This window comes from Massilia sp. YIM B02769, assembly GCF_030411995.1.
Classification (GTDB): Bacteria; Pseudomonadota; Gammaproteobacteria; order Burkholderiales; family Burkholderiaceae_D; genus Telluria.
On record NZ_JASNRC010000018.1, the window covers coordinates 1 to 99741 of the forward strand.

A 99741-nucleotide genomic window follows, 5' to 3' on the forward strand; every position below is an offset into this window, starting at 1 on the left:
GTTTGAACTGCTCTGTGTACTTCGTCATATCACCCCAAAAAGTTGTGTCTAACTTTTTGGGGTCACTTCACTGTGCCCACGCGGTCGAACGCTGGCGTGTCGAAACACATCCCGCTAGGGTCCGTTTGGTGGAGCATTGGCCCCACCGCAAATGATCAACGGATGAGACAGCGTGGACACAGGTGTCCACCCTACGGTTATCGCCGTACCAAATAAGTTCATGGCCTGGCGGCACTGATTTGCGCTATCGTGAGCGTTTTTCCACGGCTGGGCACACTCAATAACGATGGCAGCTTACTTACTGCGGCGCCTCTGGCAAATGCTGCCGACCATGGCCGGCGTGATCGTGCTCGTGTTCGTGCTGTTCAACTGGGTGGGCGGCGATCCGGCCTATCTGCTTGCGGGCAAGATGGCCGATGAAGCAGCGATCGCCAACATCCGCGCCCAGCTCGGCATCGACCAGCCGGTGTGGGTGCAGCTCGGCATCTTCCTCAAGCAAATCCTCACCTTCGATTTCGGCAACGCCTGGAGCACCGGCGAGCCGGTGGCGCACATCATCGCCAGCCGCCTTGGGCCCTCGCTCACCGTGCTGGTGCCGCTCACCATCCTCGAAACGGTCTTCGGCATCGCGCTGGCGCTGGCCATCGCTTTCGTGCGCGGCTCGCTGACTGACCGCGCCGTGATGGTCGCCTGCACGGTCGGCATGTCGATCTCGATCCTGGTCTACATCATCGTGTTCCAGTACTTCTTTGCCTACAAGCTGGGCCTGTTCCCGGTACAGGGCTGGGGCAACAGCCTGGGCGAAAACCTGCTGCATTACGCGCTGCTGCCCATCATCATTGGCCTGGCGGTATCGATCGCGCCGACCCTGCGCCTGTACCGCAGCTTCGTGCTGGACGAAGCAGGCCAGGACTATGTGCGCACCGCGCGCGCCAAGGGCCTGAAGGAGCGCCGCATCGTCTGGGTCCATGTGCTGAGGAATGCCGCGATCCCGATCATCACCCACGTGATGGCCAATTTGCCGGCCCTGCTGATCGGCGCCTTCCTGCTGGAGCGTTTCTTCGGCATTCCGGGGATCGGACGCGAAGTCATCCTGGCCGTGGAACGCAGCGATTTCCCGGTCATCAAGGCGATCACCGTCTACGTGGCAGCCGCGACCATGGTGTTCAATTTGCTGGCCGACTTGCTGTACCAGGCCGTCGATCCGCGCGTGCAGCTGAAATGAGTGTCATGAACGATCACGCCGTCTCGCCCGGCCTGTGGGCGCTCGCCTGGCGCCGCCTGCGCGCCGACCGCATCGCGATGGCGGCGCTGGCCGTCGTCGGGCTGTTCCTGCTGATGCTGGTGCTGTCGGCCACGGGCCTGATCGCAGCCGACTGGGAAGACGAGGTCGCAGTCAATTACGCGCCACCGACATTTGTCGGCGCCAATCCCGCCCTGGCCGCCCTGGCCCAGCCGCAGCGGCCCACGCCGCCGAATGCCTTCGACCCGCTGGCCGAAGAACTCGCCGCCCTGAAGCGCGAAGTGCAGGCCACGCATCCGCCGGTGGCCAAGGCCGTAACGCTGCCATTCGGCGCCGATAAATGGGGCCACGACATTCTCAAGAAAACGGTGAAGGGCGGCGAAACCTCGATTGTGGTGGGCCTGGTCGCCGCCTTTGTCGCGGTGGCCCTGGGCACCCTGTTCGGCGCCATCTCCGGTTTTTATGGCGGCTTCGTCGACGACTTCTTCAACTGGTTCTACAGCATTTTCACCTCGATCCCCTCGATCCTGATGATCCTGACGGTGGCCGCCGTGCTCCAGCAAAAGGGCGTGACCACCATCGTGCTGATCCTCGGCCTGACCGGCTGGACCGGCCCTTACCGCCTGATCCGCGCCGAGTACATCAAGCACAAGGCGCGCGAATACGTGATGGCGGCCGACGCCATCGGGGCCTCGAGCTGGCGCAAGATGTTTTCGCACATCTTCCCGAACGTCTCGCACGTGGCCCTGGTGCAAGTGTCGATCCTGGTGGTCGGCTTCATCAAGGCCGAAGTCATCCTGTCTTTCCTGGGCTTCGGGGTGCCGGTCGGCACTGTGTCCTGGGGCAGCATGCTGAACGAAGCGCAGAATGAACTGATCCTCGGCAAGTGGTGGCAGCTGGCCGCTGCGGCCGGGGCGATGGCGCTGCTGGTGACGGCGTTTTCGCTGTTCACCGACGCGCTGCGCGATGCGCTCGACCCGAAGTTGAAATGAGGCAGCCATGACCGATACCGACAACATGCTGCTGCGGGTGCGCGACCTGCGCATTGCCTTCCGCGTCGACAAGAAGACCACGGTCGAGGCGATCAAGGGCATTTCCTTCGACGTGCCGGCGAACGCCACCGTGGCGCTGGTGGGCGAATCCGGCAGCGGCAAATCGGTCAGCTCGCTGGCGGTGATGGGACTGCTGCCGCCGGACACCACCGTCGTGGACCCGGCCTCCAGCGTGCAGTTCGACGGCCGCGAGATCCTGCAATTGCCGACGGCCGAACGGCGTCGCTTGTGCGGCAAGGACATTGCCATGATTTTCCAGGAACCGATGTCCTCGCTGAACCCGGTGTTCACGGTCGGCTTCCAGATCGGCGAGGTCCTGCGCCTGCACCTGGGCATGAATGCGAAAGCGGCGCGTGCCCGTACGCTGGAATTGCTGGAAGAAGTCGGCATCCCCGACCCCGCGCGCAAGATCGATGCCTATCCGAGCCAGATGTCCGGCGGCCAGCAGCAGCGCGTCATGATCGCCATGGCCATTGCCTGCGAGCCCAAGCTGCTCATTGCCGACGAGCCGACCACGGCGCTCGACGTGACCATCCAGAAACAGATCATGGAGCTGATCGCCAGGCTGCAAAAGAAGCACCGCATGGCGGTGCTGTTCATCACCCACGACCTTGGCCTGGTAGCGGAGATTGCCGACCGCGTGATCGTGATGCGCCACGGCGTGGTGCGCGAGGAGGGCAGGGCGGCGCAAGTCTTCGGCGCTCCGCGCGACCTGTACACGCAAGCCTTGCTGCACTGCCGCCCGAAGCTGGACGAACGTCCACTGCGCCTGCCGACCATCGACGACTTCATGGACGGGAAAGAAGCCTCTCCGATCCTGTTGCCCCAGCGCACCCGCGGCTATGCGGCGGACGATGAGAACGTGCTGGTCGTCAAGAACCTGCAGAAAAGCTTCTGGCTGCGCGAAGGCTTGTTCGGCAAGCGCGAATTTCGCGCCGTGAAGGATGTCTCCTTCACCCTCCCGCGCGGGAAAACCCTGGGCGTGGTCGGCGAATCCGGTTCCGGCAAGACCACGGTCGGCCTCACGCTCCTGCGCCTGCACCGCGCCAGCGGGGGCAGCGCCCTGTTCGACGGCAAGGACCTGGTCAGCATGTCCGACCGCGAGTACGGGGCGTATAAACGCCGCATCCAGATCATTTTCCAGAATCCATATGCCTCGCTGAATCCGCGCTTTACGGTCGGCCAGATCCTGCTGGAACCCATGCGCATCCATGGCATTGGCGCGGACGACAGGGAACGCACCCGGACCGTGATGGCGCTGCTGGAGCGGGTCGGGTTGCCCGCTGCGGCCTACTACCGCTATCCGCACGAGTTTTCCGGCGGCCAGCGCCAGCGCATCGCCATCGCGCGCTGCCTGACGATGAAGCCGGAGATCCTGGTCTGCGACGAATCCGTGTCCGCGCTCGACGTCTCGGTCCAGGCCCAGGTATTGAACCTGCTGCAAGACCTGCAGGACGAGTACAAGATGAGCTACATCTTCATTTCGCACGACTTGTCGGTGGTGCGCTACATCGCCGACCGCGTGATGGTAATGCACCATGGCAGCGTGGTGGAAATGGCCGATTCCGACGAGCTCTACCGCAATCCGCAGCACGACTATACGAAGAGTTTGCTGGCTGCGATTCCGCGCGGCGCCTGACTGTTGTATCGGCGTCGCCAGAAACCGGGCGCTGCCAGCTGAGCAGGATGATTTCCGCTACCATGGCGAGATGTCCGAACTTATTCTCCTGATCCAGCAATACGGCGTCCTGCTCGTCTTCGCGACCGTGCTGCTGGAGCAGTTCGGCCTGCCGATTCCCGCCTTTCCGGTACTGATCGTGGCCGGGGCGATGGCGGTGGACGGGGGCGCCAGCTGGCAGTTGTGCCTGCTGGCGGTCTTGCTGGCTTGCCTGATCTGCGACTATTTCTGGTTCCGCGCCGGCCGCTACTACGGCAAGCGCGTGCTGCGCCTGCTGTGCCGTATTTCCCTGTCGCCGGATTCCTGCGTCAACCAGACCGAAGACCGCTTCCGCCGCTATGGGCCGAAGTCGCTGCTGGTCTCGAAATTCATCCCCGGTTTCAATGCGATCGCCGCGCCGATGTCGGGCGCCCTCGGCACCCGCACCCGCCATTTCCTCGGCTTCGCCTCGACCGGCGCGCTGCTCTGGGGCGGCAGCGGCATCGCGGTCGGCATGGTCTTCCACGACAGCGTCGACCGCGTGCTCGACAGCCTGGAAACCATGGGCAGCACGGCGCTGATGATAGTGGCCACGCTGCTGGCGCTGTTCGTCGCCTATAAGTATGTGGAGCGGCGGCGCCACCGCGCCAGCATGGCCGTGCCGCGCATCGGCATCCTGGAACTGAAGGCGCTGATCGACGGCGGGCATGATCCCTTGATCGTCGACGCGCGCAGCGTGACCGCGCAGGCGCTGGAACATGCGATTCCCGGCGCGCTGCTGTATGCGGATTGCGAGCCGGGCCAGCTGATGGCCGGGCTCGACCGCGACAGGCATATCGTCGTGTACTGCAGCTGCCCGAACGACGTCACCGCCGCCCAGGTCGCCAAGGCCTTCCTGGAAAACGGCTTCCACCGCGCCCGGCCCTTGCTGGGCGGGCTGGATGCCTGGCATGCCCACCATGCCGCGCCGCCGCCCGAGTTGACACCGTTTCCGACGTAGGGTGGATGGCTGCGCCATCCACGCGTTCAATCCGTGCTGGCTGGCTTGCGCCCTGAAACGGCGCCGTTTCGCCGTTTCGCCGTTTTGGCGAAACTGAATTGCCCCTTCGCTTCATGGTCCGATCATTGGGCTGGCGGCTGAACTGCCCCTCCGCTTCCTGGCACGTCCTCGCAGCCTGTAGCTGAACGCGTGGGCGGCGCATACGCAGCCGTGGTGCACACGTACAGGTGGAGCCGACCACCCTACGTAACTGTACTACGCCTAAGCTTATGCATTCGCCAGATGTGTATAGTTTGCTTTGTACCTAAACTACAAAATAAACTTGTGCTCCCGCAAAGAAATCCAGTAAGCTTGGGACATCACCCGTATCCTGTGCCGCAATGACCGCTTCCTCCCCCGAGACCTCCGTTTCCGCCGCTACCCGTTTCGACACCCCACGCCTGCTGGCCGATGTCGGTGGCACCAATGCCCGTTTTGCCCTCGAAACGGCGCCTGGACAGTTCGAAGCGGTGCAGGTACTGGCCGGCGGCGACTACGCCACCCTGGCCGATGCGATCCGCACCTACCTGGCCGGATCCGAAGTGGCCGCCCTGGGCGAGGTGGAGCACGCGTCGATCGCGATCGCCAATCCGGTCGATGGCGACCAGATCCGCATGACCAACCACCACTGGCATTTCTCGATCGAAGGCATGCGCCGGGAACTCGGTTTCGCGACCCTGCTGGTGGTGAACGATTTCTACGCGCTGGCGCGTTCGCTGCCGCATTTGCAGGATGGCGACAAGGTGCAGGTCGGCGGCGGCACGGCGCACCCGAACGCGCCGCTGGGGCTGATCGGCGCCGGCACCGGCCTGGGCGTGTCGGGCTTGATCCCGGCAGGCAATAGCTGGACCGCCTTGTCCGGCGAAGGCGGCCACGTCGGCTTCTCGCCGGCCAATGAACTCGAGGTCGCCGTCCTGCAATTCGCCTGGAGCGAGTTCGAGCACGTCTCGGCCGAGCGCTTCCTGTCCGGCGCCGGCGTGGAACTGATCTACCGTGCACTGGCCGCGTATCGCGGCCAGCAGCCGGAGGCGATCGATGCGCCGGAAATCTCGCGCCGCGCCCTATCTGGCGAATGCCCGCTGGCAACCGAGGTGCTGGAAGTCTTCTGCGGCATGCTCGGCTGCGCAGCCGGCAACCTGGCGCTGACACTGGGCGCCCGGGGCGGCGTGTACATCGGCGGCGGCATCGTGCCGCGCCTGGGCGAGCGCTTCGCGCAATCCTGCTTCCGTGCGCGCTTCGAGCGCAAGGGCCGCTTCTCTTCCTACCTGTCCGATGTGCCGACCTACGTGATCACGGCGCAATATCCGGCTTTCCTCGGCGTGTCGGCGATTCTGGCGGAAAAACTGTCGGCATGAACCGAAAGCGGTCTGCGCACCCTTGCGCAAATGGCCCTTCCCGTGTTTTATCGGTTACAATGGCCCGCAGTTGGAAGAAACGATGGGTTCGCGCCCCGCTGACGCCCCTGGCGTACGCGGCGTTTCGCTAAATCACCAACCCGTTGCCCGCCTGGCAAGTGTGCAACCCGTGGCCGGGTCCTGTCCCGCCACCGTACCGAGCCCGCCGCGTTCGAGCGCGGGCCACGCATTCCAGTTTCGACGAGCAGTACTGTGAACCGCGTTCCGTTCGCGATGGCCACCGGCATGCGTTAGCCGGCGCAGTCGCGGCGGCGTCCGCCGGCACGCGCTGGGCGGTATTTATTTGATTTGTAGCATACAAGCCTGACGACATCGAGAATGAAGACTGACGAGGCCAAGCGGATCCTCGAAACCGCCTTGCTGTGTGCGCGCGAGCCGATGTCGATCCATGGCATGAAAAAGCTGTTCGCCGACGTCGACGCGAACGGCAAGCAGCTCGGCATCGGCGTCGGTTCCGACACGATCAAGCTGCTGCTCGAGGAATTGCGCCACGACTGGCAGGACCGCGGCATCGAGATCGTCAGCCTGGCCTCGGGCTGGCGCTTCCAGAGCCGCCCGGAAATGAAGCCTTACCTGGACCGCATTTCTCCGGAAAAGCCGCCGAAGTATTCGCGCGCAACGCTGGAAACGCTGGCGATCATCGCCTACCGCCAGCCGGTCACGCGCGGCGACATCGAGGAAATCCGTGGCGTCGCGGTGAACTCGCAGACGATCAAGATGCTCGAAGACCGCGGCTGGATCGACGTCGTCGGCCACCGCGAAGTGGTGGGGCGGCCAGCCTTGCTCGGTACGACCAAGCAATTTCTTGACGACCTGGGCCTGGCGTCGCTGGGCGGGCTGCCGCCGCTGGAAGCGATTGCCGACGCGTCCGACGGGCGTTCGCTGGAAGCGCTGGAAGCGGCGCTGAACGACAATTTTGACAGGGCAACCGCGGGAGCGGCGGCCGAAGACGAACAAGGGGCTTCCCCAGTGGAAGTGCCGATTCATGACCCGCAACCGGCCGCCGGCTCGGTACCAGGTCAGCAAAACAATGACACGAATGATGAATCCAACTGACACCACCGAGACCAATCCCGCCGAGCCGGGCAAGGACGAAGCGGCCAAACCGAAGCGCCGCACGAAGGCCGCCGCCGCCGCTGCTGCTGCTGCTGCTCCTGCGCCTGCCGTGAGCGACGCGCCGGCTGCGAGCGATGCGCCTGCGCCGGCCGAGAAGCCGAAGCGCCGCACCAAGGCCGCCGCTGCGCCTGCCGCCGAGGCCGAAGCGCCGGCTGCTGCCGAAGCTGCGCCGAAAGCGCCGGCCGCCCGCAAGCCGCGCGCCACGAAGGCCAAGCCGGCCGAAGCGAAAGCCGACGTGCAGGCGGAGGCGCCAGCCCAGCCAGCCGCCAGCGCGCCTGCGCCGGTGGCTGCCGCCGAAGCCGCTCCGGCCGCCGCGGCGGAAGCACCGCGCCAGGAACAGGGCCAGCGCAAGCCGCGCGGTCCGCGCCAGATACGCGAACAGCGTGGCCAGCGCGAAGCACTCCAGGCTGCCGCCGCCGCGCCGGAAGCGCTTGCCGCCGAAGCGTCGGGCGAGCAGCCGGCCGCCGAGCCGCGCCGCGAGCCGCGCCAGGGCAAGAACAAGCAAAAGAACGGGAAGAATGCCCAGAAGCAGGGCGGCCAGCAGGGCCAGCAGGCTGGCCAGCCAGGCGCGCAGCAGGGACGCGGCGCCCAGCAGGCCAAGGGCAAGGGCGGCAAGCAGAAGCCGGGCAAGGGCGGCAACGACGCCGACGCCGTGTTCTCCTTCGTCACCTCGGATGCCTTCGACGCCAACGACGGCGGCCAGGGCCAGCAGAAGTCGAAGGTGCGCCGCGACCTGACCGCCGACGACGACGCGCCGAAGCTGCACAAGGTGCTGGCCGAAGCCGGTCTCGGTTCGCGCCGCGACATGGAAGACCTGATCGTCGCCGGCCGCGTGTCGGTGAACGGCGAGCCGGCCCACATCGGCCAGCGCATCCTGCCGACGGATGCCGTGCGCATCAACGGCAAGCTCATCCAGCGCAAGGTCAACAACAGCAAGCCGCCGCGCGTGCTGGTGTACCACAAGCCGGCCGGCGAAATCGTCAGCCACGACGACCCGGAAGGCCGTCCATCGGTATTCGACCGCCTGCCGACCATGAAGACCGGCAAGTGGCTGGCCGTCGGCCGCCTCGACTTCAACACCGAGGGCCTGCTGCTGTTCACCACCTCCGGTGACCTGGCGAACCGTCTGATGCACCCGCGCTACAACATCGACCGCGAGTATGCCGTGCGTACCCTGGGCGAGCTGGAAGAGGGCATGCGCCAGAAACTGCTGGCCGGCGTCGAGCTCGACGACGGCAAGGCTGCCTTCACCAAGATCGTCGACGGCGGCGGCGAAGGCATCAACAAGTGGTACCGCGTGGTAATCGGCGAAGGCCGTAACCGCGAGGTGCGCCGCATGTTCGAGGCGGTCGGCCTGACCGTCTCGCGCCTGATCCGTACCCGCTACGGCGCCATGACCCTGCCGTCGGGCCTGAAGCGCGGCCGCTGGGAAGAGCTGGAAGAAAACGACGTGCGCAACTTCATGTCGGCCTTCGGCATCGAGAAGAAGGGCGCCGCCGCCGGCCAGCAGGGCAAGGGCGGCAAGGGTGGCCAGCCGGCCGATCCGCGTCGTTCCGACGGCAACCGCATCGACCGCGCCGACGCCAACAAGAACGTCGACCCGTTCGGCCCGCCGGTAACGCGTGCCGGTGCGCCGCAGCGCAATGCCGGCCTGTCGACCGTCCCGAGCGGACGTCCGCAGGGCGGCAAGGGTGGCCGTGGCGGCAACGCCGGCGGCTTCGGCGGCTCGGGCCGTCCGGGTGGTAATGCTGGCGGCAATGGCGGCAGCAGCCGCCCGCGCCAGCCGGACCCGCTGCAGACCACGTTCGGCTTTGCCGGCAGCGGCGGCGGCGGTCGTCGCGGCGGCCAGGGGCCGCGCGGTTCCGAGCACGGTTTGCCGCGCCGCGGCCGCCGCGGCTGATCGGTAGGGTGGGTTCTCGAACCCACCGCTTGAGCGGATGAGCGCTTGGCGAGTTGTAATTCGTAGGGTGGACTCCCGAGTCCACGCGGTCTCACCTCTTGAACATCGGTGCATCGTCCTCATGTAGGGTGCCCGGGATCGTCGTTATCGATGTTCAACCGGTGAGACCGCGTGGACACAGGTGTCCACCCTACAAACCGCAAGACGCCGGCACCCGAGCGGTGGGTTCGAGAACCCAGCCACGATTTTATTCGTGTGCAACCGTTGTTTGGTCGTCCATATAATGGTATGTCGATTGCAGCAAGCCCTCGAATACGTTATAATTTGCAGCCTAATCCGGAGTTCTTCCCAGTATTAATTTGGTGCAAGTGCTTTCATCTGGTTGGGTAGTGAATACAAAAAGATGGGCAGATGCCCATTTTTTTTTTGGTAAAACGTTTTAACGCCCTGGAGAAGTGTCGTGCAGCAGTTTGATTTGATCGCCAAGACAGTCGGTGGCCTCGGCTACGACCTCGTTGATGTCGAACGGGGCGAGCGCGGGATCCTGCGCGTGTTTATCGATTTCCCCGCTGCCGTCGCTGACGAGAAGGGGCCGATCACGGTCGAGGATTGCGCAACGGTGAGTCACCAGTTGTCGCACGTACTGACCGTCGAGAACGTCGATTACGAGCGTCTGGAAATTTCGTCGCCCGGGCTGGACCGCCCGGTGCGCACCCTGGCCGATTTCGAGCGCTTCGCCGGCCACGAATGCACGGTGAAGCTGCGCGTCGCCATGCCGGGCACCGCGAACCGGAAGACCTATACGGGCATCCTGGTCGCGCCGGAAGGCGACAAGATCGGTCTGGAATTTGAAGGTAAAGATGGTCTGGCGTTGTTGGAATTTACGCTGGCCGAATTGGACAAGGCACGTCTGGTGCCACAGGTGGATTTTAGGAGTCGCAAAGCATGAGTCGCGAAATTTTGTTACTGGTTGATGCGCTTGCGCGCGAAAAAAACGTCGATAAGGAAGTGGTCTTCGGGGCGCTCGAGTTCGCCCTGGCCCAGGCCACCAAAAAACGCTATGAAGGCGAGGTCGACATTCGCGTGAGCATCGATCGCGACAATGGCGAATTCGAAACCTTCCGCCGCTGGCACGTGGTGCCGGATGAAGCCGGCCTGCAACTGCCGGACCAGGAAATCCTGCATTTCGAAGCAAAAGAACAGATCGCCGACATCGAAGTCGACGAATACATCGAAGAACCGGTGGAATCGGTCGAGTTCGGCCGCCGCTTCGCGCAAGACACCAAGCAGGTGGTCCTGCAGCGCGTGCGCGATGCCGAGCGCGAGCAGATCCTGCAAGACTTCCTCGAGCGCGGCGATTCGCTGGTCACCGGCACCATCAAGCGCATGGAACGCGGCGATGCGATCGTCGAGTCGGGCAAGATCGAAGCGCGCCTGCCGCGCGACCAGATGATTCCGAAGGAAAACCTGCGCATCGGCGACCGCGTCCGTGCCTACATCCTGCGCGTCGACCGCAACATGCGCGGCCCGCAGGTGATCCTGTCGCGCACCGCGCCGGAATTCATCATGAAGTTGTTCGAGCTGGAAGTGCCGGAAATCGAACAAGGCCTGCTGGAAATTAAATCGGCTGCCCGTGACGCCGGCGTGCGCGCCAAGATCGCCGTCTACACGGCCGACAAGCGCATCGACCCGATCGGCACCTGCGTCGGCATGCGCGGTTCGCGCGTGCAAGCCGTGACCGGCGAGCTGGGCGGCGAGCGCGTCGACATCGTGCTGTGGTCGGACGATCCGGCCCAGTTCGTCATCGGCGCACTGGCCCCGGCGAATGTTTCGTCGATCATGGTCGATGAAGAAAAGCACGCCATGGACGTGGTGGTCGACGAAGAAAACCTGGCAATCGCGATCGGCCGTTCGGGCCAGAACGTGCGCCTGGCGTCGGAACTGACCGGCTGGAAGATCAACATCATGACGGCCGAGGAATCGGCCAACAAGGTGGCCCAGGAAACGGCGGCGATTCGTTCGCTGTTCATGGAAAAGCTCGATGTTGACCAGGAAGTGGCCGACATCCTCGTCGAGGAAGGCTTCTCGAGCCTTGAAGAAATCGCGTACGTCCCGATTTCCGAAATGCTCGAAATCGAATCCTTCGACGAGGAAACCGTCAACGAACTGCGTACCCGCGCCCGTGACGCGCTGGTGACCGAAGCCATTGCATCCGAAGAAGGTTTGGAAGGCATGGAAGAGGCGCTGGTGAACCTCGAAGGCATGGACCGCAGCACCGCGGGCAAACTCGGCCTGGCCGGGATCAAGACGGTCGAAGCATTTGCAGGCCTGGCCTACGACGAATTCGGCGCCATCCTGGCCCTGTCGTCGGACCGCGCCCGTGAACTGATCAAGAGTGAATTTAATGATGTGACCGACGATGAGATGAAGCTGGTCGACAGTAAATATGATGACCGCGCCAAGGCGCTGCAGGCGAAAGCCTGGAGCCTTGCAGAAACGGCCAAGGCATAATTTGCAAATCTTTATCATCTCCGCGACACATAGAAAAGAGGACTGAATGGCGAGTAACAACGTAGCCCAATTTGCCACCGAACTGAAGATGCCTGCAGACTTGCTGCTGACGCAGCTGCGTTCTGCCGGCGTCGAGAAAAGTTCGACGTCAGATCCCTTGTCGAAAGATGATAAGGACAAGCTGCTGAACCACCTGCGCCGTACCCACGGCGCGGGCGATTCGACCGAGAAAAAGAAAATCACGGTCACCCGCAAGGAAACCAGCGAGATCAAGCAGGCGGATGCGTCGGGCAAATCGCGCACGATCCAGGTGGAAGTGCGCAAGAAACGCACCTTCGTACAGCGCGACGATCCGGCACCAGCTGCCGCAGCCGCGCCGGCCGCACCGGTGATCGACGAAGCCGAAATCGCACGCCGCGAGGAAGAGGCACGCCGTCACGCCGAACTCGTTGCGCGCCAGGAAGCGGACCTGCGTGAAAAGCAGGAACGCCTGGCCAAGCTCGAGTCCGAGCGTGCCGAGCAAGCCAAGGCCGAAGAAGAGCAGGCCAAGCGCGACGCCGCCGAGCAAGCCAAGCGTGAAGCCGCTGCCGCTGCCGCCGCCAGTTCGGCTGCCAGCGAGCAAGCCAAGCAGGCTGCCGCCGACGACGCCAAGAAAAAGGCCGACGAAGCCGCCAAGGCTGCCGCCGAACGTGCTGCCGCCACCGAGCGTGCACGCAAGGCCGTGGCCGATGAAGTGGCCCAGATCAAGCTGATGATGGCGCAGCCGCGCCGCGTCATCAAGGCGCCGGAACCGGCACCGGCCCCGGTGGCCGCGAAACCGGCCGCACCTGCCGGCACGCTGCACAAGCCTGCCGACAAGAAGCCGGCCGACGGTACCGCCGCCAAGCCGGGCGACAAGAAGCCGGGCGACAAGAAGTCGATCAAGTCGGCGAACGTGTCCTCGACCTGGTCGGACGACAAGAAGCGCGGCGCCCCGGGCGGCGCCAAGACCCGCGGCAACACCGGTTCGCCGAGCGGCCGCGACGGCTGGCGTTCGGGTGGCCGCAGCGGTGGCCGCCGTTCGCACAGCGACGACCGCGAAACCAACTTCCAGGCGCCGACCGAGGCGATCGTCAAGGACGTCCACGTCCCTGAAACGATCACCGTGGCCGAACTCGCCCACAAGATGTCGGTCAAGGCATCGGAAGTCATCAAGCAGCTGATGAAGCTGGGCCAGATGTGCACCATCAACCAGGTGCTGGACCAGGAAACCGCGATGATCGTGGTGGAAGAGATGGGCCACAAAGCCTTCGCTGCCGCCGAGGACGATCCGGAAGCGATCCTGGCCGACCAGGGTACGCATGCCGAGTTCGAAGCGACGCCGCGTGCGCCGGTCGTGACCGTCATGGGTCACGTCGACCACGGTAAAACCTCGCTGCTGGACTACATCCGCCGTGCGAAAGTGGCGGCTGGCGAAGCCGGCGGCATTACCCAGCACATCGGTGCATACCACGTGGACACCCCGCGCGGCATGATCACCTTCCTGGATACCCCGGGCCACGAAGCCTTTACGGCAATGCGTGCCCGTGGCGCCAAGGCCACCGACATCGTCATCCTGGTGGTGGCGGCGGACGACGGCGTGATGCCGCAAACGAAAGAGGCGATTGCTCACGCAAAAGCCGCCGGTGTGCCGCTGGTCGTGGCGATCAACAAGATCGACAAGCCGGGCGCCAACACCGACCGCGTGACCCAGGAACTGGTCGCCGAAGGCGTGGTGCCGGAAGAATACGGTGGCGATTCGCCGTTCGTCCCGGTGTCGGCGAAAGTCGGTACCGGTATCGACGACCTGCTCGAGCAAGTGCTGCTGCAGGCCGAAGTGCTGGAACTGAAGGCGCCGGTCGGCTCGCCGGCCCGTGGCCTGGTGGTCGAATCCCGTCTGGACAAGGGCCGTGGCCCGGTCGCGACGATCCTGGTGCAATCGGGTACCCTGCGCCGCGGCGACGTGGTGCTGGCCGGTTCGGCTTACGGCCGTGTCCGTGCCATGCTCGACGAAAACGGCAAGGCGATCGCCGAAGCCGGTCCGTCGATCCCGGTCGAGATCCAGGGCCTGACCGAAGTGCCGGCTGCCGGCGAAGAAGTCATGGTCATGGCCGACGAGCGCAAGGCGCGTGAAATCGGTCTGTTCCGTCAAGGTAAGTTCCGCGACGTGAAGCTGGCCAAGCAGCAAGCGGCGAAGCTGGAAAACATGTTCGACCAGATGGCCGAGGGCGAGGTGAAGAACCTGCCGCTGATCATCAAGACCGACGTGCAGGGTTCGCAGGAAGCGCTGGTCGGCTCGCTGCAGAAGCTGTCGACTTCGGAAGTGCGCGTGCAGGTCGTCCATGCGGCGGTCGGCGGTATCACCGAATCCGACGTCAACCTGGCAGTGGCCTCGAAGGCAGTCATCATCGGCTTCAACGCCCGTGCCGACGGCCAGGCGCGCAAGCTGGCGGAAGCCAACGGCGTCGACATCCGTTACTACAGCATCATTTACGATGCGATCGACGAGATCAAGACGGCACTGTCGGGCATGCTGGCGCCGGAGAAGCGCGAGACCATCACCGGCCAGGTCGAGATTCGCCAGGTCATCCTGGTGTCGAAGGTCGGCGCGATCGCGGGCTGCTTGGTTACCGATGGCGTGGTCAAGCGTACCTCGTCGGTTCGCCTGCTGCGCAACAACATCGTCATCTGGACCGGCGAGATCGACTCGCTCAAGCGCTTCAAGGACGATGCGAAAGAAGTGCGTGCCGGCCTCGAGTGCGGCCTGTCGCTGAAGAACAACAACGAAATCCAGGTCGGCGACGTTCTGGAAGTGTTCGAAGTGACGGAAGTGGCGCGTACCCTGTAATTTGCAGGGATGCCAGGAACGCCATCCGTCGGGCTCGCGCCCGGCCGGTGGCGTTTTTTCGTTTGCGCCCGTCCGCGCACGATCGATGTACCATTGTCACCAAACCTAACCAAGAAACATGGCAAAACACAGCAAAAACATTCCCCAGCGCGGCTTGCGCGTGGCCGACCAGATCCAGAAAGACTTGTCGGAACTGATCGCGTTCGAACTGAAGGACCCGCGCGTGGGCATGGTCACGCTGACCGAAGTCCAGCTTACCCCCGATTACGCGCATGCCAAGATCTATTTCACGCTGCTGAAAGACAGCAAGGAAGAAGTCAAGCAAACGCTCGAAGGCCTGAACAAGGCGTCGGGCTACCTGCGCAACATGCTCGGCAAGCGCCTGCACATCCACACGCTGCCGGCGCTGCACTTCGTGCACGACACCTCGACCTCGCGCGGCCTGCAGATGTCGGCCCTGATCGACCAGGCGAACGCCGTGCGCGCGGCCGACTTCGACGACGGCAACGCGCCTGCCGCGCCCGGCACCGACGACGACAGCAAGTGAACGCCCGCCCTCCGAAAAAGCCGCGCGACCTGGTCGACGGCGTGCTCCTGCTCGACAAGCCGGTCGGCCTGTCCTCGAACGATGCGCTGATCAAGGCCAAGCGCGTGATGAACGCGAAAAAGGCCGGCCACACCGGCACCCTCGATCCGTTTGCCACCGGCCTGCTGCCGCTGTGCTTCGGCGAGGCGACCAAGTTCTCGCAGGACTTGCTGGAAGCGGACAAGACCTACGAGGCGACGGTCCACCTCGGCATCAGGACGAACACCGGCGACACCGAGGGCGAAGCCATCGAGACCTTGCCGGTCGACGTGACGATCGAGCAGATCGAGGCGGCAGTGGCGCGCTTCCGTGGCCCGATCCTGCAGGTGCCGCCGATGTACTCGGCCCTGAAACGCGACGGCAAGGCGCTCTACGAATATGCGCGCGAAGGCATCGTGCTCGAACGCGAGGCGCGGCCGGTGACCATTCACGCCCTAGAGCTGATCGGCTACGAGGCGCCGATGCTGCGGATTCGCGTTACCTGCAGCAAGGGCACCTATGTGCGCGTGCTGGGCGAGGACATCGGCGCGGCGCTCGGTTGCGGCGCGCACCTGAATGCGCTGCGCCGGATCGGGGTCGGGGCGCTGACGCTCGATGGCATGATCACGCTGGAAGCATTGCAGGCGCATGCGGAGCCGCGCGCGCTGCTGGCGCCCGTGGATGCACTGCTGTCGACCTTTCCGGCGGTCGAGCTGACGGCGGAACTGGCGAAGCGTTTCCTGAACGGGCAGCGCCTGGCGCTGGGCAAGGAAGCGGTTGCGGTTCCGGCCGAGCAGGGCAGGGTGCGGGTCTACCACGATGGCAAGCTGCTGGGGACGGCGAACTTGCAGGAGTGGGCGATCCTGGCGCCGGAGCGCCTGATCGCTGCGCAGCATTGATCGATTCCGCTTGTCGGGCGTAGGGTGGACGGCTCTATCTCGGCCGCAGTGATGCCGCGGCGCTTGCGCCGTCCACGCGTTCAAACCCGGCAAGCACGGCCTGCGCGTTGTTTCACCGCCGCTTGAACGCGTGGACGGCGCACACGCCTCGCGCACATCGATTCCCGGGTACAGCCGTCCACCCTACGCAATGCCGGAAGCAATGCGCGACGCCTCTCAATTTCCGTCCGGAAAAGGGAAGCGGCATCGTTCCAGACCGCGCCGTCACCGCTAAAAACCATTGAAATCCCGGCAAGCTGTTGAAAACGCGGGGCTTTTTCATTGATCCGTCACATCCGCGTGCTATACTAGTCGGTTTCCGAAATTGGCAGCACCGTACACATCCGTACATCACGCAAATCCACGCTGAAATCACATGTCAAATACCAAACGCGCAATTCGTAATATTGCAATCATCGCCCACGTTGACCACGGCAAGACCACCCTGGTCGACCAGCTGCTGCGCCAGTCCGGCACCTTCCGTGAGAACCAGGCCGTGGACACCCGCGTGATGGACTCGAACGACCTCGAAAAAGAACGCGGCATTACCATTCTGTCGAAGAACTGCGCGGTCGAATACGAAGGCACCCACATCAACATCGTCGACACCCCGGGCCACGCCGACTTCGGCGGCGAAGTGGAACGCGTGCTGTCGATGGTCGACTCGGTGCTGCTGCTGGTCGATGCGCAGGAAGGCCCGATGCCGCAGACCCGCTTCGTGACCCGCAAGGCGCTGGCCCTGGGCCTGAAGCCGATCGTCGTCGTCAACAAGGTCGACCGTCCGGGCGCGCGCGCCGACTGGGCCATCAACCAGACCTTCGAACTGTTCGACAAGCTGGGCGCCAACGACGAGCAGCTCGACTTCCCGATCGTCTACGCCTCGGGCCTGAACGGCTATGCCGGCCTGACCGAAGACGTGCGCAGCGGCGACATGAAGCCGCTGTTCGACGCCATCCTGAAGTACGTGCCTGTGCGCGACGACAACCCGGACGGCCCGCTGCAGATGCAAATCACCTCGCTGGACTACTCCTCGTACGTCGGCAAGATCGGTATCGGCCGCGTCAACCGTGGCCGCGTCAAGACCGGCCAGGACGTCGTGGTCCTGAACGGCCCTGACGCCACCCCGATCCGCGGCCGCATCAACCAGGTGCTGAACTTCAAGGGCCTGGAGCGCGTGCTGGTCGATGAAGCCGTCGCCGGCGACATCTGCCTGATCAACGGTATCGAAGAAATCGGCATCGGTTCGACCGTCTGCGCCGCCGACGTGCCGGAAGCCCTGCCGATGCTGACCGTCGACGAGCCGACCCTGACCATGAACTTCATGGTCAACAACTCGCCACTGGCCGGCCGCGAAGGCAAGTTCGTCACCAGCCGCCAGCTGCGCGAGCGTCTCGAGCGCGAACTGAAGGCCAACGTGGCCCTGCGCGTGTCGCCGACCGACGACGACACCACCTTCGAAGTGTCGGGCCGCGGCGAGCTGCACCTGACCATTCTGCTGGAAAACATGCGCCGTGAAGGCTTCGAGCTGGCCGTGTCGCGTCCGCGCGTCGTGTACAAGATGGTCGATGGCGTGCGCCACGAGCCGTACGAAAACCTGACCGTCGACGTCGAAGAAGCCAACCAGGGCGGCGTGATGGAAGAACTGGGCCGCCGCCGTGGCGACCTGCAGAACATGGAGTCGGATGGCAAGGGCCGTGTCCGTCTGGAATACCTGATCCCGGCACGTGGCCTGATCGGCTTCCAGGGCGAATTCATGACCCTGACCCGCGGTACCGGCCTGATGAGCCACGTGTTCCACGAGTACGCACCGGTCGACAACACCAAGGGCGAACTGGCTGGCCGCCGTAACGGCGTGCTGATCTCGCAGGACGACGGCGCCGCCGTTGCCTACGCGATCTGGAAACTGCAAGACCGCGGCCGTATGTTCGTCGAGCACAACACCCCGGTGTACGAAGGCATGATCATCGGTATCCACTCGCGCGACAACGACCTGGTCGTCAACCCGATCAAGGGCAAGCAGTTGACCAACGTGCGTTCGTCGGGTACCGACGAAGCCGTGCGCCTGGTGCCGCCGATCCAGATGTCGCTGGAATACGCCGTCGAGTTCATCGAGGACGACGAGCTGGTCGAGATCACCCCGAAATCGATCCGCCTGCGCAAGCGCTACCTGAAGGAACACGAGCGCAAGAAGGCATCGCGCGAAGGCGCATAATCGGACGCGGACGCCAGTCTGCATTCGAGCCAAGGAACCCGCTGCTCCCAGCGGGTTTTTTTATGCCCAAGTCCCTCTGCGCCAACGCCCCTCAGCGCCTCAGCGCCCGCTCAGTGCCGGCTCAGTGCTCCTGCCGGCGCATGCGCCGCCGGCGTACCCCCACCACGGCCACCACCCCCGGCAGCAGCATCAGCGCCATGGCCGGCTCCGGCACCGCGCTCACCAGATCCAGCCGCACCGAACCGCACTCGAAGTCGCGGCAGGCGCTGGCGACGATCTGGCCCAGGTCGTTGATGCCGGAAGCACCGCTGATCACCCAGCCCGAGGCCGGGTCGATGAGGGTGTTCAGGTCGATCAGCTCGCCGCCGAAGGAGATGTAGCCGACGGTCGGGCCATCCCAGGTGGAGGCGCTGCCGACAAAGGCGCCGCGCTCGTTGATGTCGGACACGTCGAGGTTCAGGCCGCCGAATGAGCCGACGTCCGTCATGACGCCGTTTTCATAGACGAAGGCATGCAGGCCGCCGCCATCGGCTTCGCTGTAGCCGGCAATGCGGCCGGCATTGTTGATCACGCGCGCGGAATTGTTTTCACGGTCGGCCAGGGTGCCGAGATCGATCAGCCGGCCGTTCTTGTACAGGAAGGGGTGGAAGGGCGCGTGCAGCTCGGGACTGAGCGAGGATTCGCCGACGATCTTGCCGTGGTCGTTGATGTCCCAGGCCAGGCCGACGTCGCCGGTGCCGAGGTTGCCGAGCTGGGTGATGCTGCCGCCGCGGTAGACGAAGCCGGTGTAGCCGCCCGCGATGCTCAGCTGGCCGACCACGTCGCCGCGGGCATTCAGGCTGATGGCGTTGGCGCCGGCGCCAAGGTCGACCAGGCTGCCGCCGCTGTACAGGAAGCCGTGGAAGTCCCCGGAGGCGGTGGTGGAAACGCCGACGACCTGGCCGGCGTCGTTGAGCGAGCGCGCAAAGCCGACGTTGCCGCCGAAGCTGCCCAGGTTCGCGATGCTACCGCCGGCGTACAGGGCGGCGTAGGTGGCGCCGCCGAGTTCGGTTTGCACGTAGCCGGCGATCTGGCCAAGATTATTGATGTCGTAGGAATTGAAACCGGTCGGCAGCGCGGTGACGGTGTACAGCGGCGCCGCCTGGCCGGCCAGAGGCGCCAGCAGGGCGGGCAAGAGCGCCAGGGCACACAGGTATTTGCGTAAGGGCATGATTGACCTCATGGTTGACTTCGCTAAAGGTTGACCAATGGCAAGGCAAGCAACAACGGCTGCCGAGATCAAACGATAAGCCAGGCCCGGCCTACCGCAACTGAGCCATATCAGGCGCCCAGCAGGCGTGCGGGCTTGACAGCCATAGCGCCAGGCCAGCCTCATCGGTGCGCGTCGCCGCGAGCGGGGTGGTTAAGATGGACACATGCATATCCTCTGGACTTACCTCAAGCCGCACTGGCGCCTCGGCCTGCTGGCCCTGCTGCTGGCCGGCGCCAGCCAGGTCCTGGCCCTGGTCGACCCCATCATCTTCGGCAAGATCATCGACGGCGTCACCAACCGCCGCCCCGACGACGCCGAACTCGTGTCGCGCGTGCTGCGCCTGCTCGGCCTGGCGGTGCTGGTGGCGGTGCTGTCGCGCCTGGCCAAGGCCTTGCAGGAATACGTGACGCGGCTGGTGGTGCAAAAGCTGGGCGTGGCGATCTTCAACGATGGCCTGCGGCACCTGTTGAGGCTGAAGTTCCAGGAATTCGAAGACCTGCGCAGCGGAGAAATGCTGGCCCTGCTGCAAAAGGTGCGCGCCGACAGCGAGCGCTTCATCAATACCTTCATCAACACCGCGTTCGCCGGCCTGGTCGGGGTCAGCTTCCTGATCTGGTATGCGGTGACCAAGCACTGGCTGCTGGTGCCGGTGTTCCTGGTCGGCGTGCTGGTACTGGGCGGGCTGACGGGCCTGCTCAGCCGCGAGATCAAGACCCAGCAGCGTTCGATCGTGCGCGAGACCAACCGCAATTCCGGCTTCATCACCGAATCGCTGCGCAATATCGAGCTGATCAAGAGCCTGGGGCTGACCTTCCCGGAAATCCGCCGCCTGCGCAGCCAGACCGACGCCATCTTTGCGCTGGAAATGGAAAAGGTGAAGCGGATCCGCCTGCTGTCCTTCCTGCAGGGTTCGACCCTGAGCCTGCTGCGCCTGGCGATCCTGTTCGCGCTGCTGTGGCTGATCTTCCGCGACGTGCTCAGCACCGGCGAACTGATCGCGATGCAGTTCATCTCGGTGGCCATCTTCGCGCCCTTGCAGGAGCTGGGCAATATCATCCTGGCGCACCGCGAAGCCGAGGCCTCGCTGATGAATTTCAAGAACCTGATCGACAAGCCGATCGAACGCCGTCCGCCCGATCCGGTGGAGATCGGCCCGCTGGTCGAGCTGAGTTTCCAGGACGTGCGCTTTCGCCACAAGGGCGCGCCGGACGACGCGCTGAAAGGCGTCTCCTTCGACGCGAAGCTGGGCCAGACGATTGCCTTTGTCGGGCCGTCGGGCTCGGGCAAGTCGACCCTGGTGAAGCTGCTGGTCGGTCTGTACACGCCGGCCGCCGGCGAAGTGTTCTATAACGGCGTGGCCACCACGGCGCTGCGCTACAACCGGGTGCGGCGCCAGATCGGCTTCGTGACCCAGGAAACTTACCTGTTCGCCGGAACCATCCGCGACAACATCCGCTTCGTGAAGCCGGACGCCACCGACGAGGAGATCATGGCGGCGATGCGCGCGGCGTCCTGCGCCTACCTGCTGGAGCGCTCGCCCGAAGGGCTGGACACCGTCATCGGCGAGCGCGGCATGAAGCTGTCGGGCGGGGAAAAGCAGCGCCTGTCGATCGCACGCGCCCTGGTGCGCCAGCCGGCCTTGCTGATCTTCGACGAAGCGACCTCGGCCCTCGATTCGCTGACCGAGGAGCAGATCACGAACACGGTGCGCGAGATCTCGGCGCGCGCCACGCAGATGACGATCCTGATCGCGCACCGCTTGTCGACGGTGATGCATGCCGATACGATCTACGTGCTGGAAAAGGGGGACATCATCGAGCAGGGTACGCACGCGCAACTACTCGACAGCAAGGGCCTGTATTACGCGATGTGGCGCCAGCAGATCGGCGAGCGTCCGGGGGGAGCGCACCTGGCTGCGTGAGACCTCTTTCTTGTGCAGCAACATGACGCCACCTATAATGGGCCAGCCTGTCCCGACGCAACCGCGCCCCGGCGCCCTCAAGGAACTTCCATGGAACACACAGCGGACCACACCTGCCCGATTTGCGGCACGCCGGCCGATCTCTACGATGTCGTCGACTTCAACAAGAATTGCATGGAAGGTGCGGGCGTGCACCTGCCGCTGTCCGGCGTACCCATCTATTACCGCCGCTGCGGCGCCTGCGAGTACACCTGGGCACCCGAGTTCAGCGGCTGGGGCGATGAAGATTTCCTGAACCATATCTACAACGAGGATTACGTTCGCGTCGATCCGGACTACCTGACGGCGCGGCCGAAGTCGAACGCCAGCATCGTCGAACAATTGTTCGGCCAGCATCGCGAGCAGATTCGCCACCTCGACTACGGCGGCGGCAATGGCGGCCTCAGCGCAATCCTGAAGCAGCTGGGCTGGGATTCGACCAGCTACGATCCTTTCCCCGGCGACGGCCAGACCGTCGAGTCGCTCGGGCAGTTCAACCTGATCACTTCGTTCGAAGTGTTCGAGCACGTGCCCGACCCGAACGTGCTGATGGCCAACCTGCGTCCGCTGATGGGCGAGGAATGCCTGGTGCTGTTCTCGACCATGGCCAGCGACGGCAATATCCCGCCGAACGGGCGCCTGAACTGGTGGTATGCCTCGCCACGCAACGGCCACATCAGCCTGTTCTCGCTGCGCAGCCTGGGCCTGCTGGCCGAGAAGAACGGCCTGGGCTTCCGCACCTTCAACGGAGCAACCCATTGTTTCTTCACCACGCTGCCGAGCTGGGCCGGTGTGGCCAAGACCTGAGGCGACGCCGGGACGTCTGCCGCCGCCTCGACCGCTGTGCGGATGCCGATTGCCATGACTAGGCGGCGCGCACTCGTCACCGGCGCCTCGGGCTATGTCGGCTCGCAGCTGGCGCGGCGCCTCGTGTCCGAGGGATGGGACGTGCACGTATTGGTGCGCCCCGGTTCCGACCTGGCGCCGCTGGCCGACGTGCGCGCCGCACTGACGGTGCACGTGTTCGACGGCGCCACGGCGGCGCTGGTGGAACGCGTGCGCGAGGCGGCGCCGGACGCCGTGTTCCACCTGGCCGCCGCCTTCCTGGCCCAGCATCGGCCGGAAGACGTTGCCACCCTGGTGCAGGCCAACCTGCTGTTTTCCACGCAGCTGCTCGAAGCCATGGCGGCGAACGACGTGCGCCTGCTGGTGAACACCGGCACCGCCTGGCAGCATTTCGGCAACCGCGACTACGATCCGGTGAACCTGTACGCGGCCACCAAGCAGGCGTTCGAGGCAATCCTGGCGTACTACGTCAACGCCCACGGCCTGGCCGCCGCCACGCTACTGCTGTTCGACACCTATGGGCCGCGCGACCCGCGCCCGAAGCTGGTCAAGGCGCTGTGGAACGCGGCCAGGGACGGCATCCGGCTGTCCATGACGTCCGGCGAACAGCTGCTCGACATGGTCTACATCGACGATGTGCTCGACGCCTTCCTGGCGGCCGAACAGGCGCTGCGCGGGGCAGGTTCGGTGCAGCTGCGTTACGGCGTATCGTCGGGCGCGCCCCTGGACCTGAAGGCGCTGGTGGCGGCGTTCGAGGCCGCGACCGGCCTGTGCGTGGACGTGGGGTGGGGCGAGCGCCCGGGGCGGCCGCGCGACGTGACGACGCCGTGGACCGGCTTCGTGCCGCCACCCGGGTGGCAGGCGCGTGTCGGCCTGGAAGAGGGGCTGCGCCGCAGCGGCGAGGCCGATGGGCTGCTGCGGCCACGGGACGGCACCTGACCCCGGCTGTTGCGGCTGTTGCCTCGGTTGCCTCGGTTGCCTCCGTTGCCTCCGTTGCTTGAGCCGCGCGCCCGGCTCCGGTAGAATGCGCCCCTTGCCCATCTTTTCTACGCGCTTCGCTCCTCCCCGGCAGCATCCAGGGCGCGCTTCAACCGCATGACCTATCGCCCCCGCACCCTCAGTGTCGCCCCCATGATGGACTGGACCGACCGCCACTGCCGCGTCTTCCACCGCCAGATCACCAAACACACCTGGCTCTACACCGAGATGGTGACCACCGGCGCCCTGGTCTACGGCGACGTCGAGCGCCACCTGCGCTATGACGACGTCGAGCATCCGATCGCCCTGCAGCTGGGCGGCAGCGAGCCGGCCGACCTGGCGAAGAGCGCGAAGCTGGGCCAGGAGTGGGGCTACGACGAGATCAACCTGAACTGCGGCTGCCCGTCCGAGCGCGTGCAGAAGGGCGCCTTCGGCGCCTGCCTGATGAACGAGCCGCAGCTGGTGGCCGACTGCGTGAAGGCGATGCGCGACGCGGTGACGATCGACGTGACCGTGAAGCACCGCATCGGCATCGACAAGAACGAGGAATATGGTTTCGTGCGCGATTTCGTCGGCACGATCGCCGATGCCGGCTGCCGCACCTTCATCGTCCACGCCCGCAATGCCATCCTGAAGGGCCTGTCGCCGAAGGAGAATCGCGAGATCCCGCCGCTGCGCTACGAAGTGGCGTATCAATTGAAACGCGACTTCCCGGAACTGGAAATCCTGATCAATGGCGGCATCAAGACCAACGACGAGATCGCGCTGCACCTGCAGCACGTGGACGGCGTGATGCTCGGCCGCGAGGCTTACCACAATCCCTACCTGATGGCGGAATGGGATGCACGCTTCTACGGCGACGACGCGCCGGCGAAAACCCGCGCCGAGGTGCTGGCCGCGATGGTACCCTACATCGCCGACCAGCTGGCGCGCTACGGCCAGTACGGCCTGAAGCTGAACAGCATCACGCGCCACATGCTCGGCCTGACTGCCGGCCTGCCGGGTGCGCGCGCCTTCCGCCAGATGCTGTCGGACCCGAAGAAGCTGGCCACGGCCAATCCGGAACTCCTGCTCGAAGCGGCAGCCGGGATTCGCCAGCTGTAATCCAGGCCCGCTTAAATTGCACGACATGTGACATTCCGGTTCCGGAATGTTACTGGCTGTCGTTTTTATTCCTCATACATAAATTATCTTGGAATAAACACTTCGGGATATTTTTATTGTAATTATTTACTGATAGTATCCCGCTGCATCCTCCGAGAATCACGTTTCCCGTCTGCTGATACCAGGTGTTACAAGGCCGCTTTTGTCCTGTGGATAAGCGGAAAGCCCCCTTGCATCCTGCTGTTTTGCACGCGCTGCGTGGCGCCGGCCGTTCCCCGTTTATTTATCCAACCCTGCCCATGCCGCTTTCCGCTTCGACCATGCGCCGCACCGCCGCCGCGCTTGCCGCCCTGTTAACCTGCTCGACGAACGCCTTTGCCCAGAGCGCCGCCGAGTTGTCCGAAGCGAGCCGCAATGCCAGCCGCATCCAGCGCGAGCAGGACGAGCGCCAGCGCGCCGAGCTGCAGCAGTCGCTCGACAACAGCCGCCGTCCGCTGCAGATCGACGTTCCCGCGCAGCCCACCGCGCCGAGCCGGCCCGGTTCCGGCTGCGTGAACGTGCGCGCCCTGCGCATCGACGCCGCGCCCCACTTGTCCGACGACACGCGCGCCCGGGTCGGCACGGCCTATACCGGACGCTGCCTCGGCATCGACGATATCCAGCAGCTGCTGTCCGACATCGTGGCCGACTACATCGCGCGCGGCCGGATCGGCGCGCGCGCCTACATCCGCGAGCAGGATGCCTCGACCGGCACCCTGGCGGTGCTGGTGGTCGAAGGCCGGCTCGAAGGCATCGTCCTCGAGGATGGCGGCAAGAACAGCATCCTGCTGGACTGGGCTTTCCCCGGCCTGGCCGGCAAGCCGCTGAACCTGCGCGACCTCGAGATGGGCCTGGAGCAGATCAACCGCCTGCCGTCGAACAACGCGACCCTGGAACTGCTGCCCGGCCAGGAAGCCGGCGGCAGCATCGTCTCGATCAAGAACACGCCGGCACGCCGCTGGCGCGTGACCGCCTCGGCCGACAACCAGGGCGGCGAAAGCACCGGGCGCAAGCAGGCGAGTGTCAGCCTGGGCCTGGACAATCCCTTCGGCCTGAACGACTTCCTGAACCTCACCTACCGCCGCGCGATCCCGACCGACTACGCGCGCGCCGGCTCGGTGTCGAAGAGCCTGGCCTACGTGGTCCCCTACGGCTACAACACCTTCACCTTCGGCATCAACGATTCGCTGTACGTGAGCACCCTGAACACCGCCGGCGGCCAGCAGCTGCGCTCGAACGGCGACAGCGACAGCCGCTTCGTGCAGGTCGAACGCGTGGTCTACCGCGACCAGACCAGCCGCGCCACGCTCGGCACGACCCTCACGCGCAAGGACGCGGACAACTACCTGGCCGAGCAGTTCCTGGCCACCAGCAGCCGTACGCTGTCGGTCTGGGACATCGATGCCAGCCTGCAGCGGCAGTGGCTGGGCGGCGTGGTGTCGCTGCAGCTGGGCTTCTCGCGCGGGCTGCACAAGTTCGGCGCGCTGGACGACGCGCCCGGCCTGCCGGGCAATGCGCCGCACGCCCAGTTCCGCAAGCTGCGCTACGGCGCCTCGTACTTCCTGCCGCTGGCGCTGAAGGGGATCGACCTGAACCTGAGCAGCAGCCTAAATGGCCAGCGCGGCATCGACATGCTGTACGGCTCGGAACAGGTGCTGGTCGGCGGTATCTACAGCGTGCGCGGCTTTGTCGACACTACCATCAGCGGCGACACCGGTTTCGTGCTGCGCAACGACCTGTCCACGCGGATTCCCTTCAGCGTGGGCGCGCGCCCGGCGCTGCTGCGGCCCTACCTCGGCATCGACTATGGCCGCGTCAAGCGCCGCGGTCCCGACAGCCAGGCCGGCTACCTGAGCGGCGGCGCCCTCGGCGTGAGCGTCAGTAGCGGCGACCTGTTCTTCGACGTCTTCAATGCCTGGCCGCTCGGCATGACCGAAGGGCTGCGGCGCGAAAGCAGCCGCCTCTACCTGCAGCTGCGCGCCACGCTGTGAACACCACCCGAACCATCGACCAGAACACCAGGCCGCAGCCCGAGCGCTGCGCCACCCTTGCCGGACCCGCGGAGAACGCCACCATGAAACCAGCCCACGTCAATCGACTGCCACACCACACCCTACGCCTGCGCCCGCTGGCCTTCGCCCTGTTCGGCGCCTCGCTGTGCGCCTTCCCCGGTATGGCCGGTGCCCAGGTGGTCGTCGCCGGCGGGAACACCAAGGTGTACCAGGCGCCGAACGGCGTGCAGGTGGTCGACATTGCCACCGCCAACAACGCCGGTGTGTCGCACAACGTCTTCACCGAGTTCAACGTCGCGCGCAACGGCATGGTGCTGAACAACGGCGACAGTTCGCAGATGACGCGCCAGTCGCAGCTGGCCGGCCAGGTATCGGCCAACCTGAACCTGAACAACAGCGCCAGGATCATCCTGAACGAAGTCACGGGCGCCAGCCGCAGCACGCTGGCCGGGCACATGGAGGTGCTGGGCAGCGCCGCCGAGGTGGTCATCGCCAACCCCTACGGCATCACCTGCGATGGCTGCGGCTTCATCAACACGCCGCGCGCGACCTTGAGCACCGGCGTGCCGGTGTTCGACGCCGAGGGCCGCATGACCGGGCTGCGCGTGGGCCGCGGCGATATCGTGGTGTCGGGCACGGGCCTGAACGGCACCGGCCTTGATTACCTCGACCTGGTGGCGCGCTCGATCCGCATCGACGGCCAGGTCAACGCGGGCGACCTGACGCTGGCCGCCGGCGCCAACCACTGGGATTACGCCAGCCGCAGCGCTAGCGCCAGCGGCGCCGACACGGCCGCGCCGGCGCTCGGCATCGATTCGAGCGCGCTGGGCGGCATGTACGCCAACCGCATCCGCCTGATGGCGACCGAGGAAGGCGTGGGCGTGCGCCTGCTGGGCGACGCCGCCGCCAGCGCCGCCGAACTGGCAATCGACGCCAGGGGCCAGATCACCCTGCAAGGGCGCCTCAGTGCCCAGGCCGGCGATATCGCGGTGAACGCCAGGGGGCAGGGCGGCGGCATTGCGGTAAGTGGCCGCAACGCGTCGATCAGCGCCGCAGGCGACGTGGCGCTCAAGGCTGCCGGCGCCGACATCGTGCTGGAAGAGGCCAGCCTGCGCGCCGGGCGCGACTTGAACGTCAACGCGGGCGGCGCCTTGCGCGACGCTGCCAGCGCCGGGAATACCGAGGCGCTGCGCCATGCGGGCGGCGACCTGTCGCTGACGGCGGCGGGCAAGGCCACGATCGCCGGCAGCACCTGGGGCGCGGATGGCGCGCTCGGCATGCGAACGGATGCGCTGCAGGTCGGCGCGGCAGCTATCTACAGCGGCAAGGAACTGACGCTCGCCACCACGAACGGCAGCCTGCAACTCGATGCGACGCGCGTCACGGCGCACGGTGCGCTGGCGCTGGATGCCGGGCAGGGCGCGCTCGGCCTGGACGCAAGCACGCGCGTTACCGGCGCGGAGGCGATCGCGCTCGACGGCGCGGCCGTCACCAACGCCGGCTCGGTGATCGGCGAAGAGGGCGTCGCGCTGCATGCGTCCAGCCTGAGCAACAGCGGCCTGCTGCAGGCGGCGGCCGGACTGGCCGTCGAGGCGCGCGGCCAGGTCGTCAACAGCGGCAGCCTGCTGGCGGGCGGTACGCTCGGCCTGCGGGCCGCTTCGCTCGACAACCGCGGCGTGGCCCAGGCCGGCGCCGGCCTCGCGGCCGCGGTCGACACGGACCTCATCAACAGCGGCAAGCTGCTGGCGACAAACGACATGACCCTCAGCGGCCGGCATGCCGGTTTCGCGCTGGACAACCACGGCCTGGTCCAGGCCGGCGGCGCGCTGGACATCGGCGACGCCGCCCACCGCGCGCGTTTGAACAATGGCGTAACCGGCACCATCGCGGCCGGCCTGGATACGCTGGTGCTGGAATCGCTGGTCAACGCGGGCATCCTCCAGGCCGGCGAAGGCCTGCTGCTGACGGCATCCGGCGACGTGACGAATACCGCCTCGGGCCTGGTGCTGACGCGCGGCCAGGCCGGCGCGGCATTGTCCATCGACGCCGATGGCGCGTTGCGCAACCACGGCGCCCTGCAATCGGACGGCAATCTCGATCTGACTGCCGACGGCGTCCTGGTGAATACGGGCACCGTGGTGACCCAGGCCCGTGCCGACGGCGGCGCCGATGGCAACATCGCGCTGCACGGCGCCAGCATCGACAACAGCGGCGCCATTGGCGCCGCCGGCAAGCTCGATATGGTGGCGCGTGCCACGCTGACGAATACCGGCACCGCGCAGGCGGGCGGACCCCTTGTCGCCACGGTCGGCACGGTGCTGACCAACGGCGCCAAAGGCAAGCTGCTATCGCTGGCCGATGTGACGATCGCCGGCAGCGGCGCGGCCTTCACCCTCACCAACAACAACCGCATCCAGGCCGGCGGCACGCTGGTCATCGGCGGCGTCTCCGGCCGCGCGGACCTGACCAACACGGGCGACGCCATCCTGTCGGGCAGCGCGGCCACGCTGGCGCTCGGCGTGTTCGGCAACGACGGCCTGGTGGCCGCTACCGCCGCCGGCGGCAGCTTCGGCATCGACGCCGCCAGCATCACGAACGCCGGCACGATCGAGTCCAGCGGCAGCCTGGCGCTGGACAGCGCGGCAAAGCTGAACAACAGCGGCCGCATCGTCACCTTGGCTAGGGCGGACGAAGGCGCAGACGGCGCATTGGCGCTGAATGCGCAGACCCTCGTCAACAGCGGCACCATCGCCGCCGCCGGCGACGCGGCGGTGGCAGCACAGGAGGTCACCAACAGCGGCACCCTGCAAGGAATCGACTATCTTGGCCTGACGCTTGACAAGAAGCTGGACAACAGCGGCAAGCTGCTCGCCGGCGGCGCACTGCGCATCGACGGCACGGCTGCCGCATTCGACCTCGGCAACAGTGGCCGCATCCAGTCCGGCGCCGGCCTGACGGTCGGCAGTGCCGGCCATCGCGCCAACATCGAGAACCACAGCGGCGGACTGATGCTGGGCGCAGCCGCCACCATCACCGCGGGCACGCTCGACAACGCCGGCACGCTGCAATCGGGCGGCGCGTTGACGGTCGATGCCGAGGGCGACCTCGACATCCGCGCGGGAGGACAGGTCCTGACCCAGGGCGGCGCCCTGACGCTGAGCTCGCGGGGCAAGATCGGGAGCGCCGGGGCGCTGCAATCATCGAACGGCCTGGCGCTCGCCGCTGGCGGCGCGCTGGTCAACAGCGGCAGCGCACGCAGCCTGGACGGCACGCTCGCGGCCAGCGGTGCGAGTGTGAATAACAGCGGCTTCATGCATAGCGCGGGCAACCTGCGCATCGGCACCGGCACTGGCCTGGACAATAGCGGCACCCTGGCCGCGACCGGCGGCCTGGCGGTGGACAGCGGCGCGCAGGCCTTCACGCTCGACAACAAGGGGCGCCTGCAGGCCGGCGGCTTGCTGGAACTGGGCAGCGTTGGCCACCTGGCCCAGCTGACCAACGCGGCGAACGCCGTGATCCTGGGCCAGCAGGCCCGCCTGCGCCTGGATACATTGAACAACAGCGGCGTGGTGCAGGGCGGCGACTGGCTCGACATCGGCGTCGGCACGACCTTCGTCAACGCGGCCGGCGCCACGCTCCGGGTAACCGGCAGCGGCGAATTGACCCTGCAGGGCGGCAGCGCCATCGAGAACCACGGCAGCGTGATCGGCGCGGGTACGGTCCGGGCGAATGCCGCCGGCAAGCTGACCAACAGCGGCAACATGCAGGGCAATGCGGGCCTGGCGCTGACTGCGGGCGGCATCGACAACAGCGGCAAGCTGCTGAGCGGCGCCGCGCTGACGCTGGCCAATACCCAGGGCGACCAGGACCTGAAGAACAGCGGCCGCATCCAGGCCGGCACCGGCCTGACGGTGGGCGGCCCGCTGGCCTTTGCCCGCATCGACAACACGGAAAGCGGCATCATCGTCGGCGGCGCTCTCGACCTGGATGGCGGCGCCTTGACGAACGCCGGCCTGGTGCAGGGCGACAGCCTGGACATCGACGTGACCGGTAAGCTGGAAAACACCGCCGACGCCAAGCTGCTGGCGGTCGGCGGCGCCGGCGCCACGCTGGCGCTCGATGGCGCCATTGTGGACAACAAGGGCCTGGTGCAATCGAACGGCAACCTGGCGCTGACCGGCGCCAGCGTCGCCAACATGGGCAAGCTGGTCACGGTGGCGGCGCTTGACAAGGGCGCCGCTGGCGGCACGCTGACCGTCACCAGCAGCGGGGCGGGCAAGAAGTTCGAAAACCAGGGCGAGATCGCCTCGAACGGCGCGCTGACGATCAATGTGGCAGCCGCGGCCAGCAACAGCGCGGCCGGCAAGATTACCGGACGCGGCAACGTCGCGCTCCAGCTCCAAGGTGATCTGGACAACGACGGACGCATCGCCGCAGGCGGCGACCTGGACGTGCAGACCGGACTCAGCCTCTTCAAACTCGACAACGACGGCGACATCGAGAGCGGCGGCGCGCTGGCCATCGGCCGCGTCGGCGGCCTGGTCAACCTCGACAACAACAACAGCATCGTCGGCGGGAACGTGACCATCACCGCCAACGCGCTGCACAACAAGGTCGCGCAGGCGAAGATCCTGACCACGATCGGTGGCGGCGGTACGCTCACGCTGTCGAGCATAAGCAGTACCTGGAACGCCGGCGCCCTGCATGCCGACGGCGCGCTGAACCTGACGGCGATGGACATCACCAATACCGCCAGCGGCGGTATCTCGGCACGCGGGGGCATGGTGCTGGGTGCGACGCAGGGCAACCTGGTGAACCAGGGCTGGGTGTTCGGCACCGGCTCCGCCAGGCTGACCACCTTGGGCGGGGCAATCAACAACGACGATACGGGCAACATCGAGGTCATGGGCGACCTGAGCTTCCGTACCTTGGGACTGAATGGGGGACTCGGCGGCAACAACGGCAGCGTGTCGAACTATAACAACGTCCACACGCAGGGCAACCTGAGCATCGAAACCGGCGCCTTCCTGAACCAGTCCGGCAAGGAGCTGCCGACGATCCAGCGGGGCGAGCTGAAGGAAATCGGCCTGACCCAGGTGATCGACAGCGGCAACTTCAACTGCAACAAGGTCACCGGCAACAATTGCGCGCACAGCCGCGCATGGCGCATGGACTTCTACGCCGACCAGACTTATTCCTTCACGCCCAAGGCGAAAGCGCAGCTGCTGGCCGACGGCAACATCAAGCTCACCTACTGGGACTCGGGCGCGAACAAGCTGGCGCTGATCTCCGGACGCGACGTGAGCATCTCGAAAAAAGGCGTCGCCGGCGCTTTTGTCAACGCCGACATGCTGTTGCAGCGCGAGTACCTGTCGCGCCTGGTGTGGATCCGGGCCGATGACGACGAGGTATGGTTCCCTACGAGCGAAGCAGCCTACAACGATCTTCCCACCTACTACGGTACGGAGGAGGCGCCGCGGACCTGGCACAACCAGTGCAACGATGACTGGTGGGGTTGCAGCGATGCCGACAACAATCCCTATACCTGGCTCAGGAGCGGGATGAATTACCTGAAGCTGACGGGCAGCGCCGCACTGGAAGGCCGTCCCGCCTACAACGCCGGCATCTACGCCAGCGGCACGTTCACGGCCGACGCCCCGATCACGCTGATCAGCAAAAGGCCGACGCCCCTGGCGGCGGACAGCGACAAGCCGAAGGGCGAAGGCAGCGCCGCGGGGGTCGATGCCGCCACGGCCGACAAGAGCCACGATCGCGACGGCCTGGCCGGGATCGACAAGGCCGATGCCGACGACAGAACGCCCGACGGCGCCGAAGTCCGCAGCAAGGACGGCCTGGCCGCCCAGGCGGGCAGCGGCGCCGCCAAGCCAGGCGGCCTGACCCCGGTACTGGTGAACGGGGCTGCCAGCGGCCTGACCACGGTGGTCGGCGCCAACGGCGTGCCGTTCACCGGCCCGAACCTGGCCCTGCCGACCAGCCCGAACGGCCTGTACGTGCCGGCCGCGCCGAACAACACCCAGTACCTGGTCGAGACCAATCCGCTGTTCGTGAGCGGCAGCGCGTTCGGCTCGAACTACCTGGCGCAGCGCCTCGGCTTCGATACCGAGACCGTGCAGAAGCGCCTGGGCGACGCCAACTACGAAGCGAAGCTGGTGCGCGACCAGCTGGTGGCGCAGACGAATAACTACCTGCTCGGCGGCTACACGCGTGAAGCGGACCAGATGAAGGCCCTGCTCGACAACGCGGCCAGCCAGAGCGCCGCGCTCGGGCTGAGCTTCGGCACGGCGCTGAGCGCCGAGCAGGCCGGCAAGCTGACCGAGGACATGGTGTGGATGGTCGAGACCTCGGTCAACGGCCAGAAGGTGCTGGCGCCGGTGGTCTACCTGTCGGCGGCGACCCGCGCGGCGGTGCTGAACGGCAGCGTGATCTCGGCGCGCGACGTGCGCATCGAAGGCGATACGCTGGTCAACCAGGGCGGCACGATCGTGGCCAGCAACGACCTGACGGTCAAGACCAGGGGCGACATCACCAACACCGGCGGCACCATCCGCGCCAACACGGTGGCGCTCACCTCGACCGAAGGCAGCATCGTCAACGAAACGGCGGCAGTCTTCCGCGGCGACGATACCTATGGCCGCACCACGATCGGCCCCACCGGTACCATCGAGGCCAGGGACAGCCTGGCGCTCGACGCGGCGCGCGACGTGCGCGTGATCGGCGCCAACCTGGCCGCCGGCGGCAACGCCACGATCAAGGCCGGCAACGACGTCGTGTTCGACACCATCGAGGACAAGCGCGCCGACACCGTCGCCGGCTCGACCGGCGACGGCCGCAACGGCACGGTCTGGTCGCGTAACGAAGTCGACGTGAAGCAGATCGGCGCCAGCGTGAGCAGCGGCGGCAACCTGAGCATCACGAGCGGCAACGACGTGACCGTGGCCGGCAGCACCGTGAAGGCCGACGGCAAGGTCGGTATCGACGCGGGCCGCGACCTGAAGATCGTCGACCGCCAGGACCTGAACAAGGTCACCGATATGAAAAAGGAGATCAGCAGCGGCTTCACTGCCAAGGGTGGCGCGGTCGGCTACGCCAAGACCGACACCAGCGAGACCACGAAGACCACGACCGGCACCAGTGTCGCCTCGGCCATCACCAGCGGCGGCGACACCAGCCTCTCGGCCGGCAAGACGCTGACCGTGCGCGGCTCGGACGTTGCGGCGGGCGGCGACCTGGCGGTGCATGCCACCGATGTCAAGCTGCTGGCAGGCCAGGATACCTACGAGCAGACGATCGACAAGAAGACGACCACGACCGGCGTGTCGGTCGGCGTCGACCTGGCAATGGTCAAGAGCATCGGCGACCTGGCCAGCGGCGGCACGTCGGTGGCCGAGGTGGCCCGCGCGGCGGCGGATGTGGCGGGTAACCAAGGCGTTTCGCTCAGCCTGACCCACAGCACCACCAGCACCCACTCGCAGGAATCGAACAGCACGGCGCGCGTGTCGTCGCTGACCTCCGGCGGCAAGACCAGCGTCACGGCCGGGAACAACGCGATGTTCGAGGGCACGCGCGTGGTGGCGGGCGGCGACATCGACGTCAAGGCAAACACCATCGATATCCTGGAAGCGCGCAACAAGTCCAGCTACAACGTGCAGAGCGAAACCACGGGCCTGAACGTCTCGGTGTCGGCCGATCCCATGGCAATGACGCGCAAGGCCGTGGCCGAGAACCTGTACTCGGGCGGCGGCGAAGGCGTCAAGCTGGCAACCGTCGAGAACACCCAGCGCGACCTGAAGAGCAACAGCGACAAGAGCACCGTGGCCAGCTTCACTTCGGGCGGCAGCATCACGCGCGAAGCGACCGACGTGCTGACCGAGCGTGGTGCGCAGTTCACCGCGGCCGGCGATCTGGTCCAGAGGGGCAAGGAGATCAACCAGCTCGCCGCCATCGATACCAGCAACCACGAGGAAACCGTCACCGTCAACAAGGGCTCGATCGGCGTCAGCGTCGACTTCGAGACCACCAAGGCCTTCAACGACCTCAAGGGCGGTAAACCGGGCAGCGCGGCTGGCCTGCTCGGCGGGCCGACGATCGGCATGGATGCCAACTACACGCGCACCAGCGACACAACGAGCACCCAGACCACGGCCGCCCAGGCCGGTAACCTGGTGGCCGGCGGCAAGATCATCACCGAGTCGAGCGGCGCGACGCGCATGGAAGGCACGCGCCTGTCCAGCGGCGGCGATACCAGCATCACGGCCGGCAGCCTGCAGGTCGATGCCGCGCGCAATACCACGACCAGCACCAGCAACGGCAGCAAGATCAACGTCGATGCGCGCGTGGAGCTGGGCGTGACCGGCGATGTGGGCGCCAAGCTAGGCGCCGGCTATACCAGCACCAATGGTTCGAACATGGGCAGCCAGGCCGTGACCGGCAGCATCGCAGCGGGCGGCAACCTCACCATCAAGACGACCGGCGACGCCCGCTTCGAGGGGACGCAACTGGCGGCGGCGAAGGACGCCAGCATCGACGCCGGCGGCCGGGTCGACATGGTATCGGCGGACAGCACCGCCTCGACATCGGCGTCGACCCGCGCCGTGAGCGCCGAGGTCAACGCCAGCAAGGGTTCGGGCGGCGCCAAGAAGGGCGCCAGCGTTAACGTCAAGGTGGAGGACGAATCGACCGGCAGCACGACGGCGCAGGTGGGCAGCATTCAGGCCGGCAACAACCTGACGATCAAGGCGAAGAACGACCTGACCCTGGTCGGCACCACGGTGGGCGCCGGCAACGACGTCACCCTGGGTAGCGACGCCAACGTCAACTTGCTAGCGGCAAAGAGCAGCACCGATTCCGACAGCACCAAAGTCGACGCCGGCCTATCGGGCTCGCGTACGGCCAAGGCGCAAAGCGTCACCGCCAAGGCGGGCGTCGGGGTGTCGGATGCGAGCACGACGACGGAAAAGGGTTCCGACCTCGTTGCCGGTAACAAGCTCGTGATCAATTCGGGCGGCAAGACCGACATGCAGGGCACCCAGGTCGATGCCGGCCAGAGCGCGGAGATCAACGCCACGGGCGGCCTGACGACGCGCGATGCGGTCAGCACCAGCAGCCAGCATGGCGTGCAAGTGGATGCCTATGTGCAGGTGGCGGGCAAGCGCAGCGCGGAGGAACCGACCAGCCGTCCGCGTTCCGGCGCGGTGGACGAGTCGCAGCCGACGCGCGCCCGTGCCGATGCCGTCGATGCCCCGGCGACGCGCGAACGCGGCACCACCGTGACCGAAGCGCCGGAGCAGACGTCCACCTGGACCAAGGTCAAGGAAGGTGCGGTGAAGGTGAAGGACGGCGCTGTTTCGGCGAAGAACACGGCCAAGGACCTCAAGAGCACCACGTCCTTGCCATTGGCGTGGGCCAGCAAGACCGACGAGTCGGATAGCCAGTCGACCGCGGTGGCCATCCGCACCGGCGACGCCGCCGACACCGGCCGCCTGGCGCAGCCGGTCAACCTGATGGCCCTGCCGGCCGTGAAATCGGCGGTGCAGCTGAACGCCGCCCTGGTTGCTCCGCTGGCGCAGTACGGTTCGCAGGCCGCGATTCCCGATACGGTCAAGCGCGCTGTCCTGCAGCAGGCCGGCGTGGCCATCCCGCCGGGCGCCGACCTGAACGCGCTGCTGAAGCAGACGCAGAGCGCGGGCAAGGACGCCGCCATCCAGGGGCTGTCGACATCGAACCTGAACGCCGAGCAGCATGCGGCGGCCCTGAAGCAACTCGGCCTGGGCAACTGAGCGCGTAGCAAGCCGGTAGCTGGACAGCGGCGCCTTCGGGCGCCGTTTTTTTTACGCAGGCGGATAAGCGTCACCGTTTTGACGCCAAGTGAACAGGGAAGAAAATGCCGTTCCTTAAGTTTCCCTATGGCTATACATCATTCTTTAAGGGAATGGGCGTGATGTGAGTAGCAAGAATTTGCCGGTTTTTTTCATCAGATGTAGGAAATTTGCTACAAGGAAATGAACATTTGTGTAGACAGCTCAAGACCAAGCTTGCTCTAGGGCAAGACCCCATCCATAATTTCGCTCATCAAAGAGATTTGCTGAGGAAACGTTCCAGTCCCGCGGACGTTTTTGCAGATGCAGATTTTTTTCCTGTTTTAACGCCCAACTTTGATTTATCCTGACGGAAATACTTTCCGTAATGGAAGTTGGTTGGACAGGACTTCAGGCGGACACCCCAACAGGCAAATCTGGACAAGACAGAATAGGGAAGGCGAAATGAATTTATCGAACATGAAGGTCGGTATGCGCTTGGGGCTGGGGTTCGCCCTGGTGCTGGTGTTGCTGGTGGCGGTGACCGTGGTCGGCGTGCTGCGCATGGCCCAGATCCAGGACCGCCTCGATCACGTGGTTAGCGTGAACAATGTCTCGAGCCGCATGGTCATCGAGATGCGCAACAACGTGCAGGACCGCCTGGCATCGCTGCGCGTGCTGACCCTGATGGCCGACCCTGCCGACATGGAGCCGGAACTCAAGAAGTTCAAGGAACAGACCGCCAAGTACAACGAAGCCCAGACCAAGGTCAGCCAGATCTTCGCGACCGACGGCAGCGACGCCGAGAAGGCCCTGCTGGCCGAAGTCAAGCAGCACGAAGCCGCCGCCCTGCCGGCGATCGCCAAGGCCTCGGAACTCTACCTGGCCAACAACGCCATGGACGCGACCCGCGTGATGGTCAAGGAAGTGCGTCCGGTCCAGAAGAAGTGGACCGAAGCACTGGACAAGCTGGTGTCGCTGGAAGACAAGCAAAGCGCGCAGAGCCAGGCCGACGCCGCCGCCGCTTTCGTCAACGCCCGTAACTTCATGGTCATCATGCTGGTCGTCGCCGTCGTCATGGGCGTGGCCGCTGCCTGGTTCATCACCCGCGGCCTGATCAGGCAGCTGGGCGGCGAGCCTGACTACACCACCAGGATTGCCGGCAGCATCGCCCATGGCGACCTGGCCATCGACATCGACACCAGCACCGCCCAGAAAGGCAGCCTGCTGTCGGAAATGAACGAAATGCGCAACAGCCTGGTCAAGATCGTCGGCCAGGTACGCCGCGGCACCGAGACCATCGGCACCGCCTCGCGTGAAATCGCCGCCGGCAACATCGACCTGTCCTCGCGTACCGAACTGCAGGCCAGCTCGCTGGAAAAAACCGCCTCGGCCATGGAAACCCTGACCACCACCGTGCGCCAGAACGCCGAGCACGCTCGTGAAGCGAACCAGCTGGCAGCCAGCGCCTCCGACGTGGCCCGCAAGGGCGGCGACGTGGTGTCGCAAGTGGTCGGCACCATGGGCGAGATCAACAGCTCGGCCAGCAAGATCGCCGACATCATCGGCGTGATCGACGGCATCGCCTTCCAGACCAACATCCTGGCGCTGAACGCGGCAGTCGAGGCAGCCCGTGCCGGCGAACAAGGCCGCGGCTTCGCGGTCGTGGCATCCGAAGTGCGTAACCTGGCCCAGCGTTCGGCTGCGGCGGCAAAAGAGATCAAGACCCTGATCGGCGACTCGGTGGAAAAAGTCGAGCGCGGCAGCAAGCTGGTCGGCCAGGCCGGCGTGACGATGGACGAAGTGGTGGCGAGCGTGAAACGCGTGACCGACATCATGGGCGAGATCGCCAACGCCAGCGCCGAGCAGAGCGCCGGCATCGAGCAGGTGAACATGTCGATCATCGAGATGGACAGCATGACCCAGCAAAATGCTGCGCTGGTGGAAGAAGCGGCCGCCGCGGCCCAGAGCCTGCAGGACCAGGCCGGCGAGCTGGCGCGCGTGGTCAGCATCTTCAAGCTGATCGAAGGCGAAGAGGGCGCGGCACCGGCCCCGGTGGCGGCGCCTGTCGCCAGCGTGCCTGCGGTGCGCGCTCCGGCCGCCCGCACTGCACAGCCTGCACGTCCGGCGCTGAAGAAGCCGGCTGCCAAGGCAGCGGCTGCACCAGCGGCAAGCGCCACGGCCAAGCCGAAGAAGGCGCCGGTGTCCGCTGGTAACGATGAATGGGAAGAATTTTAATTTACGGCGATTCCTGCCGGGCACACTGAAAGACCGCAAGCAGCCAGCGGCACATTAACTCACTTTTTGGGAATACTAATTATGAAAAAGCCTTACCTGAGCGCAGTTGTTACCCTCGTTTTCGCCGCCTTCGCCGGCTCGGCCTTCGCTGCTGAAGTGCCAGCTTCCTTCGATCCGTCGAAGTGCAAGGTCGAATACCCGAAAGCTTCCCTGATGAACGAAGAGCAGGGCGTGACCTCGATGAGCTTCGTGGTCGGCGCCGACGGCAGCGTCATCGATTCGAAGCTGGAAAAATCGAGCGGTTTCAAAGGCCTGGACCGGGCTGCCCAGAAAGGCCTGTCGGCTTGCAAATTCAAGCCGGGCACCAAGGACGGCTCGCCGGCACAGACCACCACCAAGGTCGACTACGCCTGGAAGCTGGACTAATCTGTCCGTTAGGAATTGGTAGCGCAAACAGCCGGCTGATGCCGGCTGTTTTGTTTTCCGGCCGTGGAAAGCGGCTCCCTTGTTACAAATGGCGCGGCCGTGGTTACGCCGCTGTTACGTTCCCAGCAGGGATTGTTTCGATTGTAAGAACTTGCATCAGTACTACTGTGCGCAGGAAGCGTTGGCTATAGTGATCTCACACCGAAACAAAAGGAGCACTACCATGAAACGAATCCTCTTGACTGCAGCAGCCGTCCTGATCAGCACCGCAGCCCTCAGCCCGGCACAAGCCTACCAGCCCCATGGCCATACCGAGGTCATCATCGTGAAAAAGGCGCCGCCTGCGCCGCGCCGCGAGGCTGTGCAGGCCGCACGCCGCGGTTTCGAATGGGTGCCGGGTTACTGGAACTGGACGGGCAGCCGTTACACCTGGGTGAAGGGCCATTACGAGAAAGTGCGTCCGGGCTATGTCTACCAGCGCGCAGAATGGCGCCGTGACCGGAATGGCTGGTACCTGGAACGTGGCGGCTGGCAGCATGGCGACCGCGTGGCGCCGCGCCATGACCGCGACGGCGATGGCGTGCCGAACCGTGCGGATGCGCGTCCGAACAACCCGAATCGTTACTGATCGGCCCAGCGGGACCCGCTGAAAAAGAAAACCCGGCAATTGCCGGGTTTTTTTCGTCCTGAAGTAGAGCGGAGCGTGTCAGCGGAAGCGCGCCTTGTCCACGCGGCTGGCTTCGATCTGGCCGGCATTGCGGATCAGGTCGCGCACCGCCTCGGCATTGCGGATGCCGCTCAGCCACACGCCAGCGTACAGGTTGGCGCAGCCGAACATGCGCAGGAAGAAGGGGCTGTGGATCTGGCCCGCATTCAGCTTGTGCAGTTCGTAGGTATTGTTGATCTTGCTGAAGATGCCGGACTCGATCGTCAGGCGTTGCGAGGTCATCTTGTACTTGATGCACTTCAGGCGCAGCGCCCACATCAGGTGCGCGTAGACCTGGTACGCGAACACCAGGAAGCCTAGCCATGTGAGGATGGTGTGCCAGGACAGCTCGTCTTTCGCAGGCTGCTTTGCCGCGCTTTCCTCGGCCGCCGCTGCCTGGCTTTCCTCGGCTGCCTTCGCCTGCTTGGCGTTACGCCCGGATTTTTTCTTGGCCGGCTTTTCGGCCGGCGCCGCTTCCACTTGGGCCTGTTCGCTTGCCGGCAGGACGGGCTTCGGCGCGAAGACGGCCAGGGCGACGGTCCAGATCACGGCGATCATCACCCACTTGAGGACGCTCGACAGCATTAGCGACAGGTGCGGCTTGTCTTGCCAGACCATGGCTTCCGTGTCGTAGTCGAGCAATTGCTGTGCGACCGAGGTCACGTTGGCGTTGCCGATGTTGGCATCGGTGCGGGTTACCAGGGTGTCGATGTGCTGCAGCGGTACCGCGGCGTCGCGGTTGGCAAGCGCACCCGGGGCGGGAGTATTCACAAGGTCGATGGTCGTGGTCATAGTTGGACAGGAACGTTATTGAGACGAATGAAGTTGTCTCATGGAAATAATTGTTGAGTGATTCTACATGACTGGAATCATGGAGAAACTCACCAATTTCCACGTTTGCCCAAGATGAAGATGTTCGACACACCGCGTTCCCGGAGCAGGGAAAAGCCAGGTTTTTTTCTGCGGTCGGAAATGCAAAAAACCCGATCAGATGACCGGGCTTTTCGCTTAATTCTTGGGGTGGCTGATGGGAGACCACTGGCCACATCAAATTACCTACGTGCGCGGGGCGTCAAGGCAGTTGCTCCACGGGTCTGTGTGACGGATTGTGTTACAAAAGCAGTCCGCTTGCAATGCCCGCGGTTTCGTCCATGCCCTTGACGACGAGGTTCGTTTTCGTCGCTATCGCGTACCCTGGCCGGTCTTGCTTCCGGCCGACGGCTAAGGCGCCGGACTAGCTCCAGACAAACGCCACATGTTCCTTGTCTCTATCGTCGACGACGAAAGCACGTACGTACATGCGAAAGTTTTCAGCGACATACACTTCGGTGCGGAACACCTTGAGTGCTGAAGCGTCAACGTGATGCCGCCGAAGGTGTTCTGCCAGCCCAGCCTGGTAAGCATCCACACATTTTTGCACCCGTGGCGGGAGGTCGCGCGAATCTTCGCCGTCGGCCGGAATCCAGTTGATAATTACCTTTTCGCCGCGTCGCTCTCTGGCCACCCTGTACACGTCCTCGTAGACGAAGGCACCGTCCACGTAGTTCATTTCGCTCATGAAGGAGTGCGACCAGTTATGCGCCATCGAGCGAATCAATTTGTACTTCATCTAGCTGTGCTCCTGGCCGGCTGGAATGCCGCCGTTAGTGGTCCCGTCCATGATTGTCTAAAGCGAGTACCTTGCCAGTACCGACTACCTGCCGACCTTCCAGCACATCGAACTCGACGCCTGGGTTAAGCGCTGAATAGTCTACGTCAGGTTCGTAAATCAAAACCGCGTCCGCGCATGCAGACTCTCCCGGCGTTACCGCATCGGCCGGCCCATTACACAGCACAACGCCAAGGTACTCGCCTCCGCTGACGCGGAGATGCGGGCGGTAGACGCCCGAGCGGAGATTGGCTGCTGTCGCTCGGCCCCCGTCTGCCTCAGTTTTGAACTGAATCTGGACTCTCACGGTTTTCTGCTGCATATCGCTTTCCAACATATCGGTATCGGCGACCTCATCGGCATTGAGATTCGATGAGCTGATGGAAGTTGGGGAACTCGTGTTTGGCGGCCTCCATGACCTCATGTGCGGACCGGCCAGGGGCAGCATTCTTCCTTGCGAACTCCGCAAGCTGCGGCTGAGCTATCCGGGGCTCTTCCGGAAAAGACGCCGCTTCGCAAGGTCCCAGTCCTGCTGCAAGAAGCCAGAGATAGTCATGGAAGCTACAAGCTACCACGGCAGTTTCGCCTTCAGACCCCATGAATACAACTGGCTGTTCCAGCAAGTCGGCGTCTTGTCGAACGGTCCAGAATGCCGCGTACCCGCCCGAGCCATCTTGCCCAAACACGCGAAAGTGTGAGCCATCGGCAGCGGGGTTACCAGTCCAAGCTCGAAACCATCGTTCAGTCTCGTCAGCCGGAAGGAATTCATCAAAAGGCTCGAACTCGATGCCAGCCCCGTCTGCATAGTCATACTCCAGCCGATTTGCCTGAGCTAACAGCTCTGGAAATTGGGTTTCATCGGACATCTTTACATCTCCTCATGTTGACCGGCAGGTCTGTTCGGATTCGACTTGGTAGTCAAGCGATAAGTTGCAGTCTAACCAATGTATTGCCCGGTGCACAGTGGTCAGGACTACGTGATTTCGAGCAGATAAATGCGTGGTGCCTATACGGCTCATCCTCACTTCATTCGGAGAGCCAAATGAACCATGCGCACCTGCCAGAGCAGGACAACAGAACGATACACACCCCTGCAATCTTCGATAGCCCGGCTGAACAGCGGAAAACCCGCGCCAATACTGGCTTTCAACGGTCCACAGCCGCATTCGAGGCGGTCCACATTTGTGGTCTGACGGCCCAAAGCCCGAGTGCCAAGACCGCTTTTTCGGTGGGGGCGCAGCAATGAGCGAACGAAGCCGTTTCATCAAAGTGCGCGTCAGCGACGCCGAGTACAGGGAGCTCCGCCAGCGAGCCGATGCGCAGGGCATCACGATGTCCGAGCACGTCCGCGTAACTGTCACAGCGGTGCACAAGGCCTCGGATGTGGCCGCCGAGTTGTCGGAGCTGCGTCAGCACCTGGGCAAGGTGCCTACGCCTTCGTCGGCCTTGGTTAGTGCCGGCAGCCTGGAGCAACGCGAGATGTTGCTGTTGCTGCGTGAGCTGGCAGCTGCGCGCGATGCGCAAATCCTGAACCGAGTGCGAGCACAGCTTGCGGTTCGTCGCGCTGGCGGCATCGAGCAGCAAGGAAGTGCCGTATGAGAACGCATGACCCTTTCCTGCGCCATCTGCTTGCGTCAGTGGACCGCTGCGTCGTCTTGACCGTGCTCGCCATTGTCATGACGGCTTTGGCCTGGACCGCCGCTTGGGAGCGTGGTCTCGGTATGCCGGCGTTGGACCGCTGGCAACTCTTGGCCGGGGTGTTACTTGGCCGAGCCATGGACCGCACGGCGTTGACCATGCTGGCCCTGTGCGCTGGACTTGGCATTACCAGCGCAATGCTCGTCAGTGGGTGGATGTTCCGCCGCTGGCAGCGCCGCGCACAACTCGACGTGCTCCGCTTGCGCGGCTCACGCTGGGAGGGCGAGCAATGATGCGTGAAGCCTTGCGGCGCCTCTGTGAAACGAGCGCACAAGCCCTGAACCGCCAGCTCGTATCCGAAAGCCATCGGCTGCTGACGCTCGGCGGCCATCCTTGGCCGGTCGAGCTGGAAACCCTGCACCTGCTCATTCCGGGCACGACCGGCGCTGGGAAGTCGACGCTCATCGAAGAGTTGCTGGAGGGTGTCCGAGCGCGCGGCGAGCGCGCCATTGTCTGCGACCCGAACGGTACGTACCTGAGTCGCTTTGCACGAGATGGAGACCGGCTGCTGAATCCGTTCGACGCACGGGCCGAGGGATGGTGTGTGTTCAACGAAATCCGCGCCGATTTCGACGCTGACCGCCTCGCAGCCAGCATCGTCCCGGCTGGTCACGGGGAATCGGCACCGTGGCATCACTATGCCCAGGTACTGCTGGCCGAGGTGCTGCGTGCGCTGGTCCGCTCAGGCGAGACGACGACCGAGCGCTTGCTCCACTGGTGCACTGTTGCGCCCGTAAAGGAGCTGGGGAACCTGTTGGTGGGGACACCCACAGCGGGATTGTTCGACGAAGGCGCGGACAAGGCCTTGGCTTCTACGCGGTTCGTATTGACCGCGCATCTTTCGCCGCACCGGTTCCTGAAACCGGGTGCGTTCAGTATCCGCGCGTGGCTCGAAGCCGGCGAGGGCAGCTTGTTCATGACCTGGCGAGCCGATATGCAGGCAGCGTTGGCGCCCCTGCTCGCGAGCTGGGTGGATATCGCAACCAACGCGGTGCTGACACTGCCACCGGACCCTGCGCGGCGGATATGGCTGGTACTGGATGAGCTGGCCGCACTGGGCAAGCTCAGCGGCCTGGAAGACGGGTTGACGCTCGGCCGCAAGCACGGGTTGGCCGTGGTCGCGGGGCTCCAGAGTACAGCACAACTCGACCGCATATATGGCCGTGAGTCGGCAACCGTGCTTCGTGCGTGCTTCCGCAATTTGGCGGTATTAGCTATCGCGAAGTCGGACCCGGCGACCGCTGATGAGCTCTCGCGTGCGCTGGGCGAGCGCGAGGTGCTGCGCCAGGAAGTGAGCCGCAGCTCAGGGGCAAGTGGACAAGGAGAGTCGCAAAGTGTGCGGCGTGTACAGGAGCGCCTGGTGCTCGCCAGCGAGATTGCCAGCCTGCCGAACCTCTGCGGCTTCCTTGCCCTGGCTGGCGACCAACCGGTTCGCCAGCTGCGACTGGTGCCGCAACAGCGGGACGAGGTGACCGATGCGTTCGTAGCGGAGGACCTATGCTGACGCTTGCCAAGGTCACCCCCGCTGAATCGGCTGCCAGCTATTACGAGGAAAGTGATGACTATTATGGGGAGGGTGGTCGGGCTCCGTCTCAATGGTGGGGCACGGGAGCTGCCACCTTAGGCCTCGAAGGCGTAGTCGATGCGGAAGCCTTCAAAGCGCTCCTGGCAGGTGCGCTGCCCGATGGCGAGGCGATGCACCGGGGCGGTGATGGAGTGCGCACAGCCGGACTGGATTTGACCTTCAGCGCGCCAAAATCGGTCAGCATGCAGGCGCTTATAGGCGGAGATGAACGCTTGCTCGACGCCCATCAGGCAGCGGTCAGCGCAACGCTACGGTACGTCCAGGCCAACCTGGCGGCGTATCGCAGCACGCAGGACGGTGAAACGGTCACTGTCCATAGTGGAAATCTGGCCGTTGCCCGTTTCGAGCATGACCTGAGCAGGGATGCAGACCCTCAGGTGCATACGCACTCCGTGGTACTGAACATGACCCAGCGCGACGATGGTCAATGGCGTGCATTGGATGGCCGGCCGCTGTACGAGCATCAGAAGCTTCTAGGCGTGCTCTATCGGGCGGAGCTCGCCCGAGCGATACAGGCGCTTGGCTATCGTGTCAGGCGGACGCACCAGGACGGACGGTTCGAACTGGCACATATCACTGACCGGCAGGTTGCCGCATTCAGCACGCGCAGTCGGGCTATTGATGCTGCGTTGGCGGCGCGGGGCAAGGACCGCGCCAGTGCATCGGCAGACGAACGGGAAATAGCAGGACTAAGTACGCGGCGCAGCAAGGACCGCTCAATCGACCGTGTAGCGTTGCGTGAGGTGTGGTTGGCCAAGGCCGTCGAGCTAGGCATCGACTGGAGCGCCATGCAACCGCCACTCGTGCCACAAGCAGACTTGGCGGCTGCGGCGCGGAATGCTGTCGACTTCGCGGTAGCGCATTTGACTGAGCGAAGTGCAATCGTCCAGCGAATCGCAGTTGCGCACGCAGCGCTCGCACACGGCACTGGCACCGTCGTGCTGGACGATGTGCAGCTCGACATCGACCAGCGTCTAAGGTCGGGCGAGCTCTTGGCGCCGGCCGACGGCCGTCGAATCACCACGCCGGCAGCGCAAGCGGCAGAGCGAGAGCTCCTGGCCATCGAGGCACGCGGGCGGAGCGCTTTGACCAGGGCTATCTGGCAACCGACCCAGGGCGACTTGTTCGCTGCGGGACTCGCAGCCGTTGCATCCCGGCCGGCACTGCAAGAAAGCCTGACGGAAGGGCAGCGCCGGGCCGCAGAGCTAATCTTGACGACGCATAGCCGCATTGTCGGTGTCCAGGGACTGGCTGGCACCGGCAAGACCTCGATGCTGCGCACGGTTTCGGATAATCTCGGGCCGGAGTTTCGGGCCTTGGGATTGGCCCCTTCTGCGGCGGCGGCGCGCGAACTGGAGAAGTCTGGATTCGAGGCCATGACCATTGCCGGATTCCTCGCCAAGGGCCGGCCGCTGGACGACAGGACCATCGTCGTCGTTGACGAAGCCGGCATGGTAAGTCTGCGCGACATGCATGCACTCTTGTCCATCATTGAACAGGCTGACGCCAGAGCAGTGCTGGTCGGCGACACTGGGCAGCTAAAGGCCGTCGAGGCCGGCATCCCATTCCGCCAGCTTCAAGAGCAGGGCATGCCAACTGTCCGGATGGCGGATATCCTGCGGCAGCAGAACAAGAATCTGAGGGCTGCGGTGGTGGACGCGGCGGAGGGCCGTGTCGGGGCCTCGCTGGCGAAGCTGGCGGCGACGGTTGCCGAGGTGCCGCATGCCACGGAGCGCTACCAGAAGATTGCGCGGGACTATGCCTGTCATCTGCCGGAAGACCGCGCAAAAATGTTGGTGGTAGCAGGGACGAACCGGGCCCGCCGGTCCATCAATGAGATGGTACGCCAGCGGCTCGGACTCGCCAGTACAGGCGTTGTCGTGTCCGTCATAGAGAGCCGGGACCTGACACGGGCCCAATTGCAGAGTTCGCTGAGCTATTCGCCGGGAGACATCATCGAGGCGCAGCGTCACTATGACAGCATCGGTCTTCGGCGCGGCGATACTGCGGTAGTCGCGGAGGTAGAGCCTGGCTGCATCACCCTACGTCGGGCAAGCGGAGACCTGGTCAAGTGGCGGCCGACCGCCATGCCCCATGTCGCCGTCCATTCGCTGGAAGCGCGCGAGGTTGCCGTCGGCGACCGGCTTCGCTTCACCGCGAACGATTATCGTTGGGACATCGTCAACGGGCAAACCGGCATCGTCGCGGCTATCGACGAGTCGGCACGCGAACTTATGGTCAGGGTAGATTCCGGGCGTACGCTGAAACTGGATTTGGACCAGCCCCTGAAGCTGGACCATGCGTACTGCACGACCGTCCATGCAGCGCAAGGGCAGACCTGCGACCGTGTGTTGGTCGAGGCGGACGTCAGCAGTGCCATGGCTAACCACTCCCTCTACTACGTCGCCATCAGCCGCGCGCGCCACGGCGTGACGATTTATACCGACGACCGGGAGTTGCTACCGCAGGCGATGTCGCGCCTGGACGTCAAGCACGCTGCCCTCGACCTCGAACGCACGTCCCGTCGCGGTCTCGCTCTGTGATTCCGGCCCGTCGGAAAAGCCGACGGGCCGGTCTGGTCAGGAATCGCCGTCTTTGAGGCTGACGGTTCCGTGACCTGGTTCCCAAGGTAGTGCCGGGATGGCAGGAAACTGCACGCGTGAGAAGTACCTGGACAAGCGGTTGAACGGCACATCCGAACCGTAGCCGTCAGTGACCTTGCCGTCGCCTGTAGTGTGGCCGAGCACGCGTTGCAGGTATTTGGAGGGCACACCGGCCGCTTCGAGCAGGTCTTTCATGCAGTGGCGGAAGGAATACAGCACCTTGCGGCTATCGGTAATGCCGATGGCGCGCTTGTAGCGGCCAAAGAATTTCGAGAATGAGCCGGACAGCTTGCCGTGGAAATCCTGCTTGAGGGTCGGGAAAAAGACGGCAGCACCGCGCGCGCGCAACCACTCGACGTAACGCAGCAGGCCCAGGTCGATGAGCTCTTGTGTAACCGGAACCCGGCGGATGGACATCGCATTTTTCAAGGTCCGACGATGGCTTTGCGGCACATTGCTATCCTCAAAGAGTTCGCCGTCCTCGTCACTTGGCCGGTCTACGATATTGAGATACCAGCCCGATTTCGCGTCCCGGCAGAGGTCACTCAGCGCCAGGCCAGCAATTTCTTCAGGGCGAGCGCCGGTATAGAACATCAGTACCGGAATCCAGTAGCTCGCCTCGCCGGACTGCCCTTTCGAGCGTTTGTGCTGAGTGAACACTTCCGACGAGAACAGGGTAGTGAGGTCCGAGGCATCGAAAGGCAACCGACGCTTCTTGCGTTGCCTTATGCCGCTCTCCTTGAACCCCAGCGTATTCGCAGCGGGGTTCGCTTTCAGAACATGCTTGCCCACGGCAATTTTATAGATGGCGCGAACCTTGGAAATGCGTTCGTTAATGGTCGGTACCTGCAAGCCACGGTCAAGCATGTAGTGTGCGAACGAGGTCATCAGTTCAGGTGTCACTTCACCCGGCATACGCACTCCCTGCGCACCAGCGAACTGTCGAAGGTCGCGCCATGGAGTCTGGGATGCAATGGTGGTGGGCGTGGGCCGGTCCTTGACGTAATCGCGCCAGGTCTCGAACACCTTTTCCCAGGTTGGTGCATCCGGATTTGCAGGAGCGCGCTCAGGCGCTATGACGTGCAGCGGATGAGTGGGCGCCGCGGCCACCTTATCGGTGTCGACCAGTTCACCACGTTGGCGCGCGAGCTGGTAGTCCAGCGACTCAATCACCGAACGCAGGAAGGTGTAAGAGGCACGCTTCGCCTCGTCTTTTTCGGGCGCGAAGTCCAGGCCGCACAGACGTAGGAAGCCATGCAGCGCCGGATACACGCTCATGCTCTTCCCTTGGGCGAGCACTCGGCCGAGCTCGGTACGTTGGCTTTCCAGCTTCTCGCCGAGCTCATCGAATTCAGTATCATCCAGACCATCCTGGCGAATACGGTCATCGTTCAGCAAGACCCGGTGGACCCAGAAGCGGGCAACGCTCTCGAGCTGCTCATTATCAAGCCGGGCAATGCGCTTCGGGTTCAACGAAACTCGGCTCAGGTCGAGTTCTTGACGCTTCTGCCGGAACTCGGTGTCGATACGTGCAAGTTCAGCACGCGCCAGCTCTTTGGCGTCGCGCAGGTCGGCAGTGCCGAGGCTTCGGACGATGTGTTCTTGACTGGCAGGGTAGGCCGCGCGAATGTCGGCTGGGATGCGGCGACGCACATACTTTGTGCCGTGTTTGCCGCGTTGGTAAATACCTTCAGAGATTGCTTTCATAGTCTGCTCCACGTTGGTTGTGTGACAGACCGTGTATCAACTCCGTTTAGCCTTTTACGAAAAAGGCCTTGATTCCTATAGAAATCAAGGCCTTGCGCGCACTAGCGGTATTCTTTGGGGTGGCTGATGGGACTCGAACCCACGACAACAGGAATCACAATCCTGATAAAAGGTGATTCCGAGTTGTTGATGTGGATTGATTGATGTTCTGATTCCCTTTGTAATCAATGGCTTGCGCATATATCTCAGCTATATTGTGTTGATCTTTGGCACTTGTTATACTCCAGTTTGGGTTACAAGTGGCTTACAAGTTCGACTGACAATATAAAGGGGAGGCTATGGCAAAGGTTGAGTTCACCGCTACGCGGGTTGCAGAGCATTCTTGCCCCGAGGGGAAGAGTCAGGCATTCATGTGGGACAGCGTAGCTCCTGGGCTAGGACTGCGAGCTACACCCCGCGGCGATAAAGGGTATGTCTTCCAGTCAAAGTTGAACGGACAGACAATCCGAATCAACATTGGCAAGCCGTCTACTTGGACGATCAAGGCCGCGCAGGTTGAAGCGCGTCGCTTGCAGACCCAGATCGATATGGGAAAAGACCCGCGCCAAGTCGTGAAAGACGAACTCGCTGCCGCTCAAGACGCCCGTGAAGCTCGTCAGGCAGCGCTTAAGGCGGCGGAAGAAGCGGCGCAACTTGAAGCTGAGGCCAGGGCTTTGAAGGACCGGCGAGAATCGGTAACGCTCGGAGCCGCGTGGCCGGTTTACATTTCTGCTCGTCGCAATGCCAAGCGAAAAGGGGGCAAGCAAGGCTGGAGCGAGTGGCATGTTCGTGACCATGAAAATGTCGCCCGCATCGGAGGTGAAGAAAAACTGCGCGGGAAAGGGCTCACAGAGCCAGGGCCGTTAGCGTCGCTATTGGACGTTCGACTGGCTGACCTGAGCGGTAAGCGCATTAGCGAGTGGTTGGCGTCCGAGACAGCGGTCCGACCGACGCAAGCCGGGCTGGCGTTCCGCTTGCTTTCGGTTTTTGTAAACTGGTGCGATTCGCAGCCTGAGTACATCGGGTTGGTACCCGCAGGCGCATGCAAAGCCCAGCAGGTCCGTGATGAGCTGCCCAGTGCGAATGCCAAGGATGGCGACTGTCTGCAGCGTGAGCAGCTCGCGCCATGGTTCAAGGCTGTCCGTGCGATGACGAATGACGTGCAGTCGGCGTACTTGCAGACCTTGCTGCTGACTGGGGCGCGACGCCGTGAGCTGGCCTCCCTGAAATGGGTAGATGTCGATTTCCAATGGCTGAGCATGACCATTCGCGACAAAGTAGAGGGCGAACGCACCATCCCGCTGACTCCTTATGTGAAGTATTTGCTGGCTGGGTTGCCTCGCCACCCGGATAACCAGTGGGTTTTCTCTAGCCCCGCGTCGGCGAGCGGGCAGCTTGCTGAGCCAACGCCTGGCCATAAGCGTGCCCTTGCTTCGGCGGGGTTGCCGGACTTGACCCTGCACGGACTGCGCCGGTCATTTGGATCGCTTGCGGAATGGACGGAGACTCCTGCAGGCGTCGTGGCCCAGATCATGGGACATAAACCGAGCGCGATCGCGGAAAAACACTACCGCCGCCGACCACTTGATTTGTTGCGTATGTGGCACGAAAAAGTTGAGGCCTGGATGTTGGAGCAGGGCGGCGTCGAGTTCCAAAAGGATGTATATCAAGCCGCGGCATAGGCACGGCAGCAGCTAGGTAAGCACTGCTACACCGCTACTTTCGCAACGTTTCGCTGCGGCCGTCCTCGTAAAGTTGACGCTCTACTCGGCTACTGCTAGGGTGCTGATCCCGTTGCGCGAGGTAGCGATGCATATAAGCGAAGTGTGTTCAATTGTCGAGGCCATCCTGTTCTTGAGCGCGTTGACTAAGCGTACCTGGACCGAGGACGAATTCGTCCGTGCGGTCATCCGTCTTCGTCTTCCGGTCTATGCCGCGGCGCCTTACGACGCGTCGATCGTATCCAAGCGATACGTTAACGATCGCTTGGTTGTTACGGACGAGCCTTCGCTGAGTGCTCAATACGTTACGCTGTTGCAAGCCGAGATCGAGGAGCTTGCCTATAGCTCTGGGCCTCAGATTGTCACGGATCGACCAGCTTGGCGCTGGGGGGATAAACCGTACCAGTCTTGGGATAGGATCGCCGCGTTTCGCCAAGGCAACCATCGTGTGCTCGGCTATTGGGAAACCGAGCAGGGGGAATGGATGGGGGAGTCGAACGAGTATTTTTTCTCCAAGCCAGTGCAGGTCACCGCGCAGTCGAAATTCTTCGTGCCACGTCACACTATTGCCGAATTGATAAAGGATGAAGAATTACGTTGTGCTCAGGTAACGGGGGCTGGTACCAGCGAACCTGCACAGCCCCCTCCGCTGATCGAGGCGCCGGCTTTAGCAGAACACAGCGCCAGTAGTAGCCGGGTGAATAAAGCGGTCCCCTTGGGCATCACGAAAAGTCAGGTGCTGACAGCATTCTCCGGCCTGACCAGCATCGACCTCGCGAAGGCGCTTGCTAACGGTAAGGGGCTGTACAGCAAGGACCAAGCGAAGGTCGTGAGCGGCACTCCCGGGAGCCGCCATGCCGCGCTGTGGGACCCTGCCATTCTCGCCGCAGGGTTCTATGAAAATTATCGCATCCCCAGATCAAAACTGAACAAGGTGTTCATGGAGCACCAGTTTTTGGCGCCGTGGCGTGAAAAGTGGAACGAACTGGCGGAAGATCTGCCATGAAGCCCTAGCTCTTTGGCTAAGGCGACGCTGACCTGAATACGGCAGGTAGATAGCCAAAAATGGCTGAACCTGCCATAGCAACCTGCCACACACCTGCCATACACTTGGCCTGCAAGCCGCATGAAACCGTCAAGGGAATGCCATTCCCCTAAGCAAAAAAACAGTGGCAATTGAATCTGAGTACTCCTAAACACGCATCAACATAAGGAGATTCAGATGCACACGCCACATACGGCAACCCACCCCAAGCCCGTGGCGCTCAGCGAGCGCCCGGACATCACGAGCAAGCAATATCCCGCACTCGATGCCCAAGTGCGCATCGCTGTGTCCACGGCGGAGGCTGCTTTCCATCTCGGCCGTAAGCCGCAGACCCTGCGCAAGTGGGCATGCTTCGAGGACGGCCCGCTCCGCCCGGTCCGCATCAATGGCCGCCTCGCGTGGCCGGTGGCACAGATCAAGCAACTGCTGAATACGGGGGACGCATGATCACCTCCCTCCTGGTCCAGGACGATACCTGCGCACCCATCACGCTGTGCAAAGCTAACCCACACTTCCCATCAAAGCACGCTGCAGCATGCTATGCAGCCCAAGCTGCATTTCTCCGCACGGTCTTCGGCTACCAGCCGACCAAGGGTCTGATTGCAGGCTACGTGAGCAGCGTCGCGATGGAAGGCAGCATCGTGGCCGTTGAGGTCGCCTTCCGTGAATACGGTTACGCCACGGGCATGTTCGAGGTGCCCGTCCACGCGATCAAGTTCGACGGCCAGAGCGTGTCGACGACTAGTGACGCCGCAACGTGGATCGGCCAGAGCGTGGTGTTGAAGGTTATCAACCGCTATAAGCTCGACGGTATCTTCCTGTCGAATGTTGCTGCTATCAGCATCGACGGCGGCGACAAGTGGGTGGAGCCGCCGCGCGAGTCGCTCGCAAAGCTGGAGGCTTAATCACGATGTGGACCACTGAATCCCCCAGCGCCCTGGTCAAGACTACGCCCACGGAAGTCGTCGACGGTGCCGCGCCGGCGACGGCGACCGCGGGAGTGGAAGCGACGTCTGATATGGCGCCCGCTACCACGGCCGTCGAACACCGTGCAGCAGTAACGATCCTGACCAATGACAATGGCAACCTGACGAAAACCTTCTTCCTGGATGAGGGTGGCACCGTACAAAAGCAGGCTGCAGCAAAGTTGGTCTACGGCCGCTACCAAGTGCGCCACGCTCCCGACCTCGATGCACTGAACACCATCCTCGACTCCTTGGCGCCCACCCAAGCTGTGACCTACGGCCGCCCCGTGACCGCGGAAGGCGTGGTGGTGGCTCAAAGCGTGAAAGGCCCCGCTGCGGGCGCTATCACCCGCACCCGAGAGAACTTCCAGTTCGGTGACGATGCCGGCGTCCTGATGCTGGATTATGACCCGCCCAAAGATCGGGTTGCATTCTCCCCGTCGGAGCTGCTGCAGACTGTCCGTGGCTGCTATGGGGTTCTCGATAAGGTGGCCATGCTGTGGCGGGCAAGCGCGTCTTCCGGTGTCAACGGCCGGGGCATTACTGGCCAGCGCATCTACCTCATCGTCAGCAAGGCAAGCGCAATCCCGCGCATCGGTAAGGTGATCTTCGATCGCCTGTGGCTGGCCGGCTTCGGCTACTACGCACTCAGCAAGTCCGGCCAGTTGCTCGAACGCGCGCCGATTGATCTGTCGGTGTGGAAACCGGAAGGCCTCGACTTCGCCGCCAATCCGGTGCTGAACAACGGTATTGCGCGCGCTTCCTACGAGAGCGAGATCACGGGTGGCGGCCTGTTGGATGCGACTCAGGTGCAGGAGCTGACGGCGGACGAGATCGTCGAGTTGAAGGCGATCAAATCGGCAGCTCGCGCGGCTATGACTCCCCACGTTCAGACGGCAAAAGAGGAATACATCAAGGAGGTTGCTCCAATGATGGCCGAGCAGCTGAAGCGCCTGAACGTCGATGCCGATTCGGCGGCAATCAGCGTGATGCTCGACCGTGCTACGGCGCAGCGCACCTTGATGGGCGACTTCCCATTGCTCACCGCTGAGCGCAAATGGGTCACCGTAGGCGCCGTATTGGACAACCCGGACAAATGGCACGGCACGCGATTCGCGGACCCACTGGAACCGGAGGTTGACGGCCGTGTTGCATGGGTCAACCTGCGCAGCGGCGGGAAACCGTACCTGTACTCGCACCTGCACCACGGTACCAAATACCGTCTGGACCGCGCACCGGCATTGATTGAAGTGACCGCAGGCGAATTGCCGCGCATGGTGGATTCCATGGCCCAGCTGCTGAAGAAATCGGGCCAGATGTACGAGCGCGCAGGTGTCATGGTTTATGTGAACGACGATGGCAAAATTGTCCAGGCCATCGCTACGTGGATGAAGGTCTTTGTGCATCGCCACTGCCGATTCGAGCAATTCAATGAACGAAAGAAGGAGATGGTTGTCGCTGAGTGCCCGCAGGGTGTCATCAACGGCCTCCTGGCTAATGCCGCGCAAACTCGCATGCCGCGCCTGATTGCTGTCCGCGATGTCCCGACCATGGAGGCGAGCGGTCGCGTCATTGCAACGCCTGGTTACGATGAGCAGTCGGGTATCCTGCTCATCAGCGAACAATTTTCCAAATGGCCGGCAATCCGTAAGGCACCTTCGGCCAGCGACCTGAAGACGGCCCTGCAAATCCTGTGGAAGCCGTTCCAGCAGTTCCCGTACGTATCGGCTGCAGATAAATCCGTCGTTCTGGCAGCGGTGCTGACTGCAGCGGTCCGTTGCTGCCTGCGAACCGCTCCTGGTTTCGGTTTCAGCGCCACGGCACCGGGCACCGGAAAAACGTTGCTGGCGCAATGCATCGGCGCGCTGTATGACGGCAACGCGCCAGCAGTGAGCGCACCGATCACGCATGAAGAAGAATGGTCCAAGAGCTTGTTCAGCTCCGCCTTGGCAGGCGCTGGGACCCTGCTGTTTGACAATGCCGAGCACGCAATCGAATCGGCCAGCCTGTGCGCTGTCACCACGGCGCCTGCTATCAAAGGGCGAGTTCTCGGTGAGTCGCGCGAAGCTGAGGCTGAACACCGCTTGCTGGTTCTGGCGACCGGGAATGGCCTGCAACTGGTTGGTGACTTGAATCGCCGATTCTTCACTTGCCGGCTAGATGCACAGGTCGATTCGTCCAAGGTGGCTGGCCGCCAGTTCGATCTGGAACCACTCGGCTACTGCCTCCAGAACCGGCTGGCGATGATCACCGCGGCACTGACGCTGATCCAGGGGTACGTCAATGCAGGATTCCCTGCTGTTTGCGACGGGCTGGCGTCGATGGATGACTGGAATAAGCTGGTCCGCTCCACCATCGTATGGCTGGCCCAACAGGGTGTCACTGAAGGCTTCGTCGATCCTAAGGTTGCCTTGCTGCGTGACAGCGCGAACGACCCGGAAGCTGCGGCGTTGGCAGGCGTGCTCGAAATGGTGAAGGCCACGTTCGGCCCCAACGGAAAGTTCACTGTCGCCGAGCTGATCAAACGCTCGGCAGGAACCGAGGGCTGGGCCGAGCTGCTGAAGGATATCGCTGGCGACCAACGGGGTGTCGATGCGCGCCGTCTCGGTCAGTGGCTGCTGAAGCGTGAAGGGCGAATCAGCAACCGCTTGAGCATCAAGCGCGCAGGCCTCAACCGCACCAAGACGGTGCTGTGGGGTATCAGCGAGGTCTAGTAAGCGATCGCGCAGGGTATGCAGGGATCTGCAGGGATGTTTTTACTCTAAGTCAGTTTGAGTTTCAGAACATGCTGTTAGCAGAAGGACGTGGGGTTTTACCCCTGCAATCCCTGCACCCCTGCGCACTTGCAAAAAGCCGCTCGAATAAATCTCCTACCTCGACAATGAAAGCAATCTACATAAAAGGTTGACGACAATGAAAATTAAGAAGCTCGCGGTCCACAACACCGCTCTCTTGAAGTCCCACCGCCGCTGGCCGCTCAAAGCGGATTACCTGGACGTTCCTCGCGAAATGATCGTGCAGCTGATCGAGAAGTTCATTGCTGTGTATGGCACGGGCCCTTTGCTCGAACGCGGAAATTTCCGGCAGCTCTCGTGGATCAGCCCAGCGGGCTTCGACGCGCTGGACTTGCACCAGGCGCTGGAGGTAATTATCGATACCGTCAACGTGCGCTGCGATGATGACGACGACGCGCAGGGGATCAAAGCCCAGCTGGAACAACATCTGGGCCCACTCAACGGCTACATCGCTGTGCGCCTGCGCGGTTGGCCCTTCGTGATCCAGCCGCAAGCAGCTGCACGATAACAGCGATCGAACATTTCACACGCGAACCCGGCATGCACGTGCCTGGTTCGCTTTTGTTTTAGGTAGACCGAGTGAAAAAAGCAAAGGCTCCCCGGGTTCCTGTCCTTGAAAATGCGTTTGAAGTGAACCTGCCAAAACTAATACGGGCAGCGAAGGCTACGGACGATGCGCGGGTCGTTCTCACTGATGGAGCTGTGCGGACAGTGGTGATACTGACCCAGAGCCGCCTAGCGGTCTCCCTGGGCGGCCGCTCGTGGGTTGTGGACATCGTAGCAGTCCAGTGCTTAAAAGGACGGTTGCGCCCCCTCCTGAAGTGCCCTCGCGCGCACGAGGGAAATTTTCAATCCTTGTACTACCGCAGCGGCGAGTTGGCGTGCCGACACTGCCACGCGCTACGATACCGGACTAATCTTGCGGCGACGGCAGTCGAACGAGCGCGGATTGCCCGAGTTAGGCTGTTGTTGTCACTGGGTATCGAGCCAAGCCGCCTCGATATGACGCGCCACCCATACAAATGGCGCAAGCGACACGTGCGCATAATTGCCAAGGTAGAGCGCCTCGCTAGAATCCACCACGAAGACCTTCGTTTGTGGCTTGACCGTAAATCAAAGCAGGGGAAGAAATTTCAATCTGAAGCTTCACGGCGGTAATCGAAAATACGAGCGAATATTCTACTTAACAAGCATCTACTGATCTCCCGCTCGAGGCGCTTTAGCTTTACTTCATCGAGTCGGTGCATGCTCATTCATTGTAATTTAGCTAACGTCCTTAATTTTTTTCATTTTCTTCAGAAGTAATCGTCGGTCTTCCCGCCCTGTTGCTGCGACGATTTCAACGTACTCTTCACAAATAAATTCATAAAGAGCATCACCAATAACCGCCCCATTCAGGCTAACTTTGGAACCATCCGCTATTTCGCCCGAATAGACTTCGTTGTCCTCCTCGCTTATGAGCTTCCAAGTGCCTGCAGTCTGAGCCGCTAAATCCAGTCGACCTCGGATTATAACTTCCTGCACACTGAGATCCGATCGTTGCTTGCAAACCTCCACGAGTTTTCGGATTTCCGCTAGGCTAAGCCGAGATTTGCTTGCGGAGCCCATCGAAGGGTTCGCCCATTCCACTCGTATCGCCGCTTCATGTTCAGACAAAAAGTTTAGAAGTTTAATTAAGGACGAGGCAGTATGACCACGAACAGATTGCAGGTATTCAAGGGCCGCCCCCGAGTCGGTGGATAGGGCTAAAAATCTATTTATTTGTTCCATTGCTGCAGTGAATGCAGGATGTTCGCCGTGCATGTCACTTGGGTGTGAACTGCAGAATTTAACAGTAAATGACCCCTTGGCAAAACCAAATACATCAGCGGCGAACGAGTCATCACCTTTTTTCAACGGCTTTTTGGCGACACGAGCCGCAGCTCGGGAAAAATTGCGGACCATTGCTTGGAAGATAAATAAGAACTCGCCCAGTGTATTTGTATGTATGCGGGCCTGCTTTACTGCCTCAGGCACTTCAAGTGAAACGAAAGATACTGTTGTAGCCATCTCGGCGGCAGTTTCTGCAACCTCATCGAAACCCTCGAAAAACAGGTCCGGCTCTGGAAGGGACCGACTAGGAAACACGTCATAAGTCGACCGGGTCGCAATTAAACGCGTGGCATCACCACCGACAAAATGCGCGCTATAAAATTCGCGGATTTCCGGCGTTTCATAAATTGCTCGCAGATCGATCTTCCCGCACACTAACCCTTTGGCGCGTTCCGGAGAAATTGATGTGCATGCATATGTAGGCCCATCGTCCCCATCTTCAGCGCCTATCATGCAAACATATTGCCCACCTACCTCGTCCTTGCCTAAAAAAACTTGGGGTATGTCGTAGAAGAGAAGGACTAGTCCTTGTTTGATAGTTCTCATGTGGTGGCCTGAACGTTTTGCAGAATTGGAAAGGCCTCCGACCGCCACCATGAATAATGGTCTGGTCCACCATTTTTTTCTACGAGGCCCGCCGTATGGTCAAGCTTTATCGCGGTGATCGTCTTGTGACGATGCCGTTCCATTTTCAAAAGTCTGGTCAGTCCGGTGGGGCTGTTGAATACCGAGACCGCGCGTGCGTGACACTCGTCGGTGTTGTACTTGGTACCGGGATTTAATTTTCGATGTGACCAAAAATCCTCACACGTTGGAGAAGCCGATTCGGTCAGCCTATAAAATGTACTCGTTGGCGGGACCGCGCCAGGGGGCGGACACGTAGGAGGCAGTTGCTCGAACCACATAGAAGGACAGGAAGTTGATGTTTGACAGTCTGAACATAGTACCGGTTGTCTAAGTGCCAAGTAAAGCAAGATTACGGGTGGGAGACTGTAATATATTTTTTGAAAGCGCATCGTTATGCGTAATGAATAGGAACGCATGCAAGATTATGTGTGTTCAGTTCGTTGCTTTCGAGTGCATCAAAAAGGCCGATTTCTAACACCCGTTTTTCGACCCTTTTGAGACTGTTGGAAAAATAGCCTTTTGATATATCAACATGTTGATATATATTGATGAGGTTTTTCAACATTCTATGAGGTAACGATGGCAGTGTTCGGGTATGGACGAGTATCTACAGCAGATCAGACAACAGACAATCAACGATTGGAGATCGAGCGCGCTGGGTACATGGTGGAGTATTGGTTTGGGGATACGGTAAGCGGCAAGGCCCATGCAGCCCAGCGAAAGCAGTTCGGCGCCATGCTCGGGAAGCTGAGGAAGAGCGACATTCTGGTGGTGTCCAAGCTGGATCGGCTTGGCCGAGATGCGCCGGACGTGCTTGCAACGATCAAGACGTTGGGTAGTCTCGGCGTTGAGGTCGTCGTGCTCCAGCTTGGGAAGCTCGACCTGACGTCACCGGCCGGCAAGCTCATGCTGGCCATGTTGGCTGCTGTGGCTGAAATGGAGCGTGACCTGATCGTAGAGCGCACCCAAGCGGGCCTGGCCCGTGCGAAGGCCGAAGGTAAGATCCTTGGAAGGCCAGCTAAAACGACGCCAGAACAGCGCGAAGCCATAGTGCAAGGGTACAGGGCCAAACAGAGTGTTAGCGCCCTGGCGAGGCTGCACGACGTTTCCAGGTCTACTGTACTGACGATTGTGAAAGCATCGGCCTGATGCATTCTGGCGGCCTGCGAGGGCCGCCTTATCGGCCTGGTTACCAGGCACGAGCTCTTTGTTGCGACGTTTGTGTATGAGTAGCGCTTCGTGGCGGGATGACTCTTACTGATGAGTCCCCCGCCTCAGCCCACTGTTGCTGAAGGTATGCTTTCCTCCACTGATCTGGCGGGATAGAGGGGATCAAGCTAAGAGCCTCTTGAAAACGCCCGAGCTGACGATATAGCTCAACTCGTTCAAGCGTCCAGGCATCAGAAGGCAGCAACGCAAGCAGCCGTTCCATGTTGGCTCGCGCGGCTTTTACTTCCAGTTCAGGGCCATCGGATCGCCTGCGATGGTGATCGTTCGAGGCCCACCATAACTTCCTACGCAAGTACTCTTCTTGATCGGGCAGCATAGAGGCAATATGTGCTAAGGCGTCAATATAATCTTGGACAGTGCTGAGCCGGATGAAGCGAGCAGCTTCTTTGATCTCGCGTGGCAATGATGACCATTCCCGCTCACCCTTAAGTTTGCCGCTCCGGTCACCCGTCAGCAGATGCCATAATTGCGCCAATGCACTTAACGCGGCCGGTTTTTCAGGCGCAGGCATCAGCGCATCTGCGTCATCGATCCAAAGAATCTTCGAGCAGGTAGGGCAGCGCCCGACTGGGCTACCAATACCAGCCCACCACTGCTCGTTCTTCCCATCTGACCAGCTTGGTACGTCATCATAAAAGTGTAAGAACGTGAGTATGCTCCGCGTGAAGTAACCATTGCACGCAGGGCAGCGATGAAGGGTAGGGCCGGAAAGTTGAGTCATGAGGATATCTTTGCGTCTCCGATGGGTTGAAAGGTTGTCGTAAGACCCACCTACCCGGGGGGGGGCCAAGGTCGGCCCCCGCGTATGTGCGACTGACCGACGGGTCCGTCAAATTTTTTTTCGCGTACGAACAAGCGGATTTTTCCCCTCACCATGGAGGTCGACTGGCGGCTTCTTTAGCCACCATGAGGCAAGCCGAGGTTTTGATTCGCCGGCACTGCTACGTCGATCAGCTTCGGCTTCGGCAAGTTGAGCTCGTTCATGAGTTGAACAAAGTCATCCCGGCTTCGGTTGGCCAAGCGTGCGTTATGACGCTTTTCCCAGCCGATCGTCGACACCGCTTGGCCCTTGTAGTCGTGGCCTGGCCACATGAGGGCGTCGTCCGGTAGCGTGAACAGCTTATCGTTGACGCTGTCGTACAGGGCATCTGCACTGCCGCTCTGGAAGTCGGTACGCCCGCAGCCGTCGATCAGCAGCGTATCGCCTGTAAAGACATTGCCCCGCCAGACGTAGCTCATGCTGCCAGCAGTATGGCCTGGCGTATGCAGGACCCGGATCTCTTCGCCAGTCCCAAAGGAGATCAGCTCCCCATCCTTCAGTTGCATCTCGGCGGGGGCGATACCGCAACCGCTTGGGGCTGCAGCGACAGCGCCGGTCAGCTCGCACAGCCTGCCGGCCGAGGTAACATGATCAGCATGTGCGTGCGTCTCGAGCACGTAACGCAGCTTCAAGCCCAGGCGCTGGAGATGCTGGAGGTCGCGTTCCCAGTGGCGCTCTACCGGGTCGATGATGACCGCTTCCTTTTCGCCGGGCGCGACAAGGATGTAGGTGAAGGTGGACGATTCAGTATCGAACAGCTGGATAGGGCTCAGATTCATTTCGTTCTCCAAAAAATACTATGTAGTGCAATTAAGAGAGCAGGGCCTTGGCGACCATGCCGAGCGCGACCAAGGCCGAGACAACGGCGAACGCCTTTTGCAAAGCCGGGCCCGCGACCCTGGCTGCAAGCGAACGGCCGCCCAGCATGCCGGCGAGGGCACCGCCCGCGAATGGCGCCGCAGTAGACCAATCAATGCCTCCCTGCGCCGCCGAGGTGGCGACTCCCGTCACGGAAATGATGGCGATGACGGCAAGGGATGTCGCCACCGCAGATTTCACCGTCAGGTCGGTGTAGCGTTGCAGGGCCGGCACCATCACGAAACCCCCGCCGACGCCAAGCAACCCTGAGAGGAGGCCCGCAAGAGCGCCTGATAGGCCGAGCGCCCGCATACATGGGCGGGTCCAGACAAAGCGTCCGGTCTGTTCCCCGCGCACGCAGACGAGCTTGCCCGGTCCGTTAGCCACGGCCGGCCGAGCAGCTTGGCGCCAGGTCCTGAAAGCCACGTAGAGCAGTGTCATGGAGAACAGCAGGCTCAGCCAGCGGCCATCGACCAGGCGCGCTGCCCAAAAACCGGCCGGCGACAGCAGCATGCCAGCCGCGGCGATCAGCAGCGCGGCTCGGTAGCGCACCTGTCCGTCCCGTAAACCGAGGATCGCCCCCAAGGCCGCCGCCATTCCTACGGCCAGCAGACCGATCGGTCCAGCCTCGGCAACGCCGATTCCGGTACCGAACACCAGCAGGGGTACTGCAAGGATGCCGCCTCCGGCCCCGGTCAGTGCCAGAATCAGCCCAACGACGAGACCGAGCAGGGTGGCTGTTAGCATGGCGAACTCCTATGCCGAGGCACGGCGCGAACTATGTCAAGTTGGTTCACACAAGCGCCCATGGCTCAAGCATTCCGAAGCGAGCGTGCACTAATCCACTCGAGCAGCTCGAACAGACTCATGCCGGCCACCATGGCCAATGCAAAGATCCATGGCTTGGCATCACCAGTGGCCAGCGAGGCCAGCGCCGGACCTGGGCAGTAGCCCGCCAGGCCCCAGCCGGCACCAAAGGCCAGCGAACCGAGCACCAGGCGACGATCGATCTGGGTTGCGGTCGGCAGGCGCATGGCTTCCCCCAGCAGCGAGCGCTCGCGCTTGGCGGCAAAACGGAACGCCACCAGGCCGACTAGGATCGCACCGCCCATGACGAAGGCCAGCGACGGGTCCCAGTTTCCGGCAAGGTCGAGGAAGCCGATGACTTTCGCCGGATCGGTCATGCCCGAGACAATCAGGCCAATGCCGAAAACCAGTCCTACAATCAGTGCCATCAGGATGTTCATATCGACGTCCTTTGTTAAGCGAAGAGGTGACGCATCACGAAAACGGTGGCGAAGCCGGCGAACATGAATGCTGCGGTCGCGACCAGGGAGCGCGGCGATTGCCGCGACAGGCCGCATACACCATGTCCGCTTGTACAGCCGGCTCCATAACGGGTGCCCAGGCCCACCAGCAGCCCGGCCGCAATCAGGATCATGTCGTTGGCTGCGATCGTGGCGGCAGGCAGTTCGGCGAACGTGGCGTAGGCGAGCGGGGCGCCAATCAGACCAAGTAGGAAGGCTAGACGCCAACCGATGTCGCCGCGGGCAGGGCGCAACAGCCCTCCAAGAATGCCGCTGATGCCGGCAATTCGGCCGTTGAACAGTACGAATGCAGCCGCAGCGGTGCCGATGATCAGTCCGCCTGCGAGAGAGGTCCAGGGTGTGAAGTTGATCCAGTCGATGTTCATGTTTTTACTCCTTTGGTAGGTAGGCAGAACTGCTGGTACAGGACCTGCATGACTGCCAGCGCTTCGTTGCTGTCGATACGGTAGAAAATCTGCTTTCCTTCGCGGCGCGTACTGACCAGTTCTTCTTCGCGCAATACGCCGAGCTGCTGGGACAGTGTCGGCTGGGCGATACCTAGCATGGTCTCCAGCTCGCTGACGCAGTACTCACCCTGCGTGAGCTGGCACAGCAGCATCAGCCGGTCGGGGTTGCCCAGTACTTTCAGGAGAGCGCAAGCCTGCGCAGCAGCAGCCCGCATTTCGTGCAAATTGAGTTCTTGTGTGTCCGGCATGGCTACCTCATTTAATCTATTGAGATACATTATATCGACATACAATATATATCTCAATATACTGTTGTTTTCTATCGATGCCAGGAGAGCACCATGACTATCCGTTACCTCAGCAAGGACTATGCAGTGGGACCACAACTCATGCCAGCAGATGTCGCCCATTTGAAGGAGCAGGGATTCGCAACATTGGTCTGCAATCGGCCCGACGGCGAGGGCAGTGACCAGCCAGCGTTCAAGGAGATCGCCTCCGAAGCGCAAAAGCACGGAATCCAGGCGCTACATCTCCCGGTCATGCCGGGCAAGATCACGCCCGCTGACCGCGACGCATTTGCCGCGCTGTACGCAGCGGGGGCCAAGCCCGTGTTCGGATTCTGTCGCACCGGCCTGCGCGCCGAGACGCTGTGGGTCGATACGCGCGATCGGTTGCAAGAAGATTCAGGGCCGGGCAGTGACCGCTGAGGGCCGGGTTGGTCCGCTGTGGCATCGTACTGGCGAGACAGCGGCCAGTTGTCGGAGGCTGTTAATCCCGTCCGGTTAGCTCAAGACACCATGTGGGTTGAGTCGATGACTCCGCGTTACGGGACAGAAGTGATCACGGAAAATTCGCCAGTAGCACCGGGAGCGTCTTGGACTGGAAGCCAATTGCTGTGCTCGCGAAAAGCACGCAAGTCAAGTTACGTGCTGCCAGTCCAAGTTCTCCGTTGCGTACACGCCGAAGCGTTGTAAGAGGACATGCGGGACGCCTTTCCCCTTGCGCGAGCTATTAGCGACGAGGGCTGAAATTCACCCAGGCGCCGCCGGACGCGCCGCCGGAGCCGCCGCTGATCATGCCTGTGGTTCGCTTAATCAGGGTTTAATGTTCAGTGCATACGCTTGGGCCATCGAAACATTTTGCAATGGCGCTGGCACCATGAAGTTACTGGAATCGAACAAGGGCGAGGGCTCGGTGCTGCCAATCCCGCGCGAACCGCGGGGGGTCAGCTTCGAGCGCTTCGAGCGGGGCGATGTTGGACGTGCAGCGGTCGAGGCCTTCATCGCCGCGACCTTCCTGGAGAACTACGACGCCCGAATCACCCACTTCAACGATACGCTGGTCGGAAGCCGCGGCCCCGACGGCAACTGGATCGCGGCGCTAGGGTTTTCGCTGGCCGGCGCCCATCCGCTTTTCCTCGAACACTACCTTGATGCCCCGGTCGAAGCGGAGATCGGCGCGCGTCTCGGGCATCCGGTTGCGCGCGAAGGCGTCGTCGAGGTAGGCAACCTGGCGGCCTTGCACCCTGGCGCCGCGCGCGCCCTCATCGTCGGCACCACAACCATGTTGCACGAGCTGGGCCTGAGTTACGTAACCTTCACCGCTACTACCAGCCTGTTCAATTCCTTCGGCCGCCTCCAGCTGCGCCCCCAGGTGCTGGCGCTTGCCGATCCGGCGCGCCTGTCCTTCGACGGGGGCCAGTGGGGCACTTATTACGACACTCATCCACAAGTCATGTTTGGCGACATCCAATATGGTTATTCAAAACTTGCTCGACTCGCTGCCCGACTCCGCCGTCCTGCTGAGTGACGGCCAGCGGCAGCTGGACCGTGCTGCCGTCGCGGAGCAGGTCGCACGCTTCGTTGGGCTGCTTGCGGCCAGGACGCGCCCGGAGGTCCCGGTCGGCATCCTGGCTGACAATTCCCCCGACTGGCTACTGGTCGACCTAGCCACCCAGCAGCTCGGCCTGACCCTGGTGCCGCTGCCCCTGTTCTTCACTCCGCAGCAATGGATGCATGTAATCGTGGAGAGCGGCATCGGCGCATTGTTCTGTGCCGACCCAGCGCAGGGCGCCGCGCTCGGCTTCGGGGAAGTACTGGACATTGGAGGGTCGCTGGCCCTGTGCGAATCGAGCCAGGCGCCGCGCACCGCCCCGCTGGACGGCGTCCAGAAACTCACTTTCACCTCGGGCACCACATCGGCGCCTAAAGGGGTGTGCCTGAGTACGCAGCAGCAATGGGACGTCGCTAGCGCCCTGCGCGAAGGCGTTGCGCCGCTGGGGCTGGAGCGCCATCTGTGCCTACTGCCCTTCGCGGTACTCCTTGAGAACATCGCTGGTCCGTACACCGCGCTGCTCAGCGGCGCGACGACGATCTGCCCGCCGCTTGCAGAGGTCGGCATGCGCGGCGCCAGCGGCTTCGACCCCGCCGTGTGCCTGGATGCGATCGCGCGCCATGCGCCTCACAGCATTACCCTGGTGCCGCAGATGCTGCAGGCACTGGTGGCGGCCGCCCGGCCGGACGATCCGCGCATCGCCAGCCTGCGTTTCGTCGCTGTCGGCGGCGGCAAGATGCCGCCTCAGCTGCTGGCTGCGGCACGTGCACGCGGCTTTCCCGTCTACGAAGGCTACGGCCTGTCGGAGTGCGCCTCGGTCGTGGCCCTCAACCTGCCGGGCGCCCAGCGCGACGGCAGTGTCGGCCAGCCGCTGGCGCACCGCCGCGTCGAGATCGCGCCGGACGGCGAAATCCTGGTCGAAAGCTGCCGCGCGCGCTACCTCGGTCTGCCAGCACAGGAAGAGGCATGGCTGGCGACGGGTGACCTCGGCCACCTCGACAGCGACGGCTTCCTGTTCGTCGACGGCCGCAAGAAGGACATTCTGATCACTGGGTACGGCCGCAATGTTTCGCCGGAGTGGCCCGAGTCGCTCCTGCTCGGCACCGGCCTCTTTGCCCAAGCCATTGTGGTCGGTGAGGCCCAGCCCTTCCTTGGAGCATTGCTGGTGCCGGCCCGTGCCGACCTGGCGCCGGCCCAGTTGCAGCAGGCCGTCGAGCGCGTCAATGCGCTGCTGCCCGATTACGCCCAGGTGCGCCGCTGGCGCGCGGTCCCACCCTTCATCCCGTCAACTGGCCTGCTCACTGCCAATGGCCGCCTGCGCCGCGCCGCCATCCGCGACGCCCATGCCGACCTGATCGCATCACTGTTCGACCAACCGGAGTCTTCAACGTGAATTTTTTCGACCAACTACAATCCGCCACTGAGGCGCAGCGCCAGGAAATGTTTGCCATCCCGATTATCCAGGATGCGCTGCATGGCCAGGTCGTGACGGCCCAGTACATCGCCTTCTTGTCGCAGGCCTACCACCACGTAAAGCACACGGTGCCGATCATGATGGCTTGCGGCAGCCGCCTGGGCGAGCGCCATGAGTGGCTGCGCGAGGCAATCGCCGAGTACATCGAGGAGGAAGTCGGCCACCAGGAGTGGATCCTGTCGGACATCCGCGCTTGCGGCGGCGACGCGGAAGCGGTGCGGCGCGCCCGTCCGCATCCCAGCACCGAGCTGATGGTAGCCTATGCCTACCACCAGGTCGACCGCGGCAACCCAGTCGCTTTCTTCGGCATGGTGCACGTGCTGGAGGGCACCAGCACCGCGCTGGCCACCCATGCCGCCGGCAGCATCCAGTCGGCCCTGGCCTTGCCTGCGGAAGCCTTCAGCTACCTCAGTTCGCACGGCAGCCTGGACCTGGAGCATGTTGCCTTCTTCGAGAAACTGATGAACCGGCTCGACGACAGTGCCGACCGCGAGGCGGTCACCCACATGGCGCGCATGATGTACGGCCTGTACGGCAACGTGTTCCGCAGCCTGCCGCGCGGCGAGGCCTTGTTCATGAAGGAGGCGTCGGCATGACGAATCGACAGCAAGCGGGCGGCTATCGCGCCGTGCTCACCGGCGCCAGCGGCGGCATCGGCGCGGCAATCGCCGCCCGCCTGGCGCCGCATTGCGCGCTGCTGATCCTGGTCGGGCGCCAGCGCCCGCTTCTCGAGGAACTGGCGCGGCAACTGCGCGGGTGCGACGTTCAGATCGTCTGCGGCGACCTGTGCGACCCGCACACCTTGGGCGCGATCGCCGCAACCGCGCGCGCCAGCGGAGGTGTAGACCTGTTGATCAACAACGCCGGGGTAAACAGCTTTCATGCGTTCGAGACCCAGGACCCGGCCACGATCCGCGCACAAGTGGAGACCAATCTGCTGGCGCCAATGCTGCTCACGCGCGAACTGCTTCCGCTGCTGGGCACGGCGCCGAATGCGCAGGTGATCAATATCGGTTCTGTCCTCGGCTCGATTGGCTTTCCAGGTTTCGCAGCCTATGGCGCCGCCAAGGCTGGTCTGGCCGGCTTTTCGCAGGCGCTGCGCCGCGAATACGCGGACACAACGGTCACCGTGCGGCACTTCGCGCCGCGATCCACCCGCACGCCAATCAACAGCAGTGCCGCCAATGCCATGAATCGCGAACTGCGTAACGCCGAGGATACCCCGGAAGAGGTGGCGGACGCCTTCATGGCCTTCCTGGCCGGCAAGGCCGCTACCCAGACCCTCGGCGCTGCCCAGCGCTTCTTTGTGCTGTTAAACAAGCTGCTGCCGGCTATCCCGGACAAAGCCATCGGCAAACAGCTGGTGCAGATCCGTAAACACTTGCCTAGATAGTAACTAAACGGTAAAAGGAGATCAGGATGAAAATGAATTTGATGCAATGGATAGGCGCGCTTGCCGCTGCGCTTCTGCTGACTGGCACTCCAGCGTGGGCTGGTCCGGCGGAGGATGTCGCGCGCATGCAGCAGGGCTGGGAGCAGATAAAGTACGGGACCCCGGCCGACCGCCAGGAGACAGAGTTCGCACGTCTGCTCGCCGACAGCGAAGGACTGGCGGCGCGCAATCCTGGCAATGCCGATGTGTTGATCTGGTACGCGATCGTAGAATCGACGTATGCCGGTGCCAAGGGCGGGATCGGTGCATTGAAGTATGTGAAGAATGCCCGCAAGTCGCTGGAGCAGGCCCTGGCGATCAATCCGAATGCGTTGGCCGGTTCGGCCTATACGAGCTTGGGCTCGCTGTATTATCAGGTGCCCGGCTGGCCGATCGGCTTCGGCGACAAGGCCAAGGCCGAGGACCTACTGAAAAAAGGGCTGGCGGCAAACCCGGACGGCATCGATCCGAATTATTTTTACGGCGACTATCTGTACCGCAAGGGTGAGTTCGACGAAGCCGAGCGTTACCTGCGCAAGGCCATGCAGGCGCCGGCGCGCTCGGGCCGCAAGCTAGCGGACGAGGGGCGGCGCGGTGAAGCGAAAGAGTTGTTGAACAAGATTGCTCAAGGGAAGAAATGATGGTTTTAGGGGGAATGCAGTTTTGAGGCTGCTGCTGGTCGAGGACGACGCGCTGCTTGCCAGCGGATTGGTGGTGGCGCTGCGGCGCGCCCATTACACGGTCGAGCATGTGGGCAGCGGGGTCGCGGCACTGGCGGCGCTCGCCGACAATGCCTTCGACATCGCCGTGCTTGACCTTGGGCTGCCGGACCTCGACGGCACCCGGGTGCTCGAACGGCTTCGAGCCGCGGGCAATGGCTTGCCGGTCCTGATCCTGTCGGCCCGCGACGCCATGCGCGACCGCGTCCAGGGCCTGGACCTGGGCGCCGACGACTACCTGGTCAAGCCTTTTGAGCTTGACGAACTGCTGGCGCGCCTGCGTGTGCTGGCGCGGCGCCATGGTGGGCGCCCGGTAAACCGGATCGAACGCGGGGCACTGGCATTGGAGGTCGAGAGCCTGCAGGTGAGCTGGCACGGCCAGCCGGTCGAGCTGCAGCGGCTCGAGTTTATGCTGCTCAAGCAGCTTGCCGAGCATCCGGAACGGGTCTTCAACCGCGCCCAGCTGGAAGAATCCTTGTACGGCTGGGGCGAGGGTGCGGAGAGCAATACCATCGACGTGCACGTGCACCACCTGCGTAAGAAGCTGGCCGCGGAGGCGATCAAGACCATCCGCGGTGTCGGCTACCGCCTTGGCGATGTCGGCGCATGAGCAAGCGCTGCTATTCCGCCCGGCGCCGGCTGGTCGTCGCCACCCTTGTCTGCATCGTCCTGATCTTCAGCGGCATCGGCGTTGTCGCCCAGCTGGTAGCGCGTCACGAATCGGAGGAACTGTTCAGCGCTCGCCTGGCGACCTCGGCCCGTGTACTCGAAGCGCTGGTTGCGCAGGAGGTGGCAACCGCGACGCTCACACATCCATTGATTATTGCGCTGCCGCCCGAGCTCGAGGCCTCCACCAGTGATGAGCCGGAGGCGGTGGGTCACCGCTATGAAACCAAGATCGCGTTTCAGATCTGGCGCGATGACGGCGTGCTACTGGCCAAGTCGGCATCCGCGCCTGCGGAGGCGCTGGCGCCGCTGGCTCCTGGCTTTAGTACGCACGAGGCTGGCGATTCCCTGTGGGAGGTATTCGCGCTGCGTTCCGGTCGGACCTGGGTGCTCACGGCAGAAAAGGAGGAAGTTCGCGAAGAGCTGGCCGAGTATATCGGCATATCGATCACCGCCCCGTTGATCGTCGGCGGCCTTCTTATGCTGGTCGCGATCAACATCGTGCTCTTGCGCAGCATGCGTCCGCTGCGTGAGCTGGCTGCGCGCATAGCGGCCCGCTCGCCCGATTCGCTCGATCCGGTAGAGCTCCCCGAAACGCCGCACGAGTTGGCGCCGATCATCACCGAATTAAATCATTTGCTGGACCGGATCAAGGCTGCGTTCGTGCGCGAGCAGCGTTTCATCGATGCCGCTGCACACGAGATCCGCACACCGATTGCCGCGGTCCAGCTGCACATCGAGAATGCGATGCGTTCGCCCCAAGATACGGAGCGCAGCGAGGCGCTGGCGCTGGCGCTGGATGGAGCGCGCCGCACCAGCAAATTGGCCGAGCAATTGCTGACGTTGAGCCGCCTGAGCGCACGCAGCGACGACTACGCACTTCAAGAGGTGTCGCTGGTGGAGGCCTGCCAAGACGTGATCGGGGCACTCGATCCCCTGCTTGAACGGCGCGGTCAGTCGATTAGCCTGGACGCGCCGCAAGATTTACGCGTGTGGGGCGAACCTTCGCAGCTGCGGCGCATGCTGCAGAACCTGATAGACAATGCATCTGTTCACGGCGCGCCTGCGGGAGAGATTCATGTGTATATCGGGCTGCGCGGAGACCGCGCGCTGCTGACGGTTGTGAACGATGGCGAGCCCATTCCGCCCGACGAAGTTGAGAAACTGTTCACGCCTTACTACCGCTCCCCAGGCGCTGCGCCTGGCGGGCATGGGCTCGGTTTGGCCATCGTTAAGGAAATCGCCAGCCAGCATACGGCTTCGATCAGCTTGTGCCGTAAGGCAGACGGGACAGGCACGGTGGCTGAAGTTTCCCTACTTCGCGCTGGATTCTAAGGTCTTGTGGTCACTGAGGCAGTCTACGAAAGACAGGGCACCTTGACAGGCGGATATAGTCCCGCTTCTCTACAACTCGATCAGATCTCGGTAGGTTAAAACATGTCCTCATCAGCTTTAGTTACCAGATGCTGGCTCACATACGGCCGGGGTGGCGCAGCGCATTGGCCAGCTATATATGGGGACTAAGTTGGGTTACAAGTAGGTTACAACTGATGAGCAGCAATGCACCAGTCGAAGAAAAACAAAAAAGGGTTACAAGCTCGAAGCGTGTAACCCTTTGTTTTTACTACCGAATTCTTGGGGTGGCTGATGGGACTCGAACCCACGACAACAGGAATCACAATCCTGGACTCTACCAACTGAGCTACAGCCACCATTGTCTTGCTTTTTGTCTTCAGTGCTGCGAAGACAGAACAAGATTATACAAACTCCAAAGCAAACTGGCAAATCTAATTGTTAGGTCCGATCAACATTGTTCCGGACGGGCCCGATGCGACCTCGTGCACCGGCGGATCGATGCCGAGCAGGCCGGCGAACGCCGCCGACAAGGCCGTCGCACTGGCACTGGTGTAGCCATCCAGGCGCGCAGGACCTGCTTCGGTGTTTGACAGCCCGGCAGCGGCCAGCAGGCGCGCCAGGTGCCGCGCCACCGCCTCGCCGGTATCGACCAGCGTCACGCTGCGGTCGGTGGTGCGCGCAATCAGCTTCTCGATCGAGGCCTGCACCAGCGGATAGTGGGTGCAGCCGAGCACCAGGGTGTCGGCCCCCTCCGCCAGCAGCGGCACGATGAAGCGTGCCAGCAGCGCATCGGTGGCCTCGGTGTCGAGTTCGCCCAGCTCGATCTGGTCGACCAGGCCAGGGCAGGGCTGGAGCAGGAAGCGGGCGCCGGTGGTGGCGCTGATCTGGTCGCGCAGTTGCAGGAACTTGGCGCCGGACAGGGTGCGCTCGGTGGCGATCACGCCGACGGTGCCCGTTTGCGTGGCCGCCGCAGCCGGTTTCAAACCCGGTTCGACGCCGACGATGATTAACTCGGGAAAGCGTTCGCGCAGGCGCGCGATCGCCGCCACGGTGGCGGTGTTGCAGGCGACGACGACGGCTTTTACGCCTTGTTCGACGAGGAAACTGCCGACCGCCAGCACGCGCTCGGCCACTACCTGTTCCGGCTTGCCGCCGTAGGGCGCGAAGCCGGAATCGGCGAAGTAGAGCAGGTGTTCGTGCGGCAGCTGCGCGCGGATATGGCGTAGGACCGAGAGGCCGCCGACGCCGGAATCGAAGATGCCGACCGGGGCGGTAGGGGAGGGAAGTGGTGTTGTCATTGCGGGTGATCGGACAGCGGCGTGTCCACGCGCACGTGGGTTGAACGCGTGGACGGCATAGCCGTCCACCCTACGTCTTACGCTACCGTGACAGGAATATTTTTCAGCGATTCGATCTTCGCTGCCCATTCCTTCGGACCGGTGTTGTGCACCGAGGTGCCGGTCGAATCGACGGCTACCGTTACAGGCATGTCCTGCACCTCGAACTCGTAGATCGCTTCCATGCCCAGGTCTTCGAAGCCGACCACCTTGGCCGACTTGATCGCCTTCGACACCAGGTAGGCCGAGCCGCCGACCGCCATCAGGTAGGCCGACTTGTGCTTCTGGATCGACTCGATCGCCACCGGGCCGCGCTCGGCCTTGCCGATCATCGAGATCAGGCCGGTCTTCTCCAGCATCATGTCGGTGAACTTGTCCATGCGGGTCGCGGTGGTCGGGCCTGCCGGACCGACGACTTCGTTACCGACCGGATCGACCGGGCCGACGTAATAGATCACGCGGTTAGTGAAATCCACCGGCAGCTGCTCGCCCTTGGCCAGCATGTCCTGGATGCGCTTGTGGGCGGCATCGCGGCCGGTCAGCATCTTGCCGTTCAGGAGCAGGGTCTGGCCCGGCTTCCAGGATGCGACTTCTTCTTTCGTCAGGGTGTCGAGGTCGACGCGCTTCGACTTCTCGGTATCCGGGGTCCAGTGCACTTCAGGCCAGGTCGACAGCGCAGGCGGTTCGATGTACGAAGGACCGGAGCCGTCGAGCACGAAGTGGGCGTGGCGGGTGGCGGCGCAGTTCGGGATCATCGCTACCGGCTTCGAGGCCGCGTGGGTCGGGTACATGTTGATCTTCACGTCGAGCACGGTGGTCAGGCCGCCCAGGCCCTGGGCGCCGATGCCGAGCGCGTTGATCTTGTCGCACAGTTCGATACGCAGTTCTTCCAGCTTGTTCTGCGGGCCGCGCTGCTTGAGTTCGTACATGTCGATGTCTTCCATCAGCGACTCTTTCGCCATCAGCATGGCCTTTTCGGCCGAGCCGCCGATACCGATGCCGAGCATGCCCGGCGGGCACCAGCCGGCGCCCATCAGCGGCACCGTTTTGAGGACCCAGTCGACCAGCGAGTCGGACGGGTTCAGCATCACGAACTTGGTCTTGTTTTCCGAGCCGCCGCCCTTGGCCGCGACCTTGACGTCGACGGTGTCGCCCGGAACCAGCTCCATGTGGACCACGGCCGGGGTGTTGTCCTTGGTGTTCTTGCGCTCGAAGTGCGGGTCGGCGACGATCGAGGCGCGCAGTTTGTTGTCAGGGAAGTTGTACGCGCGGCGCACGCCTTCGTTGACGGCGTCGGTGATCGAGCCGCTGCCGAAGCCTTCGAAGCGCACGTTCATGCCGATCTTCAGGAAGACGTTGACGATGCCGGTGTCCTGGCAGATCGGACGCTTGCCTTCGGCGCACATGCGCGAGTTGGTCAGGATCTGCGCGATCGCGTCCTTCGCCGCCGGGCTCTGCTCGGCTTCATAGGCGCGCGCCAGGTGCTGGATGTAGTCAGCCGGGTGGTAGTAGCTGATGTACTGGAGCGCAGCGGCGACCGATTCGATCAGGTCTTCCTGTTTGATGACTGTCATGACAATTCTCTTGTGATGTGAGTGACTGGTTAGTGCTGTTTGGGCTGGTGGTGCGTTGCGGTGGTAATGCGGTCGGTCCAGGAAATGGCCAGGGCCGAGAGCAGGAATGCGATGTGGATGACCGTTTGCGCGATCAGCACTTTCGGATCGTAGGCGGCCGCGTTGATGAAGGTCTTCAGCAGGTGGATCGAGGAGATGCCGATAATGGCCATCGCCAGCTTGGTCTTCAGCACCGAGGCGTTCACGTGAGACAGCCATTCCGGCTGGTCGGGGTGGCCGTCCAGGTGCATGCGCGACACAAAGGTCTCGTAGCCGCCGACGATCACCATGATCAAGAGGTTCGAGATCATCACCACGTCGATCAGGCCCAGCACGACCAGCATGATGGTGGCTTCCGTCAGCTTCTTCGGGCCATTGGTCATGCCCACGGCCTCGAGGATGTGGTTCAGCGAATCCGCATTGCCGAATGCCGCGCCGATCAGGTCGACCAGCTCGACCCAGAAATGGAACACGTAGACGCACTGCGCCAGGATCAGGCCCAGGTAAAGCGGCAGCTGCAGCCAGCGGCTGGCGAAGATGAGGTTGCTGAGAGGAGTGAGCTTGCGTTGTTCGTTTGCTGGGAGGTTTTGCGACATCGGGTAAAGCTCCAAGGGTGCGTCAAAATACAGCCCATCATTTTACACCTCTCCCGCCGCGTTGCAGCATGCCGCATCGGTTTGCCCGATGGTTGGTAAAATCGCATCCAGGAGTGTAAGCGCTCAGTAAGCGTGGGCGCTTACCGTGTCTGGCAAAACTACTACTATGGAGACTAGCATGGCCGAGAATGAGACCAATCAGGAAAACCATGGCTTGCAGGAACACCGCGTGTTTCCGCCGCCAGCCGGGTTCGTTGCCAACGCCGCCATTTCGGGCATGGACGCCTACAACAAGCTGTGCGCCGAAGCGGAAAGCGACTACGAAGGCTTCTGGGCGCGCCTGGCGCGCGAGCACCTCGACTGGCAGCGGGACTTCACCAGCACCCTCGACGAGTCCGACGCGCCTTTCTACAGGTGGTTCAAGGACGGCCAGCTGAACGCGTCGTACAACTGCCTCGACCGCAACCTGACGAACGGGAATGCCGACAAGGCCGCCATCATCTTCGAGGCCGACGACGGCACTGTTACCCGCGCCACCTACCGCGAACTGCACGAGCGCGTCTGCAAATTCGCGAATGGCCTGAAGTCGCGCGGCATCAAGAAGGGCGACCGCGTCATCATCTACATGTCGATGTCGATCGAAGGCGTGGCCGCGATGCAGGCCTGCGCGCGTATCGGCGCCACCCACTCGGTGGTGTTCGGCGGCTTCTCGGCGAAGTCGCTGCAGGAGCGCATCATCGACGCCGGCGCGGTGGCCATCATCACCGCCGACGAGCAGCAGCGCGGCGGCAAGGCGCTCCCTTTGAAGGCCATCGTCGACGAAGCGCTGTCCCTGGGCGGCTGCGAGTCGGTGAAGGACGTGATCGTCTACAAGCGCACCGGCGGGAATATCGCCTGGGTCGAGGGGCGCGACATGGCGCTGTCCGACCTGGTCGAAGGCCAGTCCGGCGAATGCGAACCGGAATGGGTGGACGCCGAGCACCCGCTGTTCATCCTCTACACCTCGGGTTCGACCGGCACCCCGAAAGGCGTGCAGCACTCGACCGGCGGCTACCTGCTGTGGGCCGCGCTGACCATGAAATGGTCGTTCGACATCAAGCCGCAGGACGTGTTCTGGTGCACCGCCGACATCGGCTGGGTGACTGGCCATAGCTACATCGCCTACGGTCCGCTGGCTGTCGGCGGCACGCAGGTGGTGTTCGAAGGCGTGCCGACCTACCCGAACGCCGGCCGCTTCTGGGAAACCATCGCCAAGCACAAGGTGTCGATCTTCTACACCGCGCCGACGGCGATCCGTTCGCTCATTAAAGCGTCGGATGTGGACGAAAAAGTCCACCCCAAGAACTACGACCTGTCCTCGCTGCGCCTGCTGGGTTCGGTCGGCGAGCCGATCAATCCGGAAGCCTGGATGTGGTACTACAAGAACGTCGGCGGGGAACGCTGCCCGATCGTCGACACCTTCTGGCAGACCGAAACCGGCGGCCACATGATCACCCCGCTTCCGGGCGCGACGCCGATGGTGCCGGGCTCGTGCACGCTGCCGCTGCCGGGCATCATGGCGGCGATTGTCGACGAATCCGGCGCCGACGTGGCGAACGGGCAGGGCGGTATTCTGGTTGTGAAGCGTCCGTGGCCGTCGATGATCCGCACCATCTGGAACAACCCGGAACGCTTCAAGACCAGCTACTTCCCTGAAGAACTGGGCGGCAAGTATTACCTGGCGGGCGACGGCGCGATCCGCAACAAGGACACGGCTTACTTCACGATCACCGGGCGTATCGACGACGTGCTGAACGTGTCGGGGCACCGCATGGGCACGATGGAAATCGAATCGGCGCTGGTGGCCAATCCGATTGTGGCCGAGGCGGCGGTGGTCGGCAAGCCTGACGACACCACCGGCGAATCGATCTGCGCGTTTCTCGTGCTGAAGCAGGCAAGGCCGACGGGTGAGGAGGCCAAGAAACTGGCGGCCGAGCTGCGCACCTGGGTGGGTAAAGAGATCGGGCCGATTGCCAAGCCGAAGGAAATCCGCTTTGGCGACAACCTGCCGAAGACCCGTTCGGGCAAGATCATGCGCCGCCTGCTGCGCGTGCTGGCCAAGGGCGAGACGATCACGCAGGATGTGTCGACGCTGGAGAATCCGGCGATCCTGGAGCAGTTGAAGGAAGCGTCCTGATTTGACCGGCGCCCGGCTGGGTTGGCGGGCGCCTGATCGATCTGCTGCCGTACAAGCGCCGCCCTGTTTCGATGGGGCGGCGTCGTTTTATCGACTGTTCATGCGCCGTCCGGGTCGCCGCCGAAGGCTTTCATCAAGGCTTCGCGGTCGATTGTCTTTTTCTCGGTCGAGACCGCGGCGCGGCCGCGGCGGCCGGCGAACTCTTCTTCGATGTTGTCGCGGTAATAGCTCCAGGGCGATCCCGCGCTGGAGAGCTTGCGCCAGACCTCGGTGCCGACGGCGGCGTAGTCGATCGCGCTGCCGTCGTCGAATTCCACGCGCAACGTGCGTTCGCGCGGGTCGTAGCCGATGGCGCGCAGCTTGCCGGCGTTGATTTTCTTCATTTCCATTGTGGTCTCCTCATGGGCGCGTCATCCGTGCCAAGTGACAGTACTGCATCAACGACGGTGTAGGCGGGGCGTTGACAGTCGAGTATAGATCAGCCGCCAGTCGGGACTGGTCGAGCGGGGCATCCGCGTGAGACGCTTGCCAAGATGCCCTTGTACAGCCGAGAAACCTTGTTATAATAGGCGGCTTCGCGGTAAGTCTCGCGCGAAACCCATCAGGAGAGGTGGATGAGTGGTTGAAGTCGCACGCCTGGAAAGCGTGTATAGGTTCATAGCCTATCGGGGGTTCGAATCCCCCTCTCTCCGCCAAAAATTCCCTAAAGCCCCTATGAAGGGGCTTTTCTTTTTGCCCCTACCCACACTTCTACCCACACACCTAAACGGCTTGGTTTTTGACGCCGCGGGGCAGGCTATCTTGCCACTTCACCAGCTCTTCCTGGTCCCAGGCGACCGCGCGCGGGCCGATCTGGACCGGCTTCGGGAATGTCCCGGCCTTGATGCGTTCGTAGATCACGGTGCGCTTGATGCCGACGAGCTCGATCACGGCCGGCAGGCGCAGGAATTTTTTTGGTGCGTTCATTTGTCAGTCCCTACACGTTTCGTTTCTCGTTGGCGCTTCTCGGCCGGCGCCGCCATCGCCATGTCGACTGCGGCGTCCAGGTCATCCCCGTCGAGCAGGGTGGTGACGCGGCCGGCTTCGTCCAGGCTGGCCACCATCGGCGCGGCCACGCCGAGCATGCCGTCGGCCTTGTCGCGGAGCCAGCGGTAGCGTGCGGCGTCGTGCTGCAGGTCGAGCAGCGCCTGCACGCCGAACTGCCTGCCGCCCACCACGATCAGCTTGCGGTTGTCGCCCTGGGCGCTGGCGATGGTCGCGTCCTGCTGGCGGTGCACGTCGGCGGGCGGCGCCGGCGCTGCTGTCGGCAGCAGTGCCGAGGCCGCCGCCTGGCGCTCCATTTCCGTCTCGACCAAGCACAGCGCGATCGACAGGCCTCTGGCGATCAGGGTCTCAGGTGTTGTGGTCTCGGCGGTGACGGTGATCGGCAGCTTGGCGCCCGCCTGGCGCAGCTTGTCGGCGATGTGGGCGAGGGCGCCGCCGTGCGCGCCCAGCGCCAGGCCGACCGCAACGCCAGACGCCATGCGGGTTCCAGGCGATTGTGCTTGCATCAGGCGGCCGCCCTCGCGCCCACAGTGGTTCTGGTCGACGGCGCTCATGCCAGTTGCCCCGCGTCGAGTCCAGACAGCAGGCCTTCGATGACGGCCTGGGCCTGCACGCAGGTGGCGGCCACGTCGATGTTTCCGCCGGCGGCGTGGCGCGCCAGATCGCGCTGCAGCTGCGTGATGTCGGTCACCTTGATGCCGGTCTTCGGCAACGTTGCGCCCTGCGCCAGCGCGGTACTCACGCGGCGCGTAGCAAGCTCGACCCACATGCTCCAGTGCTCGCGGACCTCCGTCGACTTGTAGCCGAAATCGTCACGCGCGAGTGCTTCCGGCAGCCACGGCCCGCTTTTCCCGGTCGCCCAGGCTTCGAACTTCTGGCGCTCAAGCTCGATCCCCTCGAAAGGCGCCGGCTCGCAGTACAGGCGCTCATCCGGCGGCGTCTCGGTCAGTTCGGTAGTGTGCGTGTTCATTTCGTGAAGTTCTCCAGTACGGTCAGGACGACCTCGGCCAGACCGTCCAGCGCAAGGCCGGCCAGCAGGATCAGGGTGATGAACCCGGCCTCGGCGGCCGGCTTGCTGCGCGCCAGGCGGACGAGCGCTGGCGCCGTGGTGCGGTAGATGGTGTAGCCAGGCATTACTTGCCTCCGTTCTGTGAGCTGGCCGACGCCAGCCCTTGTTGGATGATCTCGACCACCTTCGGGCTGCCCACGCGGGCGACCAAGGCATCGAAGACTGGGATCAGGCGGGTAGCGTGGGCGCGGCCTGCCAGCATCGTCTCGAGGATGTCGGCCTGCTCGAACTTGGCCGCGCGCGCCGCCGCCATCACCTGGTCGATGACACGCGCCGCGCGGACCTTGCCTTCCGCGCCACTGTCGGGACTGTGAATCGCATCGGCCACCACCACCAGTGTGGCCGCGAGTGACAGCAAGTACTCGCCGCCGCGCTTTGTGAAATGGGCTTTCATGCGCCACCTCGCTGCTGCTCCGCGAACTGGCGAGATGCCTCGGCCAAGTCCGACATCTGATCGAAGTGATCGTCGATGCAGAACTCGATCATGTTCATCGACGCGATCGACATGCGAGTAAGGCGCAATGCATCCGCTGCGTCTACGATCGGCGCGTCGCCGCGCTCTGCGTCCAGCTGCTGGCGCTCGACCATCGCCAGCACCACGCCAACGCCGCACGCGAGGTCGCGGATGTTGGACAGCATCGTGTAGCGGCCGGTGTCGGCCTGATCCTTCTGGGCTACCCAGGCGAACGGCTTGAACAGCGGTTCTGCGGCGCTCATGCTGCACCTGCCGTTTCTTCCTGGCCCAGGTCGAAATGCTTGGCCAAGCCGGCCATCAGCTCGGCCTGATCGGTGGCGCTGAACTGGTCGAAGCGCTGCAGCACCTCCTCCAGCATCATTCCGCAGCGACCGACGTGCGAGCGCACGGCGATGCCAGTGAACTGGCTGATGCCCAGGCCGTGGTACAGCAGAACCAGCGGGCCTTCGTGGCGCCAGTCCGTGTAGTCGTTCCGGGACAGGCGAATGTGGACGTCGCCGACCCAGTGGGACCGGAGCTTGAAGCGTTCGCCGGCTTCGCTGGCCTCGTTGTACGTCACGCCCTTGAGCCATACCCGGCCAGAACCGTCGAGGACATCCCACACATCGCCCATGCCGTCCAGATCGGCGCCCATCAGTGCATGCGCGCCCAGGCCCAGATGCACTGCGGCGTCATTCAAGAGCCGGATCTGATCGAGCCCGGTTTTGAAGGATTCGATGTGACGAAGCGCCCATTCCAGAGGTTGATCGTAAAAGCTCTTGCCGTTGCCATCTGCGAAGTCCACCGATGCCTCAGCGTTGCCGGTAAGGCCGAGATCGCCGCCGATGTAACGCAACGGCAGCTGGACTGGCATCCCAGCCACACTCAGCACCGAAGCAAGTAGTGTTGTTTTGTTATTACATGGCAATTTATTGCTTGTGGTTGACGATTCCTTTTTGCTATTATTAGCGTGCACCATTTCCCACCCCAGAAATTAGGTTGTACGAGGCCATCCAGTGTTCCAGCACCGGGTGGTTTTTTTATTTGCGAAGCTGCAACTTGAAGAGCGAGCTAAGCAGCGACGGGTCCATATTAGGAGAAGCTAATATGCCTGTCAATAGGAGTGGCTAATTATTTTCTCGGCGTTCGCGCTCGGTGACGGTAAACTAGGCATGCTCGAATCGTCGGGCAAAAAAATACCCGCGCTGGGCGGGTGGGGGGGCTGGGAATGGAAGCACAGTCGAGCACGCGATCTACGTCCGGTGACGAGTCGTTGGAAAGCCCGAAAGGCGCGCCAACTTCATTAGAAAAGGCTGCGCTGATGCGCCTTGTGCTTGAGTGGGAGCAGAGCGCAAGAAGTCAGTTCCAGTGCGCGGAGCGCACCACGGATCCGATGGGGAAGCGCCTTGTCGAGCACGGCGCTACTTGTTACTTCAACTGCGCCCAGAGTCTTAGGAAATACCTGTACGGGTCTTGAGTTCGTGCAAGATATATTCTTTTGCGAAGGAAAAGACAAACCCTCCAGCCGGCTGGATGACCGACTTTTTAATGCGCTCCCAATCCGATGGAGCCTTAATTCCGTTGAGAAATTCATGACCATCCCACGTCAGATGAGATGGGATGTAATTGGGGAGGATATTTTCCGTATCAGTGGCGTCAACAGCGACGATTAAACCAGCTTGAGCAAGCAAGTAGCAGTGATAGCCAATTCGCTCTTCATCATAACCATCTAATTTCAGCTGTTCATATCGAGGAATATCGTTCTGCTCGAGATCGAGCAAGATCATCCGTGCAAGGTCCATGTCACGCTTCATATATTCTTTCCGTCGGCATGCGCTACTGCTTTGCCTCAATCGTCGTCCAGATTTAAATCCAGCCGCACGCCAAAATGGCCGGCGCCGTCTTCGCCACGGTCCCACCCGCCGCATATGACCGCTGCGCACTCAAATGTCTCGTGCATGCTCAGCTCGCCATACCGCACCGTGCGCCGAAACGCGCGTGCGTGCTCGCGTGACAGGTGACCGACAGGATGCCCCTGGATAGAGACTCGAACCGCATACTTGTCGTGCGGGTTGTCATCTTGCAGGTCCAGCTGGGCCCGAGCTTCGATATTGACTCCGTCTTCTTGACGCGGTCCGCAGAGGAAAGCAAAACTCTCGGGATAGAAGCTTTCGCCAGCGACATTGATGAGGTATCGCCCTGGACCTTTAATAAATGGCATCTCGAACTTAATTCGTTTATAGGTTTTAGAACCGTTCCGATTCTTTGCGCACAACTCGGCCGATAATGATGCACCCATCGCCCTCGCAAAGTTTTCGCGGGAAACGCCGCTGATCAGAATTATCTGATGTAAGCCACCATTGACCAGCATCACGGGTCATTCGCTTTACAACAGGCTCACCTTCGTAATTGATGGCAAATACACCGCCATCAACAGGCTCTTTATCAGCTGTGTTAAGCACTGCTGTATCTCCGGCATAGAACGTCGGCTCCATACTTTCGCCGCGGACGTCAATTGCAATCAAGTGCTCTTTCTTAAACCCGCGATCACGCATCCAGTGAGTCGGAACCGTGGAGGTAGAATCGTCACCTAATTCGGCTTCCACATGAAACCCGCTGATCCCCGCTGTTAACCGCAGACGCACCTTTGGAATTAGAGTGATCCGGGCGTCATCATCGTCAACTGCAACCACCTTTCTGAAGGTACCTGAAGGTAAGCCGTGCTCTTGGGCTATGTCAGCACCCGCATGCATCGGCCCACTTCCAGTAGCCAGCCAATCCTGACTTACCCCTAGAACGCGCGCCGCCTTGAGCAAATTCTCGCCACGCAAGAACTTAGACTTACCGCTCAGCCAGCCATGAACACTCGGCGCCTTGACGCCGCACGCGCGCGCCAGATCGGCCTGGCTAGTGCCAGACGCCTCCATCGCTTTTCTTAGTCGTTCTGATAAGTTCATTAGGACATCCTAACATGAAAATAGTTAGGAGTGGCTATTGACTTTAAAATTAGTTACTCCTAACATGAGTTCTTGAAAAAGTTAGGCTGCCTAAGGAGCAAGTGTGATACCTACTTCCAGTGAATTGATCGATAAGCTTGGTGGGCCCGCCGTAGTTGCGCGCCTGCTTGGCATTAAACCGCCTTCGGTTGTCGGCTGGCGTGCGAATGGCATACCCGACGACAAGCTGATTCGACTCGCGCCAACGCTTGAGAAAGCGGGGATTGCTACCCGCCGGGAGCTACGGCCTGACGACTGGCAATCCATCTGGCCAGAGCTGGCGCAAAGCATAGCCGCAACGAACTGATCGATTAGATTTTGTATCGACGCCGACCGGCTTTCCGCTCGGCATAGGGCCTCTTTACGTCCAAATTTTGGAGAACAGCATGGCATTCCCCACCGCGACACGCGCCGGCCAGGCCGATGCATCCCGCATAAGCGGCACAGCGCCGCCGACACGCGATGTCCCGCCGTTGGCAGCGCGCGCCTACCTTCTCAAGTGCCCAGGTACCGACCTCGTGTCGTGCACCTCGTGCGCGCGCCGCCTGGCGCCGGCCGCCGATGTCGGCCAGCGCTGGATCGAGCCGGCGCGCATCGGCGCCTGCGGCTATTACGCGAACGTCGACGAGGTCGCCTGGGTCTACGGGCATGGCTCGCCGCCAGCGGAAGCGCCCGATGCTGGCTGCCCAGGTGACGGCCAAAAATGAGCACGCCCCAGCTTGAAGACGGCTTCATCCGGATCGCCAATGAGCTGTTCGAGGCCATCCTGTCCCATGGGTTCAGCCAGCGCGAGCTGCTGGTGCTGCTGACCATCGTCCGCAAGACCTACGGCTACGGCAAGAAGGAGGACGACCTGTCGGCATCGCAGATCGGCGACCTGTGCTCGCTCGCGCGCCCGCACGTGACGTCCACGCTCAACGCGCTGGCGCTGCGCAACGTGATCACGAAGCGCCCGGGCCGGTTCGGCTCGATGATCGGCATCCAGAAAAACCACACGAAGTGGGTGAGTGCTGGCCAGCTGAAAAGCGCGCCAGATAGTACCGAATCAGTACACCCTAGTACTGAATCGGTACATGTACCGAATGAGTACAGGGGTAGTACCGAATCGGTACAGGTCGATAGTACCGAATCGGTACACACAAAAGACAACCTTCCAAAAGACAACCACCAAAAGAAAAGTTCTTGCGCTCCGGCGGTCGGCGAGCAGGGCGAAAACGAAACCGGCGAGGGCGGCATTCCGCCAGCTGGCCAGCCTAAGCGCCGTGCAGCCGACGAGCTGCTGGCCAGGTTCGAGCGCTTCTACGAGGCCTACCCCCGGAAGCGTTCACGCAACGACGCCGTCAAGGCGTTCACGAAGCTCAACCCTGACGACGCCCTGCTCGAGCAGATCCTGGCCAGCCTTGAGCAGGTCAAGGCATCGGGCGAGTGGAGCGACCCGAAGTTCATTCCCTACCCGGCCTCGTGGCTCAATGCCGCCGGCTGGCTCGACGAGGTCCAGGCCGTGTACAGCACCGACGAGGTGGCCGTGATCAACGCCTTCAACGACGTGCTCGGCGCCCAACTGGGTGACGTGTCGACGTCGATCTTCGTGCCGGCGCGTGCCGCAGCGATCAGGGAGTTCGTCACGTTCTCGCAGAAGCCAGGCTTCGTCGAAAAGTTCTTCCCCTGGGTGCGCGATAACGCGGCCATCCCGCCGCGCGCAGGGTTCGATTGGATCATCAGCCGCAAAGGCTTCGCCGACATCAGCGGCGGTCAACACGGAAAGAAAGCAGCATGAGCAACATGGCAGACCATAACCCTATCCCACAGTCGATCGAGGCCGAGCAGGCTGTCCTGGGCGCGCTGCTCAGGGTCAACGACGCCGTCGACAAGCTGGGCGACCTGCAGGCGAAGCACTTCACGCGCGACGACCACCGAGCGATCTACACCGAAATCCTGGCGTTGATCAAGCAGGGCCACGCCGCCGACCCGGTTACCGTCTGGGCCGCGCTGCAGGCCCGTGGCGGCCCGTTCCTCGACGGCCTGGGCGGGTACCTCATCAAGCTGTCGCAGAGCGTGCCGAGCGCCGCCAACGTCAGCCGCTACGTCAGCATCGTGGTCGACCGCGCGCTGCTGCGCGGCGTAATGCACGTAGCCGACTCAATCAACGGGCTGGCCCAGAACACGAAGGGCAAGTCCGCAGACGAGATCCTGGATGCGATGCAAACCATGGTCACCAGCTTGGCCGAGCGGCGCGTGCGCAACGAGCCGCGGATGATCCGCGATGTGCTGCAGGGCGTGCTGGAACAGATCGAGAAGAGGTCCGAAGGGGAGAGCGGCGCCATGCCGACCGGGATCGCGCCGATTGACCGCTTGTTCAACGGCGGGCTGCGTCCTGGCCAGCTGATCATCGTCGCCGGCCGCCCGTCGATGGGCAAGACCGCGCTGACCTCCGACATCGGTCTGAACATGGCTGCTGACGTCAGCGTGCTCAACTTCAGCATGGAGATGGAGAGCCAGGAGATCGCGGCGCGTGCGCTGTCCAACCGCGGCCGCGTGCCGCTGGCGTCGATCCTGGGCGACATGTCCGGCGCCGAGGACTGGCCCGGGGTGACGACCGGATGCATCAAGCTCGACAGCCTGCGCTTTGCCATCGACGACACCCCGGCGATCTCGCTGCTCGACCTGCGCATGAAGGCGAAGGCCTGGAAGCGCCGCCATGGCCTCGACGTCATCATCGTGGATTACCTGGGCCTGATGAGTGGAGGGGAGGGCGAGAAGCGCCACGAGCAGATCGGCTCGTATTCGCGCGGCCTGAAGGCGCTGGCCAAGGAACTCGGCGTGGCCATCATTGCGCTGGCCCAGCTCAATCGAGCGGTCGAAGGGCGCCCCGACAAGCGGCCTATGCTGTCTGACCTGCGCGACTCGGGCGAAATCGAGCAGGACGCGGACATCGTCATGCTGGTGCACCGCCCCGAAATGTACGAGCCGGAAAACGCAGAGCTGCGCGGCTTTGCCGAGGTCCTGGTGCGCAAGCAGCGCAGCGGCGCGCTCGGCGATATCCAGCTGCGTTTCGATGGCCCGACGTGCCGCTTTGAACCGTGGGGTGGATGCGCGCCGCCGCCGGCGCCAAGCCGTGGTCGTGGCAGCCCGAGGTTCGAACAATGACCGCGTCGATCCTGGTGACCCTGCCATTCCCCGATCGGCGCCTGAACCCGAACAATTCGAAGGGCAAGCACTGGGCCTCGACCGTGGCGCTGCGCAAGTCGGCCCGCGCTGGCGCCGCGCTGCTGACGCAGGCCGCCGCCACTGGCCAGCACTTCGAGCCGGGCGCCGAGCTGGCGCTGGTGATCACGTTCGTGCAGCCCGACCGCCGCGCGCGCGACCGCGATAACCTGCTGGCCGCGTGCAAACCGATGCTGGACGGCGTGGCCGACGCCCTGGGCGTGAACGACAGCCAGTTCGAGCCGGTGACGATCCGGCGCGAGTATGGGACGAAGCCTGGCGCGGTGCGGGTGGAGATCGTAGGGGCGTAAAAAAGCCCGCAGGAGCGGGCTATACGGGGCGAACCGTTTTAATTGCATTTCTTCGCCTTGCCTACGGCGGACTGGCTGGTGCATGCGGGCGCGGGCTTAGTTAAGATTCGTCTTCTGACTTTTTGCTTTTACCCGCATGATAGCCGCCGAAAGCGCCACCGCCGAAGGCCAGAGCCAGCTTTAGGGCCTCAATAATCACATCCTTGGCTCCGTATGCGACCATTGCCATCGCAAAGCCTCCAATGATCAAAGCCATAACAGAGATATAGACATACTTGTTCGTCAAGTGACGGTTGTATTTCTCCCGTCCGTCGACTTGCGAACGCTCTTGGGCTTCAATACTTTTAAGTGCAATTCTTTCATTTGATGCAATTTCTTTGGACCGAACCTCTAACTCCATGCGACGGACTTCGGTGTCCTTAGATTGCACCTCGACCATGCCCTGAAGGGCTGTCATGAGGTCAAACTTAGCTCTATCTTCTGGCTCGTTTGGTGACGGATTGATATCGTTCATTCAGCGGGGACTAGTTTTGGCGTTCGGTACTCAACAACAAACGAGCCAAATCCCTTCCCCCCAATTCTAGGGGCGACAAATTTGACCGTCTTTATTTCAGTAGGGCGCTCTGACTTCATTATTAGGAAGTCCCTGGCTGACAGGACTTGACTTGATGCTGCAACAAATTCAGCAGGCTTGGTAACTTTTGATTTCAAGATTCTCATGTCGTGCTCCTAAACAGCTGATGGATCAGTCTTGTTTTGTTTGCACATGGTAGTGCTATGAGACGAAGCAAAATAGCGACCGATGTGTCGCTGTGGATAACTTCATCAAGAGGCAGTTCACTACTACGTCGCTCGCGGTGAGTCAACTAGTGAACAGGCCTTCAGTGTACATCAAAAATGACGGAACCGTCATTCTTGAGGTCTCCCTACGTATCACTACGTATCACAACGGATCACTACGTATCACTTCTTACCTATCAAGTTACCTTCGACAAAAGCTGCGAGATAGCGTGCACACTGTCTATCTTGCACAACACTAGGGTTGCAAAGGATGTCGATTCGTAGCTTGCGCTATCTCAGCAGCTCGTGCAATCAATTGCAAAAGATGAGCTGGCTCATCAGCTGACGCGGGCAAACAACAATGTTAAAAATAAACATTTTCCCACTAGAAAAATTCCTCTCGGCATGGTACGCTCACTCGGTCGTCTTTCGCTGAAAGTTAAATCATGGGATTCGCAGACCGTTATATCCACGCACTGAGCGCGCCGAATCTCAAGGACGACGAGCGCCACCACCAGGCCGAGCCGCTGCTCGCCGCTGCCTTTGCTGCTGCTGAGGTATCGGGCGATCTCGGCCCGCTGTTGCACCGCGTGAAGTTCGCCGACCCGCTCGCGCGCCAAGCCTTCGAAGGCAACGCCGGCAACCTGGCCCAGCTGCTGCGCCTGTGGACCGACGAGGTGATCAAGCGCGGCCGTTCACGCCGCTGGGTGCCCGAGAACACCGCCTGGGATGCCGATGCTGCCCAGAAGCTGTACCGCACGGTGGCTGAGCACTCGCTGGCGCATTGGCTCGATGGGAACTGTTCGCCGTGCGGCGGCACTGGCGTGACGGAGAGCCGCACTTGCAAGCCCTGCTGTGGCACTGGCAAGGCCGAGCTGGCAATGGCGGCCGGCTTCGTCCGCGAGCACACGCTGAACATGGTGAGCGAGCTGCAGAGCATCGTGGATAGCCACGCCGCACGTGCCTCATCGAAATTGCGCTAGTACATCCCATTAATAAGTTAATTTATTGAAAATGTTTCAGCCACGTGTTAACGTTCAGCTTCGTTACTTTTAGCCATTAGCTTTTCAACGTCGCAGGAGATTTTGATGCGCCCAGCCCAGTACCGAGACACTGCAGGAAAAGCAGTGGCAATGGCGTTCATCATGAGTTGCTTACTTGCAATTCCATATGTGGGCGCAGTTATTGGCGCGGTTATCGTACTATTGCTCATGGTCAGGATTTCAGTGGATTCAAAAAGTAAGCTGGCCCATGCAGGAATTCTCTTTTGTACAATTTTTGCTTATCTTGCCGTTACAGTTAGAGGCATCATAATAAAGGCGGAGATTTTGAATCTAGCCATGACCCTGTTCATCGTGAGCTTTGTTGGGCTGATGATCTTGGCTAGGGGCGGTGTCGAGTGGTATAAAGGTGACTGATAGACCTGTATATTGACGATGGCATTGAGGGTACTGTGCAACTGAACAGTACTTAGATAAACTGTAGGTCTCCATTCTTCCGGCCTCGTAATGTGCGCACCGCGCCACCGATAACCGGAACTCGCGACAGTACCCGGCCATTGATGCTGTCGCACGTCTGTACAGATTGACCAGTCAACGGCCCCGCCCCTGCGCTTTCATGCATCGGCGGGGTTCTTTTTTCAGCTCACCACGCAGATAGCATGGGAGCACCAAGCCCGCCTCCGAAAGGACCGCGGGCTTTTCTATTTCCAGACCTGCACAGTGTCTCCACCGGCGGCATGCCGGCTTCGCCGCCGTAGCGTTCGCGCTGCTGGCGGCTTTTTTATTTCCGAGGTATCCCATGAAGAAGGTCGCGATCAAGTCGTCGTCCCTGCCAACCCGCTCGCCCCTGATGTTCGCCATCGTAATGTGGCTGCTGTGCGATCGGCTGGCGGCGCCTGCCTGGGCGTATGGCGTGCTGTGGACCATCGTGGCGCTCTGGGCGGTGGTGTTCGTCATCAGCCTGTTTAGCACTACCTTCCGCGATGTCCCGGGCTTCGGCGAGAAGTAGGAATGGAGCGACCAATCCCGAGCCTGCGCGTGCAGATCGGCAGCGAGATCGTGCTCCGCCGTGCCGTGCCGCACGTGCTCGAATGCGATGACCTGAGCAGCCGAGCCACGGTAGTGAGCCTGCGCCCGCAGCTGCGCCCTGGTGAGATCCTGGTCGAGCGCATGGGCGAAATCCCGCTGATCGTCGTCGACGAAAGCATGATCTTCCCGGCGCCGACGGCTGAGGCCATGGGCTTCGACGCCTGGATGCAGCAGCGCACCGAGCTGGCGCACGCCGAGTACATGCGGCGCACGTCGCGCCTGCTGTGGTGCGACTGGCGCGCGGTCACCACGCCGGCCGAGATAGCCCACAGCTACGGCATACGTGCTGTTGGGGTCGCGACGTGAGGCCGCTCGCTGAGATGTACCGCGACCAGATCATCCGCAGCGTGGTCACCGACCGGCCGGCCATGTGTTACCCGGCCAATAAGCCTGAAGCCCTAGCCGACGTATGCGCCCTGCTGGCCGATGGCTACGAGGCCAAGCGCCTGCTACGCGCCAAGGGCTGGGGCCAGGTCGGCATGAGCATCCTGGAGATCGCCCAGCTGCTGCCGTGTGCGCCGCAGCGCCCGGCACGCAAGAAGAAAGGAAAGCGCTGATGGCCACAACAACGTTGATGCTCAAGCTGAAGGTGCGCTGGTGGCTTAAGTTCTACCTGGTTGGCGTGCTGCTTACTGCCCGCCTGACGCGTGCCGAGCCGGACTGGGTCCGTGTCCGCTACTGGATCGGCAAGGGCACGAAGATCGAGGTGCGCTGATGCTGAAGCTGCGCACCCTTAGCTCGAGCTTGAAGGCACCAGTCGGCCGCCTCGCCATGCCAGCGCCAGCCAGGCCTGGAGTCGTCGAGCGCAAGCGCGGCTCGGCAGGCGTCAAGGACCGCGAGCGCATCCGAGAGGGTGAGGGCGGCCTGTGCCTGTAGTGCAAGCGGCGAGGGCGCACAAGCGTCGGCACCGTGGTGGACCACTTGAAGCCGCTCTGGGCTGGTGGGTCCGACGATGACGACAACAAGGAACTGTTGTGTCAGACGCCATGCCACGATGCGAAGACGGCGAGGGAAGCGCGGCAGCGCGCCGCCGGCGGCCTGGTCGAGGGCTGACAGAGGGGGGCATCAAACCTTTGCGACCTCGACCTCAAGACACCGACTAGCTTCCCATTCGCAGAATAAATCCCCCTTTTCGAAAGAATTCAAATGGCAGGCCAACCAGGACGGAGCGGCGGCGCCCGGCCGGGTGCTGGCCGACCGAAGAAAGAACCCGCTGTGCTGCCCCTGTCCGTGCCGTACAGCGATCCCCTCGATTTCCTCCGGGCGGTGATGAACGACTCCGGCACCGAAGCGAAGCTGCGCGTCGACGCAGCCCGCGCGCTGATGCCGTTTGTGCACCAGAAGAAGGGCGAGGGCGGGAAGAAGCAGCAGAAGGATGAGGACGCGCAGAAGGTGGCCAGCAAGTTCGGCCAGGCGGCTCCGCCGCGTCTTGCTGCTGCTGGCGGCAAGAAGGTGTGACTATGGAATGGACAACAGCATGCCCCGATTGGGAGCGACGCCTGCAGGCTGGCGAGTCGATCATTCCGGCGCCGATATTCCCCGAGCAGGCCGCCCAGGCGCTGGCCATCTTCAAGGAATTGCGCGTGGTCGACCTGCCCGGGAAGCCGACATTCGGCGAGTGCAGCGAGCAGTGGGTATTTGATTTCGTCGCAGCCATCTTCGGTGGCTACGACGGCGAGACCGGCAAGCAGCTGATCCGGGAGTACTACCTCCTAATCAGCAAGAAGAACACGAAATCGACGATCGCCGCCGGCATCATGCTGACGGCCGTCATCCTCTGCTGGCGCAACGAGGAGGAGCACCTGATTCTGGCGCCAACCATGCAGGTGGCCGATAACAGCTTCAAGCCGGCGGCCGCCATGGTGCGTGCCGATGAGGAGTTGTCCGCGCTGTTCCACGTCCAGGACCACGTGCGCACGATCACACACCGCGTGTCCCGCGCCTCGCTCAAGGTGGTGGCGGCCGATACCGATACCGTGTCGGGAAAGAAGTCCGGGCGCATTCTGGTGGACGAGCACTGGCTGTTCGGCAAGCGCGCCAACGCCGCGGCGATGTTCATGGAGGCCCTCGGCGGCCAGGTCTCGCGTCCAGAGGGCTGGGTCATCTACTTGACGACCCAGAGCGACGAGCCGCCCGCCGGCGTGTTCAAGGAAAAGCTCGACTACTATCGGGATGTCCGCGACGGGAAAATCTACGACCGCAAGTCGCTGGGCGTGCTGTACGAATATCCGGCGTCCCTCATCAAGGCGAAAGCCTACCTCGACTCGTCGACGTACTACATCACCAACCCGAACATCGGGCGCTCGGTCAGCAGCGAATGGCTTGAGGACGAGCTCAAGAAACTGTTGCACAAGACCGACGGCTCGCTGCAGAAGTTCTTGGCCAAGCACCTGAACGTGCAGATCGGGATGAACCTGCGCGCCGACCGCTGGAGCGGCGCCGACTTCTGGGAACGGCAGGCGAAGGTGCCAGGCCTGACGCTCGAGGAGCTGCTCGAGCGATCCGAGGTCGTCACGGTCGGCATCGACGGCGGCGGCCTGGACGACTTGCTGGGCTTCGCCGCCCTGGGCCGCGAGCGCGGCACGAAGAAGTGGCTCGCCTGGACGCGCGCGTTCGCGCATCCGATCGCCATCGAGCGCCGCAAGAGTGAAGAGACCAAGTACAGCGATTTCCAGGAACAGGGTGACCTGATCATCATCGACGAGCTGCCTGGCGACGTCGCCGAGGTGGCGTCGCTGGTCAAGCAGGTGGACGACAGCGGGCTGCTCGCATCGGTCGGCCTGGACCCGGAAAAAACCCACAAGGTCATGTTCCAGGCCCTGGTCGACGAAGAGATCGACGAAGACAAATGCTTCGCCATCTCACAAGGCTGGAAGCTGATCGGCCCGATCAGCGTCGCCGAACGCAAGCTCGCAGAGGGCGTGCTGGTGCACGGCGGCCAGCCGCTCATGACCTGGTGCGTCGGCAATGCCAAGGTCGAACCCCGCGGGAATGCGGCGCTGATCACCAAGCAGGCATCAGGCACCGGAAAGATCGACCCGTTGATGGCGCTATTCAACGCCGTCTCACTCATGGCGCTCGATCCGGAGACGCCGGACGCGCCCGAAATTATCGTATTGGACCTTTGAATGACCGGAACACTACTGAACCTGGAGGCCACGCGACACGAATCGCGCGTGCTGGGCTCCTGGATGGCCGGTCGAGACGGCGCATCCGAACGCGCCGGCGTCGTGGCCCTGGGCGAGAACTCGCACAGCGAGCTGTCGATGGACGGCCTCGCCTCTCTGCTCGGCGCCGCGCACCGATCCTCGTCCGGCGCCGCCGTGACGGCAGAGACGGCCATGCGCGTGTCGGCGGCCTACGGCTGCATGGCGCTGGTCGCCGGCGCCATCGCGACGCTGCCGATCGGCATCTACGAGCGCAGCGGCAACGACCGCGACTCTGCCGACCACGATTACTGGTGGATGCTGAACGAGAAGGCGAGCGACGGCTGGACGGCCTCGGCCGCCTGGGAGGCCATCATGCTGTCGAAGCTGTCGCACGGCGATGGTTTTGGCGAGTGGATCCGGCCAAGCTTCCATAGCAACCGCGTGATCGGTTGGAAACCGCTGCCGCGCCACACCGTGCAGCCGTTCAAGGACCGCGATGAGGTCTACTACCGCATCAGCCCGGGCGACAAGCCGTCGTATGTGCTCCACCGCGACGACATCATCCATCTGCCGAGCCTGGGTTTCGATGGCCTGACCAGTCCCAGCCCGCTCACCTACGCGGCGCTGGAAGCGATCGGTACCGCGCTGTCCTCACAGGAGCACGCAGGCAGGTTCTTCTCCGGCGGCGCCAACTTCGACTACGCGCTGACGTCCGAGAAAAAGGTGGACGACAAGCAGCTGCTGGCGCTGAAGGCCTCGCTGATCGCTCGCGTGCAGAACGGCGGCCGTGGGCCGCTGATCCTGACTGGCGGGCTGAAGCCGGCGCAGCTGAGTGTCAATTCGAAGGACGCCGAGATCCTGGCGACGCGCCTGTTCACGGTCGAGGAAATCTGCCGCATCTTCGGCGTGCCGCCGCACATGGTCGGGCACACCGAGAAGCAAACCAGCCATGGCAGCGGAATCGCGGAGCAGGGCATTGGCTTCGTCCGTTACACGCTGCAGCGGCACCTGACGCCGATCCAGCAGGAGCTGAACAGCAAGCTCTGGCCCGTGCGCCAGAAGTACTTCGTCGAGCACATCACCGCGGCGCTCGAGCGCGGCGACATCAAGGCGCGGTATGAGGCGTACAGGATAGGGCTGGGCCGCGCCGGCGAGCAGCCGTTCTTGACCGCAGATGAAGTTCGCCGGCAGGAGAACATGCCGCCGAACACCAAATTGAAAACGAATGGAGGCATGAGTGCCGAAAAGCCTGACCCAGCTCCTGGCGAGCAACAAGAAACGGCCTGACCGGCTGCCGCAGTCTCGGATCGTCGCCAGCGCTGACGAGACCGAGATCTATATCTACGACGCGATCGTGGCCGACGAGGACACCGCGTACTGGTGGGGCGGCGTCTCTGCCGAGGCCCTGGTCCCGGCCATCCGCAACATCAAGGGCGGCACGATCCACCTGCGCATCAACAGCCCGGGCGGCGACGTGTTCGCCGCGCAGACCATCTGTCAGGCGATCCGCGATACCGGCGCCAAGGTGATCGCGCACATCGACGGCTATGCCGCCAGCGCGGCCACCGTCATCTCGATTGCCGCAGACGAGGTCGAGATCGCCGCAGGCGGCTTCTTCATGATCCACAACGCCTGGACCTGGGCGATGGGCAACGCCAACGACCTGACCGCCACCGCCGTCCTGCTCGGAAAAATCGACAGCAGCCTGGCAGGCCAGTACGCGGCGAAAAGCGGCATGGCCGTCGACGACGTGCGCGCCGCGATGGACGCCGAGACCTGGTACACCGCCGAGGAAGCGGTGGCCGCCGGCCTGGTCGACCGCATCGCCGCCGGCAAGAAGGCCGAGGCGTCCTGGAACATGAGCGCCTACGCCAAGGCGCCGAAGATCGAAAACAAGGAACCCGACCAGGTCGACCCGGTCGCCACCGAAGAACACCGCGCCCGCCAGCTGCAACGCATCAGCATGATGGCCCGCACCCAAGTTAGCTGACGCTCTCGCGCCACTAAGCCAGCCGCCTCCGGGCGGCTTTTTTATTGCCCCAACCAGCCGCGAGAGCGGACTACCCACCGAAAGGCACCACATGAGCAAGCTCGCCCAACTGCGCGAAAAACGTAACGCCGCGGCCAAGAAGGCCCACGACCTGAATAACAAGTACCCAGCCGACCAACGCATGCCGGCGGCCGAAGCTGCCCAGCTGGACAGCTTCCTGGCAGAGGTCGAGGCGATCGACGCCGAGATCGCGCGCGAACAGCGCATCGCCCAGGTCGCCGGCGAAAACCCGGAAGCCCAGCATGATGCCGCGTTGCAAGCGGCGTACCGCGGTGGCGTGCGCGACGCCGATGAAAGCGCTGCACTGCGCGCCATGCTGTCGGGCGGCCTGTCGGCCCTGAGCGCCGAGCAGCGCAGCGCGATGAATGCGCGCGTGAACCACGACATCCGCGCCGCGATGTCGACCACCACCGGCTCGGAAGGCGGCTACACCGTGGCCACCGAGTTCAACAAGACGCTGATCCAGGCTATGAAGGCAGCGTTCTCGGTGCGCAGCGTCGCCAGCGGCATCCAGACCTCGACCGGCGCGCAGATGCTGTTCCCGACCGCAGACTCGACCCAGGAAGAGGGCGAGATCGTCGGTCAGAGCGCTGGCGCCGGCAGTGGCGACACCGGCTTCGGCCAGGCGTCGATGGACGTGTACAAGTACTCGTCGAAGTCGATCGCGCTGCCGTTCGAGCTGATCCAAGATTCGATGTTCAACATCGAGGCCTACATCCAGAGCCTGCTGCAGCTGCGCCTGGGTCGCATCCAGAACCGCCACCACACCGTCGGCACCGGCACCGCCCAGCCGCGCGGCATCGTTACCGCGTCGGGCGCCGGCAAGGTCGGCGCTACCGGCCAGACCGGCACCGTCACCTACGACGACCTGGTCGACCTCGAGCACTCGGTCGATCCGTACTACCGTGCGACGGCCAAGTGGATGATGCACGACGACAGCCTGAAGGTGCTGCGCAAGCTGAAGGACGGCAATGGCCGTCCGATCTTCGTGCCGGGCTACGAGCAGGGCAACCCCGGCGGCGCTCCTGATCGCCTGATGGGCCGCGAGATCATCATCAACCAGCACATGCCGGTGATGGCCGCGAACGCGAAGTCGATCCTGTTCGGCGACTTCTCGAAGTACCTGATCCGCGACGTGATGGACCTGACCCTGTTCCGCATGACCGACTCGAAGTACACCGAGAAGGGCCAGGTCGGCTTCCTCGCGTTCCAGCGTTCGGGCGCGAACATGGTCGACGTCGGCGGCGCGATCAAGTACTACCAGAACTCGGCCACCTAACCGCAACCGGCGGCCAGCTGTGGCTGGCCCCTCCCAACCCGTAGGAGAAAGACATGGCAGATGCCAAAAAAGTGAAGGCCCGCGTGCTGGTCAAGTGCCCGCTGGGCGAGATCGACGACGTCGTCGAGGTCGATGCCGACGAAGCGAAAGCGCTCGTTGGCGTCGTCGACACCGCGCCCGCCGCGGTGAAGTACGCCGAGTCGCTGAAGTAAGCCGGTGGGCATCGGGCCCGCCACCGCCGCTCTGCTCGCCGATCTGCGCGAGTGGGCGGCCGACCCGGGCGCCTGGTGCTACCCGGTCGAAACCACACGCGGCCGCGCCGTCCTCTTTCCGGAAGACGTCGACGGCCGCACCGATGAACAGCTGGTCGCGGTGATCTGCGAGCGGCTGAACGAAAACAAATAGCGAGGGCCCATGGCCGCATTCACCAAACTGCAGAAATTCATCGAAGCGGTCGCGCACGGCAAGCACAACTTGTCCACAGCGCAGATCAAGGTCGCGCTGACGAACACGGCGCCCAATGCGGCAACGGCCGGCGTTCTTTCCGACCTCACCGAGATCGCATATACCAACTCCTCGAGCAGGAACGTGACCACGAGCGCATCGGCGCAGACGGGCGGCTCGTACAAGCTGACCTGCGCCGACTTGAATCTCACAGCCGGCGGCGGGCCGGTGGGGCCGTTCCGCTACGCGGTCCTGTACAACGACTCGGCCACTGCCAAAGACTTGATCGGCTGCTGGGACCGCGGCGACAGCATTACGCTGCTCGACGGCGAAAGCATCCTGATCGACTTCGACCAGGCGGCCGGCGTCTTCACGATCGCCTGATCATGACGCCTGACCAACAAGCTGCGCTGCGCACCGCCGCGCGCGCGAACCCGGCATGCGCTGCGCTGGTGGCGGCGAAAGACTGCCGCGCCTTGGCCCTGCTCCTGTCCAACGGGCGCACGCGCCCGAGCGCGACCGAGATCGGCTACGGCACGATCCTGGAAGTGATCGGCATCGCCGCCGGCAACCAGCTGATCGACTTCATCAAGGGCAACCCCGAGCTGCGCCACGTCGTGCCGTTGCTCGAGCAAGGCCGACTGCGGATCGGTTCGCCAGTCACGCAAGCCGCCGTGCAGTCCTTCGTCGGCGCCGGCGCAGTGGCCCAGGCGGACGCAGATACGCTCTGCGCCCTGGGCCGCGAGCCAGCACCGCTTACCGCCGCCGAGGTCGAAGACGCGCTGTTTTACAAGAACGGAACCGAAAAATGACCGCACCAACGCGACAGACCGTCGAAATCCTGGCGGCCACGCAGATGACTCCCGGCACATCCGAATCTGCTCCGTTTATCGTTGGCCCATGGGTGTCGGTTGCTGCACTGAACGGTGGCCAGCTCGCCGCATTCCTCACCAACACCTCCGCTCCGGGCGTGGCTGGCCAGTTCATCTGGCAGGGCTCGGACAAGAACGACGGCACGAACATCGTCGAGATCTGGCGCGGCGCTGGCAATACCAACGCCAACAGCACCTCGACGCCGGTGCCGATTGACCTGCCAAAGGAAATTTCGTACGTGCGCCTGGTCGGCTACGGCAATACGCTGCAGCCAGTGGGCCTGCGCGGCGTGCTATTCGCGAAGGGTTGACACATGGCCGGCATGCGCTACCAGCCGCAGGGCAAGCTGCAGCTGAACCGCCAGCACACCCTGGCGCCGGCCTTACGCCTGCTGTCCCTTCCAGGCGTGCACCGCGGCTTCGACGCCGTAGCGCAGCAGGCGGCAACCACTGTCGGCGTGAAGGTGGTAAGCACGCCGGACGGCGCGGTCGGCGGCTTTGGCGCGGCGGTCGGCGCTGGCAGCACGGACCGGATCACTACAGGGCTGGTCGGCGACTTCCCGCTGTCCGGGCGCTCCTATATTTTCCGATTCCGCCGCAACGGTGGCGGTGGCGGCAACCTCGGACGCCTGTTCGACAAGACCTCCAGTGGCGGCGGGCAGTTCCTGATGTGGTACGGCTCACGGGCTGCGATCAGCTACGGCTTCTATGCAGGGTCCAGCACCGAGCGAAACATTGATATCCCAGGGACAGCCACGACGGCTGCGGTAGGGCAGGACTGCATCCTGATCGTGGCGCACGCCTATGACGGCGCAAGCAGCACGATCAACGCGTACGTGAACGGGCAGCGCGTCCTGAACGACAGTGTTGTCGCCGGGGTTCTGAGAGACGCGCCATCCGTGCCGCTGACGATCGGCAATCGCGCCAGCGACGGCGCCAGGGTTTGGGATGGCTCGATCGAATTCGCGGGAGTGATCGACCTGGTGCTGTCTCCGGACCAGGCCACCGCGCTGTCCGGCGGCATCTACCAAGTGCTGGCGAACCCCTATGCCGACGACCAAGACGAAGCCCAGCCGAGGAGCTACACCCTGACGGCTGCTGCTGGAGCGTTCGCTGTTACCGGCAGTCCGGCCGGCCTTCGGGTCGCCCGGCGACTGGCGGCGGCGCCAGCGGGTTTCTCGCTGGCCGGCGCCGCTGCGGCGTTGCGCGCCGTTCGCCGCCTGTCAGTCGAGCCGGGTGCATTCGCTCTCGCTGGCTCGGCTGCCGGGCTGCGGGCTGCCCGCAAGTTCGCAGCTGCTCCTGGCGTGTTCAGCCTGGCGGGCGGCGTCGCCACGCTGGTCGCAGCCCGTCGGTTGTCTGCGGCGCCTGGTTCATTCGCTGTCGTCGGCCAGGTCGCCACGCTGGTGCACACCGCTGCGCCGGCGCCAGGTGGTCCCACCTACGTCCTCACGGCATCGCCCGGCGGCTTCGCGCTGGCGGGTGCGCCGGCGGCGCTCGTCGTGGCGCGGCGGATCACTGCCGGCGCCGGTTCGTTCGGCATTGGGTCTTCGCCCGTCAGCCTCACGGCACAGCGCCGATTGGCTGTTGGGCCAGGGGCGTTCGACGTCGTCGGCGCCGCCGCGCTGCTCAAGGTGGCGCGCCGGCTCTCGGCCAACCCGGGCACCTTCACGGTCGCCGGCAGCGACGTGATGTTCAGGCAGGGTGCCCAGATCGAGTATGCCCGCGCGCCGGCCGGATCCGGCTACACGCCGCGGCGCCAGGAATACCAATCTCGGCCCGCTCAGGTCTCCACCGGCGGCCGGCTACCAGCAAGACAGGAAAACTACCGATGACCCCGAAAGTGATCACTCCGCCGGCGCAGCTGGCGGTCTCGCTCGATTCCGCCATCACGGCGGCGCGCGTGAACGGCGCAGGCCTGGACGACGAGGTCAAGCAAGCCGTACTGACGGCCACGGCGGAGGCGGAGTTCGAGACGCAGCGCGCGTTCATCAAGCAGACCCTGCGCCTGACGCTTGACCGCTTCGACGATTCGATCAAGCTGCCGCGCCCGAGACTGATCGAGGTGGTGCACGTCAAGTTCATCGACCAGGCCGGCCAGCAGCAGGAGCTGCACCCGCAGGACTACCAGGTGGATGTCGAGAGCGAGCCGGCCTACATCGTTCCGGCGCCGGGCAAGGCCTGGCCGACGACCGCCGCGCGCATCAACGCTGTCGAGGTGCAGTACGTGGCCGGCTACGGCCCGGATCACACCAGCGTGCCGGACTCGGTCAAGGGCTTCATCCTGCGCCGCGTTGCCGAGCAGTTCGGCCAGCTGTCCGCATCAATGGCGGCCAGTGCGGTGCACCTGCTCGATGGGGAGGTGGTGTACTGATGTTCAACGATTACCTGACGTTTCTCAAACCGTCGCAAGAGCGCGACGCGGCGGGCCAGCGAAAGCCGGGCCAGGCCTGGGTGCCAGTCGAGCCGGGCATGCGGGGCGATGTTCGCCATCTGCGAGGCCTGGAAACGCTGCGTGCAGACACCGAGGTTTCGGTGCTGCGCGCATCGATCCGCACCTGGTACCGGGCCGATATCGACGAGACCATGCGGGTCGTGCACAACGAACGGACCTACGCGATTAAGGCGCCACCGCTGCGCAACGTCGACCGGCGCATCATGGATTTGGTCTGCGAGGCCGTGAAATGATGCGGTTCGACACGTCGTCACTCATCGAGGCGGTAAAGCAGACCGCCGAGCAGGTCGTCAAATCGATAGACGAGCCGACGCTGCGCACTGTTGGATTCGCCGGCGCCGATCTGTTCCGCGATCAGGCGAACCAGAATGCGCTGTCCAACAAGAAGACCGGCATGCTTTTCGAATGCATCCTCGTTAAGCGCCTCGAAGCGGATTTGGTAGGCGGCACGGTGCAGGTCGACCTGGTCACCGTGCGAAATGGCAATGCATCCAGAGACGGCGCCTACTACTGGCGCTGGGTGGAAAAGGGCCACAAGTTCGTCCCGAAAAACACGAATGTGAGTGCGCGGACAGGCCGGACCATTGGCTGGGCAGCGCACCGCCGCGCCGCAGAGCTCGAATACGGGAATGCCCGAGTCCGCGCGTACCCGTTCATGCGGCCAGCGTACGAGGCCAGAAAGCGCGACGCGGTCGACCTGATGACGCGCACGCTGGCCCAACAACTGGCGAGGAATTCAACATGACCCCACACGAGCAGATTCGGTTGGTGCTGGGCGAGCTGGCCGGCGGCCGGGTGTTCCCTGGGATCGCCGACGCCGACACGCTTACCCCGTACATCACGTTCCAGGTGATCGGCGGGCCGCCCATTAACTTCGTCACCGGCGAGGCGCCCGCCAAGCGCTTCGTTCGGGTGCAGATCAATGTGTGGTCCAGCACCTCTATCGAAGCATTTGAGGTGGCCGCGCAAGTCGAGAGCGCCCTGCGCGCGGAGACGGCGCTGCAGGTCGAGGCACTGACCGGCGCCGGCGACACGTACGATGAAGTGACGGAGTACCGCGGAGCGATGCAAGAGTTCCAGCTGTTCGTCTGATAACCGTTTAACCCCATCCAGGCTGCCCCGAGAAATCCGGGCGGCCTTTTCTTTGCCCGGCTGTCGGGCTATTTACCTGAAAGGCCCATAAATGCAACTGCCAAACAACATCGCGTTCGCCGTGGCGAGCGTCTTCGCCACCGCTGTGGTCATCACCGCGGCGAGCAACGCCGCCGAGGCGGTGTGCACCGCGACCAACACCTTCGCCGCCGGCGACTTCGTCGAATACACCGGCGGCTGGAGCAAGGCCAACGGACGCGTGTTCCGCCTGAAGGCGGCCACCGGCACCTCGTTCACGCTCGAAGGCCTGGACACCACCGACGTCACCCTGTTCCCCGCTGGCGCCGGCCTGGGCCAGGTGCGCAAGGTCACCACC

At 63.1% G+C, this 99741-nt stretch carries 97 protein-coding genes, 2 tRNA genes and 1 pseudogene; 72 read left to right on the forward strand and 28 right to left on the reverse strand.

Annotation, left to right across the window (positions count from 1 at the left end; all coding sequences use genetic code 11):
- The first annotated feature begins 286 nt into the window (after positions 1-286).
- From QPK31_RS23650 to typA, 13 genes are all read left to right on the forward strand, one after another.
- Positions 287-1225 carry an ABC transporter permease gene (locus QPK31_RS23650; RefSeq protein WP_290425347.1) on the forward strand — a complete coding sequence of 313 codons (939 nt, stop codon included), beginning with the start codon at positions 287-289 and terminating at the stop codon, positions 1223-1225.
- A gap of 5 nt (positions 1226-1230) precedes the next feature.
- On the forward strand, positions 1231-2235 hold the full coding sequence (locus tag QPK31_RS23655; RefSeq protein ID WP_374045836.1) for an ABC transporter permease: 1005 nt from the start codon (positions 1231-1233) through the stop codon (positions 2233-2235).
- A 7-nt stretch (positions 2236-2242) separates the two neighbouring features.
- Complete coding sequence (locus QPK31_RS23660; RefSeq protein ID WP_290425349.1) at positions 2243-3934, forward strand: ABC transporter ATP-binding protein; 1692 nt, start codon at positions 2243-2245, stop codon at positions 3932-3934.
- A gap of 70 nt (positions 3935-4004) precedes the next feature.
- Positions 4005-4952: a VTT domain-containing protein gene (locus QPK31_RS23665; RefSeq protein ID WP_290425350.1), complete on the forward strand. Its 948-nt coding sequence runs from the start codon at positions 4005-4007 to the stop codon at positions 4950-4952.
- A gap of 380 nt (positions 4953-5332) precedes the next feature.
- Positions 5333-6346 (forward strand): glucokinase, encoded by a 1014-nt coding sequence (locus tag QPK31_RS23670; protein ID WP_290425351.1) that lies wholly within the window; start codon positions 5333-5335, stop codon positions 6344-6346.
- Between the two features lie 378 nt (positions 6347-6724).
- Positions 6725-7462 carry an SMC-Scp complex subunit ScpB gene (gene scpB, locus QPK31_RS23675; protein ID WP_290425352.1) on the forward strand — a complete coding sequence of 246 codons (738 nt, stop codon included), beginning with the start codon at positions 6725-6727 and terminating at the stop codon, positions 7460-7462.
- The gene (rluB, locus tag QPK31_RS23680; protein ID WP_290425442.1) at positions 7449-9422 is read left to right on the forward strand and encodes a 23S rRNA pseudouridine(2605) synthase RluB; all 1974 of its coding nucleotides are present in this window, start codon (positions 7449-7451) and stop codon (positions 9420-9422) included. Before scpB ends, rluB begins: the two co-directional genes overlap by 14 nt.
- A 460-nt stretch (positions 9423-9882) precedes the next feature.
- A complete protein-coding gene (rimP, locus tag QPK31_RS23685) occupies positions 9883-10371 on the forward strand; it encodes a ribosome maturation factor RimP (RefSeq protein ID WP_229437815.1) in 489 nt (162 codons plus the stop codon).
- Positions 10368-11933, forward strand: coding sequence for a transcription termination factor NusA (gene nusA, locus QPK31_RS23690; protein WP_290425353.1), 1566 nt, complete (start codon positions 10368-10370; stop codon positions 11931-11933). Before rimP ends, nusA begins: the two co-directional genes overlap by 4 nt.
- A 46-nt stretch (positions 11934-11979) precedes the next feature.
- Positions 11980-14799, forward strand: a complete 2820-nt coding sequence (infB, locus tag QPK31_RS23695) for a translation initiation factor IF-2 (protein WP_290425354.1) — start codon at positions 11980-11982, stop codon at positions 14797-14799.
- 118 nt (positions 14800-14917) lie between these two features.
- The gene (rbfA, locus tag QPK31_RS23700) at positions 14918-15346 is read left to right on the forward strand and encodes a 30S ribosome-binding factor RbfA (RefSeq protein WP_290425355.1); all 429 of its coding nucleotides are present in this window, start codon (positions 14918-14920) and stop codon (positions 15344-15346) included.
- A complete protein-coding gene (truB, locus tag QPK31_RS23705) occupies positions 15343-16263 on the forward strand; it encodes a tRNA pseudouridine(55) synthase TruB (RefSeq protein ID WP_290425356.1) in 921 nt (306 codons plus the stop codon). Before rbfA ends, truB begins: the two co-directional genes overlap by 4 nt.
- 415 nt (positions 16264-16678) lie before the next feature.
- The gene (gene typA, locus QPK31_RS23710; protein ID WP_290425357.1) at positions 16679-18514 is read left to right on the forward strand and encodes a translational GTPase TypA; all 1836 of its coding nucleotides are present in this window, start codon (positions 16679-16681) and stop codon (positions 18512-18514) included.
- Between the two features lie 121 nt (positions 18515-18635).
- On the opposite strand, the gene QPK31_RS23715 is transcribed toward typA, so the two are convergent.
- Entirely contained in the window at positions 18636-19724 is a 1089-nt protein-coding gene (locus tag QPK31_RS23715) for a hypothetical protein (RefSeq protein WP_290425358.1), read from the reverse strand.
- A gap of 205 nt (positions 19725-19929) precedes the next feature.
- Here QPK31_RS23715 and QPK31_RS23720 point away from each other — a divergent pair, with 205 nt between their 5' ends.
- The 9 genes from QPK31_RS23720 (at position 19930) to QPK31_RS23760 (ending at position 39812) form a co-directional block, all read left to right on the forward strand.
- Positions 19930-21687: an ABC transporter ATP-binding protein gene (locus QPK31_RS23720; protein ID WP_290425359.1), complete on the forward strand. Its 1758-nt coding sequence runs from the start codon at positions 19930-19932 to the stop codon at positions 21685-21687.
- Between the two features lie 90 nt (positions 21688-21777).
- Complete coding sequence (locus QPK31_RS23725; protein ID WP_290425360.1) at positions 21778-22533, forward strand: class I SAM-dependent methyltransferase; 756 nt, start codon at positions 21778-21780, stop codon at positions 22531-22533.
- A gap of 54 nt (positions 22534-22587) precedes the next feature.
- Positions 22588-23511 carry an NAD(P)-dependent oxidoreductase gene (locus QPK31_RS23730; protein WP_290425361.1) on the forward strand — a complete coding sequence of 308 codons (924 nt, stop codon included), beginning with the start codon at positions 22588-22590 and terminating at the stop codon, positions 23509-23511.
- Positions 23512-23667: 156 nt separating this feature from the next.
- Entirely contained in the window at positions 23668-24654 is a 987-nt protein-coding gene (gene dusA, locus QPK31_RS23735) for a tRNA dihydrouridine(20/20a) synthase DusA (RefSeq protein ID WP_290425362.1), read from the forward strand.
- Between the two features lie 299 nt (positions 24655-24953).
- Positions 24954-26684, forward strand: coding sequence for a ShlB/FhaC/HecB family hemolysin secretion/activation protein (locus QPK31_RS23740; protein ID WP_290425363.1), 1731 nt, complete (start codon positions 24954-24956; stop codon positions 26682-26684).
- On the forward strand, positions 26681-36502 hold the full coding sequence (locus tag QPK31_RS23745; protein ID WP_290425364.1) for a hemagglutinin repeat-containing protein: 9822 nt from the start codon (positions 26681-26683) through the stop codon (positions 36500-36502). Before QPK31_RS23740 ends, QPK31_RS23745 begins: the two co-directional genes overlap by 4 nt.
- Before the next feature lie 483 nt (positions 36503-36985).
- A complete protein-coding gene (locus QPK31_RS23750; protein ID WP_290425365.1) occupies positions 36986-38758 on the forward strand; it encodes a methyl-accepting chemotaxis protein in 1773 nt (590 codons plus the stop codon).
- Positions 38759-38839: 81 nt separating this feature from the next.
- Entirely contained in the window at positions 38840-39184 is a 345-nt protein-coding gene (locus QPK31_RS23755) for an energy transducer TonB (RefSeq protein ID WP_290425366.1), read from the forward strand.
- Between the two features lie 223 nt (positions 39185-39407).
- A complete protein-coding gene (locus tag QPK31_RS23760; RefSeq protein ID WP_290425367.1) occupies positions 39408-39812 on the forward strand; it encodes a hypothetical protein in 405 nt (134 codons plus the stop codon).
- Positions 39813-39890: 78 nt separating this feature from the next.
- Here the strand turns inward: QPK31_RS23760 and QPK31_RS23765 are convergent, their stop codons facing one another.
- The 3 genes from QPK31_RS23765 to QPK31_RS23775 all read right to left on the reverse strand — a co-directional run bounded on the left by QPK31_RS23765 (position 39891) and on the right by QPK31_RS23775 (position 42404).
- Positions 39891-40682, reverse strand: coding sequence for a PH domain-containing protein (locus QPK31_RS23765; RefSeq protein ID WP_290425368.1), 792 nt, complete (start codon positions 40680-40682; stop codon positions 39891-39893).
- A 442-nt stretch (positions 40683-41124) separates the two neighbouring features.
- Entirely contained in the window at positions 41125-41499 is a 375-nt protein-coding gene (locus tag QPK31_RS23770) for a hypothetical protein (RefSeq protein WP_290425369.1), read from the reverse strand.
- Positions 41500-41891: 392 nt separating this feature from the next.
- On the reverse strand, positions 41892-42404 hold the full coding sequence (locus QPK31_RS23775; RefSeq protein ID WP_290425370.1) for a hypothetical protein: 513 nt from the start codon (positions 42402-42404) through the stop codon (positions 41892-41894).
- A 376-nt stretch (positions 42405-42780) separates the two neighbouring features.
- Between QPK31_RS23775 and QPK31_RS23780 the strand changes: the two genes are divergently transcribed.
- From QPK31_RS23780 to mobF, 4 genes are read left to right on the forward strand one after another with little or no spacing between them, the layout of a single operon-like run.
- Positions 42781-43137: a hypothetical protein gene (locus tag QPK31_RS23780; RefSeq protein WP_290425371.1), complete on the forward strand. Its 357-nt coding sequence runs from the start codon at positions 42781-42783 to the stop codon at positions 43135-43137.
- A complete protein-coding gene (locus QPK31_RS23785; protein WP_290425372.1) occupies positions 43134-43469 on the forward strand; it encodes a hypothetical protein in 336 nt (111 codons plus the stop codon). Before QPK31_RS23780 ends, QPK31_RS23785 begins: the two co-directional genes overlap by 4 nt.
- The gene (locus QPK31_RS23790; protein WP_290425373.1) at positions 43466-44740 is read left to right on the forward strand and encodes a type IV secretion system DNA-binding domain-containing protein; all 1275 of its coding nucleotides are present in this window, start codon (positions 43466-43468) and stop codon (positions 44738-44740) included. The genes QPK31_RS23785 and QPK31_RS23790 overlap by 4 nt, the downstream gene beginning before the upstream one ends.
- Positions 44734-47364: a MobF family relaxase gene (gene mobF / locus QPK31_RS23795; RefSeq protein WP_290425374.1), complete on the forward strand. Its 2631-nt coding sequence runs from the start codon at positions 44734-44736 to the stop codon at positions 47362-47364. The genes QPK31_RS23790 and mobF overlap by 7 nt, the downstream gene beginning before the upstream one ends.
- A 36-nt stretch (positions 47365-47400) precedes the next feature.
- Here the strand turns inward: mobF and QPK31_RS23800 are convergent, their stop codons facing one another.
- On the reverse strand, positions 47401-49131 hold the full coding sequence (locus tag QPK31_RS23800) for a site-specific integrase (protein ID WP_290425375.1): 1731 nt from the start codon (positions 49129-49131) through the stop codon (positions 47401-47403).
- Positions 49132-49469: 338 nt separating this feature from the next.
- Here QPK31_RS23800 and QPK31_RS23805 point away from each other — a divergent pair, with 338 nt between their 5' ends.
- The 6 genes from QPK31_RS23805 to QPK31_RS23830 all read left to right on the forward strand — a co-directional run bounded on the left by QPK31_RS23805 (position 49470) and on the right by QPK31_RS23830 (position 56204).
- Positions 49470-50852 carry a site-specific integrase gene (locus QPK31_RS23805; protein WP_290425376.1) on the forward strand — a complete coding sequence of 461 codons (1383 nt, stop codon included), beginning with the start codon at positions 49470-49472 and terminating at the stop codon, positions 50850-50852.
- 100 nt (positions 50853-50952) lie between these two features.
- A complete protein-coding gene (locus QPK31_RS23810) occupies positions 50953-51897 on the forward strand; it encodes a hypothetical protein (protein ID WP_290425377.1) in 945 nt (314 codons plus the stop codon).
- 216 nt (positions 51898-52113) lie between these two features.
- Positions 52114-52383, forward strand: coding sequence for a DNA-binding protein (locus QPK31_RS23815; RefSeq protein WP_290425378.1), 270 nt, complete (start codon positions 52114-52116; stop codon positions 52381-52383).
- Positions 52380-52841, forward strand: coding sequence for a hypothetical protein (locus QPK31_RS23820; protein WP_290425379.1), 462 nt, complete (start codon positions 52380-52382; stop codon positions 52839-52841). The genes QPK31_RS23815 and QPK31_RS23820 overlap by 4 nt, the downstream gene beginning before the upstream one ends.
- A 5-nt stretch (positions 52842-52846) precedes the next feature.
- Positions 52847-55615 (forward strand): hypothetical protein, encoded by a 2769-nt coding sequence (locus QPK31_RS23825; RefSeq protein WP_290425380.1) that lies wholly within the window; start codon positions 52847-52849, stop codon positions 55613-55615.
- A gap of 199 nt (positions 55616-55814) precedes the next feature.
- Complete coding sequence (locus tag QPK31_RS23830; protein ID WP_290425381.1) at positions 55815-56204, forward strand: hypothetical protein; 390 nt, start codon at positions 55815-55817, stop codon at positions 56202-56204.
- A gap of 755 nt (positions 56205-56959) precedes the next feature.
- Here QPK31_RS23830 and QPK31_RS23835 read toward each other — a convergent pair.
- Complete coding sequence (locus QPK31_RS23835; RefSeq protein ID WP_290425382.1) at positions 56960-58114, reverse strand: DUF6575 domain-containing protein; 1155 nt, start codon at positions 58112-58114, stop codon at positions 56960-56962.
- A 660-nt stretch (positions 58115-58774) separates the two neighbouring features.
- On the opposite strand from QPK31_RS23835, the gene QPK31_RS23840 reads away from it, so the two are divergent.
- Positions 58775-59344 carry a recombinase family protein gene (locus QPK31_RS23840; protein ID WP_290425383.1) on the forward strand — a complete coding sequence of 190 codons (570 nt, stop codon included), beginning with the start codon at positions 58775-58777 and terminating at the stop codon, positions 59342-59344.
- Between the two features lie 40 nt (positions 59345-59384).
- Here the strand turns inward: QPK31_RS23840 and QPK31_RS23845 are convergent, their stop codons facing one another.
- The 6 genes from QPK31_RS23845 to QPK31_RS23870 all read right to left on the reverse strand — a co-directional run bounded on the left by QPK31_RS23845 (position 59385) and on the right by QPK31_RS23870 (position 63125).
- Positions 59385-60146, reverse strand: coding sequence for a hypothetical protein (locus QPK31_RS23845; RefSeq protein WP_290425384.1), 762 nt, complete (start codon positions 60144-60146; stop codon positions 59385-59387).
- Positions 60147-60322: 176 nt separating this feature from the next.
- Positions 60323-61024, reverse strand: a complete 702-nt coding sequence (locus QPK31_RS23850) for an MBL fold metallo-hydrolase (RefSeq protein ID WP_290425385.1) — start codon at positions 61022-61024, stop codon at positions 60323-60325.
- Positions 61025-61055: 31 nt separating this feature from the next.
- The gene (locus QPK31_RS23855) at positions 61056-61850 is read right to left on the reverse strand and encodes a sulfite exporter TauE/SafE family protein (RefSeq protein WP_290425386.1); all 795 of its coding nucleotides are present in this window, start codon (positions 61848-61850) and stop codon (positions 61056-61058) included.
- 65 nt (positions 61851-61915) lie between these two features.
- The gene (locus tag QPK31_RS23860) at positions 61916-62350 is read right to left on the reverse strand and encodes a YeeE/YedE family protein (protein WP_290425387.1); all 435 of its coding nucleotides are present in this window, start codon (positions 62348-62350) and stop codon (positions 61916-61918) included.
- A 14-nt stretch (positions 62351-62364) separates the two neighbouring features.
- Positions 62365-62796: a YeeE/YedE family protein gene (locus tag QPK31_RS23865; protein WP_290425388.1), complete on the reverse strand. Its 432-nt coding sequence runs from the start codon at positions 62794-62796 to the stop codon at positions 62365-62367.
- On the reverse strand, positions 62793-63125 hold the full coding sequence (locus QPK31_RS23870; protein WP_290425389.1) for a metalloregulator ArsR/SmtB family transcription factor: 333 nt from the start codon (positions 63123-63125) through the stop codon (positions 62793-62795). The genes QPK31_RS23865 and QPK31_RS23870 overlap by 4 nt, the downstream gene beginning before the upstream one ends.
- 93 nt (positions 63126-63218) lie before the next feature.
- On the opposite strand from QPK31_RS23870, the gene QPK31_RS23875 reads away from it, so the two are divergent.
- The 8 genes from QPK31_RS23875 to QPK31_RS23910 all read left to right on the forward strand — a co-directional run bounded on the left by QPK31_RS23875 (position 63219) and on the right by QPK31_RS23910 (position 70336).
- Positions 63219-63584 (forward strand): TIGR01244 family sulfur transferase, encoded by a 366-nt coding sequence (locus QPK31_RS23875; RefSeq protein WP_290425390.1) that lies wholly within the window; start codon positions 63219-63221, stop codon positions 63582-63584.
- 451 nt (positions 63585-64035) lie between these two features.
- On the forward strand, positions 64036-64686 hold the full coding sequence (locus QPK31_RS23880; RefSeq protein WP_290425391.1) for a thermostable hemolysin: 651 nt from the start codon (positions 64036-64038) through the stop codon (positions 64684-64686).
- Complete coding sequence (locus tag QPK31_RS23885) at positions 64631-66103, forward strand: AMP-binding protein (protein ID WP_290425392.1); 1473 nt, start codon at positions 64631-64633, stop codon at positions 66101-66103. The genes QPK31_RS23880 and QPK31_RS23885 overlap by 56 nt, the downstream gene beginning before the upstream one ends.
- Positions 66100-66780 carry an iron-containing redox enzyme family protein gene (locus tag QPK31_RS23890; protein ID WP_290425393.1) on the forward strand — a complete coding sequence of 227 codons (681 nt, stop codon included), beginning with the start codon at positions 66100-66102 and terminating at the stop codon, positions 66778-66780. Before QPK31_RS23885 ends, QPK31_RS23890 begins: the two co-directional genes overlap by 4 nt.
- Positions 66777-67577, forward strand: coding sequence for an SDR family oxidoreductase (locus QPK31_RS23895; protein WP_290425394.1), 801 nt, complete (start codon positions 66777-66779; stop codon positions 67575-67577). The genes QPK31_RS23890 and QPK31_RS23895 overlap by 4 nt, the downstream gene beginning before the upstream one ends.
- Before the next feature lie 26 nt (positions 67578-67603).
- Positions 67604-68257: a lipopolysaccharide assembly protein LapB gene (locus QPK31_RS23900; RefSeq protein ID WP_290425395.1), complete on the forward strand. Its 654-nt coding sequence runs from the start codon at positions 67604-67606 to the stop codon at positions 68255-68257.
- 22 nt (positions 68258-68279) lie between these two features.
- Positions 68280-68945 (forward strand): response regulator, encoded by a 666-nt coding sequence (locus QPK31_RS23905; protein WP_290425396.1) that lies wholly within the window; start codon positions 68280-68282, stop codon positions 68943-68945.
- On the forward strand, positions 68942-70336 hold the full coding sequence (locus QPK31_RS23910; protein ID WP_290425397.1) for an ATP-binding protein: 1395 nt from the start codon (positions 68942-68944) through the stop codon (positions 70334-70336). The genes QPK31_RS23905 and QPK31_RS23910 overlap by 4 nt, the downstream gene beginning before the upstream one ends.
- A gap of 301 nt (positions 70337-70637) precedes the next feature.
- Here QPK31_RS23910 and QPK31_RS23915 read toward each other — a convergent pair.
- From QPK31_RS23915 to QPK31_RS23930, 4 genes are all read right to left on the reverse strand, one after another.
- A tRNA-His gene (locus QPK31_RS23915) sits at positions 70638-70713 on the reverse strand.
- 75 nt (positions 70714-70788) lie between these two features.
- Positions 70789-71655, reverse strand: a complete 867-nt coding sequence (gene murI, locus QPK31_RS23920; protein ID WP_290425398.1) for a glutamate racemase — start codon at positions 71653-71655, stop codon at positions 70789-70791.
- 77 nt (positions 71656-71732) lie between these two features.
- Positions 71733-73268, reverse strand: coding sequence for a fumarate hydratase (locus QPK31_RS23925; RefSeq protein WP_290425399.1), 1536 nt, complete (start codon positions 73266-73268; stop codon positions 71733-71735).
- 29 nt (positions 73269-73297) lie between these two features.
- Complete coding sequence (locus QPK31_RS23930) at positions 73298-73903, reverse strand: TIGR00645 family protein (protein WP_290425400.1); 606 nt, start codon at positions 73901-73903, stop codon at positions 73298-73300.
- A gap of 178 nt (positions 73904-74081) precedes the next feature.
- Between QPK31_RS23930 and acs the strand changes: the two genes are divergently transcribed.
- Entirely contained in the window at positions 74082-76079 is a 1998-nt protein-coding gene (gene acs / locus QPK31_RS23935) for an acetate--CoA ligase (RefSeq protein WP_290425401.1), read from the forward strand.
- Positions 76080-76177: 98 nt separating this feature from the next.
- On the opposite strand, the gene QPK31_RS23940 is transcribed toward acs, so the two are convergent.
- On the reverse strand, positions 76178-76468 hold the full coding sequence (locus tag QPK31_RS23940; RefSeq protein ID WP_290425402.1) for a KTSC domain-containing protein: 291 nt from the start codon (positions 76466-76468) through the stop codon (positions 76178-76180).
- A gap of 215 nt (positions 76469-76683) precedes the next feature.
- On the opposite strand from QPK31_RS23940, the gene QPK31_RS23945 reads away from it, so the two are divergent.
- Positions 76684-76774, forward strand: a tRNA-Ser gene (locus tag QPK31_RS23945).
- 67 nt (positions 76775-76841) lie between these two features.
- Here QPK31_RS23945 and QPK31_RS23950 read toward each other — a convergent pair.
- The 10 genes from QPK31_RS23950 to QPK31_RS23995 form a co-directional block, all read right to left on the reverse strand.
- Positions 76842-77045: an AlpA family transcriptional regulator gene (locus tag QPK31_RS23950; protein WP_290425403.1), complete on the reverse strand. Its 204-nt coding sequence runs from the start codon at positions 77043-77045 to the stop codon at positions 76842-76844.
- Positions 77042-77602 (reverse strand): hypothetical protein, encoded by a 561-nt coding sequence (locus QPK31_RS23955; protein ID WP_290425404.1) that lies wholly within the window; start codon positions 77600-77602, stop codon positions 77042-77044. Before QPK31_RS23955 ends, QPK31_RS23950 begins: the two co-directional genes overlap by 4 nt.
- A 71-nt stretch (positions 77603-77673) precedes the next feature.
- On the reverse strand, positions 77674-78093 hold the full coding sequence (locus tag QPK31_RS23960; RefSeq protein WP_290425405.1) for a hypothetical protein: 420 nt from the start codon (positions 78091-78093) through the stop codon (positions 77674-77676).
- Positions 78090-78257 carry a hypothetical protein gene (locus tag QPK31_RS23965; RefSeq protein ID WP_290425406.1) on the reverse strand — a complete coding sequence of 56 codons (168 nt, stop codon included), beginning with the start codon at positions 78255-78257 and terminating at the stop codon, positions 78090-78092. Before QPK31_RS23965 ends, QPK31_RS23960 begins: the two co-directional genes overlap by 4 nt.
- The gene (locus tag QPK31_RS23970; RefSeq protein ID WP_290425407.1) at positions 78257-78586 is read right to left on the reverse strand and encodes a hypothetical protein; all 330 of its coding nucleotides are present in this window, start codon (positions 78584-78586) and stop codon (positions 78257-78259) included. The genes QPK31_RS23965 and QPK31_RS23970 overlap by 1 nt, the downstream gene beginning before the upstream one ends.
- A complete protein-coding gene (locus QPK31_RS23975) occupies positions 78583-78909 on the reverse strand; it encodes a hypothetical protein (protein ID WP_290425408.1) in 327 nt (108 codons plus the stop codon). Before QPK31_RS23975 ends, QPK31_RS23970 begins: the two co-directional genes overlap by 4 nt.
- Positions 78906-79520 carry a hypothetical protein gene (locus QPK31_RS23980; protein ID WP_290425409.1) on the reverse strand — a complete coding sequence of 205 codons (615 nt, stop codon included), beginning with the start codon at positions 79518-79520 and terminating at the stop codon, positions 78906-78908. Before QPK31_RS23980 ends, QPK31_RS23975 begins: the two co-directional genes overlap by 4 nt.
- 577 nt (positions 79521-80097) lie before the next feature.
- Positions 80098-80460 (reverse strand): DUF2513 domain-containing protein, encoded by a 363-nt coding sequence (locus QPK31_RS23985; RefSeq protein ID WP_290425410.1) that lies wholly within the window; start codon positions 80458-80460, stop codon positions 80098-80100.
- Positions 80461-80495: 35 nt separating this feature from the next.
- Positions 80496-80867: an HIRAN domain-containing protein gene (locus QPK31_RS23990; protein WP_290425411.1), complete on the reverse strand. Its 372-nt coding sequence runs from the start codon at positions 80865-80867 to the stop codon at positions 80496-80498.
- Positions 80868-80892: 25 nt separating this feature from the next.
- Complete coding sequence (locus QPK31_RS23995) at positions 80893-81603, reverse strand: S24 family peptidase (RefSeq protein ID WP_290425412.1); 711 nt, start codon at positions 81601-81603, stop codon at positions 80893-80895.
- A gap of 103 nt (positions 81604-81706) precedes the next feature.
- Between QPK31_RS23995 and QPK31_RS24000 the strand changes: the two genes are divergently transcribed.
- The 5 genes from QPK31_RS24000 to QPK31_RS24020 all read left to right on the forward strand — a co-directional run bounded on the left by QPK31_RS24000 (position 81707) and on the right by QPK31_RS24020 (position 85157).
- Entirely contained in the window at positions 81707-81949 is a 243-nt protein-coding gene (locus QPK31_RS24000) for a YdaS family helix-turn-helix protein (RefSeq protein ID WP_290425413.1), read from the forward strand.
- Positions 81950-82160: 211 nt separating this feature from the next.
- The gene (locus QPK31_RS24005; protein ID WP_290425414.1) at positions 82161-82349 is read left to right on the forward strand and encodes a hypothetical protein; all 189 of its coding nucleotides are present in this window, start codon (positions 82161-82163) and stop codon (positions 82347-82349) included.
- Entirely contained in the window at positions 82346-83419 is a 1074-nt protein-coding gene (locus tag QPK31_RS24010; RefSeq protein WP_290425415.1) for a replication protein, read from the forward strand. The genes QPK31_RS24005 and QPK31_RS24010 overlap by 4 nt, the downstream gene beginning before the upstream one ends.
- A complete protein-coding gene (gene dnaB / locus QPK31_RS24015; RefSeq protein ID WP_290425416.1) occupies positions 83416-84789 on the forward strand; it encodes a replicative DNA helicase in 1374 nt (457 codons plus the stop codon). Before QPK31_RS24010 ends, dnaB begins: the two co-directional genes overlap by 4 nt.
- A complete protein-coding gene (locus QPK31_RS24020) occupies positions 84786-85157 on the forward strand; it encodes an endonuclease (protein WP_290425417.1) in 372 nt (123 codons plus the stop codon). The genes dnaB and QPK31_RS24020 overlap by 4 nt, the downstream gene beginning before the upstream one ends.
- A 100-nt stretch (positions 85158-85257) precedes the next feature.
- Here the strand turns inward: QPK31_RS24020 and QPK31_RS24025 are convergent, their stop codons facing one another.
- Positions 85258-85671 carry a hypothetical protein gene (locus QPK31_RS24025; protein ID WP_290425418.1) on the reverse strand — a complete coding sequence of 138 codons (414 nt, stop codon included), beginning with the start codon at positions 85669-85671 and terminating at the stop codon, positions 85258-85260.
- A gap of 712 nt (positions 85672-86383) precedes the next feature.
- Between QPK31_RS24025 and QPK31_RS24030 the strand changes: the two genes are divergently transcribed.
- The 24 genes and pseudogenes from QPK31_RS24030 to QPK31_RS24145 all read left to right on the forward strand — a co-directional run.
- On the forward strand, positions 86384-86920 hold the full coding sequence (locus tag QPK31_RS24030) for a hypothetical protein (RefSeq protein ID WP_290425419.1): 537 nt from the start codon (positions 86384-86386) through the stop codon (positions 86918-86920).
- Between the two features lie 105 nt (positions 86921-87025).
- Positions 87026-87355, forward strand: a complete 330-nt coding sequence (locus tag QPK31_RS24035) for a hypothetical protein (RefSeq protein WP_290425420.1) — start codon at positions 87026-87028, stop codon at positions 87353-87355.
- 382 nt (positions 87356-87737) lie between these two features.
- Positions 87738-87947, forward strand: coding sequence for a hypothetical protein (locus QPK31_RS24040; protein WP_290425421.1), 210 nt, complete (start codon positions 87738-87740; stop codon positions 87945-87947).
- 2 nt (positions 87948-87949) lie between these two features.
- Positions 87950-88333, forward strand: coding sequence for a hypothetical protein (locus QPK31_RS24045; RefSeq protein ID WP_290425422.1), 384 nt, complete (start codon positions 87950-87952; stop codon positions 88331-88333).
- Positions 88330-88584, forward strand: a complete 255-nt coding sequence (locus QPK31_RS24050; protein ID WP_290425423.1) for a hypothetical protein — start codon at positions 88330-88332, stop codon at positions 88582-88584. The genes QPK31_RS24045 and QPK31_RS24050 overlap by 4 nt, the downstream gene beginning before the upstream one ends.
- Positions 88584-88742, forward strand: coding sequence for a hypothetical protein (locus QPK31_RS24055; RefSeq protein ID WP_290425424.1), 159 nt, complete (start codon positions 88584-88586; stop codon positions 88740-88742). Before QPK31_RS24050 ends, QPK31_RS24055 begins: the two co-directional genes overlap by 1 nt.
- Positions 88743-88771: 29 nt before the next feature.
- The gene (locus tag QPK31_RS24060; RefSeq protein ID WP_290425425.1) at positions 88772-88903 is read left to right on the forward strand and encodes a hypothetical protein; all 132 of its coding nucleotides are present in this window, start codon (positions 88772-88774) and stop codon (positions 88901-88903) included.
- A 12-nt stretch (positions 88904-88915) separates the two neighbouring features.
- A pseudogene (locus QPK31_RS24065) lies at positions 88916-89080 on the forward strand (HNH endonuclease); the annotation flags it as partial.
- 93 nt (positions 89081-89173) lie between these two features.
- A complete protein-coding gene (locus QPK31_RS24070; protein WP_290425426.1) occupies positions 89174-89485 on the forward strand; it encodes a hypothetical protein in 312 nt (103 codons plus the stop codon).
- A gap of 2 nt (positions 89486-89487) precedes the next feature.
- Positions 89488-91155 (forward strand): terminase large subunit, encoded by a 1668-nt coding sequence (locus tag QPK31_RS24075; protein ID WP_290425427.1) that lies wholly within the window; start codon positions 89488-89490, stop codon positions 91153-91155.
- Positions 91156-92463, forward strand: a complete 1308-nt coding sequence (locus QPK31_RS24080; protein WP_290425428.1) for a phage portal protein — start codon at positions 91156-91158, stop codon at positions 92461-92463.
- Positions 92414-93166 (forward strand): head maturation protease, ClpP-related, encoded by a 753-nt coding sequence (locus QPK31_RS24085; RefSeq protein ID WP_290425429.1) that lies wholly within the window; start codon positions 92414-92416, stop codon positions 93164-93166. Before QPK31_RS24080 ends, QPK31_RS24085 begins: the two co-directional genes overlap by 50 nt.
- Before the next feature lie 91 nt (positions 93167-93257).
- Positions 93258-94505: a phage major capsid protein gene (locus tag QPK31_RS24090; protein ID WP_290425430.1), complete on the forward strand. Its 1248-nt coding sequence runs from the start codon at positions 93258-93260 to the stop codon at positions 94503-94505.
- A 53-nt stretch (positions 94506-94558) separates the two neighbouring features.
- The gene (locus QPK31_RS24095; protein WP_290425431.1) at positions 94559-94717 is read left to right on the forward strand and encodes a hypothetical protein; all 159 of its coding nucleotides are present in this window, start codon (positions 94559-94561) and stop codon (positions 94715-94717) included.
- Positions 94718-94721: 4 nt separating this feature from the next.
- Entirely contained in the window at positions 94722-94910 is a 189-nt protein-coding gene (locus QPK31_RS24100; RefSeq protein ID WP_290425432.1) for a hypothetical protein, read from the forward strand.
- Between the two features lie 9 nt (positions 94911-94919).
- Positions 94920-95333 carry a hypothetical protein gene (locus QPK31_RS24105; protein WP_290425433.1) on the forward strand — a complete coding sequence of 138 codons (414 nt, stop codon included), beginning with the start codon at positions 94920-94922 and terminating at the stop codon, positions 95331-95333.
- Positions 95334-95335: 2 nt separating this feature from the next.
- Positions 95336-95761, forward strand: coding sequence for a hypothetical protein (locus QPK31_RS24110; protein WP_290425434.1), 426 nt, complete (start codon positions 95336-95338; stop codon positions 95759-95761).
- The gene (locus QPK31_RS24115) at positions 95758-96132 is read left to right on the forward strand and encodes a hypothetical protein (protein WP_290425435.1); all 375 of its coding nucleotides are present in this window, start codon (positions 95758-95760) and stop codon (positions 96130-96132) included. The genes QPK31_RS24110 and QPK31_RS24115 overlap by 4 nt, the downstream gene beginning before the upstream one ends.
- A 3-nt stretch (positions 96133-96135) precedes the next feature.
- Positions 96136-97653, forward strand: coding sequence for a LamG-like jellyroll fold domain-containing protein (locus tag QPK31_RS24120; RefSeq protein WP_290425436.1), 1518 nt, complete (start codon positions 96136-96138; stop codon positions 97651-97653).
- Entirely contained in the window at positions 97650-98192 is a 543-nt protein-coding gene (locus tag QPK31_RS24125) for a hypothetical protein (protein WP_290425437.1), read from the forward strand. The genes QPK31_RS24120 and QPK31_RS24125 overlap by 4 nt, the downstream gene beginning before the upstream one ends.
- The gene (locus tag QPK31_RS24130; RefSeq protein ID WP_290425438.1) at positions 98192-98506 is read left to right on the forward strand and encodes a phage head closure protein; all 315 of its coding nucleotides are present in this window, start codon (positions 98192-98194) and stop codon (positions 98504-98506) included. The genes QPK31_RS24125 and QPK31_RS24130 overlap by 1 nt, the downstream gene beginning before the upstream one ends.
- On the forward strand, positions 98503-99018 hold the full coding sequence (locus QPK31_RS24135) for a hypothetical protein (protein ID WP_290425439.1): 516 nt from the start codon (positions 98503-98505) through the stop codon (positions 99016-99018). The genes QPK31_RS24130 and QPK31_RS24135 overlap by 4 nt, the downstream gene beginning before the upstream one ends.
- On the forward strand, positions 99015-99365 hold the full coding sequence (locus tag QPK31_RS24140) for a DUF3168 domain-containing protein (protein WP_290425440.1): 351 nt from the start codon (positions 99015-99017) through the stop codon (positions 99363-99365). Before QPK31_RS24135 ends, QPK31_RS24140 begins: the two co-directional genes overlap by 4 nt.
- A gap of 91 nt (positions 99366-99456) precedes the next feature.
- A partial coding sequence (locus QPK31_RS24145; RefSeq protein WP_290425441.1) for a phage tail tube protein occupies positions 99457-99741 on the forward strand: 285 nt, incomplete at its 3' end.

Excerpts from the sequence above, each read along its gene's own strand:
- QPK31_RS23885 (WP_290425392.1), top strand. The coding sequence starts at position 64,631 with ATGGTTATTCAAAACTTGCTCGACTCGCTGCCCGACTCCGCCGTCCTG.
- QPK31_RS23965 (WP_290425406.1), bottom strand. The coding sequence starts at position 78,257 with ATGCCTGGCTACACCATCTACCGCACCACGGCGCCAGCGCTCGTCCGC.
- QPK31_RS24125 (WP_290425437.1), top strand. The coding sequence starts at position 97,650 with ATGACCCCGAAAGTGATCACTCCGCCGGCGCAGCTGGCGGTCTCGCTC.
- infB (WP_290425354.1), top strand. The coding sequence starts at position 11,980 with ATGGCGAGTAACAACGTAGCCCAATTTGCCACCGAACTGAAGATGCCT.
- QPK31_RS24010 (WP_290425415.1), top strand. The coding sequence starts at position 82,346 with ATGAGCACGCCCCAGCTTGAAGACGGCTTCATCCGGATCGCCAATGAG.
- QPK31_RS24095 (WP_290425431.1), top strand. The coding sequence starts at position 94,559 with ATGGCAGATGCCAAAAAAGTGAAGGCCCGCGTGCTGGTCAAGTGCCCG.
- QPK31_RS23855 (WP_290425386.1), bottom strand. The coding sequence starts at position 61,850 with ATGCTAACAGCCACCCTGCTCGGTCTCGTCGTTGGGCTGATTCTGGCA.
- QPK31_RS24110 (WP_290425434.1), top strand. The coding sequence starts at position 95,336 with ATGACGCCTGACCAACAAGCTGCGCTGCGCACCGCCGCGCGCGCGAAC.
- QPK31_RS24130 (WP_290425438.1), top strand. The coding sequence starts at position 98,192 with ATGTTCAACGATTACCTGACGTTTCTCAAACCGTCGCAAGAGCGCGAC.
- QPK31_RS24025 (WP_290425418.1), bottom strand. The coding sequence starts at position 85,671 with ATGAACGATATCAATCCGTCACCAAACGAGCCAGAAGATAGAGCTAAG.
- QPK31_RS23780 (WP_290425371.1), top strand. The coding sequence starts at position 42,781 with ATGAGCGAACGAAGCCGTTTCATCAAAGTGCGCGTCAGCGACGCCGAG.
- QPK31_RS24035 (WP_290425420.1), top strand. The coding sequence starts at position 87,026 with ATGCGCCCAGCCCAGTACCGAGACACTGCAGGAAAAGCAGTGGCAATG.
- QPK31_RS23750 (WP_290425365.1), top strand. The coding sequence starts at position 36,986 with ATGAATTTATCGAACATGAAGGTCGGTATGCGCTTGGGGCTGGGGTTC.
- QPK31_RS23805 (WP_290425376.1), top strand. The coding sequence starts at position 49,470 with ATGGCAAAGGTTGAGTTCACCGCTACGCGGGTTGCAGAGCATTCTTGC.
- QPK31_RS23825 (WP_290425380.1), top strand. The coding sequence starts at position 52,847 with ATGTGGACCACTGAATCCCCCAGCGCCCTGGTCAAGACTACGCCCACG.
- QPK31_RS23860 (WP_290425387.1), bottom strand. The coding sequence starts at position 62,350 with ATGAACATCCTGATGGCACTGATTGTAGGACTGGTTTTCGGCATTGGC.
- QPK31_RS23955 (WP_290425404.1), bottom strand. The coding sequence starts at position 77,602 with ATGGCGTCTGGCGTTGCGGTCGGCCTGGCGCTGGGCGCGCACGGCGGC.
- QPK31_RS24040 (WP_290425421.1), top strand. The coding sequence starts at position 87,738 with ATGAAGAAGGTCGCGATCAAGTCGTCGTCCCTGCCAACCCGCTCGCCC.
- QPK31_RS23715 (WP_290425358.1), bottom strand. The coding sequence starts at position 19,724 with ATGCCCTTACGCAAATACCTGTGTGCCCTGGCGCTCTTGCCCGCCCTG.
- QPK31_RS23950 (WP_290425403.1), bottom strand. The coding sequence starts at position 77,045 with ATGAACGCACCAAAAAAATTCCTGCGCCTGCCGGCCGTGATCGAGCTC.
- nusA (WP_290425353.1), top strand. The coding sequence starts at position 10,368 with ATGAGTCGCGAAATTTTGTTACTGGTTGATGCGCTTGCGCGCGAAAAA.
- QPK31_RS24020 (WP_290425417.1), top strand. The coding sequence starts at position 84,786 with ATGACCGCGTCGATCCTGGTGACCCTGCCATTCCCCGATCGGCGCCTG.
- dusA (WP_290425362.1), top strand. The coding sequence starts at position 23,668 with ATGACCTATCGCCCCCGCACCCTCAGTGTCGCCCCCATGATGGACTGG.
- QPK31_RS24070 (WP_290425426.1), top strand. The coding sequence starts at position 89,174 with ATGGCAGGCCAACCAGGACGGAGCGGCGGCGCCCGGCCGGGTGCTGGC.
- QPK31_RS23770 (WP_290425369.1), bottom strand. The coding sequence starts at position 41,499 with ATGAAGTACAAATTGATTCGCTCGATGGCGCATAACTGGTCGCACTCC.
- QPK31_RS23930 (WP_290425400.1), bottom strand. The coding sequence starts at position 73,903 with ATGTCGCAAAACCTCCCAGCAAACGAACAACGCAAGCTCACTCCTCTC.
- mobF (WP_290425374.1), top strand. The coding sequence starts at position 44,734 with ATGCTGACGCTTGCCAAGGTCACCCCCGCTGAATCGGCTGCCAGCTAT.
- QPK31_RS23835 (WP_290425382.1), bottom strand. The coding sequence starts at position 58,114 with ATGAGAACTATCAAACAAGGACTAGTCCTTCTCTTCTACGACATACCC.
- QPK31_RS23665 (WP_290425350.1), top strand. The coding sequence starts at position 4,005 with ATGTCCGAACTTATTCTCCTGATCCAGCAATACGGCGTCCTGCTCGTC.
- QPK31_RS23985 (WP_290425410.1), bottom strand. The coding sequence starts at position 80,460 with ATGAAGCGTGACATGGACCTTGCACGGATGATCTTGCTCGATCTCGAG.
- QPK31_RS23980 (WP_290425409.1), bottom strand. The coding sequence starts at position 79,520 with ATGCCAGTCCAGCTGCCGTTGCGTTACATCGGCGGCGATCTCGGCCTT.
- QPK31_RS23655 (WP_374045836.1), top strand. The coding sequence starts at position 1,231 with ATGAACGATCACGCCGTCTCGCCCGGCCTGTGGGCGCTCGCCTGGCGC.
- rbfA (WP_290425355.1), top strand. The coding sequence starts at position 14,918 with ATGGCAAAACACAGCAAAAACATTCCCCAGCGCGGCTTGCGCGTGGCC.
- QPK31_RS23785 (WP_290425372.1), top strand. The coding sequence starts at position 43,134 with ATGAGAACGCATGACCCTTTCCTGCGCCATCTGCTTGCGTCAGTGGAC.
- QPK31_RS23740 (WP_290425363.1), top strand. The coding sequence starts at position 24,954 with ATGCCGCTTTCCGCTTCGACCATGCGCCGCACCGCCGCCGCGCTTGCC.
- QPK31_RS23895 (WP_290425394.1), top strand. The coding sequence starts at position 66,777 with ATGACGAATCGACAGCAAGCGGGCGGCTATCGCGCCGTGCTCACCGGC.
- QPK31_RS23670 (WP_290425351.1), top strand. The coding sequence starts at position 5,333 with ATGACCGCTTCCTCCCCCGAGACCTCCGTTTCCGCCGCTACCCGTTTC.
- QPK31_RS23880 (WP_290425391.1), top strand. The coding sequence starts at position 64,036 with ATGAAGTTACTGGAATCGAACAAGGGCGAGGGCTCGGTGCTGCCAATC.
- QPK31_RS23800 (WP_290425375.1), bottom strand. The coding sequence starts at position 49,131 with ATGAAAGCAATCTCTGAAGGTATTTACCAACGCGGCAAACACGGCACA.
- QPK31_RS23840 (WP_290425383.1), top strand. The coding sequence starts at position 58,775 with ATGGCAGTGTTCGGGTATGGACGAGTATCTACAGCAGATCAGACAACA.
- QPK31_RS23910 (WP_290425397.1), top strand. The coding sequence starts at position 68,942 with ATGAGCAAGCGCTGCTATTCCGCCCGGCGCCGGCTGGTCGTCGCCACC.
- QPK31_RS23990 (WP_290425411.1), bottom strand. The coding sequence starts at position 80,867 with ATGCCATTTATTAAAGGTCCAGGGCGATACCTCATCAATGTCGCTGGC.
- QPK31_RS23975 (WP_290425408.1), bottom strand. The coding sequence starts at position 78,909 with ATGAGCGCCGCAGAACCGCTGTTCAAGCCGTTCGCCTGGGTAGCCCAG.
- QPK31_RS23765 (WP_290425368.1), bottom strand. The coding sequence starts at position 40,682 with ATGACCACGACCATCGACCTTGTGAATACTCCCGCCCCGGGTGCGCTT.
- QPK31_RS23960 (WP_290425405.1), bottom strand. The coding sequence starts at position 78,093 with ATGAACACGCACACTACCGAACTGACCGAGACGCCGCCGGATGAGCGC.
- QPK31_RS23850 (WP_290425385.1), bottom strand. The coding sequence starts at position 61,024 with ATGAATCTGAGCCCTATCCAGCTGTTCGATACTGAATCGTCCACCTTC.
- QPK31_RS24090 (WP_290425430.1), top strand. The coding sequence starts at position 93,258 with ATGAGCAAGCTCGCCCAACTGCGCGAAAAACGTAACGCCGCGGCCAAG.
- QPK31_RS23940 (WP_290425402.1), bottom strand. The coding sequence starts at position 76,468 with ATGGAAATGAAGAAAATCAACGCCGGCAAGCTGCGCGCCATCGGCTAC.
- QPK31_RS23845 (WP_290425384.1), bottom strand. The coding sequence starts at position 60,146 with ATGACTCAACTTTCCGGCCCTACCCTTCATCGCTGCCCTGCGTGCAAT.
- QPK31_RS24120 (WP_290425436.1), top strand. The coding sequence starts at position 96,136 with ATGGCCGGCATGCGCTACCAGCCGCAGGGCAAGCTGCAGCTGAACCGC.
- QPK31_RS23815 (WP_290425378.1), top strand. The coding sequence starts at position 52,114 with ATGCACACGCCACATACGGCAACCCACCCCAAGCCCGTGGCGCTCAGC.
- QPK31_RS23865 (WP_290425388.1), bottom strand. The coding sequence starts at position 62,796 with ATGAACATCGACTGGATCAACTTCACACCCTGGACCTCTCTCGCAGGC.
- dnaB (WP_290425416.1), top strand. The coding sequence starts at position 83,416 with ATGAGCAACATGGCAGACCATAACCCTATCCCACAGTCGATCGAGGCC.
- QPK31_RS23775 (WP_290425370.1), bottom strand. The coding sequence starts at position 42,404 with ATGTCCGATGAAACCCAATTTCCAGAGCTGTTAGCTCAGGCAAATCGG.
- QPK31_RS24080 (WP_290425428.1), top strand. The coding sequence starts at position 91,156 with ATGACCGGAACACTACTGAACCTGGAGGCCACGCGACACGAATCGCGC.
- QPK31_RS23760 (WP_290425367.1), top strand. The coding sequence starts at position 39,408 with ATGAAACGAATCCTCTTGACTGCAGCAGCCGTCCTGATCAGCACCGCA.
- QPK31_RS24105 (WP_290425433.1), top strand. The coding sequence starts at position 94,920 with ATGGCCGCATTCACCAAACTGCAGAAATTCATCGAAGCGGTCGCGCAC.
- QPK31_RS24045 (WP_290425422.1), top strand. The coding sequence starts at position 87,950 with ATGGAGCGACCAATCCCGAGCCTGCGCGTGCAGATCGGCAGCGAGATC.
- QPK31_RS23995 (WP_290425412.1), bottom strand. The coding sequence starts at position 81,603 with ATGAACTTATCAGAACGACTAAGAAAAGCGATGGAGGCGTCTGGCACT.
- QPK31_RS23875 (WP_290425390.1), top strand. The coding sequence starts at position 63,219 with ATGACTATCCGTTACCTCAGCAAGGACTATGCAGTGGGACCACAACTC.
- QPK31_RS24115 (WP_290425435.1), top strand. The coding sequence starts at position 95,758 with ATGACCGCACCAACGCGACAGACCGTCGAAATCCTGGCGGCCACGCAG.
- QPK31_RS23660 (WP_290425349.1), top strand. The coding sequence starts at position 2,243 with ATGACCGATACCGACAACATGCTGCTGCGGGTGCGCGACCTGCGCATT.
- QPK31_RS23900 (WP_290425395.1), top strand. The coding sequence starts at position 67,604 with ATGAAAATGAATTTGATGCAATGGATAGGCGCGCTTGCCGCTGCGCTT.
- QPK31_RS23870 (WP_290425389.1), bottom strand. The coding sequence starts at position 63,125 with ATGCCGGACACACAAGAACTCAATTTGCACGAAATGCGGGCTGCTGCT.
- acs (WP_290425401.1), top strand. The coding sequence starts at position 74,082 with ATGGCCGAGAATGAGACCAATCAGGAAAACCATGGCTTGCAGGAACAC.
- scpB (WP_290425352.1), top strand. The coding sequence starts at position 6,725 with ATGAAGACTGACGAGGCCAAGCGGATCCTCGAAACCGCCTTGCTGTGT.
- QPK31_RS24030 (WP_290425419.1), top strand. The coding sequence starts at position 86,384 with ATGGGATTCGCAGACCGTTATATCCACGCACTGAGCGCGCCGAATCTC.
- QPK31_RS23820 (WP_290425379.1), top strand. The coding sequence starts at position 52,380 with ATGATCACCTCCCTCCTGGTCCAGGACGATACCTGCGCACCCATCACG.
- QPK31_RS23730 (WP_290425361.1), top strand. The coding sequence starts at position 22,588 with ATGACTAGGCGGCGCGCACTCGTCACCGGCGCCTCGGGCTATGTCGGC.
- murI (WP_290425398.1), bottom strand. The coding sequence starts at position 71,655 with ATGACAACACCACTTCCCTCCCCTACCGCCCCGGTCGGCATCTTCGAT.
- typA (WP_290425357.1), top strand. The coding sequence starts at position 16,679 with ATGTCAAATACCAAACGCGCAATTCGTAATATTGCAATCATCGCCCAC.
- QPK31_RS24140 (WP_290425440.1), top strand. The coding sequence starts at position 99,015 with ATGACCCCACACGAGCAGATTCGGTTGGTGCTGGGCGAGCTGGCCGGC.
- QPK31_RS23725 (WP_290425360.1), top strand. The coding sequence starts at position 21,778 with ATGGAACACACAGCGGACCACACCTGCCCGATTTGCGGCACGCCGGCC.
- rluB (WP_290425442.1), top strand. The coding sequence starts at position 7,449 with ATGAATCCAACTGACACCACCGAGACCAATCCCGCCGAGCCGGGCAAG.
- QPK31_RS23970 (WP_290425407.1), bottom strand. The coding sequence starts at position 78,586 with ATGAAAGCCCATTTCACAAAGCGCGGCGGCGAGTACTTGCTGTCACTC.
- QPK31_RS24075 (WP_290425427.1), top strand. The coding sequence starts at position 89,488 with ATGGAATGGACAACAGCATGCCCCGATTGGGAGCGACGCCTGCAGGCT.
- QPK31_RS24135 (WP_290425439.1), top strand. The coding sequence starts at position 98,503 with ATGATGCGGTTCGACACGTCGTCACTCATCGAGGCGGTAAAGCAGACC.
- QPK31_RS23720 (WP_290425359.1), top strand. The coding sequence starts at position 19,930 with ATGCATATCCTCTGGACTTACCTCAAGCCGCACTGGCGCCTCGGCCTG.
- QPK31_RS23650 (WP_290425347.1), top strand. The coding sequence starts at position 287 with ATGGCAGCTTACTTACTGCGGCGCCTCTGGCAAATGCTGCCGACCATG.
- QPK31_RS23790 (WP_290425373.1), top strand. The coding sequence starts at position 43,466 with ATGATGCGTGAAGCCTTGCGGCGCCTCTGTGAAACGAGCGCACAAGCC.
- QPK31_RS23830 (WP_290425381.1), top strand. The coding sequence starts at position 55,815 with ATGAAAATTAAGAAGCTCGCGGTCCACAACACCGCTCTCTTGAAGTCC.
- QPK31_RS24055 (WP_290425424.1), top strand. The coding sequence starts at position 88,584 with ATGGCCACAACAACGTTGATGCTCAAGCTGAAGGTGCGCTGGTGGCTT.
- QPK31_RS23755 (WP_290425366.1), top strand. The coding sequence starts at position 38,840 with ATGAAAAAGCCTTACCTGAGCGCAGTTGTTACCCTCGTTTTCGCCGCC.
- QPK31_RS23925 (WP_290425399.1), bottom strand. The coding sequence starts at position 73,268 with ATGACAGTCATCAAACAGGAAGACCTGATCGAATCGGTCGCCGCTGCG.